Below are 115,343 nucleotides of genomic sequence, written 5' to 3'. Positions count from 1 at the left end.
GGCGCTCAGGGGCGGCGGCTGGAGCGCGTCCATGAGTCCGCTCACCCGCACGGTGGCCACCGGCAGGCCCAGCAGCGGCACGGCGAGCATGGCGAGCCCGACGGCCGCGAGCGGTCCTGGCACCGTACGCACCCGGGCGGGCAGGTGCTTCCAGCCCACCAGCACCGCGACCGTGCCCGCGCACAGCCCGAGCGAGGCCAGCGCCGTCCCGTCGCCGAGCGCGGAGACGAGCCCCGACGGCAGCCCGGCCATCTTGGCGATGCCGGAGTCGGGCGCCTTGGCCGCCATGGCCGGATACAGCTGTCCGGCCACCAGCACCAGACCGATTCCGGCCAGCATCCCCTCGACGACCGAGAGCGAGATCGCCCGGAAGTACCGGCCGAGCCGCAGCGTGCCCATGAGCACCTGGAGCAGACCGGTGACCAGCACGAGCACGCCCAGCAGGGGCAGCCCATGCTCCTGGACCGCCTCGAAGACGAGCACGGTCAGCCCGGCGGCGGGCCCGGACACCTGGAGGCTGCTGCCGCGCATCATTCCGGTGACCAGACCGCCCACGATGCCGGTGACCAGCCCCAGCTCGGCAGGCACCCCGGAGGCGACGGCCACGCCCACGCACAGCGGGAGCGCGACCAGGAAGACGACGAGGGACGCGGTGAGGTCCTGCCGCAGATGGGGGTGGCGCGCTATGAGTCCGGACCGGCCGTGCCGGTCCGCGGGCGCGCTCACAGGGCCTCGAAGGCGTCGGTGTGCGGACGGTGCGAGCGGACGGCGCCGGTGTGCACCTCGTAGTACCAGCCGTGCAGGCCGAGCAGGCCCTGCGCGACGCGCCGCTCCACGCACGGGTACGAGCGCAGCCGCAGCAGCTGGGTGAGCACATGGCTCTGGACGCCCTCGGCGACCTCGGGGTCCTCGGCCGCACCGGCCGGGCGCGGGGTCGCGTGCGCCAGCCAGTCGCGCACGGCGGGCACGGCGTCCAGGTCGTCGCCGCGCACCAGCGCGCCGACGGCGCCGCAGTGCGAGTGCCCGCAGACGACGATGTCGCGGACGCCCAGCACCTCCACGGCGTACTCGATGGTGGCGGCCTCGCCGGTGGGCCGCTCGGAGGCGTACGGCGGGACGATGTTGCCCGCGGTGCGCAGCTCGAACAGCTCGCCGGGGCGGGCGCCCGTGATCAGGGCCGGGACGACCCGGGAATCCGAGCAGGTGATGAACAGGACTTCGGGGGACTGGCCTTCGGCGAGCCTGGCGAACTCCTCAGGGCGCTGACCGAAGGTGCGGGCGTTGTCGATGAGGGGCTGCATGTGTGTGGACTCCTCCTGGCGCGCCTCAGGGCGCGTCGGTCTTGCACGACGTACGTGGGGGGAGCGAGCCCGCTCCTCAGCAGCGGAAGACCTGAAGCACTGCCGGTGAACGGACTCCGGAGGATCTTGGGACACGGGGGTGCGGGGCACCGGCCGCGGGCGGGGCCGGATCGGCCGCTCGCCGGATGATGAGGGGGCGCTCGGGGCCGTCCCCGGACGCCGCGCCGCGCCGTTTGTCGCGGGTGTGCGGGGTGGTGTGGGGCAGCCGGGAGCGGCCTGGCTCACGGATCGTCTCCCCGTCGGCCGCCGCCGTCGGTTGCAGGGCGAGCGCGATGCCGGGGGCGTCTTTGGCCTGGGTCTCACCGAGCGTATGCGCGGATGCGAAGGTTCCCGCGGGTGCGAAGAGCTGGAGGGCGAGCAGTGCGGCGGCGAGCAGAGCGAGGACGGAACGGGCCGTCGTACACCGGGACATGCGCACCCCCCTGCGGAAACCCGCGTCTCTTGCACGCGCCAAGCATTGGTCAATGGATGGTCAAGAAATACGTTAACCCGGCGAGGGGCTTTGCAAGGTTAACGCCGGGTTACATGCGCAAAAGAGCGTGAAAAGAGCGGGTCCGGTGGCCGGAACCGGCCCCTGACCCGCCCTTTTGGTGATCGTATGTCAGTCGGACGATCTGTCAGTCCGTCGTGTCGGCGACCAGACTCTTCGCATCCCGGGCCAGCGCGGTGAGGCGGGAGATCGCGCGGAAGTACTTCTTGCGGTAGCCGCCCTTCAGCATCTCCTCGCTGAACAGCCGGTCGAAGGGCAGACCCGAGGCCAGCACCGGGACCTCGCGGTCGTAGAGCCGGTCGGCAAGGACCACGAGGCGCAGCGCGGTCGACTGGTCGGGGATCGGCTGGACGTCGGTCAGGCACACCGCGCGCAGGCCGTCGGTCAGCGCGCCGTAGCGGCTCGGGTGCACCTTGGCGAGGTGGTCGAGGAGCCGCGGGAAGGCGTCGAGCGAAGCGCCCTCGGTGCGCTGGGCCGTCCGGGTGACCTGTTCGTCGGTGAAGGGTGCGGGGGCCTCGGGCAGACCCCGGTGGCGGTAGTCCTCGCCGTCGATGCGCAGGGCGCGGAAGTGGGCGGACAGGCCCTGGATCTCGCGCAGGAAGTCGGCCGCCGCGAAGCGGCCCTCGCCGAGCTTGCCGGGCAGCGTGTTGGAGGTGGCGGCGAGCGCCACGCCCGACTCGACCAGCTTGCCGAGCAGGCTGGAGACCAGCACGGTGTCGCCCGGGTCGTCCAGCTCGAACTCGTCGATGCACAGCAGGGCGTGGCCGGACAGCGTCCGCACCGTCTGCTGGAAGCCGAGGGCGCCGACCAGGTTGGTCAGCTCCACGAAGGTGCCGAACGCCTTGCGGGAGGGTTCGGCGGGGGTGGCGTGCCAGAGGGAGGCGAGGAGGTGGGTCTTGCCGACGCCGTAGCCGCCGTCGAGGTAGACCCCGCGCGGCCCGGAGGGGGTCTTCGGGGTCTTGCTGCGGCCGAAGCCGAGGAAGCCGCGCTTGGCGGTGGAGGCGTGCACGCCGCCGAGCCCGCTCGCGAAGGTCTCCAGCACATGGACGGCGTCCGTCTGGGTGGGCTGGTTCGGGTCCGGGATGTACGTGGCGAAGCGCACCGAGTCGAAGCGGGGTGGCGGCACCATCTCCGCGACCAGGCGGTCGGCGGGGACATGCGGCTCACGCGCGCACAGGGACAGCGGGGCCGCGCCGGTCAGCTTGCCGGAACCGGAGGCGGTGGTGGAGGACGACACGATTACCCATGCTAAACGTCATGTCAGACTGCACGAATGCGACGCCTGTTCCCTGTGACCCACGAAACAGCAGCCCAGGCCCCTGACGAGGGCGGCGCGACGCCTGGCGGCCCTGGTGGGGCGGTCCCTGCCGGCCCCGGTGGCGCGGCCCTCGTCGGTTCCGGTGGGGCGGCCCCTGCCGGACCTGGTGGCGCGGGGCCTGTCGGACCCGGTGACGCGGTCCATGCCGGTTCTGGTGGCTCAGCCCTCGTCGGCTCTGATAGTGCGGCGCCGTCCGGCTCCGGTGGCGCGGTCCCGTCCGGCTCCGGTGGTGAGTGGCCGCTCGCGGAGCTGGCCGCCGCGTACGCCTATCCGGCGCCGGACCCCGCCTCGCCCCGCCCCTACCTGCGGGCCAACATGGTCTCCACGCTCGACGGGGCCGCCCAGCACGACGGGCACTCCCACCCCATCTCCTGCCCGGCCGACATGCGGATCTTCGGCACGCTGCGGGCGCTCGCGGACGTGGTGCTCGTGGGCGCGGAGACGGTACGGCAGGAGGGGTACCGGCCCGCCCGGGCGCGGGCCGAGTTCGCCGCCGCGCGGGAGGCGGCGGGGCAGGGCCCGGCACCGGCGATCGCGATCGTGACCGCCGCGCTCGACCTCGACTTCTCGCTGCCGCTGTTCACCTCGCCGCTGGTGCCGACGGTGCTGCTCACCGGCACCGACGCGCCCGCCGAGCGGGTGCGGGCCGCCGAGCGGGCGGGGGCGCGGGTGATCGTCGCGGGCGAGGGGCGGCGTGTCGAGCCCGCCCGCGCCGTGCACGCGCTCGCCGGGCTCGGCTACACCCGCCAGCTCACCGAGGGCGGGCCGCGGCTGCTCGGCCAGCTGGTGGCGGCGGACGTGCTGGACGAGATGTGCCTGACGCTCGCGCCGATGCTCGCGGCGGGGGACGCGCAGCGCATCGCGGGGGGTCCTTCGGTCGCGGTCCCGCACCGGTTCGAGCTGCTGTCACTCCTGGAGGAGGACGGATTTCTGTTCGGGCGTTACCGCCGACCCGGAAAACCGCTGCGCTGAAACAGCGGAATCTACCGTTCCGGTTAGCTTCCGGCGGGCACACTTAGTGCGGCACTACCCGTGCGATCACGGGGCAGGATGGTTTCCGCAGGCCTTTTCGGGCCCACGGTGGACAGAGGGTCGGCAGACCCTCGAAGGAGAAGAGGCGCCTGGTGTTCACAAGCGTTCTGATGATCGAGAAGGCTCTGACGTCGGCCGACGTCGAGTTCGTCACCACTTTGCACGGGGACGAGCCGGTCTTCTTCCATGTGCTGCTCCAGCCGCGCGGCGATCAGGCGGACCGCTTGCTGCGGGCCATCGACGACATCGCGCTCGGCGAGATCGACGAGGCCGTCCACGAGCGCGAGACGCCCGAGGGCGTGGACGCGCGCAACGTGGGGGAGCAGGCGCTCGACGTCTCGGTACGCGCTCTGCGTGCCGCCGGTAGCCAGGCCGAGGGCCGCCTGGTCGAGAACCACCCCCTCGACGCCCTCAAGTCCCTGGTCGAAGAGGTCCACGCCGACGAGGTCATCGTCCTCACCGACCCCCACTACGTCGAGGAGTTCTTCCACCGCGACTGGGCCTCCCGGGCGCGGCACAAGGTGGGGGTGCCGGTGCTGAAGCTGTTCTCCCACAGCAAGGCGTGAGCGCTCCGCTGGGTTTGGCGGGGGTTGTTGGTGGGGGTGCCTTGTGGCGGGGGACGGGGGTACGGCGCGTGGTTCGCCTGCGGTGGTAGTGGGGGACGAGGTGCGAGCGGCCTGCGGCACGGGCGGACCGGCGGGGGTTGTGGCGTAGCTGGTCGGTGTCTCGGGGCTGCGCCGCGCGGCGGAGCTGCGATGGTTCCCGTCGGGCGGGCCCGTACCCGTCGTCCGTCCGTACCCCGTGCGGCTCAGCGTGGTGCGCCAGCCCCGCCCCCGAGCCGTCACGGTGCCCCGTCCCACTCTCGGTGGGCCGAGCACGGCATGACAGCCGCCCGCGAGCCGTTGCTCCTCGCGGAGCGGCCCCGCCCCCGGGCCGTCACCGTGTCCCGTCCCACCCCGGCGGGCCGAGCACGGTACGTCAGCCCGCCCGCGAGCCGTTGCTCCTCGCGGAGCGCCCCCGTGCCGGGCCTTCGTCGCGTACCGTCCCGCCGCGCGGCTGGGCGTGACGCCTACCCGCTCCCGAGGCGTCGGGCCCTTCGCGGAGCAGCCCCGTGCCGCAGGCGACCCGCCCCCGTGCCTCCCTGCGCCGCAGGCGGCCGTACTCCCGCTGACGCCGCCCCGACTCGTTGCCCCTCGCGGAGCGGCCCGCGCCGCAGCCGTAGGCGAACGCCGCCCCGCCCCCGCCCCCGACCCCGCCCATTGCGGACCGGCCCCACGCGGAGCGCATAGGCTAGGGGCGCTCTGGCTCGTCTCGTCCTCTGGGAGAACATCGCATGGCACCCGGCCTTCCTATCGCCATGGACCGACCGCACTTCATCGGCATCGGCGGCGCCGGGATGTCGGGGATCGCGAAGATTCTGGCGCAGCGCGGGGCGAAGGTGGCGGGCAGTGACGCCAAGGAGTCCGCGACGGCGGACGCGCTGCGGACGCTCGGCGCGACCGTGCACATCGGGCACGACGCCGCGCACCTCGCCGACGATGCCAGCTGTGTCGTCGTCTCGTCCGCGATCCGGCAGGACAACCCCGAGCTGGTGCGCGCCGCCGAGCTGGGCATCCCCGTCGTGCACCGCTCCGACGCGCTCGCCGCGCTGATGGGCGGCCTGCGGCCGATCGCCGTCGCCGGTACGCACGGCAAGACCACCACCACCTCCATGCTCGCGGTCTCCCTGACCGAGCTGGGCGCGCGGCCCTCGTACGCCATCGGCGGCGACCTGGACGCCCCCGGCTCCAACGCCCTGCACGGCGAGGGCGAGATCTTCGTGGCCGAGGCGGACGAATCGGACCGCAGCTTCCACAAGTACGCCCCCGAGGTCGCCATCGTCCTCAACGTGGAGCTGGACCACCACGCCAACTACGCCTCGATGGACGAGATCTACGAGTCCTTCGAGACCTTCGCCGGAAAGATCGTCCCCGGCGGCACCCTGGTGATCTCCGCCGACCACGAGGGCGCCCGCGAGCTGACCCGGCGCGTGGCCGGATCGGTGCGGACGGTGACGTACGGCGAGGCCGAGGACGCCGACGTACGGGTCCTGAAGATCGTGCCCGAGGGGCTGAAGAGCCAGGTCACCGCGGTCCTGGACGGCCGCGAGCTGACCTTCGCCGTCTCCGTCCCCGGCCGCCACTACGCGCTCAACGCCGTCGCCGCGCTCGCCGCGGGTGTCGCCCTCGGGCTGCCCGCCGACGAGCTGGCCCCCGCCCTCGCCGCGTACACCGGCGTCAAGAGGCGCCTCCAGCTCAAGGGCGAGGAGGCGGGCGTCCAGGTGATCGACTCCTACGCCCACCACCCCACCGAGATGACCGCCGACCTGGAGGCCATGCGCGCCGCCGCCGGGGACGCGCGCCGCATCCTCGTCGTCTTCCAGCCGCACCTGTTCTCCCGCACCCAGGAGCTGGGCAAGGAGATGGGTCAGGCGCTCGCCCTTGCCGACGCCTCCGTGGTGCTCGACATCTACCCGGCCCGCGAGGACCCGATCCCCGGCGTCACCAGCGAGCTGATCATCGAGGCCGCGCGCGTGGCGGGCGCCGAGGTGACCGCCGTGCACGACAAGACGGAGATCCCCGAGGTCGTCGCGGGAATGGCGGAGCGGGGGGATCTTGTTCTCACCATGGGCGCGGGTGACGTCACCGACCTGGGCCCGCTGATCCTGGACCGCCTGTCGCAGAAGTAAGGGGCTGAGTCTCATGTCGTACGACGTCGAGAAGCCGGACGAGCAGTGGCGGGCGGAGCTGAGCCCGGCGGAGTACGCCGTACTGCGCCAGGCCGGCACCGAACCGGCCTTCACCGGTGAGTACACGGACACCAAGACCCAGGGCGTCTACTCCTGCCGTGCCTGCGGCGCGGAGCTGTTCACCTCCGGCACCAAGTTCGCCTCGCACTGCGGCTGGCCGTCCTTCTACGACCCGAAGGACACCGACGCGGTCGAGCTGATCGAGGACCGCTCCCACGGAATGCTCCGCACCGAGGTCCGCTGCGCCCGCTGCGGCTCCCACCTCGGCCACGTCTTCGAGGGCGAGGGCTACCCGACCCCCACGGACCAGCGCTACTGCATCAACAGCATCTCGCTGCGCCTGGAGCCGACGGAGTCCTGAGCGGCCCTGTTCAGCCGTTCCGATCCGGGGCTGCTCCGCTCGAGCCGTTGAAGGTCGGGTTCGAGATGGAGTAGCCCTGGATCACGTGGCCGTGGATGGTGCCCCCGCTGATGGTGTTGTGCACGGTGTTGCCCGCTGGCCCGTTGGGCAGAAGCGGGGTCAACTCCTGGACCAGGCGCCGGAGTTCATCGGCGGCCTCCGGGTCCTGGCGGAGCAGGCCGCGCAGCCGGAGCCGGACCGTCGCCGCGATGTCGTCGGCGAGTGCCGCCTCGTCGGGGGAGCCGTTCGCCGCGACCAGGTCGTCCCGCAGCTCGTCCAGTTCACCACCGACGGTGGCCGTCCGGTCGCCGCGCGAGAAGAGGCGTACGAGCCCCTGCCTCGCCTGCTGCCAGGCGTCGGTGACCATGAGGCCGACCACCGTCGTCGCCCCGGATGTGACGAGTGCCGTCAACTCCGCGTCCATGATTCCCCCTTGCTCCTTCGTTGCCGACCGCCAACGGCGGAGTGGGTCATGGTAGTAGCTTTGGGTTCCGGTGGCAGGGCCTGACGGAGGGGCGAACGGGTGGGCGAGCACAGCGGTGGAGCATCGTCGGTCACGCACAACTCCGTTGCCGGGAACGCGGTGATCACCGGACCGCTGGTCATGGCGGGACGGGTGGACTCGCTGACGCTGGCCGCCGCACCACCGGAAGTGACGCCCCGTCAAGTACCGCGCCCCAGCACGCTGTTCGTCAACCGCACGGATGAACTCGGCCGGTTGCGGGCCGTCGAGAGCGACCGCCGGGCGGGTCCGGCCACCTCGCGGATCGTCGTCGTCTCCGGCCTCGGGGGCGTGGGCAAGACCCAGCTGGTGGCGCACTGGGTCGCCGGGATGCTGGAGCAGCCCTTCCCCGGCGGCCAGCTCTACGCGGATCTCGAAGAGGTGAGACGGGACGGCGCGGTCGACGTGGGCGGTGTCGTGGCCGGCTTCCTGCGCTCGCTGGGCGTGCACCCGGAGTTCATCCCGGCGGGCCTCGGCGAGCGCACCGCGCTGTTCCGCAGCGTCACCGCGGGCCGCGACACCCTGGTCGTCGTCGACAACGCCCGGCAGGCCGCCGAGGTCCGGCCGCTGGTCCCGGGCACCGGGCTGCTCGTGGTCATCAGCCGCACCCGGCTGCCCGCCCTGTCGATGGACGGCGCGGAGCAGATCTCCGTCGATCCGCTCGACCGGGTGGCCGGGGTCGAGTTCGTGCACAGCTGGCGCGTCACGGACGCGGACGACGCGGCCGCCGCACTCGTCCGGCTCTGCGGCGGCCTGCCCCTCGCGCTGCGCGCCGTCGGCGAGTGGCTGGCGCGGCGCCCGCACCTGGGACTGAACGACGCCGTCCGCGCGCTCGGCGCCGACGGCTTACCGCATCTGGAGGACGGGACCACATCGGTGAACGCGGTGCTCGACATGGCCTACCTGAGCCTGCCCGGACCGACCCGGGAGCTGTACCGGCTGTTCGGCAGGCTGCCGGGTACGACCGTGACGGCCGCCCTCGTCGCGGCGGCCGGGGTGCCGGACGTGGACGCGGCGATGGGTGACCTGCTCACCGCGAACCTGGCGCTCCTGGCCGAGTCCGCCGACCGGCCGCGCCGTCTCCGGCTGCACGACGTGGCCCGGGCGCACGCGCGGGAGATCGTGCGCGAGCTGCCGGAGGCCGAGCGCGAGACCGTGCTCCGGGCCGTGACCGACTTCTACGTGGACGCCGTGGCCCACGCGGACGGCCTCGTCGGCGCCGGGCGTTTCCGGCTCCAGCCGCCACCTGCCCGCTCCCTGGCCGAACTCTGCCCGAACGAGCAGCTGTTCACCGACCGCATGGAAGCGCTGGAGTGGCTCGACGCCGAGCGGGGCAACCTGCTGGCCCTGCTGCGGGTCGCCACCGAGGAGCGGTGGTACGACGCGGTGTGGCAGCTGTGCGAATCGCTCTGGCCGCTGTACCACAACCGCAAACACCACGTGGACTCCATCGAGGCCCACCGGATGGGCATCGAGGCCGCGCGATGGACCGGGCGTACGGACGTCGAGATCCGGATGCGCAACCAACTGGCCCGCGCCCACTACGGACTGGGCTCCTACGACGAGGCCACGCGGGAGCTGGACGCGGCCGCGGAACTGCTCGGCCCCGCCACCGACACACGGCTCAGCGGCATGATCTGGGAGACCCAGGGGCTCGTCGCCCTGGCCGCCGGGCGGCCCGAGGACGCGCACACGCTGTTCCGCCGTGCGCTCGAGGCCAACGCGGCGCGGGAGGACGGGCACGGCGTCATCGTGCAGACGTACAACGTCGCGCAGGCCCTGCTCGCGGGCGGGCGGCTGCGGGAGGCGCTCGACGCGGCCGAGGAGGCCACGGCGCTGGCCGAGGAGAGCGGCGACGACGTGATGCTCCCGGGCCTCGGGATCGTCCGGGCGCGGGCCCTGCACGGGCTGGGCCGGGTCGCGGACGCGGCCGAGGCGGCGGTGCGCGCGGCGGAGCAGGCGACCGCCCAGGGGCTGTACGCCAGGCTCGACCGGGCCCTCGGGGTGCTGGGGGAGGTCGCCGCGAGCGCCGAGGACGCGCGGCTGCGGGCGGCGTGCGAGGCGAAGTCGCGTGAGCTGCGGCGGGACGCCGGGGTGCTGTCCGGCGACGCGTGAGCGGCCGCGCGCGTTTTCCTACCCTGTTCTGCTCAACACCCCACGCTCTGACGTCCCGGAGAGACCGTTGCCGTTGCCCCTTTTGCGTCGCCGTCGACTGCCGTGCCCCCGGTCACGCTGGAACACGTGGGCACCCCCCAAGGCGACGGTGCTCGGGGTCGCGCGGACGCTCACCTCGGCGACCCGGGTGCTGGACGTGCTGGGGCTGTTGCGGCCCGAGGACGGTATCGACAAGTTCTGCACGGTCAATCCGGGGTCGGCGTTCGCCGAGGGGCTGCCGGAGTATCTGGCGTCGGTCGGGGTGAACGTGCTGACGTGGAAGGAGGCCACGCGACGCTCCTTCGACCTGGCCGTCGCCTGTGCCGTGCATCCCTCGATGCGCAGGCTCCGCGCGCCGCTGATGGTGCTGCCGCACGGGGCCGGGTACAACCGGCTCGTGACCGAGTCGACCGGCGACGCCACGTCACCGGCCGGACTGTCGCGCCGGGAACTGGTCCATCGCGGCAGGGTGGTGCCCGCGGCCATCGGACTGTCGCACCACGATCAGCTCGCCCGGCTCCTCCGCAGCTGTCCCGAGGCGGTGCCCCGGGCGGCGGTGATCGGCGACTGGTGCTTCCAGCGCATCCTGGCCAGCCGTCAGATGCGCGACTGGTACCGGGCCCGGCTCGGGGTCGCGGACGGGCGCCGCCTCGTCGTGATCCACTCCACCTGGAGCGAGCACTCGCTGCTCGGTCGGCACCCGCGACTGCCGCTCGACCTCGTCACCTCGCTGCCGTCCGACGAGTTCGCCGTGGCCGCCGTCTTCCACCCCAACGTGTGGGCCCGGCACTCCTCGCTCGCGGTCCTGGAGCGGCTGGGAAAGGCCATGGACGCCGGGCTGATGGTCATACCCCCGCAGGAGGGCTGGCGCGCCGTCGTCGTTGCGGGTGACTGCGTGATCGGCGACCACGGCAGCACCACCTTCTACTCCGCCGCGGCGGACCGGGTGACCCTCCTCGCCGCGACCGGCCTCGACGAGCTGGACCCGTCCTCGCCCGCCGCCGCCTTCGGGCGGAACGCTCCCCGGATCGACCCCGAAGGCGACCTGTACGCACAGCTGCTGTGCGCGGAGCAGGAGCACGACCCCAGCGTGCTGCGGCCCATCGTCGACAGCCAGCTGGCGGATGTCGACAAGTCGGGGGAACTCACCCAACGCCGTCTGTACGCCTTCCTGGAGCCCCGAGGGGTACGCCTCCCGGAGGAGCCGCCCGACCCCAGCCCCGTGCCGGACCCGGAGCCCATCCGCACGCTGCCGCCCACCGCGTACGAGGTGACCGGCACCGTGCACGAGGACGGCACGGTCGACCTGCAGCGCTGGCCCCTGGTGGCGGGGCACCGGGACCGGGAGCGGGGCTTCTACGCGGTCGCCACCGAGACGTCCCACACGGTGTGGAAGCAGAGCGCCGACGTCGTGGCACGTGTTCTCGCCGGTGCCACGCCGTCGCCGCCCGAGTGGTGTCTGCGTGAGGCGGAGCGGAATCCCGGTGCCGCGGTACTGGTCGCCCGCATCGACGAGGCGTCGGCCGTCGTGCGCCTGCCGGGCAGCGTCCTGCTCGAAGCCCGTACGGCCCGCCCCTGGGGCGGAGCCCGGCCCGCGCTCGATCCCCTGGTGCTGGGCGCGGCCGTCAACCTGTGGCTGATGGACGGGAGAACGGGCGAGGACCTCGCGGAGGGGCTGGTGGTGCGCACGGGACAGCACCAGGTCCAGGTGACGTTCTCGACCCGGACCGACGACACGGAAGGCTGAGATGCCCTGACCGCGTGCGCAACAAGGTGGGAAGCGTCACAAAGAAGGGGGAGTGGGACGGCGGTCACGGGGTAGCAGAAAGCCGATTCATTGGGATCGTCCGGCCGTGGCAGACCACGGGTGCGCGCGCCCGCACCCCGGGCCGGTCGTCTTTTCGCGCCGCCCGGGTGCCGGGACGCCGCCGTCTACACTCGGCCGGCACGGTCTGAAGGCTCCTGCCAAACCGAAGGGCGCGCGGCGTTTTGATACGGATAGATTCAGTCAGCAAGCGGTATCCGGACGGCACGGTCGCTGTCGACCGGCTCTCGCTCGACATTCCGGACCGTGCGATCACCGTGCTCGTCGGACCCTCCGGGTGTGGCAAGACCACGACGTTGCGGATGATCAACCGGATGGTGGAGCCCAGTGAGGGGCGCATCCTGCTCGACGGGGAGGACGTCAGAGAGCGGCCCGTCAACTCGCTGCGGCGGTCGATGGGGTACGTCATCCAGAACGCGGGCCTCTTCCAGCACCGCACCATCATCGACAACATCGCGACGGTTCCCCGGCTGTTGGGGACGAGCAAACGCGTGGCGCGGGAGCAGGCCGCCGAGTTGATGGAGCGGGTCGGGCTCGACACCGCGCTCGCCCGGCGGTACCCGTATCAGCTCTCCGGCGGTCAGCAGCAGCGGGTCGGGGTGGCGCGGGCGCTCGCCGCCGATCCGCCGGTGCTGCTGATGGACGAGCCGTTCTCCGCCGTCGACCCGGTGGTGCGCAAGGGGCTCCAGGACGAACTGCTCCGCATCCAGGACGAGTTGGGCAAGACGATCGTCTTCGTCACGCATGACATCGACGAGGCCGTGAAGCTCGGCACGATGGTCGCCGTGCTGCGCACCGGTGGTCATCTGGCCCAATTCGCGCCGCCCGCCGAGCTGTTGAGCGATCCCGCCGACCCGTTCGTCGAGGACTTCCTCGGCGCCGACCGGGGCATCCGCAGGCTCTCCTTCTTCGCCTCCGGGGAACTGGCGCTGGAGACCGCGCCCGTCGTCCCGATCGACGCGGACGCCGAGCGGATCTCCGGGGCCGCCACCGCGCCGTACCTCCTCGTGACCGACACCGACGGCGCCCCCCTCGGCTGGGCCGAGCCGGAGCGGATCGTCGCCGGGAGCATCGACAAGGACCAACTGCTGTCGTTCGGGCGGCCGTTCCGGCCCGGCACCGACTCGCTGCGCACCGCGCTCGACGGCGCCGTGCTCTCCCCGACCGGCTGGGCCGTGGCCGTGGACGGTGACGGGCGTGCCCTGGGCGTGGTCTCCCAGCAGGCCGTCGGCGAGGCGATCCGCGCCGCGCACGACGAGCACCGCACGGACGCGAAGGCCGCGGGATGAACGGCTTCTTCGACCTCCCCAGCGACCTCCAGCACAGCTACGCCGGACTCATCGGGCTGCATCTGCGCGAGGCCCTGCTGCCGGTGCTCGCCGGACTGCTCGCCTCGCTGCCCGTGGCCCAACTCTGCGTCCGCTTCCGCTGGTTGTATCCACCGGTGCTCGGCTTCACCACGATCCTGTACGCGATACCCTCGCTCGCCTTCTTCGTCGTGCTCATCGACTACACGGGCCAGAGCGAGATCACGGTGATGATCCCGCTGGCCGTCTACAGCCTCGTGGTGCTCGTCCCGGCCATCGTGGACGGCGTCCGCTCGGTGCCCCGGGAGACCCTGGCCGCCGCCGAGGCGATGGGGCTCGGACCCGTACGGCGGTATCTCCAGGTGCAGTTGCCCATCGCCGTGCCCGCGATCATGGCCGGTCTCCGGGTCGCCTGCGTCTCCAGCATCTCGCTGGTCAGCGTCGGCATGCTCATCGGCAACCAGGGCGCGCTCGGCAACATGCTCAACGACGCGAACATCTACCACCGGCCCGCTCTCGCCGTGAACTCCGTGCTCACCACAGCGGTGCTGGCGACCCTCGTCGACGCGGCCCTCGTCGCGCTGCGCACCCTGCTGACCCCCTGGATGCCGAAGAAGGGCGCCGCCCGGTGAACGTACTCGATTTCGCCCGCGCCTTCTTCGCGGACAACGCCCACTGGCACGGCTACGACGGCATCCCCACCCGGCTCCTCGAACACATCGGCTACTCGCTCGAAGCGCTCGTCCTCGCCGCCGTGATCGCGCTGCCCGTCGGCCTGATCACCGGCCACCTGGGACGCGGCGGCAACGCCATCGCCCTGGCCGCCACCGCCGCGCGGGCACTGCCCAGCTTCGGCCTGCTGGTACTCATGTTCTTCTGGCTCGGCTTCGGTGTGCTGCCCGTGATGATCCCGCTGGTCATCCTCGCCGTACCGCCGATCCTGGTCACCGCCTACGAGGCGATCCGCTCCGTCGACCCCTCCCCGGTGGACGCGGCGCGCGGCATGGGACTGACCGAGACGCGCATCCTGTTCCAGGTGGAACTGCCCGTCGCGCTCCCGGTGATCCTCGGCGGACTGCGCACGGCGGCCGTCCAGATCGTCTCCACCGCCACCATCGCGGCCTACGTCAGCTTCGGCGGCCTGGGCCGGTACATCATCGACGGGCTCTACCAGAAGGACTACGAGAAGGTCGTCGGCGGCGCCACCCTGGTCGCCGGGATGGCGCTGGCCACCCTCGTCCTCTTCTGGGCCCTCTCCCGCCTGGTGGTCTCGCCCGGCGTACGAAGGAGCAGCTGAACCATGCCGGGAATCCAGCACCGATCCATACAACTCCCCACTAATCGAAGCCAATTGGTGACCATGACGCACTTGACTGGCCAGGAGCGCGCTGGCTTGGATCGACGGGTGACTTTCAACAACCGCATCAGCAGGCCCACCCGGAGGAACCGAGTCGTGGCGGCGGCTGCGCTCGTGGCGGCGACGGCGCTGCTGGCGGGCTGTGGTTCCTCGGACAAGGACTCCTCCGACAACCCGCTGACCGGCGGCGACAAGCCCTCCGGGGGCACCGTCGTGGTCGGCTCCAACAACTTCGCCGAGAGCATCCTGCTCGCCGACATCTACGGCGAGGCCCTCAAGGCCAAGGGCATCAAGGTCTCGTACAAGCCGAACATCGGCAGCCGCGAGACCACCTACCGCGTCCTCAAGAGCGGCGACATCTCCGTCCTGCCCGAGTACAACGGCGCGCTGCTCGCCTACCTCGACCCCAAGGCCACCCCGAAGACGGCCGAGGAGACGACGAAGGCGATCGAGGCCAAGCTCGACCCCAAGCTGACCCTGCTCGAGCCGTCGGCTGCCGAGGACAAGGACTCGGTCACGGTCAACGCGGCCACCGCGAAGAAGCTCAAGCTGACCGACAAGTCCTCCATCGCCGACCTCAAGGGCGCGGCGAAGGACCTCGTGATCGGCGCCTCCCCGGAGTTCCAGACCCGCCACCAGGGGCTCGTCGGGCTCAAGGACGTGTACGGCCTGGAGTTCAAGTCCTTCAAGGCGCTGGACGCGGGCGGCCCGCTCACCCAGACGGCGCTCAAGAAGAACGACGTACAGGTCGCGGACATCTTCAGCACCGACCCGATCATCGCCAAGGAGAAGTTCGTGGTCCTCCAGGACCCCGAGAACCTCTTCGGCTTCGAGAACGTCCAGCCGCTCGTCCGCAAGGGCGCGCTGACCAAGGAGGGGGCCGCCGCGCTCGACGCCGTCTCCGCCAAGCTGGACACGGACACGCTGCTCGACCTGGACACCCAGGTGCAGAACCAGCACAAGGACCCGCTGGACGTGGCGCGGGCGTGGCTGAAGTCCGCGGGGCTGAGCTGACGGCAGCCTGAACCGGCCAGGAACGCCCGGCGCGCACACCGCCGCCGGGCGTTCCGCCTGTCCCGGCCGTCCCGGCCCTCCCGCCCGGCACGGACGGGCCGCTCCGGCGACCTACACTGGCTCCCCGGAAACCGACGGACACGGCGAGACACGGCAAGACACGGCGAGACGCGCCGAGGAGGACGAGCACAGTGGCGACACCGCCCGGCACCGGCCGGCAGGACCCCTCCCCCGAGGTGTTCGCGGAGGCGGCTGCTGCCTTCGGACTGCTCGCCTCCCCGGCCAGGCTGCACATCGTGTGGGCGCTCACCCAGGGCGAGAGCGACGTCACCGGGCTCGCCGAGCGCGTCGGCGGCGCGCTGCCCGCCGTCAGCCAGCATCTGACCAAGCTCAAACTCGCCGGACTCGTCCGCTCCCGCCGCGAGGGCCGCCGCCAGGTGTACTTCGTGGACACCGACGAACAGGCCGCCCTCGTCGACGTCGTCCACCGCCTCGTCGGCCTGACCGCCCGGCAGCAGACCGGACCCACCGCGCCCGTACGCCGACTGCACGGCCTGTGAACCCGTGCCGGACACAGCACTCGCACTGCTGCGGCGCCTGGAGACCGGCCCGCGCGGGCTGACCGACACCGAGGCCGCCGCACGGCTGGCCGCCCTCGGCGAGAACACCCCCGCCCGTATCGCCGGACCCTCCTGGCCGCACCGCTGCGCCCGCGCCCTGCGCGACCCGTTCACCGCCCTGCTGCTGACCCTCGGTCTGGTCTCGGCCTGTGTCGCCTCCTGGCGCACCGCCTCCGTCATCCTCGCCCTCGTCGCCGTCAGCTGCGTCCTGCGGGTGACCGGCGAACGCCGCGCCGACCGCGCCCTGGCCGCGCTGCGCGGGCTCGTCACGGGCACGGCCACCGTGCTGCGCCGCACCGACGAGAGGGCCGAGCCGCGCCCCCGCGAGGTGCCGGTCGCCGACCTGGTGCCCGGCGACGTCGTACGGCTCGGCCCCGGCGACCTGGTGCCCGCCGACGTACGGCTGCTGCGCGCACGGGGACTGACCGTGCGGGAGGACGCGCTGACCGGTGAGTCCGCGCCGGTGCCCAAACACGCCGCCGACCTGTCCGAGCCGGGTGCCGAGGCCCAGCTGTGCTTCCAGGGCTGCGCGGTGGTCGCGGGCAGCGCCACCGCCGTCGTGGTGGAGACCGGCCCGCGCACCCGGTTCGCCGCCGCCCGGCAGACCCCGGTACGGCGGGAGCCGAGCGCCTTCGACCGGTCCGTGCACGGCATCTCCTGGGTGCTGGTCCGCTTCGTGCTGCTCACCCCGCCCCTCGTCCTCATGGCCGCCGCCGCGCTGCACGGCCGGGGCGTGGCCACGCTGCCGTTCGCCGTCGCGGTCGCCGTCGGGCTCACCCCCGAGATGCTTCCGGTGATCGTCACCACCTGTCTGGCCCGGGCCGCCGCCCTGCTCGCCCGCACTCACCAGGTGGTTGTACGACGCCTGCCCGCGCTGCACGACCTCGGCGCCGTCGACGTGCTGTGCGTCGACAAGACCGGCACGCTCACCCAGGACCGGCCCGTCGTCGCCGCCGCGCTCGGCCCGGACGGCCGGAGCGACCCCGAGGTGCTGCGCTGGGCGGCCGTCGGCGCCTGGTGGACCCTCCAGCTGGCCGAACTGCCCGCGCCCGACGCCCTCGACGAGGCGCTGCTGAGCGCCGCAGGACCCGTCGGCGAGGAGTACGACGGCGTCGCCGCACTCCCCTTCGACCCCGCCCACCGTGTGGCCACGGCGGTCGTCGCGGGCGGTGGACTCGGACGCCATGTGCTGGTCACCAAGGGCGCGGTGGAGGACGTGCTCGACCGCTGCGCGCTGCCGGAGGAGGAGCACCGGCGGCTGCTCGGGCTGGCCGCGCGGCAGGCGGAGGCCGGGCTGCGGGTGCTCGCCGTCGCGACCGCCGAGCGCCCGGCCGCCGTACGGCCCTACCGCGCGGCCGACGCGCGCGGGCTCACCTTCCGGGGCCTGGTCGGCTTCCGTGACGACCTCGCCCCCGGCGCCGCCGAGGCCCTGCGCGAACTGACCGCGCTCGGCGTCACCGTGCACGTCCTCACCGGCGACCACCCGGCCACCGCCGCCCGCGTCTGCCGCGATCTGGGGCTTGAGGCGGGGGAGGTGGGGACGGCGTCCGTGGTGCTGTCCTGCGGGGCCGGGGGCGTACGGGTCGTCGCGCGCTGCACCCCCGAGGACAAGGCGCGCCTCGTCGCCGGGCTGCGGACGGCCGGGCACACCGTCGGCTTCCTCGGCGACGGCGTCAACGACGTGCCCGCGCTGCACGCCGCCGACGTGGGCATCGCCCCGCGCGACGCGGTGGGCGTGGCCCGGGAGAGCGCGGACGTGGTGCTCGGCCGCAAGGACCTCACCGCGATCGGGCACGCGGTCGTCGCGGGGCGGCACAGCAGCGCCAACATCGCCTCCTACCTGCGCGTCACGCTCTCCTCCAACCTCGGCAACGTCCTCGCCATGCTCGCGGCGGGACTGCTGCTGCCCTTCCTGCCGATGCTGCCGTCCCAGGTGCTCGCGCAGAACCTGTGCTTCGACGCGGCCCAGCTGGCCTTCGCCCACGACCGCCCCGACCGCGCGGTGCTGCAGCGGCCGACCCGGTTGCGCCCGCCCGCCTTCCTGCGCTTCATCACCGGCTTCGGGCTGCTCAACGCGGTCGCGGACCTCGCCACCTTCGCCGTACTGGCGCTCGTCCCGCACGGGGGCGCCGCGATGGACGACCCGGTGCTGTTCCACTCGGCCTGGTTCACCGAGAACCTGCTCACCCAGGCCCTGGTGATGGTCCTGCTGCGCACCGGGAGGCGAGTGGCCGAGCGCCGGGTGGCCGGGCGCCGCCGCCCCGGCCCCGTCGGCTGGTCGGCCGCGGTCCTGGCCACCGCCGGGCTGCTGATCCCGCTCTCCCCACTGGGCTCGGCCCTGCGCCTGACCGGTCTGCCTGGCATCCACTACGCGCTGCTCGCCGCCGTCCTCGGGGTGTACGCCCTCGCGCTGGCCGTGACCCGGGCCCGCCACGACCGGCGCCGGTCGGGGGACGGGCCGTCTCAGCCGTAGGTCAGGTTGTCGCACGGGTTCTCGTCCGCCGAGCGCGCGCCGTCCGCCACGGTGCTCGGCACCTTCGCCGGGGCCGCGGCGGCCGAGGCGGCGGTGGCGTACGACTGGCCGAGGACCACGTTGATCCGGGCCGCGCCGATCTGTTCGAGCGTGGCGCCCGGGAACGCCTTGGCGACCGTCCGCGCCTGGCTCTCCAGGCCGGGGCCGTACTGCACGACCGTCGTCGCGTGGTCCTGGGAGGTCGCGGTGGCCGTGCCGGTGACGGTGAAGCCGTCGGCGGTGAGCAGCTGGGCACCCTTGGCACCGAGCCCGGTCACCGTGGTGCCGTTGTAGACCGCCACGCTGATGCCCGCGCCCGAGACCGGCTCCGCCGAGGCGGTGGGGGAGGCGGATTCCTTCGCGCCCTCGCTCTTTTGGCCCTTCTTGCCGCTGGCGTCCTTGCCGTCGATCGTGCGGTCGTCCTTCAGCGCGGCCCACAGCTCGCTCGCGTCCGGCTCCACCACGGCCACCCGCGAACCGGAGTACCGCCAGGGGATGGTGACGAACTTGGTGTTGTGCAGGTCGATGCCCTTCATCGACATCGCGAAGGAGAGCAGCTTGTCGGCGGAGCCGAGGCCGGGGTCCACGGTCAGCGACTTGGTGGCCGCCGTCGCCAGCGGCAGCAGCCGGGTCGGAGTGAAGCCCTTGCTCTTGACCTCCTTCAGCAGGCTCGCGATGAACGCCTGCTGCCGCTTGATACGGCCGATGTCCGAACCGTCGCCGATGCCGTGCCGCAGCCGTACGTAGTCCAGGGCCTGCTTGCCCGCCACCTGCTGCTCGCCCTTGGGGAAGAGCAGCGCGCCCCGCGTCGTGCGGTTGGGGTTCAGATCCTTCTCGTACACGTCGTTCGGCAGACAGACCTTGACGCCGCCGACGACCTGGGTGAGCGAGGCGAAGCCCTTGAAGTCCACGACCACCGTGTGGTCCACGCGCAGTCCGGTCAGCTGCTCCACCGTGTTCTGGGTGCAGGCCGGGTTGCCCTTGTCGGTCTCGCCGACGGAGAAGGCCGCGTTGAACATGGTGTTCTGCTGGGTCTGGGTCCAGGTGCCGTTCGGCAGCTTGCAGGGCGGGATGGTGACCAAGGTGTCGCGCGGTATCGACACCGCGAGCGCGTGCTGGTGGTCGGCGTATATGTGCAGCAGCAGGGTGGTGTCGGAGCGCCCTATGGCGGTCTTGTCGCCGCCGCCCAGGGCCGCGTTGCCGTCGGTGCGCGCGTCCGAGCCGATGACCAGGACGTTCTCCCCCTTGGAGGAGCCCGCGGCGGGCCGGTTGTCGGAGAGGCCGCCGGAGTCGAAGGTGCGGATGTCGCCGTCGAACTTGAGATACAGCCAGCCCGCCCCGGCGGTGACCAGGACGGCCAGGGACAGGAACACGACGAGGACGGTGCGCAGCTTGCGGCCACGCTTGCGGCGCCGGTCACGGGCCGTGGCGCGGGGGGACTCCGCCCCGTCGCCCGCCCCGGCGCGGTCGGCGCGGTCGCCCCGGTCGCTGCGGTCGGGGCGGTCGCCACCGCGCCGTCGCGACGGTGCCGTGCCCCGGCTGCTGGTGATACTCATCGGCGCCCTCTTGTGTCTCACCCTGGGTTGTACAGTTGCGCAATGTAGCAATCATTGCTGAGCGGGTCGGCGGCGTGGGAGCCCCGGCCGTCAGGAAGCACGTGAGAAAAGCACGTGAACACCCGTGAGAGAGGGAGGGGCGGTCATGCTCCGCAACGGACTCGAACCCTGGCATCTGCTGGTCGTCGCGATCGTATTCATCGTGCTGTTCGGCTCCCGGAAGCTGCCGGACACCGCCCGCGCGCTGGGCAAGTCCATGCGCATCCTCAAGAGCGAGGCGAAGGCGATGAAGACGGAGAACGCGACGCCCGGTGTCGACGCCGCTCCTGCTGGTCCGGTCGGTACGGCCGCCGAGGCGAGCGCGACGGAGTCGCCGACCCTCCGGTGAACGCGCGGCGCCCCGGCCGGGGTTCCCCTGTCACCTGATCGAAGGACGGGGCTCGGGCGGGGTGCGACCGGTTCGTACGACATCCGGCGCCGGAGCCGTGACGGCTTCCGGCGCCGGTGCGGGGCTTCGAGTCCTTGAGGTCTTGGGGGCTCGGGTCTTGGGGTCTCGGATCTTGGGGGCTTGGCTCCCCGGTCCCAGGGTCCTCTCGGTCCTCGCGGGCCGCGTGGGTTCAGGCCGCCTTCTCCACGCCCTCGCTCAGCTCGCCCGCCAGGGCGCGGGCCCGCTTGCGGCGCTGCCGCCGGGAGACGCGCGGCTCCTGGTCGGGGAGCCAGCCGAAGGCCAGACAGGCGCCGGTCGCGCCGAGCAGCAGGCCGATGAAGAAGCCGCCCAGGTTGGACGTGAGCCAGGTGCCCAGCGAGAACAGGATGCCGGTCAGCGAGTAGAAGAGCCGCTGCGCGGGGTTGAACAGGATGAGCAGACCGAGCAGCACCATCAGGGCGGGCAGCAGATAGCCGGCCACGCCCTGCATCCCGATGTGCATGACGACCTTCAGCGACGCCTTCTCGGTGAGCAGGATCTCGGCCCCGCCCAGGGCGAGCAGCAGCCCGCCCCAGAACGGCCGACGGCCCCGCCAGTCGCGGAAGGCCGCCCGCGCGGACCGCTGTGGACGCCCGGGCATCAGCAGCCCGAGTCGCTGAAGCGCAGGTTGAGCCCGGGCAGCTTGAACACGCCCGCCGTGGTGGCGTAGTTGGTCTGCCGCAGGTTGGCGATGTGCACGGTGTCGGCCTGCTGGCTGAAGACGCCGATCGGGCCCTTGGCGTTCGCCTTGGTGAGCGTGCTCGCGTCGTTGCCGATCTCGATGTTGTTGAACGACGCGTCGCCGGACAGCGTGGTCGAGTCCGTGGTGAGGTCCTTCGCGGACACCCGGGTCTTGCCGCCGCCCGCCGTGATGAGCAGGTTGGTGCCGCCGAGGTCGACGCTCTGGCACAACTTGGTGAGCTGGGCGCTCTTGATCGCGGACGTGACGACGAGCACCTGGCCGCCGGTGTCGCCCGCGTTGGGGCTGCCGTCCGCCATGTTGTCCAGGCCGCCGAACTGCTCGAAGCCGGTGCCGTCCAGCTCGGTGGCCGTGACGGTGAACGGCATTCCGGAGATCGCGAACTGCACACCCAGCGCTCCCTGGGCGGTGAAGACGGCGAGACCGGCGGCGACCAGCGTCGCGGGCACCGCCAGCACGGCGGCCCGGCGCAGCCGGACCCGTCCGCGTCTCCCGCTCCCGGCGGCGGCCGGGTCCGGGGAGGGCGCGGGCGAACCGCCGTCGGGGTTCTCGGGGGTGTGGTCGGCGGACGCGAAGTCCGGGGACGAGGCCATGTCTGCTCCCATGGGCACGGATCAATGCGGGGTGGGCTTCAGGTGGCGCGGTGTCCTGGCGCGGACAGCGGCTGCCGCGCACGCCGTCCCCGCACTCCCGGCGGATGCGAGGGCCGTTGTGTTACGCGGCGGTAGCCTGCCAGGAAGTTACCGCCGGTTACTTTGAAGGGTCAAGGGAGTTGTGAAAACCGGGTGTGGAAACTGCGCGCACCGCCCCGGACTTGGGGGACGCGCGGTTACGGGCGGTCCGCCGCCTGCTCGCTGATTCCCTCAATTGCCTTTCGTCATATTGACGTTGACGAACCATCAGGTCTACAACTCTCCCTGTTTCCCCCTGGGTCCGTGGCGCCGGACCCGCCGCGCGGCGTCGTCCGCGTTCCCGGCACCCGTCCGCTCCGGCAGTCGCCCCGTGACCTGTGGTCACCGTTCCCCGGCCGGTCCCGCCGCTCGGCATCGCACACGGCACCGTCAGCGCCCCACCCCGCACTCCCCCCACGTCGAAGAGAGGCACCCGTATGCGCACCCGCACGCTCCTCGTCCTCGCCACAGCCGCCACCGCGCTCGCCCTCACCGCGGCGGCCCCCGCCTCGGCCGACGGCACCGCCGTCCTGACCACGGGCGGCACCGGCGGCACCGCCGTCGCGGTCGGCGACACGCTCAGCGCGCCGCTGGCCTCCGGCACCTCGGCCACGCTCTACTCCAGCGCCACCGGCACCAGCGGCGTCGTCTGCACGTCCTCCCAGTTCACCGCGACCGTCACCGGCAACCCGGACGCGCCGGGTACGGCCACCGAGTCGGTCACCGGGCACAGCTTCGACAGCTCCAGCTGTTCCAGCAACGTCACCGGTGTGCTCGGCGTCAGCGGCATCACCGTCGACAACCTGCCGTACACCGCGTCGGTCGCCTCGGACGGCACCCTCACGGTGCTGCCCGCCGCCGGGTCCACCATCCAGACCACGGTCAAGCTGCGCACCCTGCTGGGCAGCATCACCTGCGTCTACCAGGCGCCGAGCCTGAACGGCACGGCCGACAACGCCGACAACAGCATCGCCTTCACCAACCAGCAGTTCACCAAGGTGTCCGGCTCGTCGCTGTGCTTCGCGAGCGGCTACTTCACGGCCAAGTACGCGCCGGTCAGCGACAACGGGGCCCCGGTCTCCGTCAACTGAGCTGATTCCATACGGCCGTTCAGCGCCGTCGCAGCCGGGGCAGGAACGCCACCGCAGCGGTGATCAGCAGCACCCCCGCCGCACCGGCCGCCAGCAACGGAGCCGAGGGGCCCGCGTCCGCGCGGGTCGCCTCGGCCACCGGCGTGCTGTCGTCCGAGGTGACCGGCGCGGACGAGGCGTCCTTGCGCGGCTCGTCGGCCGCGCTCGCCGACGGGCTGGGGGAGGCCGAGGACGTGTGGTGCGCGGCGTGGGTGGGGGAGGGGGACGGCTTCCTGGCGGGTTCCTTCTTCTCCGCCTTCGCGCCCGTTCCCGAATTGCCGCCCGAGCCCGAGCCCGTACCCGATCCCGGCCCTGAGCCCGATCCGGAGAAGACGACGTCGGAGCAGGAGTAATAGGTGTCGGGCGTGCTGCTGGTCTGCCAGATCGTGTACAGCATCTGACGGCCCGTCCGGCCGCTCGGCAGGGTCGCCTGGATGTGGTACGCCCCGTTCGTCAGCGGCGGGTCCTTGACCTCGGCGAAGGGGGTGGCGGGCAGATCGGACCACTTCAGCGGCTTCGACGGGTCGTAACCGGGCTTGGACAGATACAGCTTGAACGTACCGGCGTGCGCGATGGGGGAGGCGTAGGTCATCGTCATCCGGGCGCCCGCCGTCAGCCGGGTGGCCGGGAAGTCGGCGCGGGCCAGGTCAAGACCCCGGTAGGCGGACAGGTTCCCGCTGCACAGCTTGCCGTCCGGGATCACCTGCCGGTCACGGCCGTCGACACCGGGCACCCGCAGGTTGTCCCACGCGGCGAAGGACGCGCCGCCGTTCGCGGCGATCGCCGCCCGGCAGGCGGCCGTACCCGCGCTGCCGCCGTCGGGGGAGCAGGCGTAGACCCGGCTGACCGGCGAGGTGGGGGCGCCGTGCGCCAGGGCGGGGGTCGCCGTCCAGGGCAGGAGCAGGAGCGGGGCCGTCGCGGCTGCCGCCGTGACGCTCAGGCGGGCGGTGGTCCGGGTCGACCGGGTCATCCGGGACGCCTCCTCGGCGGGCGCGGGAACAGGGCTGTCCCCACCAGTACGCGCGTGGGGAGCGTGCCGTTCAGACCGACCGCGCGGGCTGTTTCCACGCGCGTAGCGTCACCGCGCTCATCTGTCGTACGGGTACGCACACTTGGCTCGATCCCGACCGAACAGCACAAGCGGAGTGCCTCAACTCCCTTGCTGGAGTGTGGAAACACCGTGCACCGCCCCGCTGGGCGGAAGCGGGGCGACGCGCTCCGGAAGTGGCCGAAATCCATTGCGTCCTCCTGGACTCCCGTTCCCCTGCGGTGAGTTATCGTATGCGCGGGGTTAAAACAAACCGCGTGTCCCGTTCGTTCATGAGAGGGGTCGGTCGATGGCGAGGCAGTTGCGCGCTGAACAGACCCGGGCGACGATCATCGCGGCTGCCGCCGATCTCTTCGACCGGCAGGGCTACGAATCCACCAGTCTGAGTGACATCGTGGGGCACGCCGGTGTCACCAAGGGCGCGTTGTACTTCCACTTCGCTGCCAAGGAGGATCTGGCCCACGCGATCCTGGAACTCCAGGCCGCGGCCGTGCGGCAGGTGGTGGCCGACGCCGAGAGCCGGGGCCGCTCCTCCCTGGAGTGCCTGATGCGCACCACCTTCGGCATCGCCCGCCTCGCCGTGGACGACCCGGTGCCGCGCGCCGGGCTGCGGCTCGTCACCGCCGATGTGTCCGTACGCCCGCCGCTGCGCCATCCGTTCACCGAGTGGCTGGAGTTCGCGACCCGGAAGTTCGCCGGTGCCGTCAAGGACTCGGATCTGCACCCCGACGTGGACGCCGGGACCGTCGCCCACTCCCTCGTCTGCTTCTTCGTCGGCACCCGGGTCGCCGGGCGCTCCATCGAGCCGGTCGCGCGGCTGCCGCGCAGGGTCGCCGAGATGTGGTTCCTGATGCTCCGGGGCCTGGTCCCGGTGCACCGCCGCCCCCGCTATCTCGCCCTCGCCACGCAGCTGGAGCGGGAGATCAGGGCCGCCTGACCGGCGGGGTACGGTGACGGCATGTCCGACGCCCCCACCGCCCCCGTGATCACCGGCGACGAGCCCGGCTCCTTCCCGCACCGCACGCTGGCCGAGCGGCACCCCGCGATCATCCGGCAGGTGCGGGACGCCTCTCCCTACGGCCCCGCGCAGCACCGCGCGCTGGACGGCCTGCTCCGCTCCTGCACCGAGGGCGTCATCGAGGACCTGCCCGCGGAAACGGACCCCGACGACCGGGCCCGCTGGCTGGAGTGGGGACTCGCGGGCCATGTCGGCCGGTCCTGGTTCGAGGTGCCCTGGCTGTGGGCCGAGAGCTACTTCTACCGCGTACTCCTCGACGCCGTCGGCTACTTCGCCCCCGGCCCCTGGCAGGGCGTCGACCCCTTCCGCCCCTTCAAGTACGCCGAACTCGGCTCCCCGGAGACGCGGGAGGAACTGGCCGCGCTCGACGCGCTCCAGGGCAAGTCGCCCGAGGAACGCGGACGCGCCCTGCTGCACGGCTCGCTCTGGGGCAACCGCGCCGACCTCAGCTTCCAGCTGTCCGCCGAGGGCGCCGCGTCGGGCGAGGCCACGCCGGGTCTCGTCGCCGACGACAGCGACACCCTCTGGTCGCTGCTCCCGCCGGACGGCACCGGCACCCTCTGCCTGGTCGCCGACAACGCGGGCCGCGAACTCGTCCCCGACCTGCTGCTGACCGCCCACCTCCTCGCCGAGCACCGGATCGCCCGCGCCGTCCTCTACGTCAAGCCCTGGCCCTACTACGTCTCCGACGCCACGACCGCCGACGTGGTCGACGCGCTGACCCGCCTGCGGTCCGCCTCCGGCGCCGCCGCCGACTACGGCGACCTCCTCTGGTCGGCCATGGCCGACGGCCGCCTCACCGTACGCACCCATCCCTTCCTCGCCTCCCCGCTGCCGTACACCGAGCTGCCGGACGGCCTGTGTGCCGAGTTCGCCCGGGCCCGGCTGACCCTCTTCAAGGGCGACCTCAACTACCGCCGCCTGGTGGGCGACCGGTACTGGCCGCCCACCACGCCCTTCCACGACGTGACTGCCTACTTCCCCGGGCCCGTCGCCACCCTGCGCACCCTCAAGTCCGACGTGATCACCGGCCTGACGGCCGCCACCGAGGCCGACCTGAACGCGGCGGAGGGCCGGTCCTGGCGTACCAGCGGCACCCACGCCCTGATCCAGGTCAACCCCCGGGATTGACGTGGGAGCGCCCGTCGGCTGTCTCCCCCAACGGCGGGTCGCGTTCCGGAAGTTCCCGATTGCGGGGATGGTTCACGCGATGGTGTGATCGTCCGCTGTGCGGCGGATGGCCCGTTCCGCCGCCGGGCAGGACCCGGTCATGACGCAGCCGTTCGAACTCCCGCCCTTCTACATGCCGTATCCCGCGCGGCTCAATCCCCATGTCGACGAGGCGCGCGCCCACTCGACCGCGTGGGCGCGCGAGATGGGGATGCTGGAAGGCTCCGGGATCTGGGACCAGGCCGACCTGGAAGCGCACGACTACGGCCTGCTGTGCGCCTACACCCACCCCGACTGCGACGGGCCCGCGCTCTCGCTGATCACCGACTGGTACGTGTGGGTGTTCTTCTTCGACGACCACTTCCTGGACATGTACAAACGCACCCAGGACCGGGCCGCGGGCAAGGCGCACCTGGACCGGCTGCCGCTGTTCATGCCGCTCGACCTCGAAACGCCCGTCCCGGAGCCGGAGAACCCGGTCGAGGCGGGGCTCGCCGATCTGTGGGCGCGCACGGTGCCGGCCATGTCGGTGGACTGGCGCCGCCGGTTCGCCGTCGCGACCGAGCATCTGCTCAACGAGTCGCTGTGGGAGCTGTCCAACATCAACGAGGGCCGGATCGCCAACCCGGTCGAGTACATCGAGATGCGCCGCAAGGTGGGCGGCGCCCCCTGGTCCGCCGGTCTCGTGGAGTACGCGACGGCCGAGGTGCCCGCGTCGGTGGCCGAGAGCCGCCCGCTGCGCGTGCTCATGGAGACCTTCTCCGACGCCGTCCACCTGCGCAACGACCTCTTCTCCTACCAGCGCGAGGTCGAGGACGAGGGCGAGAACAGCAACGGCGTCCTGGTCCTGGAGACCTTCTTCGACTGCACCACCCAGCAGGCCGCCGACACCGTCAACGACATCCTGACCTCACGCCTGCACCAGTTCGAGCACACCGCGCTCACCGAAGTCCCCGCCGTCGCCCTGGAGAACGGGCTCCGACCGGACGAGGTCGCCGCCGTCGCCGCGTACACCAAGGGACTCCAGGACTGGCAGAGCGGTGGCCACGAGTGGCATCTGCGCTCCAGCCGCTACATGAACAAGGGGGCACGTACGACCTCCCCCTGGGCGCTGCCGAGCGGTCCGGGCGCCTCCGCCGCCGACATCGCCGCCCTGCTGGCATCGGCGGCGACCGAGCGGCTGCAGCGGCACACCCATGTGCCGTTCCAGAAGGTCGGACCGTCCCTGCTGCCCGAGTTCCACATGCCGTTCCCGCTGGAGCTGAGCCCGCACGTTGACGCCTCGCGCCGCAACCTGGTCGCCTGGTGCACCCGGATGGGCATCCTCGGCGAGGGCGTCTGGGACGAGGACAAACTCGCCGCCTACGACCTCGCGCTCTGCTCCGCCGGACTGGACCCCGACGCCACCCCCGAGGCACTCGACCTCAGCGCCCAGTGGCTCGCCTGGGGGACCTACGGCGACGACTACTACCCCCTCGTCTACGGACACCGCCGCGACCTCGCCGCCGCCCGCCTCACCACAGCCCGGCTCTCCCGGTGCATGTCCCTGGAGGGGGCGCCGGAGATCGCCCCGGCCAACGCCATGGAGCGCGCGCTGATCGACCTGTGGCAGCGGACCACGGCGCCGATGACCGCCGAGCAGCGGGTCACCCTCAAGGCGGCGGTGGACGTGATGACGGAGAGCTGGGTGTGGGAGCTGTCCAACCAGCTCCAGAACCGCGTCCCGGACCCGGTCGACTATCTGGAGATGCGCCGCGCCACCTTCGGCTCCGACCTCACCCTGAGCATGTGCCGGGCGGGCCGGGGCCCCGCCATCCCGCCCGAGGTCTACGCCAGCGGTCCGGTGCGCTCGCTGGAGAACGCCGCCATGGACTACGCCTGTCTGCTCAACGACGTGTTCTCGTACCAGAAGGAGATCGAGTACGAGGGCGAGATCCACAACGCGATCCTCGTCGTGCAGAACTTCTTCGGCGTCGACTACCCGGCCGCGCTCGCCGTCGTCCACGACCTGATGACCCAGCGCATGGAACAGTTCGAGCACGTGATCGCCCATGAACTCCCCGTGCTCTACGAGGACTTCGGCTTGTCCGAGGAAGCCCGCGCGGAGATGGCGCTCTATGTGCTCGACCTCCAGAACTGGCTGGCGGGCATCCTCAACTGGCACCGCTCGGCGGACCGTTACAAGGCGGAGTGGCTGAGCGGCCGAGCCCACCGCTTCGTACCGGGACAGCCTCCGGCACGACTCCAGCTGATCGGCTGACGGCGATTCCCGTCCGCGCGGGCGGGGCGGCTCCGGTGGGCCAGGATCCGAGCGGGCCGGGTCAGGCGGGCTGGGCGGCCTTCGTGGCGTGCTCGATCGCGGCCCGGCCCAGCGCCCGGATCATCGGGTGCGGGCGGGAGCCGTCGCCGTACAGCTCCGGCTGGAAGAGGGAGGCCAGGAAGAAGGGGTGGTCCGGGATTTCGGCGACCCGGACCTGGCCGTCCGTGTCGTGCCCGGAGAACCGCAGGCCGTGGGCGCGCAGCGTGTCGAGATGACGGGAGGGGCCGTAGGAGCAGAAGTACCGCTCGACCGTGCGCGGTGAGCCGATCACCGACTCGGCCAGGGAGCCCGGCTCCAGGACGACCGTCGCCTCGTGTCCCACCAGGGAGCAGGCCAGCGGCTCGATCAGAAGGTCCTCCGCACCGGGGTCGTTCTCGGCGTGCGCGACACCGGTCAGCCCGCAGGCGTTGCGGGCGAACTCCAGCAGGGTGTGCTGGAAGCCGCCGCACGTGCCGAGGAACGGGACGCCCTCCTCCCGTGCGGTGCGGACGGCCGCGAGTACACCGGCCTCGCTGCGGTACGGGCTGCCCGGCAGCACCCACACCGCGTCGAAGCCGCGTACCGCCCCCTCGGTCTCGGCGTCCTCCGAGGGGATCCAGTAGGCGTCCAGGACCAGCCCGTCCCGCTCGGCGAGGGCGTCGAGAAGGCGCGGTATGCGGGTGTGGGAGACGACGTTGGGGGAGCGGTCCCCGACGAGGGCGACGGTGGCGGTGCGTACTGCGGTATCGGTCATGACAGCCATCCTGGGCGGCCGTTGCCGTTCACGTCCAACGATGATTCATGCATCGTCGATAAGCAGTACTGATGGGCGTGGGATGCTGTGCGCCATGGACCCGCATCTGCTGCGCACCTATGTCACGGTGGCGCGACTGGCCTCGTTCTCCGCCGCCGCACGGGAGTTGGGGTACACGCAGTCGGCGGTCTCCCAGCACATCGCCGCCCTCGAACAGGACCTCGGTGCCCCGCTGCTCGGCCGCCGGCCCGTCGTCCCCACCCCCGCCGGGGAACGCCTGCTGGAGCACGCGGCCCCGCTGCTGCTCCGCCTGGACGCCGCCCGCGCCGACGTGATCCGCATGGCCGCGGCCCCGCCGAGCGGCGTGAGCCTCGCGACCACACCGACGGCGCTCGGCCCGCGCGTCCTCGCCGCGCTCCCGCTGTCGGGCGTGAGCGTCCAGGTGCTCGGCCCGGACGAGATCCCCGCAGCCGTCGCCACCGGGCGCGCCGACCTCGGCCTGGTCGACGGTCCGGCGGCACCCAGCGACCCCTTGCGGCTGCCCGACGTGGCGCCGCTGACCTCCCGCGCCGTCACCGAGGAACCCCTCGCCGTCCTGCTGCCCACCGCCCACCCCCTCGCCGGGCGCCCCGGACTGCGCCTGGCCGACCTCGCCGACGCCCGCTGGATCGACGCCCCCGACACCGCCGTACCCCTCGCCCGGCTGCGGGCCGTGAACGGCGGCGGTGCGTTCCGGCCCGCGCTCGGCTACGCGGGCACCGATGTGCGGACGCTCACCACGCTGGTCGCGGCCGGGCAGGGGCTGGCGCTGCTGCCCCGGTTCGTGGCTGCCGCGGTGGCGGGCACGGTCGCCGTACCGCTCGCCGCGCCCCGGCTGGTGCACCGCACCGAGCTGCTGCACGGGGCCGGGCTCGCGGGTGCCGTCGGGGAATTGGTCGGGCGACTGGCGGCCGACCGCTGACGTTCCCACCGATGCCCCGGCGCCGTGTCACCCGTTCGTGGCTCGTCAGCGGCGGGTGACCTGGGTAGGCCACGGGGGGAGGCGAAGGAATCATGGAACAGAGTGTGTTGCGGGCCCGGCCGATGCCCGGACGAGGGCGGAGCGAGAGTGGGCGGACCGGGCCGGTCGAGCAGGCGCCCGCCGGTCATCCGCACGGCGCGCGGTCGCGGGGGCGGCGGATCAGGAGCGTGGTCTTCTCCCTCTCCGTCGGCAGTGTGCTGGTGCTGTCCGGGGTCGGGCTGGGGGCTGTCGGCGCCAGCGCTCTCGGCCTCGGTATCCCGGGCGCGAGGCCACACCACGCGGCCCCACCCGCCGCCCCTGCCGCTGCCCCCGCCTCCGCTCCCGCCGCGGCCGGGGCCGCCGAGACCCGCTCCGGTGCCACGCTCGGTCTGGAAGCCGTGGACGACGGGCAGAGGGCGGGTGCGCTGATCACCGCCGTCCACGTGCCCGGCCCGGGCTATACGGCGGGCCTGGTGCGCGGCGACGCCCTGGTCCGCTTCGGCGCCACGCCCATCGCCACGGCCGCCGATCTGGCCCGTGCGGTGGCCGGTGCGCGGCCGGGGGCGGAGGTGATCGTGACCGTGCGCCATCAGAACGGGGTGGAGCAGAGTCTGACGGCGGTGCCGGGCGTGGTGACCTGACCGGGTCCACCTGACCGGGCCCCACCTGACCGGGGCCACCGGAAACCCGCTGGTCGCCCGGGCCGCCGCCCGCGATGATGGCCCCGTGCCGCCCACGCGCCCCGTCCGCCTCGCGCGCCACCGCCCCGCGCGTCCTTGCCGCGCCGTACCCCGACCGGGTCGCGCGCGCCGGTCGGGGCGGGCAGGATGCTGCCCGGCACCGCTTCGCTCCCGCACCCCGACCGCCCGGAGGCCCGGATGACCGGTAGTACGCCTGCGCCCTTCACCGCCGACGACTACCGGGCCCGCATGGCCCGCGCCACCCGGGAGGCGGCCGAGGCCGGACTCGCCGGGCTGCTGGTGGCGCCCGGACCCGACATGGTCTGGCTGACCGGTTACACCCCGCCCGCCGCCACAGAGCGGCTCACCCTGCTGGTGCTCGTGCCCGGCAGCGAGCCGGTGCTCGTCGTGCCCACGCTGGAGGCACCCGACGCGGAGGCCGCCGCCGGTTCGACCGCTCTCGGGCTGCGCGACTGGACCGACGGCGTCGACCCGTACGCCATGACCGCCTCCCTGCTCGACGGCCGGGGCCGCTTCGGCGTCAGCGACAACGCCTGGGCCATGCATCTGCTCGGCTTCCAGCGCGCCCTGCCGCACAGCTCGTACGCCGCCCTCACCGACGCGCTGCCCATGCTGCGCGCGGTCAAGGACGCCGCCGAGGTCGAACTGCTCGCGGCGGCCGGTGCGGCGGCGGACGCGGCGTTCGAGGAGATCCGCAAGGTGCCCTTCGCGGACCGCCGCGAGTCGGACGTGGCCCAGGACCTCGCGGACCTGCTGCGCCGCTTCGGCCACTCCCAGGTGGACTTCACCATCGTCGGCTCGGGCCCCAACGGCGCCAACCCCCACCACGAGGTCGGCGACCGCTTCATCCGCCACGGCGACATGGTCGTCCTCGACTTCGGCGGCCTCAAGGACGGCTACGGCTCCGACACCACGCGCACGGTGCACGTCGGCGAGCCCACCGACGAGGAGCGGCGCGTCCACGACCTGGTGCGCGCCGCCCAGCAGGCGGGCTTCGAGGCCGTACGGCCGGGGGTGGCCTGCCAGGAGGTGGACCGCGCCGCCCGCGCGGTGATCACCGACGGCGGGTACGGCGAGTACTTCATCCACCGCACCGGGCACGGCATCGGCGTCACCACGCACGAGCCGCCGTACATGATCGAGGGCGAGGAGCAGCCCCTGGTGCCCGGCATGTGCTTCTCCGTGGAGCCCGGTGTCTATCTGCCCGGCCGCTTCGGTGTGCGCATCGAGGACATCGTGACCGTGACCGAGGACGGCGGGCGCCGCCTCAACAACACCACGCGTGAGATGGTCATAGTGGACTGATCGACCGAGGAGACACCCCAGCGACCGCACACGGAACGGCCGGCCCAGACCATGACCCAGGCACCCGCACCCACCGTCGACACCGTGCGCGCGCTCGTCCGCTCCCTCCTCAAGGAACGCGCGCTCATCAGGGACGACGGGACGGCCGACGACAGCTCCGCCGGGATCGAGGTCCGGCCGGTCGCGGGCGGTGACGGCTACACCTGGTGGGTCGGCGCCCGGCATGTGCTGCGGCTCGCCCCCGACCGCGAAGCCGCCGCCCGGCTGCGCCGCGAACCGCGCCTGCGCGACCTGGTGCGCTCCCGGGTGCCGGTCGCCGTCCCGGCCGGGGTCGCGCACGGCGACTGGGTGCCCGGCCTCGCCTGTGTGCTCGACGCCCGGCTGTCCGGCGGCAGCGGCGACGAGCACGAGGTGTCCGCGCTCGGCGAGGCCGACCTCGCCGGACTGCTCTCCGGGCTGCGCGAGGTGCCCCCGCGCCAGGCCGAGACGATGAGCGTGCCGCGTACGCCGCCACGCTCCTTGGAGGCCCTGCGCCGCATCGCCGCGCACACGGCCGAACGGCTCGCCGCCGCCGACGAGTTCGACCGCACCCGGCTCCAGCCCTTCCCGTCGACGGCCGCCACCCGGCTCGCCGCGCAGCCCGGCACCGCCGTGCTCACCCATCACGGGCTGACCGGCGCGCGGGTGCTCGTCGGCACCGAGGGGCGGGTGCGCGCCGTCCTCGGCTGGGGCGGCGCGGCCGTGGGCGACCCGGCCGAGGACATCGCCGGGCTCGCCGCCGCCGTCGGCGCCCCGGCCGCCGTCCGCGCCGCGACCCTCGCCGGGTACGGCCCCCGCCCCTGTCTGCGCGGCCTGTGGCTGGCCCGCTGCGACACCCTCGTCCGCCTCGCCGACCGGCTCGACGGCCGCACCGCCGACGATCCGACGCTGCTGCGCACCCGGCTGCGGCGGGCGTGGGAGCCGATCCTGCTGGAGCGGGTCACCGAGTTCGAGTGAGCATGGCGGCCGTCAAGTCCGCCGGGAATCAGGCCCGTTCAGACCCGCGTCAGCACCACGCACGACTCGCCCGGCACCAGCAGCCGTCCGTCCGCGCCCGGCGCCTTCACCTCGTCCCATGCGGCCAGGACCTCCATACGGCCGCTGCCCAGCGGGATGGACGCCGGTTCCTTGCCCAGGTTCACCGCGACCCGGACGTCCCCGCGCCGGAACGCCAGCCAGCCCGCGTCCTCGTCGTAGGCCACGTTGGTACCGGCGAGGCCGGGGCTGGTGAGGTCCGGGTACGCGTGGCGCAGCGCGATCAGGCGCCGGTACCAGTCGAGGACGCGGGCGTGCGGGGCGCGCCCCGGCTCCGACCAGTCCAGACAGGACCGCTCCCGCGTCGCCGGGTCCTGCGGGTCGGGCACCTCGTCCTCGGACCAGCCGTGCGCCGCGAACTCCCGCCGTCTGCCCCGCCGTACGGCCTCGGCCAGCTCGGGATCGGTGTGGTCGGTGAAGTACTGCCAGGGCGTGCCCGCCGCCCACTCCTCGCCCATGAACAGCATCGGGGTGAACGGCGCGGTGAGCGTCAGCGTGGCCGCGCAGGCCAGCAGACCGGGGGAGAGCCGGGCCGAAAGGCGGTCGCCCTGGGCGCGGTTGCCGATCTGGTCGTGGGTCTGGCTGTAGCCGAGCAGCCGGTGTCCGCCGAGGCGGGCGCGGTCCAGCGGGCGTCCGTGCCGTCGGCCCCGGAAGCTGGAGTACGTGCCGTCGTGGAAGTAGCCACCGGTGAGCGTCTTGGCGAGCGCGGCGAGCGGCGCGACCGCGAAGTCCTCGTAGTAGCCCTGGGATTCACCGGTCAGCGCGGTGTGCAGGGCGTGATGGAAGTCGTCGTTCCACTGGGCGTGCAGCCCGAGACCGTTCGCGGCGCGCGGGGTGATGAGCCGGGGGTCGTTGAGGTCGGACTCGGCGATCAGGAACAGCGGCCTGCCCGTCTCGGCGGCGAGCGCGTCCACCGACTCCGACAGCTCCTCCAGGAAGTGGCGGGCGCGGGTGTCGTGCAGCGCGTGCACCGCGTCCAGGCGCAGCCCGTCCAGGCGGTAGTCCCGCAGCCAGGCCAGCGCACTGTCCCGGAAGTACGCGCGCACCTCGTCCGAACCGGGCGCGTCCAGGTTCACCGCCGCGCCCCACGGTGTCTGGTGCGTGTCGGTGAAGTACGGCCCGAACGCCGGGAGATGGTTGCCCGACGGACCCAAGTGGTTGTGCACGACGTCCAGAACGACCCCGAGACCCAGCGCGTGCGCCCGGTCCACGAACCGCTTCAGCGCCTCGGGCCCGCCGTACGGCTCGTGCACCGCCCAGGGGGCCACACCGTCGTAACCCCAGCCGTGCTCACCCGGGAACGAGCACAGCGGCATCAACTCCACGTGCGTGATGCCGAGTTCCGCGAGGTGAGGGAGACGGTCCGCCGCCGCGTCGAGAGTGCCCTCGGGGGTGTAGGTGCCGACGTGCAGCTCGTAGAGCACCGCGCCGGGGAGCCCGCGTCCCGTCCACGCGGTCCGCCACGCGTGACGGTCGTGGTCCACGACCGCGCTCAGCCCGTCCGGGCCGTCCGGCAGGCGGCGCGCGCGGGGATCGGGCAGCTCAGGGCCGTCGTCCAGCGCGAAGCCGTACCGGGTGCCGTCCGCCGCGTCCGCCTCCCCCGTCCACCATCCCGCGCGCCCCGGATCGCGCGCGAGCGCGTGGCGCTCCTGACCGCACCGGAGCGTGACCCGTTCTGCCTGTGGTGCCCACACCTCGAACTGCACGGACGGTTCCCCTTCGTCTGCTCATCGTGAGGTAGTCCGTCCATCGTGCCGCGAAAGCGATCAATCCGCCGTCGGATCAGGGCTTTCCGGGCGGGTGTCGCGAAAGTGCGCGCGGGCTCGCAAGTGCGCGCCGGGGGAGCGGACTTCCCGATCTGGACACCACGGGCCGCCTGACCGACAATCAGCAGCGTGACGTCGTCCTTCGAGTTCCCTGTCCGCGCCGCGCGGATCTCCGACGCGGAGCGCGACAAGGCGCTGCGAGTGCTGCGCGACGGCGCCGCCATGGGCCGGATGTCACACGACACGTTCCTGCAGCGCATGGAACTGGTCCTCGCCGCCCGCAGCCACGCCGAACTCGCCGCCGTCACGGCCGATCTGCCCGGCGGAAACGGCTTCGCCCGCGCCCTGTTCGGCACCGTGGAGGCCGTCTCCGGCTTCACCGTACGGCTCCGCAGGGCCTGGCAGGCCGAGCGGCTGCCCAAGCTCCTCCTGCCCCACCCGGGCCACGGCCACCCCCTGCGCATCGGCCGCGACCCGGCCAACGGGCTCCGCCTCAACCACGACACGGTCTCCCGCGTCCACGCCGAACTCCGCCACCAGGGCGGCCTCTGGGTCCTGCGCGACCTCGGCTCCACCAACGGCACCACGGTCAACGGCCAGCGGGTGCTCGGCGCGACGGTGGTACGGGACGGCGACCAGGTCGGCTTCGGGAAGGTCATGTACCGGCTGTCGGCGAGCTGAGGACGCTCGAACTGACGTTCCCTGACGGGAGCCTGACCGCTTCGAACGGGTGCTCCCCTTCGGGCGCATGAGCCTCCCGTTCGGGTGATCCTCGGTGCGGAACCCGTCCGGCCGTGCCGATGCACCGGGCATGACCTCTCTCACCCGTGCGACAGCGGCGGCCGGTGCCCTGGTGGCCGCCCTCGGCCTCTTCACGGCCACCCCGGCCACCGCCACCGCCACCCCCCGCTCCGCCCTCCCCGGCGACTGGCTCCACCTCACCGTCAGCCAGGGCGAGACCATCGCGCCCGGCTCCCCCCGCGCCCTCCTCCTGTGCGACCCGCCCCGGGGCACCGCCCACGCGGCCGAAGCCTGCGCCCAACTCGCCGCCGCCGACGGGGACATCGACCGCATCCCGCCGAAGGAGGTCTTCTGCACGATGCTCTACGCCCCGGTCACCGCCCACGCCTCCGGCGTCTGGCACGGCCACCGCGTCGAGTACACCCGGACCTTCTCCAACGGGTGCGTCCTGTCCGCGCGGACGGGATCGGTGTTCGCGCTGGACGCGTGACCCACTGCCCTCAGGACTCCGTGCCGTCCTCCTCGCCGGCCCGCTCCAGCAGCGCCACCGGCAGCGGTCCGAAGAGGTCCGTCAGCGGTACCCGGCCCTTGTACTCCCGGTCCGGGGAGAGGACGTCCCGCCAGCGGCCCGGCGGCAGAGGGAGGGTCGTACCCTGCCAGCCGCCGGACTCGGCCAGGCGGAGGGACAGCCGGGTCACCGCCGTGATCACCTGGTCCGAGCGGGAGAAGGCCAGGCAGTGGTCGGCGCCCGGCCCCTCGGCGGGCAGCGGGGCGTACGTGCCCGCCGAGCCGAAGGCGTCCGGGCGACGGCCGCGCAGCCGCAGGGCCGCTGTCGTCAGCGCGCCCTTCTCGCCGGGGAGCTTCGCGGGGAAGACGGCCGGGCGGCGGTTGTCCGGGTCCACCAGGGCGCGGTACTCCGCCTCGGTGCCCTGGTAGACGTCCGGGACGCCCGGCATCGTCAGATGGACCAGCGCGGTGCCGAGGACGTTGGCGCGGATGTGGGGGTCCAGGGCCTTGCGCAGGGCGGCGACGCGTTCGCCGGGCGGTCCGCAGGGGCCCGCCGCGACGAACGCGCTGACCGCCTCCTCGTAGGGCGCCTCGCGTTCCGTCCAGCTCGTGTAAAGGCCCGCCTCGCGCACGTGCTTCAGCAGGGACTCGCGGACGCGTTCCTCCTTCGCCGGGCCGAGGCCGAACACCGTCTGCCAGGCGGACCAGGCGAGTTGGCCGTCCGGAGCCGGGTCGCCGGTGCGGGCGAGATCCGCGAGCAGGGCGGCCCAGCGGCCGGGGCACTCGCTGAGCACCGCGAGGGCGGCCCGGACATCGGCGCTGCGCTTGGTGTCGTGCGTGGTGACGACCGTGCCGGTGTCCGGCCAGTCACGGGCCACGCGGGCGCAGTACGTGTGGAACTCGGCCGGGGAGACGCCCGGTCGGCCCGGATCGCCGCCGACCTCGTTCGCCGACAGCAGCGGCACATAGCGGTAGAAGGCCGTGTCCTCCACGGACTTGGCGCGCAGGGCCGACGCGCTCTGGGCGAACCGGGTGCGGAACTCGGTGAGTTCGGGCACCGAGCCGTCGTCCTCACCGGTCAGCAGCGCCCGTACCACGTCCACCGCCTCGGCCTCCTCGGCCACCGCGAAGGCGCGCCGGGCCTCCGTCGCCGCCTGCGCCGTGAGCACGGTGGCCGCGTCCTCACAGGCGTAGGGGCGGTAGACGCGCAACCGGACGAGCAGTTCCTCCAGGGCCGTGCGCAGCGCCCAGGGGGCGCGGTCGCGCAGGGCGAGGTCGGGGGAGGCCGCGCAGAGGCGGACGGCGGCGCGGGTGAGGCGGTCGGTCTCGGCGGCCAGTTCGTGGGTGAGCACCTTGTAGGCGGCCCGCCGCACGGTGGCGTCCCAGTCGCCGCCCCGGTCGCTCTGCGGGATGGCGAACGCCCGGTAGTGGTCCAGGAGTTCACCGGAGCCGCCGGGGTCCGTGAAGAGGCCGTCGACGTGGCGCAGGGCGTCGTAGCCGGTGGTGCCCGCGACGGGCCAGGAGGCGGGCAGCCGTTCGCCGTCGGCGAGGATCTTCTCCACGACCGTCCAGCGTCCGCCGGTCGCCTCGTGCAGCCGCGCCAGATAGGCGTCCGGGTCCGCGAGGCCGTCCGGGTGGTCCACGCGCAGCCCGTCGATCACGCCCTCGTGGAGCAGCCGCAGGATCGTGCCGTGGGTCGCGTCGAACACCTCGGGGTCCTCCACGCGGACCCCGATCAGCTCCGAAATGCTGAAGAAGCGGCGGTAGTTCAGTTCGGTGCGGGCAAGGCGCCACCACACCGGGCGGTACCACTGCGCGTCCAGCAGCTCCGGCAGCGGCAGATGCCCGGTGCCCGCGCGGAGCGGGAAGGCGTGGTCGTGGTAGCGCAGCACGTCGCCGTCGACCACCAGCTCGTCCCGTACGGCCGCGACCGGGCCGCCCAGCACGGGCAGCAGCAGCCGTCCGCCGCGCACCTCCCAGTCGATGTCGAACCAGCGGGCGTACGGCGACTCGGGGCCCTCGCGCAGTACCTCCCACAGGGCGCGGTTGTGCCGGGGGGCCATCGCCATGTGGTTGGGCACGATGTCCACCACCAGACCGAGCCCGTGCTCGTGCGCGGTGTGCGCGAGCGAGCGGAGCCCGGCCTCGCCGCCCAGTTCCTCGCGCACGCGCCCGGGGTCCACCACGTCGTACCCGTGGGTGGAGCCCGGCACGGCTTCGAGGACCGGGGACAGATGCAGATGGGAGACGCCGAGGTCCGCCACATGGGGGACGGCCGCCTCGGCGGCGGCGAACGGAAACGAGGGCTGGAGCTGGAGTCGGTAGGTGGCCGTGGGCACGCCCGGCCGGGGTCGCGCGGCAGCAGTCATGCTGTGCTACGTACCCCGTGCGCCCGGTTTCGTGTCATCGGTCCCCGTACGGACCAGCGGCGACCCCGTACGGACCGGCCACGGCCACCCCCGGCTCCCTCACGCGGGCCGTTGCAGCACCGTCAGGCTCCGGTCCGGCAGCGTGATCCGCTCGCCCCCCGCCACCTTCGGCCCGGTGTCCGGCGGCACCCCCTCGGGGCGGGCGGTGTCGACCACCACCTGCCACTGCCTGCCGTGGTCGGCCGGGACCAGGAAGTCCAGCGGTTCGGGGGAGGCGTTGAACATCAGCAGGAACGAGTCGTCCGTGATCCGCTCGCCGCGCGGCCCCGGCTCGGAGATCGCGTTGCCGTTGAGGAACACGGTCAGCGCGGAGGCGGGCGCCGAGTCCCAGTCCCGCTGGGTCATCTCCTCGCCCTCGGGGGTGAACCAGGCGACGTCCGACAGCTCGTCGTGGGTGCCCTCCACCGGGCGGCCGTGGAAGAAGCGGCGCCGCCGGAACACCGGGTGGTCGCGGCGCAGCCACACCATCGCCCGCGCGAATTCCAGGAGTTCACCGCCGTCCTCGGGCCAGTCGACCCAGGACAGCTCGTTGTCCTGGCAGTAGGCGTTGTTGTTGCCGCGCTGGGTGCGGGCGAACTCGTCGCCGTGGCTGATCATCGGCACGCCCTGGGAGAGCATCAGCGTGGCGAGGAAGTTCCGCATCTGCCGGGTGCGCAGCTCACGCACCTCCGGGTCGTCGGTGTCGCCCTCCACCCCGCAGTTCCAGGACCGGTTGTGGCTCTCGCCGTCCCGGTTGTCCTCGCCGTTGGCCGCGTTGTGCTTCTCGTTGTACGACACCAGGTCGCGCAGGGTGAAACCGTCGTGGCAGGTCACGAAGTTGACGGAGGCCAGCGGGCGGCGCCCGTCGTCCTGGTAGAGGTCGGAGGAGCCGGTGAGCCGGGAGCCGAACTCCGCGAGCGCGCGCGGCTCACCCCGCCACAAGTCCCGTACCGTGTCACGGTACTTGCCGTTCCACTCGGTCCACAGCGGCGGGAAGTTGCCCACCTGGTAGCCGCCCTCGCCCACGTCCCACGGTTCCGCGATCAGCTTCACCTGGGAGACCACCGGGTCCTGCTGCACCAGGTCGAAGAACGAGGACAGCCGGTCCACCTCGTGGAACTGCCGGGCCAGGGTTGCCGCGAGGTCGAAGCGGAAGCCGTCGACGTGCATCTCGGTCACCCAGTACCGCAGCGAGTCCATGATGAGCTGGAGCACGTGCGGGGAGCGCATCAGCAGGGAGTTGCCGGTGCCCGTGGTGTCCATGTAGTAGCGCGGGTCCTCGGCCAGCCGGTAGTACGACGGGTTGTCGATGCCCTTGAACGACAGGGTGGGGCCCAGGTGGTTGCCCTCGGCGGTGTGGTTGTAGACCACGTCGAGGATCACCTCGATGCCCGCCTCGTGCAGCGCCCGCACCGCCGACTTGAACTCCAGGACCTGCTGGCCCCGGTCGCCCCAGGAGGCGTAGGCGTTGTGCGGGGCGAAGAAGCCGATGGTGTTGTAGCCCCAGTAGTTGGTCAGGCCCATGTCGGCCAGGCGGTGGTCGTTGACGAACTGGTGGACCGGCATCAGCTCCAGGGCCGTCACCCCGAGCTTGGTCAGATGCTCGATGATCGCCGGGTGGGCGAGGGCCGCGTAGGTGCCGCGCAGCTCCTCCGGCAGGCCCGGGTGACGCATCGTCAGGCCCTTGACGTGGGCCTCGTAGATCACCGTGTGGTGGTAGTCGGTGCGCGGCGGACGGTCGTCGCCCCAGTCGAAGTACGGGTTGATCACCACCGAGGCCATGGTGTGCGGCGCCGAGTCCAGGTCGTTGCGCCGGTCCGGGGCGTCGAAGTGGTAGCCGTACACCTCCTCGCCCCACCGGACCGCCCCGCTGACCGCCTTGGCGTACGGGTCGAGCAGCAGCTTGGCCGAGTTGCAGCGCAGCCCGCGCTCGGGCTCGTAGGGGCCGTGCACACGGAAGCCGTAGCGCTGGCCCGGCATGATGCCGGGGACGTACGCGTGCCGCACGAACGCGTCGCTCTCGCGCAGTTCCACCGCCGTCTCGGAGCCGTCGTCGTGCAGCAGACACAGCTCTACTCGGTCGGCGGCCTCCGTGAAGACCGCGAAGTTGGTTCCGGCGCCGTCATAGGTGGCACCGAGTGGATACGCCTCTCCAGGCCAGACCTGCATGGACACGACTCTTTCAGGTGGGCGGCCCCGCTGGGGGCGCGTCGGCGGCGAGTCTCCCCGAAAGTGAGGAACCCTCAGAGGACTACCCCGTCTGACGGGCCCATGGCGCCTCGGCCGCGGGCCGGACGGATATCGGCCGGGACACGGCGCCGGGGCGAGCGCGGGTCAACACGGGGTTCCGCCGGGTCGCCCCCGGCGCGCTGACGGTCCGGCAGTGCCCGTACCTGCGCGGACGTGGCCGCCCCGGCGCCCTCACCGCTATGAATCCGCTCACTCCCGTCGCCCGCGTGGCGCGGAACGGCCACTGCCTGCCCAGAAGTTGGGAAACCGACCTGTCCATCCGGCTGCACCGCCCACCGCTCCCGGAGTACCCTTCCTTGATCGTTGAGACGGGAAAGGTCCGGGGGACGGAAGGCGGTGCAGGGTGGGGTCGGGAGGGCTGGAGCTGCCCCCTGGTGGCGAGGGTCACGAGGGGAGCTCCACGGACGTCCCGCCCGGCGCGGTGTCCCTGGCGCGGCCGATGGACGCGGGGTCGATCGGACCGGAACTGGACTGGGACGCGAGCGCCTGGCTGGAGGTGCGCACCCGCGCCCAGCGGGCCGGCCGGGCCTACATCTGGCTGAACCTCGTCGAACAGCGGCTGCGCGCCGTCGTGGCCGCCGTACTGCGCCCGGTCTACGAGCCCGTCCACGGCGACGACTGGGTGGTGGCCGCCGCCGGACCCGCCGGACAGGAATGGGTGCAGCGGGCCGTCGCGGTACGTGAAGTCAGCCGCCGCAAGGGCTACTTGCTCGACCCGGCCGACGACAACGTGCTCAGCTTCCTGACGTTGCCCCAGCTGCGCGAGCTGATGGTGCAGCACTGGCCGTGCTTCGAGCCCTACTTCGACGAGCGCCGCGACCTCGAACTCGCCCTGGACGAGCTGGAGGTGACGCGCAACGTCGTCTCCCGCAACCGCGCCCTGTCCGAGGCCGTCCTCGGCCAGGCCGAGCGCGCCTCGGCCCGCCTCCTCGAACTGCTCGGCGCGGGCGGGGACGTGCCCTCGGCGGGGCGGCTGCGCGTGGACGCGGTGGAGGACCTGGTCGGCGACCGGTACGCGGACGTGGTGGCCGTCCACCCCGACCGGGTGCGGCTGATGCGGCAGTTCCCGGCCGAGGACCTGTTCGGCGGGGCCCGGCGGCTGGACGCCATCGGCATCGGGCTCAACCTCCTGGTGCAGAACTTCTCGGGACGCCGCCTGGTCCGGCTCGCGGAGACGGGCTGCCGGGTGAGGCTGCTCTTCCTCAACCCGGCCTCCAGCGCGGTCAAGCGCCGTGAGCGCGAACTCGGCATGAAACGGGGCGAGTTGAGCCGTTCGGTCGAGATGAACATCCTGCACATGCGCCGGGTCCGCTCCCGGCTGCGCGACCCCGGCGCCTTCGAGATCCAGGTCTACGACGAGACACCGCGCTTCACCGCCTACCTGGTGGACGGCGACGGCGCGGACGGGGTCGGCGTGGTGCAGTCCTATCTGCGCGGGGCGCGGGGCATGGAGTCGCCGGTCCTGGTGCTGCGGGGCGGCAGCCGGGTGGTCCGCCCCGACCAGGTGGGCGAGGCCGGGCTGTTCCCGACCTACCGCGAGGAATTCGAGACGGCTTGGGCGGATTCGCGCCCGGTGTCCTGAATCGTCCCCCCGGTGCGGCGGGGGTCCGCCCGGGATTGTCAGTGCCGCGTGCCATGGTGGAGGCCACTGGGGGAACGCACCACCACGAAAAGGGGGACCACCCATGGCCTGGCACCGGCACACGCTGACCGCTTTCGACCTGGAGACGACCGGAACCGACCCGCAGGAGGCGCGCATCGTCACGGCCGCCGTCCTGGAGGTCGGCGCGGGCGAACTCCTGGGCCGCAGGGAATGGCTCGCGGACCCGGGTGTGGAGATCCCGGCCGACGCCGTCGCCGTGCACGGCGTCAGCAACGAGCGCGCGAGCGCCGAGGGCCGCCCGGCCGACCAGGTCGCCGACGCCGTCGCGACCGCCCTCGTCTCCTCCTGGCAGGCGGGTGTCCCGGTCGTCGCCTACAACGCCGCCTTCGACCTCACCCTGCTCTCGGCCGAACTGCGCCGCCACGGGCTGCCGTCGCTCTCCGAGCGCCTCGGCGGCGAACCGCTGGGCCCGGTGGTCGACCCGTACACGATCGACCGCTGGGTGGACCGCTACCGCCGGGGCAAGCGCAACCTGGAGGCGGTCTGCGCCGAGTACGGCATCGTCCTCGCCGCCGCCCACGACGCCTCGGCCGACGCCCTCGCCGCCGCCCGCCTCGCCGTCGCGATAGCCGAGCGGCACCCGAAGATCGCCGCGCTCGGCCCGGCCGAGCTGCACCAAAGCCAGATCGAGTGGTACGCGGCCTGGGCGGCCGACTTCCAGAGCTTCCTGCGCCGCAAGGGCGACACGGAGGCCGTGGTCGACGGGACCTGGCCGGTGCGGGAGCTGGTGGAGGAGCGGGTCTGATCCCGCTCGTTCTCCGAGCGCCCCGGGCTCAGAAGGGGTACCAGCGCACCGACTCGTCCCCGTCCCGCAGCGAAGCCACCCGGCGCTCGAACTCCGCCAGCGCCTTGGAGTTGGCGGGCGCGTGCTGGGCCACCCAGGCACAGCTGGCCGTCTCGCGGGCGCCGCGCAGCACCGAGCAGCCCTCCCACGCGCGCACGTCCCAGCCGTACGCCTGGGTGAAGGCGTCGTACTTCCCGGCGGGCAGCCCGTAGCGGTCGCGGGAGAGGGCCATCACCACGAGGTCGTGCTCGCGCAGGTCGGCGGAGAAGGTCTCCAGGTCGACCAGGACCGGCCCGTCGGGGCCGATGTGCACATTGCGCGGCAGCGCGTCACCGTGGATCGGACCGGGCGTCAGGTGCGGGGTCAGCGCGGCAGCCGCCGAGGCGAAGCCGTCACGCCGGGAGCGCAGATACGCCGCGTCCGCCGGGTCGATCGCGTCGCCCGCGAGGCGCAGCCAGCGCTCCACCCCGCCCAGCAGCTCGCGGGGCGGCAGCGCGACCGGCGGCGCGGGCAGCGCGTGCACGATCCGCAGCAGCCGTGCCAGGTCCTCGGGCTCGGCCGGGCGTACGGCGTCGGGCAGCCGGTGCCACACGGTGACCGGGTGCCCTTCCACGAGCAGCGGCTCGGGCTCGGCCGCGCGCACCGCCGGTACGCCCTGTTCGGCCAGCCAGGCCGCGACGGCCAGCTCGCGCCGGGCGCGCTCCAGCAGGCTCTCGTCGCGGCCGACCTTGACCACGAGGCCGCCGGAGGCGAAGACGGCGTTCTCACCGAGGGCGAGGAGCCGCGCGTCCCGCGCCGGGCCGGGCAGCACCTTCGCCCCGGCCAGTACGTCCCGCGCCCGCGCCTCGTCCATCGTCCGCCTCCGTGTCCCGTCGCCCATGTCCGTGCCGGGTGCCGTACGCCCCGGTCTCCGGCAAGTCTCGCATTCGCACAGGTCGGGCCGTGTGCGCGGTCCCTTGACGCGATCGCGGCCGTTCGCAACCATGAACACGCCAATCCTGGGGGCGAAGGGGCTCTCCCGGAGGCGAAGGGGCTGACGGGGGCTGATGTCATGACGACGGTGGCCCGGACGGCCGCACGGCCGGGCACGCGCCCCGCGCCCGCCCGCGACCACGGCGCCTGGTTCCTGGTGCTGCCCGCCCTGATCCCGATCCTCGTCCTCAGCGTGGGCCCGCTGCTCTACGGCATCCTGCTCGCCTTCACCGACGCCCAGTCGGGGCGCACCGCGCCCACCCGCTGGACCGGCGTCCTCAACTTCCAGGACCTGCTGCACGACACCCTGTTCTGGGAGTCCTTCCGCATCGGCCTGCTGTGGGCCGTCGGCGTCACCGTGCCGCAGTTCCTGCTGGCGCTCGGCCTCGCCCTCCTGCTCGACCAGGACCTGCGGCTGCGCCGCCTCGCCCGCGCCCTCGCGATCGTCCCGTGGGCCATGCCCGAGGTCGTCGTCGGCGTCATGTGGCGGCTGGTCTACAACCCGGACGCGGGCGTCCTCAACGAGACCCTGCGCGACCTCGGCCTCGGCGGCGGCCGGGACTGGCTCGGCACCCTCGCCACCGCGCTGCCCGCCGTCATCGTCGTCGGCGTCTGGGCCGGGATGCCCCGCACCACCGTCGCCCTGCTCGCCGGACTCCAGAACGTGCCCCGCGAACTGCGCGAGGCCGCCGCCGTGGACGGCGCGGGCGCCTGGCGCCGCTTCCGCGCGGTCACCTGGCCCGCGCTCCGGCCCGTCGCCCTCGCCGTCACCTCGCTCAACCTGATCTGGAACTTCAACGCCTTCGCCCTGGTGTACGTGCTCACCGGCGGCGGACCCGGCGGCCGTACCCGGCTGCCCATGCTGTTCGCCTACGAAGAGGCCTTCCGCTACGGCCAGTTCGGCTATGCGGCGGCGATGGGATGCGTGATGGTCGCGGTGATCTCGGTCCTGCTCGCGGTGTTCCTCGCAGGGCGGCTGCGCGGGGGCGAGGACCGGTGAGGACCCGCCCCGCCGCGCGCGCCGCCCAGTACGCGGCCCTGCTCGCCTACCTCGTCTTCCTGGCCTTCCCGCTGCTCTGGCTGCTCTCCACCGCCTTCAAACCGCCGCGCGAACTGGCCTCCCTGCACCCCACCTGGATCCCGCGCCACCCCACCCTCGCCAACTTCCGCCGCGCCCTGGACGAACAGCCCCTGGCGCACGCGGCGTTGATCTCGCTGCTGGTGGCACTCGCCACGGCCGTCGTCGCCGTCGTGCTCGCCACCCCGATGGCGTACGTGATCGCCCGGCGCCCGGGGCTGCTCTCCCGCGCGGCGACGGGCTGGGTGGTGGTCAGCCAGGCGTTCCCCTTCGTGCTGCTGATCATCCCGCTGTTCCTGCTGCTCAGGGAGCTGCGGCTGATCGACTCGGCGCCAGGGCTCGTGCTGGTCTACGTGGTGTGGTCGCTGCCGTTCGCGCTGTGGCTGCTGGTCGGGCAGATGCGGTCCGTGCCGGTCGAGTTGGAGGAGGCGGCGGCCGTGGACGGCGCCGGACGGGTGCGGACGCTGGTGTCGGTGACGGCGCCGCTGCTCGCGCCGGGGATCGTGGCGACGGCGCTCTTCGCGTTCGTCACCGCCTGGAACGAGTTCTTCTTCGCACTCGTGCTGCTCAAGAGCCCCGGCAAACAGACCCTGCCGGTCGTGCTCACCCACTTCATCGGCGCGGAGGGCGTCGCGGACCTCGGCCCGCTCGCCGCCGCGGCCTTCCTCGCCACGCTGCCCTCCCTGGTCTTCTTCGCGCTCGTCCAGAAGCGGCTGTCGGGCGGCCTGCTCGCCGGGGCGGTGAAGAGCTGATGCGCACCAGGATCGCCGTGGCCGCCGTCGTCCTTCTGCTGCTGCTCGCGGGCTGCTCCTCCGGCCGGCCGGGCGGCGGCGACGGCAAGGTCGTCCTGCGCTTCCAGTCCCTCGCCTGGCAGCCCGAGTCCGTGGCCGCCACGAAGAAGCTGGTCCGGGAGTGGAACGCGAGCCATGCCCGCGTGAAGGTCGAGTATGTGCAGGGCAGTTGGGACTCCGTCCACGACCAGCTGCTCACCTCCTTCGAGGGCGGCGAGGCCCCCGACGTCCTCCACGACGCCTCCGACGACCTGGCCGACTTCGCCCACGGCGGCTACCTCGCGGACCTCACAGGACTGCTCTCCGACCGCCTCAAGTCCGACATCCCGCAGAGCAGTTGGGACACGACCCGGTTCGGGGACGGCGTCTACGGCGTGCCCTTCCTCCAGGAACCGAGGGTGCTGATCGCCAACACGAAGTGGCTGCGCGGGGCAAAGGTGCGCGTGCCGACTCCCGAACACCCGTGGACCTGGACGGAGTTCAGAGCGGTCACCAAGAAGCTCAGCGGGCCCGGCAAGTACGGCGTGGCCTGGCCGCTCAAGGAGCCCGTCTCCGCGACCCTGAACCTCTCCCTGTCCGCCGGAGGGCGGCTCTTCCACCAGGACGCGGACGGCAAGGTGCGCGTGCGGTTCGGGTCCGGTGACGCCGTCGTACCGCGCACCGTCCACGACCAGGTCGCCGTCGACCACAGCGCCCCCGCCTCGACCCTCGGCAGCGGCGGCTCCGACACGCTGCCCGGCTTCTTCGGCGGCAAGTACGCCATGGTCCCGCTCGGCTTCTCCTACCGTCAGCAGGTCGCGCTCCAGGCGCCCAAGGGCTTCGACTGGGAGGTGCTGCCCGCGCCCGCCGGGGCCGACGGGCTCACCCAGGGCGTCAGCCCGCAGACCCTGTCCATCGCCGCCGACAGCCCCCACAAGAAGGAGGCGGCGGCCTTCCTGGACTTCCTGCTGCGCCCGCGCAACATGGTCCGCCTCGCCCTCGGCGACTGGATGCTGCCCACGGGCACCGAGGCCCTGAAGGACCCCGCCCTGCACACCCGCAAGGACGGCTGGGCCACCGGCACCGCCCTCGCCGCGCACCTCCGTCCCGCCCCGGCGCAGTCCGTGCGCGGCTACCCGGAGTGGAAGGACAAGGTGGCCACTCCGGCCTACCAGGAGTACTACTCCGGCTCGATCGGGCTTTCCGAACTGCGTCGCCGACTGGAACGGGACGGCAACCTCGTTCTCGCCCGCTACCAGCGCTGATGCGGTGTCCGATCCGCCCTTCGTAGATCCACTTTGCGATGACAAAAACTTGTTGAACAAGTCACAGCTGCGTGTAGGAGTTGATCCGGGCCCGCTCGATCCGCGAGAGTTCCGACGTACCGGTCCGCCGGTCCACGGCCGTCGTGCCCACCCCCACGGGGCACGACGGCCCTTTACGGTGGGCGGATGACGACGACCTACGCGGCGCTGCTGCGCGGCATCAACGTCGGGGGCGCCAGGAAGCTCCCCATGGCCGACCTGCGCACCCTGCTGACCGGCCTCGGCTACGACGGCGTACGGACCCATCTCCAGAGCGGCCAGGCGGTGTTCAGCACCGACACCCGCGAAGAGGCCGCGCTGGAAGCCGAGTTGGGGCAGGCCATCCAGGAACGCTTCGGTTTCTCCGTCGACGTGATGGTGCGCGACCACGCCTATCTGAGCGCCGTGGCCGACGCCTGCCCCTTCCCCGCCACCCAACTCGCCCCCAAGCAGCTGCACATCACCTACTTCTCCGGGCCGGTCACCGCCGACCGCTTCGCGGAGATCGACCCCGCCGCGTATCTCCCCGAGGACTTCCGCCTCGGCGACCGCTGTCTGTACCTGTACGTCCCCGACGGCCTCGGCCGCAGCAAGCTCGCCGAGGTGCTGGCCCGGCCCCGCCTCACCAAGGGGCTGATCGCCACCTCCCGGAACTGGAACACCGTGCGCAAGCTGGTGGAGCTGACGGCGGAGTGAGACGGCCGCGTCGGCGCGGGCATGTCAGGGCCGAGATGTCAACCCCGGGCTTACGGAATGAAGTTGGCCGATAGTCGACGCCCCGGCGTCACGGTACGAGAGTGAAGGGTGAGGACGGCCACCGAAAGCCGCTGGACACATGGCACAGGGTGACGGCCGACAGCGGTTTTCGGCCGGCCCCCTCGGCGTTTTCGGCCCCCCATCCCGTGGCCGGAACCCGCAGGGGCACCCGTCGTCTCGGTAACGTCGGCCTCCGGTCCCGGATCAGGAGTGAGGACAGGCCTTGAGCACGTACGACCAGCACGGCAACACGCCCGGCGGGTACGCATACGAGGCGGCGGCCCGGGGATGGCTCGAACTGGAGACCCTGATCGAGCTGGCCGCGGGCCTCACCGCCGCGCTGCACGCGGAGTATCCGGCGCTCGTCGGCTGGGGCGAGTCGATCCAGGCCGAGCTGGCGCTCTCGGCCGACGACGGGCTGCCGCCCAACCGGGGCCGTATCCGCTCCGCCCTGGAGGCGGTCAGCATCGGCGCCGGAGCGGGCACCGGCAGCCTCACCTACACCCAGCAGCTCATCAACGGGCTCAAGCTCTGACCCGGGGGCAGCCCGCTCAGACCCCCACCGGCACCGGGAGCGAGGCCGCCGCCCCGGCGTAGCGCTCCAGCAGCACACGCGCCACCTCCGGCGCCGGGCCCAGCACATCGGCCAGCACATCCGCCCCGGCCGCACCCCGCGCGATGCGGTCGGGGAGGAAGCCGGGGGCCAGTACGTACGGCGCGACGGCCACCCGCTCGCAGCCGAGCGCGCGCAGCTCGCGCACCGCGTCCTCGGTGCGCGGCAGGGCGGCGGAGGCGTACGCGGGCCGCACGGCCCGCCAGCCGGTGCGCCGCCACTGCCGCGCCATGCGCTCGATCACCGCGATCGCCTCCGGGTCCGAGGACCCTGCCGAGGCCAGCACGACCCCGGTGCGGGCCCGGTCGGCGTGCCGTACCCCCGCCTCGTACAGCCGGCGTTCCAGCGCCCCGACCAGCAGCGGCGACGGGCCCAGTACCTCGGCCTGGCGGACCCGCAGGCCATGAGGCGCCTCCCGCAGGACGGCCGGGATGTCGGCCTTCGCGTGGAAGGCGCGGGTCAGCAGCAGCGGCTGGGCCACCACGTCCCGCACCCCGCGCGCGGCCAGCGACTCCAGCACCTCGCTCACCGAGGGGGTGTTGAAGTCCAGGAAGCCCGTCTCCACGCGCAGCCCTGGCCGCAGCGACCGCACCCGCGCGACCAGCGCGTGCACGGTCGCCGCGTGCCGCGGATCGCGGCTGCCGTGGGCGACGACGAGGAGAACGGGCTTGTGGAACATGGGACTTCAGCTCTTCACCAGCAGGCCGCGGCTGCGCAGCACCCACCGCTCCAGCGGACTGAAGAGCAGCAGGTCGATCGCGATGCCGACGAACAGGATGAGCAGGATGGCCTCGAACACCATGGCCATGTCGAGGGCGTTGCGCCCGTTCTCCAGCAACTGGCCGAGGCCGACGCCGAGATCGGGGAACGACGCGATGATCTCCGCCGCCATGAGCGAGCGCCACGCGAACGCCCAGCCCTGCTTCATCCCGGCGACATAGCCGGGCAGGGCGGCGGGCAGCAGGACGTGCCAGACGCCGCGCAGGCCCGAGGCGCCCATGGTGCGGCCCGCCCGCAGGAACAGCGGGGGCACCTGGTCCACCCCGGACACCAGTCCGTTGGCGATGGAGGGGACCGCGCCGAGCAGGATCACGGCGTACATCATCGAGTTGTTCAGGCCCAGCCACATCACGGCGGGCGGCACCCAGGCCACCGAGGGCAGCGACTGGAGCCCGGACAGGATCGGCCCGATGGCCGCCCGCACGAACCCCACCCGCGCCACCAGCAGCCCCAGCGGGGTGCCGATGGCCAGGGCGAGGAGGAAGCCCAGCAGACCGCGCGAGACGCTGGTCCAGATGTAGCCGAGGAGCTTGCCCTCCAGCCAGTCGTGCTGGACGACGTGCCACACCGCCGACGGCGGGGGCAGCTTGGTCGGGTCGTCTACGACCTTGAAGGTCACCAGCGCCTGCCACACCACCAGGACCAGCAGCACCGCGGTGACGGGCGGCAGCACCTTGGTGGTCAGCGTCCGGCGCAGCGGCGGCCGGGCGGTGCCCGCCGTCTCCAGCGCGTCCAGGCCCGCCTCGACACCGCCGTCGGCGGTCTTCGTGGGCTCGGGCCCGGTCGTGGTCTCAGTGCCTGCCATGACGGCTGATCTCCCCCCGCAGTACGTCGGTGATCTCCAGGGACAGTTCCGCCACGGGGGCGTCCTCGATACGGCGCGGCTGCGGGATGTCCACCGTCCACTCGCGGGCGACCCGGCCCGGGCGGGAGGACAGCAGCACCACGCGCTGGGCGAGCCGTACCGCCTCGCGCACGTTGTGCGTCACGAACAGCACCGACAGGCCGGTCTCCGCCCAGATGCGGGTCAGCTCGTCGTGCAGCACGTCCCGGGTGATGGCGTCGAGCGCGGCGAACGGCTCGTCCATCAGCAGCAGGCCGCTCTCCTGCGCCAGCGCGCGGGCCAGGGCCACCCGCTGGCGCATACCGCCGGACAGCTCGTGCACCCGCTTGCCGTACGCGCCGTTCAGCCGGACCAGACCGAGCAGTTCCTCGGTCCGGGCGCGGCGGTCGGACTTCGGAACTCCCCGCAGTTTCAGGGCGAGTTCGATGTTCTTGCCCGCCGTCAGCCAGGGGAAGAGCGCGTGTTCCTGGAACATCAGGGCGGGGCGGCCGTCCGTCGCGATGGACCCGGTGGTGGGCCGGTCCAGGCCCGCCACCAGGTTCAGCAGCGTGGACTTGCCGCAGCCCGAGGCCCCCAGGAGGGTGACGAACTCACCCGGCGCGACATCGAGGCTGATGTCGTCGAGGACGGGCTGGGCTCCGCCCGGTCCCGCGAAGGACTTCGATACGTGATCGAGGCGGGCGGCGTACTCGGTCGCCGGTCCGGCCTTGGCGAGGGTGGTGGCCATGGTCGTCACCTCCTGGGAATCGTCGGGGTACCGGATCAGCTGGTGCCGAGACCGGCGGCGTCGACCTTGGGCTCGCCCTCGGCGCCCAGGACCTTGTTGAGGATCGTCAGGTCGTAGATCCCCTTGAGGGCGGGCTTCTCCAGCAGGCCCGCCTTGACCGCGTGGTCGGCCTCGGTGTTCAGGGTGGCCGCCAGCGGGTCGTCGGTGATCCGGATCGACTTCCAGGCCGGATCGAGGATGTCGGCGGGCAGCGCCTTGCCGGAGTCGGCCTCCAGCTGCTTGTTCGCCGCCGCCTTCGCCTCGTCCGGGTGGGCGTTGATCCACTTGTTGGTGCGCACCGAGGCCCGCAGGACCGCCTCGACGGCCTTCGGGTGGGCCTCGAGGAACTTCTGCGACACGATGATGTTGGTGATCACGAACTTCTTGTCCGGCCACAGGTCGGCCTCGTCGAGCAGCACCTTGCCGCCCTCCGCGACCAGCTTGGACGCGGTCGGCTCCGGCACCCAGGCGCCGTCGATCGAGCCGTTCTTGAAGGCGTCCGGGGTCACCTTGTTGTCGCTGCGGACCACGGTGACATCGCCCTTGCCGCTCTGCGCGTCGACCTTCCAGCCCTGCTCCGCCGCCCAGTTGAGGAACGCCACGTCCTGCGTGTTGCCCAGCTGGGGGGTGGCGATCTTCTTGCCCTTGACGTCCTTGAGGGACTTCACCTTCTTGGGGTTCACGACCAGCTTGACCCCGCCGGAAGCCGAACCGCCGATGATCTTCAGGGACTTGCCGCCGGACTTGGTCCAGCCGTTGATCGCCGGGGACGGGCCGATCCAGCCGATGTCGATGGAGCCGGAGTTGAGCGCCTCGATCTCCGAGGGGCCCGCGTTGAAGGTGGCGTACTGGGCCTTGGTGGCGCCCAGTTCCTTCTGGAAGACGCCCCGGTCCCGGCCCACCAGGGCGGTGGCGTGGGTCAGGTTGCCGAAGTAGCCGATCTTCACGGTGTCGAGTCCGTCGATCTTCTTCGCCCCGGCGGCGACCTTCTGGGCGGAGTCGTCCTTGGCGGCCTCGGAGCCGTAACCGCAGGCGGCGAGGGCCAGCAGGGGGAGTATGGCGAGCGCGGGGAGGCCCCGGCGGGGGAGCGGTACGCGAGTGGCAGGCACGGGAGGTCGTTCCTCTCGTCGGCCCGGCGGTCACGGAACTTTCAGACCGTGGCCGGGAGTTCGGCAAATGGTTTTCGTCTGTGCCGGGACGGATCCGGGTGGGGGGTCAGGGCGCGCGAGCGGTGCGCGTACGTCATCGCACACATCGCGCGACCCCGCCCTGCCCGCTGCCGAGGTTGCCTCCCCCACGCTTCGCGCGGGGGTACCCCCAGCCGACACGGCCGCCCTCCTTCGCGAACGTCGAATAGAAGTCGGGGGAGTTCATGGTCAGAAGTCCCAACCCTCGTCCTCGGCCGGGTCCTTGACGGGCTCCGGGGACGCGAACGACTCGCCGACCATCCCCGCGGTCAGCGTGGTGCCGTCGCTCGGGTCGATCAGGATGAAGGAGCCGGTGCGGCGCGAGTCGGCGTAGGAGTCCACCGGCAGCGGCTCGGCCGTGCGGACCGTGACCCGGCCGATGTCGTTGGCCACCAGCTGCCCCGGGTGCGGGTGCAGCGAGAGGTCGGCCAGGGTGAGCCGGGACGGGATGTCCTTCACGATCGCCTTGACCGTACGGGTGCCGTGCTTGAGCAGCACCCGGTGCCCGACCGTCAGCGGCTGGTCCGCGACATGGCACACCGTCGCCTCCACGTCCCGTGTGACCTCGGGCGCGTCCTTGGCCGGGACGATCAGATCGCCGCGTGAGACGTCGATGTCGTCCTCCAGGAGCACGGTCACCGACTGCGTCGTCCACGCCACGTCCACCGGCGCCCCGAGCAGATCGATCCCGGCGATGCGGGTCGTGCGCCCGGACGGCAGCACCGCGACCTCGTCGCCCACCCGGAAGGTGCCCGCCGCGATCTGGCCCGCGTAGCCCCGGTAGTCGGGGTGCTCGGCGGTCTGCGGGCGGATCACGTACTGCACCGGGAGCCGGGCGTGGCAGTGCGCCAGATCGTGGCTGACCGGCACCGTCTCCAGGTGCTCCAGGACGGTCGGGCCGCCGTACCAGTCCATGCGGGCCGACGGGTCCACCACGTTGTCCCCGGCCAGCGCCGAGATCGGGATCGCGGTCACCTCGGGCACGCCCAGCTCGGTCGCGTACGCCGTGAACTCCTCGGCGATCTTCGCGAAGACCGGCTCCGCGTAGTCCACCAGGTCCATCTTGTTCACGGCCAGCACCACATGGGGCACCCGCAGCAGCGCGGCGATGGCGGCGTGGCGGCGGGTCTGCTCGACCACGCCGTTGCGCGCGTCGACCAGGACCACGGTCAGCTCGGCCGTGGAGGCGCCGGTCACCATGTTGCGGGTGTACTCCACATGGCCCGGCGTGTCGGCCAGGATGAACCGGCGGCGCGGGGTGGCGAAGTAGCGGTAGGCCACGTCGATGGTGATGCCCTGCTCCCGCTCGGCGCGCAGTCCGTCGGTGAGCAGCGCCAGGTCGGGCGCCTCCTGGCCCCGGCTCACCGACACCCGCTGCACGGCCTCCAGCTGGTCGGCGAGCACCGACTTGGAGTCGTGCAGCAGCCGTCCGACGAGCGTGGACTTGCCGTCGTCCACGGAGCCCGCGGTGGCGAAGCGCAGCAGGGTGGTGGCCGAGAGCGCCTCGGTCGTGATCGTGCTCATGGCTAGAAGTACCCCTCCCGCTTGCGGTCTTCCATCGCGGCCTCGGAGAGCCGGTCGTCGGCGCGGGTCGCGCCGCGCTCGGTCAGCCGGGAGGCGGCGATCTCCGCGATCACCGCGTCCAGCGTGGCCGCATCCGAGTCCACCGCGCCCGTGCAGGACATGTCCCCGACCGTCCGGTAGCGGATCAGGCGCCGCTCCACGGACTCGTCGTCCCCCGGACCGCCCCAGTCGCCCGCCGTCAGCCACATGCCGTCGCGCCGGAACACCTCGCGCTCGTGCGCGAAGTAGATCTCCGGCAGCACGATCTCCTCGCGGGCGATGTACTGCCACACGTCCAGCTCGGTCCAGTTGGACAGCGGGAAGACCCGGACGTGCTCGCCCGGCGCGTGCCGGCCGTTGTACAGGTTCCACAGCTCGGGGCGCTGGCGGCGCGGGTTCCACTGCGAGAACTCGTCCCGCAGCGAGAACACCCGCTCCTTGGCGCGGGCCTTCTCCTCGTCCCGGCGCCCGCCGCCGAAGACCGCGTCGAACTTCTCGCTGCGGATCTTCTCCGTCAGCGGCAGCGTCTGGAGCGGATTACGGGTGCCGTCGGGACGTTCCTTGAGCACACCCCGGTCGATGTAGTCCTGTACGGAGGCCACATGGAGCCGCAGCCCATGTGCGGCCACCACACGGTCCCGGTACTCCAGCACCTCGGGGAAGTTGTGTCCCGTGTCCACATGGAGCAGCGTGAAGGGCACCGCGGCCGGGGCGAACGCCTTCAGCGCGAGATGCAGCATGACGATCGAGTCCTTGCCCCCGGAGAACAGGATCACCGGGTTCTCGAACTCGCCCGCCACCTCGCGGAAGATGTGCACCGCCTCGGACTCCAGCGCGTCCAGGTGCGAGAGGGCGTACGGGCTGTCCGTGCCCTCGTCGCCGCCCGTGACCTTGGCGACGGTCGTCATGCCAGTCCCCTCTCGCCGAGCAGCGCGCGCACCGTGGCCGCGGACTCCGCCACGCTCCGGCCCTCGGTCTCGATCCGCAGGTCCGGTGTCTCCGGTGCCTCGTACGGGTCGTCCACCCCGGTCAGCCCGGTCAGCTCCCCGGCGGCCTGCCGGGCGTACAGCCCCTTCACGTCCCGCTCGCCGCACACCTCGACCGGGGTCGCCACATGCACCTCCAGATAGGGCGTGCCGCTCGCCGCGTGCCGCTTGCGCACCGCCTCCCGGCTGTCCGTGTAGGGCGCGATCACCGGCACCAGCACCAGGACGCCGTTGCGGGCGAGCAGTTCGGCGACGAAGCCGATGCGCTGGACGTTGGTGTGCCGGTCCTCGCGGCTGAAGCCCAGCCCGGCGGAGATGAACTCGCGGATCTCGTCGCCGTCGAGCACCTCCACGCGGTGTCCCTGGGCGCGCAGTTCTCCGGCCAGTTCGGTGGCGATGGTGGTCTTGCCCGCGCTCGGCAGACCGGTGAGCCAGACGGTGGCTCCGCTCGTCACGTGTCGCTCCTGAGTCGGTTCGGTCGTCATCCGTGCGGCCGTCATCCGTGCAGTCCGCACTCGGTCTTGGCCCGCCCGGCCCAGCGTCCGGCGCGCGCGTCCTCGCCCTCGAGCACCCGGCGGGTGCAGGGGGCGCAGCCGACGGAGGCGTAGCCGTCCATCAGCAACGGGTTGGTCAGGACGCCGTGTTGGGTGACATAGGTGTCCACGTCGTCCTGGGTCCAGCGGGCGATGGGGGAGACCTTGACCTTGCCGCGCCGCGCGTCCCAGCCGACGACCGGGGTGTTCGCCCGGGTCGGGGACTCGTCCCTGCGCAGTCCGGTCGCCCATGCCTGATAACCCGTCAACCCGGCCTCCAGCGGCTTGGCTTTACGCAGTGCGCAGCACAGGTCGGGGTCGCGGTCGTGCAGCTTCGGGCCGTGCTCGGCGTCCTGTTCGGCCACCGTCCGGGCGGGCGTCAGCGTGATGACGTTGACGTCCATCACGGCGGCCACGGCGTCCCGGGTGCCGATGGTCTCCGGGAAGTGGTAGCCGGTGTCCAGGAACACCACGTCCACGCCCGGCCGTACCCGCGAGGCGAGGTGGGCGACCACCGCGTCCTCCATGGAGGAGGTGACACAGAACCGCTCGCCGAAGGTGTCCACCGCCCAGCGCAGGATCTCCGGCGCGGACGCCTCCTCCAGCTCCCGGCCGGCCTGTTCGGCCAGCCGTTTCAACTCCTCGTCGGTGCGCTCCGCCTGAGTGGCCGTCATATCGGTCCGTCCCCTCCGTCGTCGGCTCGCCGCAGTCCCCGGGCGAGCAGCCCGAGGAACTTCAGCTGGAAGGCCCGGTTGCAGGCCCCGCATTCCCAGGCCCCGTGTCCTTCCTCGCTGGGGCGCAGGTCCTCGTCTCCGCAGTAGGGGCAGTAGAAGGGCGCGGCACGCTCGCTCACGACAGTGCCTCCTCGGAGGCCCGCGACGCCCAGACGGCGAACCGCTCGCCGTCCTCGCGCTCGGCCTGGTAGCGCTTGAGCACCCGCTCCACGTAGTCCGGCAGCTCCTGCGAAGTGACCTTCAGACCACGGACCTTGCGGCCGAAGCCCGCCTCCAGGCCGAGCGCGCCGCCCAGGTGCACCTGGAAGCCCTCCACCTGGTTGCCGTCGTCGTCGAGCACCAACTGGCCCTTGAGACCGATGTCCGCGACCTGGATACGGGCGCAGGCGTTCGGGCAGCCGTTGATGTTGATGGTGATCGGCTCGTCGAACTCCGGGAGACGGCGCTCCAGTTCGTCGATCAGCGAGATGCCGCGCGCCTTGGTCTCCACGATGGCGAGCTTGCAGAACTCGATACCGGTGCAGGCCATCGTGCCCCGCCGGAACGGCGAGGGACCGACCTTCAGATCCAGCGCCTCGAGTCCCGCCACCAGCGACTCGACCCGGTCGGCCTCGACGTCGAGCACGATCATCTTCTGCTCGACGGTGGTACGCACCCGGCCCGAGCCGTGCTCCTCCGCGAGACCGGCGATCTTGGCGAGCGTCGCGCCGTCCACCCGGCCGACCCGGGGCGCGAACCCGACGTAGAACAGGCCGTCCTGCTGCCGGTGCACGCCCACATGGTCCCGCCAGCGCTCCACCGGCTGGTCGGGCGCGGGGCCGTCGAGCAGGGGACGCTTCAGGTACTCGTCCTCCAGCACCCGCCGGAACTTCTCCGCGCCCCAGTCCGCCACCAGGAACTTCAGCCGGGCACGGTTGCGCAGCCTGCGGTAGCCGTAGTCGCGGAAGATCGAGATGACGCCCTCGTACACGTCGGGCACCTCGGCCAGCGGCACCCAGGCACCCAGCCGGACGCCGATCTTGGGGTTGGTCGAAAGACCGCCGCCCACCCACAGGTCGAAGCCGGGGCCGTGCTCGGGGTGGACGACGCCCACGAACGCGATGTCGTTGATCTCGTGCGCCACGTCCAGCAGCGGCGAGCCCGAGACCGCGGACTTGAACTTGCGCGGGAGGTTGGAGAAGTCCTTGTTGCCGATGATCCGGCGGTGGATCTCGTCGATCGCCGGGGTGCCGTCGATGATCTCGTCCTCGGCGATGCCCGCGACCGGCGAGCCGAGGATCACACGCGGCACGTCACCGCACGCCTCGGTCGTGGACAGCCCGACCGCTTCGAGGCGGTTCCAGATCTCGGGCACGTCCTCGATGCGGATCCAGTGCAGCTGGATGTTCTGCCGGTCGGTGATGTCGGCCGTGCCGCGCGCGAACTCCTCGGAGACCTCGCCGATCACGCGCAGCTGCTCGGTGGTGAGACGGCCGCCGTCGATCCGCACCCGCAGCATGAAGTACTTGTCGTCCAGCTCCTCCGGCTCCAGCACCGCCGTCTTGCCGCCGTCGATGCCCGGCTTGCGCTGGGTGTACAGGCCCCACCAGCGCATCCGGCCGCGCAGATCGTTCGGGTCGATGGAGTCGAAGCCGCGCCGGGAGTAGATCGTCTCAATGCGTGTCCGCACATTGAGACCGTCGTCGTCCTTCTTCAGCTGTTCGTTGCCGTTGAGCGGGGTGTGGTGTCCCATCGCCCACTGGCCCTCGCCGCGGTGGCGGCTTGCCTTGCGGCGGGGCGCGGAGGCAGCGGGGGGCTGGGGGGTGGCGGCCATGGTTCTTGAGTCCTTACGGGACAGCATCGGACAGGGGCCGGCGCGCAGCGCCGTCGTTGAGGGGTGGCGGTCGGGCGACGGGCGGGAGGCTCAGCCTGCGCACGTGCGCGCGCACGTGGGCAATTCACGTGCGCGGCGATGCGCGAAAAGCGAAAAGAGAATCGGCAGGGCTGGTGTGTCAGCTCGCCGGACAGATGGCGCTGGACATGCGGCCGAGATCGACGTGCCGTCGACTCACCAGGGCGATTCCAGTTCCAGACATGACGGCAGCGTTGCACGCGGATCTCCGGGCAGTCCACCATTGTCCGGATTCTGGACGCATCCATTCTGCATGGCGAGACGGACGGGGAGCCTCCGCCCGGTCCGTCCCGCCACGGGGTTCACTCCGCGAACGCGCCGGGCCACGGACCGGGCGCCGCCACCGCGGGCCGGGGCTCGACCTCGGTCTTGAACAGCGTGAACCCGCGCCGCTCGTAGTTGGCCCGGGCGAACTCGCCGTCCCAGCTGCACGTGTGCAGCCACACGCGCTTGGTCGGCGGCAGCTCCGCCCACCGCGTCGCCAGATCCCAGGCGCGCGCCGTGCCGTACGACAGCAGATGGCCGCCGATGCCGCGTCCCCGGAAAGCGGGCAGCAGCCCGAAGTAGGCGATCTCCACCACGCCGTCACCCATGGCGTCCAGCTCCACATATCCGGCCGGAGTGCCGTGTTCGTACGCCACCCATGTCTCCACCCCGGGCCGCTCCAGATACTCCCGCCAGCGGGCATGGCTCCAGCCGAGCCGGTCGGTCCAGCGGATGTCGCCGCCCACCGACGCGTACAGGAAGCGGCTGAACTCCGGGGAGGGCGCCTCGGCGCGCACGATCCGCACCGCGTCGCCTTCCGGCGCGGCGGCCGGCAGGAGGTCGGTGGGGGAGTTCTGCTCCAGGGACCAGGTGGTGACAGGGACGCTGCTCATGAGGGCCAGGGAATCATCGGGCGCGTCGGAATGTCGATCCCTTTCGTCACGTCCGTCCCCGTCCTCGTCCCCGGAGTCAGTCCAGCGACTCCTCGAGGCGCGCCAGCGGCACCGCGAACAGCATCCGCTCCGAGAGCGACCACACCTCGCCGGTCTCCTGCCAGTACGACAGCGAGCCCGCCGAGTCCGTCCAGCAGTGGTGGGAGGAGTCCGAGCCACAGCGGGCCGCCGCCGCGCCACGGATGTCCTGACGCCAGAGACCGCCCCGGCTGTCCGCCGCCTTCGACTGTGTCCCTATGTACCAGGACGACACATCCGTGCCCGGACGGTGGTAGGAGAGCACACCCCGGATGTCGCGCGCCCGGGTCCGGTACACCTCGACCGCGTCGGCGCGGCCGGTGGAGTCGGTGGCGAGCAGACCGCCGCGCGCGGGCGCGTTGCTGAACGCGTACCGCCACAGCCGGGTCCGGCGCTCGCCGCCCGCCGAGGTCCGCTCCCCGGCCACCAGGCTGTCGGGCGAGGTCCCCCGGTCCAGCGAGAGCGGGCCGGGACAGGGCGGCCCCGAGGCACCGCAGCGCCCGTCGTGGAAGCGGTACGAGCCGATGGCGGGCATCACATAGCGGTAGCCGCCCGCCGACCAGCCGTGCGGCACCCGGCCGATCGCGGGCGCGTCCACGGTGGTGCGCTGGATACGGTCGAGGTCGTAGACGTAGAGCGCCTCGGCGCCCGTGCGGCCCGCGCTGACCAGCAGTTTGTCGTCGTACCAGACCATCCCCGAGATCCGGGAGTCCAGCCCCCGGTAGTCACGGCCGCCGTCCTCGGGCACCACGAGCAGCACCCAGCGGTAGACCGGCCGGGCCGGGTCGTCGAAGTCGACGAAGGCGACCCGGGCGAGACCGCGCTCGGCGCCGGGCCCCCGGGTGGTGCTGTGGCTCCAGCCGGTGAGGACCACCCGGTGGGTGCCCCAGACGCCGTCCTCGTCCGCGTCCCCGGAGGTGGTCACCGAGGCGGGACGCCAGGCGGTGTCGGCGGCGTCGGCACGGTCCCAGCAGTACGAGCGGGTGGCGGTGGGAGTGAGCGGCAGGGTGCCGCGCTCCTCGGAGTCGCAGGCGGACCCCACACGCATCGTGCGGTCGGCGCCGCGCAGCACCGTGTCCACCCCGACCGGGCGCCCCATGGACCCGGCGAGCCGGTCGAGCGTACGCGCGGGCACCAGGTTCTCCTGGAGCCGCAGCGGGGCGGTGTCCGCCTGCGCGGTGAGCGGTTTGAGCGAGCCCGGGTTGCCGGTGACCGTGGCCTGCGAGGCGCTGATCAGCGTGGCCGCGGCGGTGAGGGCGAGGCCGGTCCCGGTCAGGACCGCGCGCAGGGCCATGCCCCGTCTGCGCCTGCGGTGTCTGCCGCGATGCTTCATGTCTCCTCCCGAGGCGGTCCAACTGCGCCCGGCGATCGTTGCGTTGATCGCGAGGCCGTTGGGCGGACCCGTCAGGGATGCTACGGCAGCGAGCGGCGCTCCGGGGGGAGGACCCCGCAAATACTGGGGAAGACGCCCGCGTTCGGGGGGCGTTCACCCTACTCTGTTCGGACCGGGTGTTCGCACTCGGTGCCGGGGGACGCCCCGGCCGAGGCCCGCGCCGGAGTGCGCAGCCGCGCCAGCGCCGGTGCGGTCGAGTGGGGCAGCAGCTCCGACGGCTCCTCGGGCAGCAGCACCTCCACGTCCGCGTCCTCCCGGAACCGGTAGGGCCGGTCCAGCAACAGCGCGCCCAGATAACGCCGTACGCGCGACATCTCCGCCCGCACCGTCACCGTCCGGGACGCGTCGCCGAACAGGTCCTCCGCGAGACCGGCCGCGCTGCGCCCCGCGCGGTGTTCGGCGAGAAGCAGCAGCAACTCGGCGTGCCGGGCGCTCAGTTCCCGCGACCAGGGACCGGCAGCCCCGGACACCGTCAGCGTGCGGCGGTCGGCCCGTGACAGGTCCAGCGTCATCCGCACCGCGGCCCCCGTCTCGTCCGCCGCCCGCACCAACCAGCCCCCGGCCAGCGGCTCCACCGCGCACGAACCCAGCGCGGCCAGCCAGCGGCGGCCCGGCGACAGGGAGTTGGGCAGCGGGAGACGGCGGACGTACGGCATGCCGGTCACCGCCGCCGTCCAGCCGTCCCGGTCCACCAACAGGGCCCGCCCCTCCAGCCGGGCCAGCACCGGCGCCCCGACCGTGCGCAGCCGCTCCAGCGAGGTCAGATGCAGCTCGCGCAGCCGGGCCTCGGCGAGTTTGGCCACCGAGTCCACCCAGGCGAGGGTCGCCGGGTGCATCGTCTCCAGCGGGCCGCTCACGTCCACCACACCGAGCAGCCGGCCGTCCCGGGGGTCGGTGATCGGGGCGCCCGAACAGGTCCAGGAGGCGTGCGAGCGGACGAAGTGCTCGGCGGCGAAGACCTGCACCGGGCGCCGTACGACCGCCGGGGTGCCCACGCCGTTGGTGCCGACCGCGCCCTCGCGCCAGTCGGCCCCCACCTCGAAGCCGAGCACGTCGGCCTTGCGCAGCACCGCCGGGGCACCCTCGCGCCACAGCACGCGGCCCTCGGCGTCGGCGACGACCATGATGTGCCGGGCCACGTCCGCGACCGACGACAGCAGACCCTCGCGCAGCACCGGCAGCACGTGCCGCAGTGGCGACTCCCGCCGTCTGCGCCCCACCTCCTCGGCGGACAGCAACCGCGCGCCACGGGCCTGTTCGGGGTCCACGCCGCTGCGCAGCACCCGCGCCCAGGACTGCTCGATCACCGGCCGGGGCGCGATCCGCGCCCGCTTCCCGGCGAGTCGGGCCTCGCGCACCTCGTTCAGCACCCGCGCCGCCTGTGCCGCGTCCACGGCGGCCAGTCGCGCCATGTTCATAGGCGGGTCCACCACTTGCGCCTCCCGGAAGATAGGCGTCCAACACATGTGTCGAGCCAACCCGGCGGCGGCTTCCGGGACAGCGGTTCCCCATACTGCCGTCGAGTGGGGTCCGGGCACACCGCTCCGCGCACTCTCGGCAACAAGTTGCAACCCCCTGCAACCCTGGTGAACGGCACGAAGCGCACCGACACTTGAGCCCTGCGCCGCCCTCGGGCGGTGCGCGCGCCCTCCAAGGGGCCCGAGGGGCGGGGGTGGTGCCGTGTCGGCGCAGCACCACCCCCGCGACCCGGAGAACGGCCCTGGAGACGCGACCAGGCGCCCCCGAGACGCGGCGACTCCGAGACCCCGCGCCCCCGCGGACGGCCGCCCGGCGCGCGGACACCGGCGCCGCCCGGCGCCACCCGGCGCGTGCGGACCCGTCGTGCGCGCCCTGGCCCATGCGCGCTCATCGGCCTCGCGGCACAGGCGTTCCGCCCCGCGAGGTGAGGGCCGCGCGCCGCGCCGGATACCGTTAGGACGTGCAGTCAGCAAGTGAAACCCCCGAACGGCTCCGGGGCCGCCTCCACCGGGCCAGAGCTCTTTACCGGAACGTCTCCAAGCGGAGGACCGCCTGGCTGCTGCTGACGGACACCGTCAATTCCTGCATGGAGTACCGCATCCTGGGCCTCGCGGCCGAGGCGGCCTTCTTCACGCTGCTGTCCGTGCCGCCCCTGCTGCTCAGCCTCATCGGCCTCCTCGGCTACGTCGACGACTGGACCGGCGCCGACACCATCCACAGCCTGGAGACCAACCTCCTGGAGGCCTCGCGCACCGTCCTGTCGAACAAGGGCGTCAAGGAGATCGCCGAGCCGATCCTCGACGACGTGATGAAGGGCGGCAGACCCGACGTCATCTCCATCGGCTTCCTGTTCGCCCTGTGGTCCGGCTCCCGCGCGGTGAACGTCTTCATCGACACCATCACCGTGATGTACGGGCTCGACGGCGTCCGGGGCATCGTCAAGACCCGCATCATGGCCTTCCTGCTGTTCATCGTGGCCCTGCTGATCGGCTCGGTGGCGCTGCCGCTGATGGTGGCCGGTCCTGACGCGGTGGTCGGGGTGCTGCCCTGGTCGGCGACGGTCGTCAAGGTGCTCTACTGGCCCGTGGTCATCGTCCTGTCCATCGTCTTCCTGACCACGCTCTACCACGTCTCCGTCCCGGTCCGCTCCCCATGGATCGAGGACGTGCCCGGCGCCCTGGTCGCGCTCGCCATGTGGGTCCTGGGCAGCCTTCTGCTGCGGGTGTATCTCACCCACACCATCGAGGGCGCCACCATCTACGGCTCCCTGGCCGCCGCCGTCGCCGTGCTGCTGTGGATCGGTGTGTCCGCGTTCGCCGTGCTCGTGGGCGCGGCGGTGAACGCCGCCATCGACCGGGTCTGGCCCGCCGCCGCCACGGCCGCCGCCCGCGAGGCCAACGAACGCCAGCGCGAGGTCCAGATCGCCGAGTACGTGGCCCGGGCCGCCGCGGCCCGCGAGAGCGACCCGGACGACCCCGACATGCCCTCCGAGTTCCCCGAACGCTGGTCCCGCTTCCTGCCGCCCGAGGACATCACCGGACGGCTGCGCACCCACGCCAGGAACACCCACCATGCGCCCAAGGGCGGCACGGACCGGGGGCACCCGGAGCGGTGAGCGGGGGCGCGGGCCCCGTGTGACCTGCGCGGGCCGTCCCGGCGTACGGAGGGGTGTTGCACGGGTCCGTGCAAGGGAATACACCAGCCCTGTGCGGCGCTCTGACATGTGGTGCTCTGCTATGTGGTGCCATGAGCGATCGCCACACGCTCTGTGTGTGATCGACACATGTGCGCGGCGAAGGGCTGGTGGGCGATGACCGCAGACCGGACGGACCCGGTGGTCCGCACGCTTCAGGGGGCCGTACACGGACGGTACGAGCAGGACGTCGCCGTGTTCCGGGGCATCCCGTACGCCGCGCCGCCCTTCGGCACCCGGCGGTTCCTGCCGCCCGAGCCGCACGAGCCCTGGGACGGGGTGCGCGACGCCGGGGACTACGGCCCGACCGCGCCGCAGGTGCCGTACTCCGAGGCGTTCTCCGGCTACCTCTCCGACCCGGTGATCCCCGGCGACGCATGCCTCAACCTCAACGTCTGGACCCCCGAGCCCGGCCCCGGCGCCCGGCTCCCTGTCCTGGTCTGGCTGCACGGCGGCGCGCTGACCAGGGGATCCTCGGCCGTGCCGGTGTACGGCGGCGGAGCCTTCGCCCGTGACGGGGTCGTCCTCGTCTCGGTCAACTACCGGCTCGGCATCGAGGGCTACGGCCTGTTCCCGGACGCGCCCGCCAACCCCGGCCTGCGCGACCAGCTCGCCGCCCTGCGCTGGGTCCACGAGAACATCGCGGCCTTCGGCGGCGACCCCGCGAACGTGACCCTGGCCGGTCAGTCGGCCGGTGCCATCAGCGTCGGCGTCCTGCTCACCGTCCCCGAGACGCGGGGGCTGGTGCGGCGGGCCGTCCTGCAGAGCGGCGCGCCGGAGGTCTCCGAGCGCGACAAGGTACGGCGGATGGTGCGCCGTATGGCCGCCCGGCTGAAGGTCCCGGCCACGGCCGCCGCCTTCGCCGCCGTCGACCGCGACCTGCTGCTGCGCGCCCAGGCCGAGGTGGGGCGGCTGAGCAGCCCCGTGCTCGGCGGGCCCGCTTTCGGCATCGTCCCGGACGGCGACCTCGTCCCCGCCGACCCGCTCCAGGCGCTGGTCGACGGCACGGCGGCACCCGGTGTGGAACTGCTGATGGGCTGGACCCGGGACGAGTACCGGCTGTGGCTGGTCCCCGGCGGGCTCGTCGAACGCGTCGACCGGCTCGGCGCCGTCGCACTGGCCGGGGCCATGGCCCGGTGCCGGGTCGGCTACGAGGTACCGCGCGGCTACCGCGCCCTGCACCCGGAGGCGGGGGCCGCCGAGATCGTCGGCCAGATGGTCACCGACCACATGGTGCGCGTGCCGCTGCACCGCATCGCCGACGCCCGCCCCGGCGCCGCGCACCTCTACGAGTTCGCCTGGCAGTCCCACCGCCCCGGCCTCGGCGCCTGCCACGCCCTGGAGCTGGGCTTCGTCTTCGACACCGGCGAGGTGCCGGAGTCGGTCAAGCTCGCCGGGCACGGCGCCCCGCAGCACCTGGCCGACACCATGCACGCCGCCTGGGTCCGCTTCGCCGCCACCGGCGACCCCGGCTGGCCCGCGTGGGACGCCACCCACCCCGTAAGGGTCTTCGACGACGGCGACGGCCCCGGCCTCACCCACGGCCCCCACGACCCCGAGATCGCCCTCTGGGCCACGGCCCCACCCCTACGGGAACCCACCCCCACGACGTCCATCGTCCGCATTCCCAGGGCCGACCTGTCCTCGGCGGTACGCCGGTTGCGGCGGGTGTCGGTGGGCCGACGGCACTGAGGGGTCGGAGGCGCGGCCGTCCGGTGCGGCAGTCGCCGTCCATCGCCGCGCGGCATCGACACCCGGCGTGGGAGTCGCCGCGCGGCACCCGGGGCGCCGGTCGGGGCGGACGCGCGGACGCGGCAGCCGTCCGGCTCGCGGCCCCGTGGCCGCCGTTCGGCCCGACCGCCCTCCGCCCGGCACAGGCCGAACCGACCGACGAGGCCCGGCCCACCGGCCCTGGACCCGCCGACCGTATCGTCAGATGCCGCCCCTGCGCAGCGGGATTCCGCCACCCGGCGCCCCGGGCCCGGTCCCGCCGACTCCACTGCCGGTCGCCGTCTCCTGCCGGGCCACGGCCCCGATCCGCCACCCGCCGCCCCTCCGCTCAGCGGGATTCCGCCGCCCGCCGGGCCACCGCCCCGATCCTCCACACACCGCCCCCTCAGCGGGCCTCCGCCACCCGCCCCGCCACCGCCCCGATCGTCTCCGGACCCACCCGGCAGCACCCCCCGATCAGCCGCGCCCCCGCAGCCCGCCAGGCGTCCACCAGACCGGTGTCGAAGGTCGCGCGCCCGTCCCACGTGCGGGCCTCCGCGTCCCAGGACTCGCCGCTGTTGGGGTAGACCACGACCGGCTTGCCCGTCACCCGGTGGGCCGTCCCGACGGCGTGCAGCGCGTCCTCGGGGGCGCAGCAGTTGACGCCCACCGCGATCACCTCGTCCACGTCGGCCGCGAGCCCGAACGCCTCCTCCAGCGGCTGCCCGGCCCGCGTGTGCCGCCCGGCGACGGTGTACGACAGCCACACCGGCACCCCGAGCCCACGCACCGCGCGCAGCAGCGCCACCGCCTCGTCGGTGTCGGGCACGGTCTCCAGGGCCAGCACGTCGGGGCCCGCCTCCGCCAGCACCTCGAGGCGCGGCCGGTGGAAGCGTTCCAGCTCCGCCACGCTCAGCCCGTACCGCCCCCGGTACTCGGACCCGTCCGCGAGCATCGCCCCGTACGGCCCCGCCGACGCCGCCACCCACAACGGACGCGCCACCCCCGCCGCACGGGCCGCCTCCCGCGCCAGCTCCACGCTCGACGCCATCAGCCGCGCGGCCGTGGCCCGCCCGATCCCGCGGCTGCCGAAGCCCTCGAAGGTGGCCTGGTAGCTCGCGGTGATCGCGACGTCGGCGCCCGCCGCGAAATAGGCGAGATGGGCCTCGGCCACCGCCTCCGGCCGCTCGGCCAGCAGCCGCGCCGACCACAGCTCGTCCGACAGATCGTGCCCGGCCGCCGCGAGCTGGTTGGAGAGACCACCGTCCAGCACGAGCGGCCCGGCGGCCAGTGCCTCGGCCAGCGAGGGGGTGCCGCGTGCACCGGAATCGCGGCTCGTACCGGGATCGCTGCTCATACCCCCGAAGCTAGTCCCCCGAGCAGCACCTCGGTCAGCCGGTCCGCGAACTCCACCGGATGCTCCAGCGTGCCCAGATGCCCGCCCGGGAACTCCAGCAACCGGCTGCCGAACCGGGAGGCCAGGAACTCGGCGGCCCGGCCCGACAGTTCACCCCGCGAGTCCGCCCCCACGGCGAGCGTCAGCCGTCCCGGCTCGGCCGGTGCGGCGGGCACGTACGCCGTGAACGGGCGCAACACATGTGCGAGAAAGACACCCATCGGACCCTCAGGACGTGGCCGTTCACCACCATCCACCGCCGCGACCAGCTCACGCCGCCGCTCCGCGCCGTCCAGCAGCACCGACAGGCACGGCGGCTCGTGCGCGACCACGTGCGCCAGCCGGCCGGGGTGCCGGGCGAGCAGGTCGAGAGCCGCGATCCCACCCGAGCTGGTCCCGAACACGCAGGGACCACAGCGATATGGCTTGCGCAGGATGCGCATCAGCGGGACCACCCCTGCATGCGCAGGGACCACGTGGCCACAGAAGTCGGCTACTCCACGGCGTCGGGACCACCCGCATGCGCAGGGACCACGTCCTTCCGGGGCCTGGACCCGGACGGCACCGTGGACCACCCCCGCATGCGCAGGGACCACTGGGGGCCGGTGTCGCGAGTCCTGCCCGCCCTGGGACCACCCCCGCATGGGCAGGGACCACCAGCGGACCTGCGGGTTGAGCGTGGCGCCGCCGGGACCACCCCCGCATGCGCAGGGACCACCTGACGGCCCTGTCCGTGGGCCTGCGAAAGAAGGGACCAACCCCGCATGCGCAGGGACCACGTTGAACTCGGTCTCGGCAAGGCCCTGGACGAGAGACCAACCCTGCATGCGCAGGGACCACCGCCGCTTGAACTGCTCCAGCTGCACGCCCGCGGGACCAACCCCGCATGCGCAGGGACCACCTTGACGGACTGGCTGTGGCCGCCGGAGACGTCGGACCAACCCCGCATGCGCAGGGACCACGCCGGGCTTGGGCGGGATGCCGAACAGGTCGTGGGACCACCCCCGCATGCGCGGGGACCACCTCACCCCGCCCGCGTTCCCGGGACGGGACAAGGGACCACCCCCGCATGCGCGGGGACCACGGAAGGCTCATGCGGACACTTCCGCCGTGAGCGGGACCACCCCCGCATGCGCGGGGACCACCAGACCTTCGTATTGGAGGTCCTTGGCGGCGAGGGACCACCCCCGCATGCGCGGGGACCACATGGGCGGCACCGTGCAGGCGGGGGGTGGCACGGGACCACCCCCGCATGTGCGGGGACCACATGGGCGGCACCGTGCAGGCGGGGGGTGGCACGGGACCACCCCCGCATGTGCGGGGACCACGTCACCCAGTCCATGGCGAGGTCTCCGACGGAGGGACCACCCCCGCATGTGCGGGGACCACTGCCAGCACTGAACCTGTCCGCGCTGCCGTGCCGGACCACCCCCGCATGTGCGGGGACCACCATCCGCGAGGTGGCGACGTAGAAGGCCGGCGGGGACCACCCCCGCATGTGCGGGGACCACCTACCGGGGGCGCTGTCGGCGGCGGCGAGGATGGGACCACCCCCGCATGTGCGGGGACCACTCCGGCGAGAACCGGCTCGCGGAGCAGCTGGCGGGACCACCCCCGCATGTGCGGGGACCACGAACCCCCCGCTTCGGCCCCGGCCGACGTGCCGGGACCACCCCCGCATGTGCGGGGACCACCATCCCTTCTTCCGCCACTGCCCCAGCGGCCCGGGACCACCCCCGCATGTGCGGGGACCACTGGCGCTGAGCTGCATGTTCAGACGTACGGACGGTGGATTTTACCCACTTTACCAAGGTGCGACATATCGCTGATTCGTGAAATAGAGGAACTTATCGGCCAAACCTCCGTCTCTTGGCCGCCTTGCTCCACCCCTGCTCGGGGGTTTGGTTCGGTGGTGGAGGGGTGCCTCCGGTGTGGCGCTGGGCGGGGGGTGCGGGGCGGTGGAGGAGGGTGAGGCCCTCGTGGTCGGTCGGGTGCCAGGCATGGTCGTGGGTACGGAAGGTGAAGCCCTGTTCGTTGTCGGTCGTGTGGGCGAGCAGGGCGCGGCCTTGGCCGGAGTAGGTGCGGACCTCATTCCATAGGATGTCGCGTACGCGCGCTGATGGGGAGCCGAGGAAGACTCCGGGCGAGATTTCCAGAAGCCAGCGTGTGAGGAAGCCGCGCAGCCCGGCAGGGCAGTTGGTGAGGATGATCACGGTCACCAGATGGGCTCGTCCCCGTAATTGCGGCCACCTGCGAGCAAGTGACCGCTGTCGGTCTGCAGGCCCACTTTGTCCGCGTCCTCGTCACTGAAGGCTGCCTGTTTGGCCGTGAGTTGGGGGTAGCGGAGGAGCTTCTTGATGTCGTCCGCGCAACGTTCGAGAAGGCCGGTCTCGTTGATGCGGTCGCGCAGTGCGCGACGAGTGCGGGTAGGGACGTCGTCCTCGCCTGCGGCAGCAGCATCGAAGGCCGCCGGGATCGCGATCTCGGTCTTGTAGAGGTCGGCGATGTCCAGGACGAAGGAGCGTTCGTGCCCTGAGTGCACGAAGCCGAGCCCCGGCGAGCAGCCGAGTGCTGCCACCACCGCGTGGGCGACACCGTACATGCACTGAGCCGCCGCCGTGATGCCCTGGTTGGGAGCGTCACCGGCGGAGAAATCGTTGCGGTGGTAGTCACGTCGGACCCACGGGACACCGGTCCGGGCGGATTCCCGGCGGTAGCACTCCTTGACCCGCCGCCCCTCCATGCGCAGCAGTTCGTCACGTGTACGACCGGCGGGATCCTCGTCCGGGAAGCGCATGCGGTACATGGCACGGGCCACTTCCACCCGCGTGCGACGGTTCGCCCACGCCGTCGCTTGTGCCTCCAGCAGCCCCGAGGAGCGGGTGAGGGCGCGTCCGCCGGAGTAGAAGCGCACGCCATGTTCGCCGACCCAGATCACCGCGGCTCCGCTCTCTCCGAGGAGGGCCATGGCCTGGTGGGTGACACGTGTGCCGGGGCCGAGCAGCAGCGTGCCGAGTGTGGCGGAGGGGATGTGGGTGACGCCGTCGGCGTCCGTCGCGGTGATGGCGTTGTCATCACGGTGGACAGTGCAACGTTCCAGGTAGAGAAAGGAAATGCGGTCACCGACCCGTGTCAGTTCGCGCGGCGAGGAGAGACTTCGTTTGCCGACGGTGCTCATGTCGCTCACCGCACCGGTGCGAGGGTCATGAGGCCACAGCCGTACGCTTTCGCCTTGCCCAGCCCGTGGGTGAGCGTACGACGGAAGGCCGCGAGGTCGGTGATCTGGAGGCGTCCGTCGAACGTGGCCCGCGCGAAGCGGACGTCTCGACCGGACACGGCAGAAGAGCGTGACGTGCGGCCCGGCGCTTTGCCGAAACGGACCGGAGTGCGGTCGTGGACGACGACCTGGTATTCCCACTCCTCAGGTTCCCCGGCCAGGACCGGTGCTGTCGTCGTGCGCTCGTCGTCGACCGGGCTCGGCAGGGGAGTGTCCGCTTCCGGCGCGGCCTCCATGGTGTCGACGGTCGCGGGTGTCGCGGGGACCGACCGGCGCAACACCGTGAACCCGGCTCGTTCCTGCTGCTTGAGAAGCCAGTCGAGCTGATGGCGCACGGTGACATGGGCTGCCCGCTTGGTCGGAGCACCGACGGGGTCCTGTTCGCGCCGGATGTGGTGGACCGGATTGGCGGTGAGACGGAAGGCCCATACATCGCCCTCGGCGAGAGAGTCCAGGAACTCCCCGTAGGCGAACGTGGTCCAGCCCTCCTGGCCGAGGGTCGGCCAGCCCGCCTGCTCGGCGAGGTGAGTGAGGTCCGGCCGACCAGGACTGGAGATGAGCAAGTCAGCCCGGCCTCCCGGGGCCTGGTCCAGCCGCCACAGGACGCGGGGGCCCGCTCCGTCCCTCGCCAGAGGTTCCGGGAACGCCATGTTCACCGCGCCGTGCAGACGGTGCGGTGAACCAAGGAGTCGTCGAGCATCGGTCCGGGCGGTGTTGATGCGGAAGCGGGTCAGGTACATCGTCGGTCCTAGGAGGCATCCGTGGTCGGCTGGTCGAAGTCGGCGGCAGCGGAGAAAGAGCCCGCGTTCGAGGATGACGGGGCTTCCGGTGGAACCGGGCGGAGATGGGCGGTCGGGTCGTGCGGGAGCGGCGCGTCCATATGACCGGTCCGTATGCCGCGCATGGCGTACTGCCGGTGGCGGGGGTCGAAGGTGAGCGGTGTGTCACGGAGCGAGAAGTCGGGCGTCTCGTCGGAGGGACAGTCCAGCAGCAGGTCCAACTCCTGCGGGCCGGACAGCCGTCCTTCCGCACGAAACCCTCCCCTGGGCACCCGCTCCGTCTGCCGTACGTACCAGCGGGCCGCCTGCCACGGTGCCTCCCGCAAAGCATCGTCGAGGGGCAGGTCACTGAGCGACTCCTCGAAGAGGAGCGGACGCGAGGGAGGGCAGGATCGGCGCCCCAGATAGGGAAGGAAGCGAGGTGCGGCGACGGCCTCGTGGAGGTGTCGGACGAACTGCTCGTCGCCTTCCACGCCCACGACGAAGACGGCGTCAGCAAGGTAGTACCGGTCCGACAGAGGCATGACACGGCCCGTGTCGGTGTTCTCCGCCTTGTGGAAGTCCTTGAGGCGGGAGCCGGGTTGGTCGATACGGACACCGAAGCGCAGTGCGGCCAGGTCCGACAGGTCGGCGCCCCGCGGACGGCCCTGGGCAGCGGCGAGCAGACCCAGGACGCCGCTTTTGGTGGGAGCGTTCTCCGTGGTGCGCTGCGTGAACCGGGCAGCCGATCCCCACGCTTGGAGCGGGCCGGCGAGCCGTAGCAACAGCGTTGTCATACGCCGGTCTCCAACCGCTCCCCGACCGTCCGCCGAATCCGGTCGAGCAGCTCCTTCAGTGTCACCCCGTCCCCAAGGGCCGCCAGCTCACGGGTCTCCTCTCCCACACGGAACACCCAGGTCGGGCCGCCCTCGATCCCGTACTGCCGTTCGACGTCCCGCACATACGCCGCGAGTCGATGGCAGCTCTCCCGGAGGAAGCCACCTTGGTCGGTCTTCGGAACCGGCTCCTCAAAGGCACCGACAAAGCTCAGCGGCCACCGGTCCCGGATCTTGACGATCACGGCGGACGGCACGGTGTGATTGCCGAATGTGTTGATCTTCCCAGTCGGCAGAGAGGTGATGAACGCTTCCAGGAAAGCGGCGATCGCCTTGGCGGCCGGGGTGGTCGGAGACTCACCGTCCTTGAGGCCGACGCCGAGGTTGCGCTGGAGCTCGTCCACGTCGACAGCCGCGTACCGGTACAGGGTCGCGGAGTTGAAGTCGACGGTGCCGATCATGCCCGCACCGGTCTCCGACTCCTCGTTGAGGTCGTCGACGGCCGTGTAGTAGTCGGACTCGATGTCGGATCGGTGCACGCTGAGGGCGTGCGCGACCTGCGTGGCCGCCTCGACGTTCAAGTCCGCCGAGTCGGCGACCATCCGGCCGAAGAGCGCGATGTCGACCGAATGCCGGGTGTCGACCGCGCTGCGGGCCCGCGCTTTCTGCTCCTTTTCCTTGAGGGACTTCTTCAGCGTATCGACGTCTCCGCCACCACTCGCCGTCACCGCCAGCTCGGCCAGCGCATCGAGCTGGCGGCGGCTGAGGAACATGAGGTACTTCGACTCGGCGACCGCTGTCCTCTCGCTGTCGTCCTTCACCTTGCGCTTCGGTACCTCGAGCGACGAGCCGGTGGCGGACTTCAGTACCTCCTCCGCCAGTTTCGCCGCGCTGTCGGTGAGAGCCGGATCGTGCGCCGTGATGCGCTGTGCCAGCGCCTCCACCACCTTCTTCGTCCGCACGCCCAGCTCCTCCGGCGGCAGGAGTTCCTCGAAGCGCTTCCGGGTGGCGCGCTTCCATGCCTGGCTGGACACACGGGCCCGGCGTACGCCACCGAAGTACGCGGATTTCGGTGTTCCGGTGTCGTCGCGGTTCATGTTGCTGGGCGGCACGTTCTGCAGGATGTGGATGTCCAGGATGGTGCGGGTCACAGGAGTTCCCTTTCTGTTGTGACCGGGTTCCGGGAAGCTTGATCAGGAATCGCCGTCGAATTCCTCCGGATCCAGAGCCATGCTGTCCGGGGACTCCGAGGAGTCCGGCAAACCGGCAGCTCCTTCTTCGGCATCGTCAACAGCCGGTCGGTACCTGCGGTGGAAGTCGCGTCCCCACGTCCGGCGTACGGTGTCCCGGAGGTTCTCGTCCTGCCACCACAAGAGCTGATCGGCGAGGAGGGCGTAGTCCAGAGGGATACGTGCTGTGCGCAGGAGCAGCACCAGTTCCCGGAGCCGAGTGGCCAGGACCTCCGTGTCCGGCGCAGTGCCGACCCGCACGAAGCGTCGGCGGACGGTCTCGCTGACCTCCTCGACGGCTCCCGAGCCCTCAGCTCCTCCGCCGGAAGCTTGTGCACGGCCGGTTTTCGTGTCCCCCGGATCAGCCGTGGTCCGGGGGGCGGAGCCTTTGTGGGCGAGCCGTCGCACGGCCCGGCCGAGAGTCCATCCCGGCTGGTGCATGGCGTCGTCCCGCAGCGACTGCTGATGCAGTGCCCACACCGTCACCGCCAGGTGGACAGCGGTGTCCTCCCGGTGCTCGTTGTCCTCGCGGGCGAGATAGGGGCGGGAAGTGAGGTAGACCGGATCCACGGTCCGGGCAGCGCGTGCTTCTTGCACGGCCTCATGACGTTCCTCACGAAGGTCGGCCAGCCGTTCCAAGTGCTCGAGCCCCCAGGCCGTCGGCGAGACATGCGCTTCCCTGCCGGCCTCGCGACGCAACCGTGCTACTGAGGCGACGGCCCACGGAGCGTCTTGTCGGTATCCGGCTTGGAGTTTGCCGATGACCTGCCTGACCGCCAGTCCGGGTAGCGGGGGGAGACGTCCGTCCGGACCGGGCATGTGCGGTGAAGCTGTGGTGCGTGATGCCATGGATTCTTCTCCTGGAACGAGAACGCCAAGCGGTGCCACGCCCCGGCCCGACCAGTGCGCCGGGGCACCCCCGACAACGGTGGTTCAAGCCGGAGCCGACCGCTCAGGACGGTTTGTGGGAACCCTGCGTCGGGCCGCCGGTTGCCGTTGAGCCCAACACCTTCTCCAGCCGGGAAAGGAACCAGAGCTCTGCTCGCCCCGCGTCCAGCAGTGTCCTGCCGCGGCCTGGCAGGTCGACCATCCGTCCCTCGACGGCAGCAGGCCCTGCGGACCGGATCTCCTGCCGGGCCAGGCGCAGGATGTGCCGACGCACGGTCTCCCGCCACTGCTGCCGGGCCGTCATGAGGTCGGGCAGCCGCGCCAACTCACGCAGCCACGTCCGGTACGGGCCGTCCAGCGCGCCGTAACCGAGGTCACGGGCGGTCTCGCCGGCAGAATCCGTGCGGTCGCCGCCGGCGGCGAGAGTGAGGTTCACGGCGAGCTGCCCGAACGCCCTCACCGCTTCGTCGGCGTCGTCCACAGCGTCTACGGCCGCTTCCCCGTAGACCGGATTGTGCGCGTGGAGAGCGACCACGGGAAGCGCCACGGAATCGTCCACGATCTCGTCGATGACCGACTGCTGCGTCCCGTACTCCATTCCGACCGTCCGCAGCCGCACCAACTTTCCTGGAGCCACTTCGGCTTCGGTGATCGCTTCGGTGAGCCACCGCACGATCCCGGGCGGCAGTTTCCCGGGAGCTTCGTCGGATGCTCCCCTCCTTGCCGCACCGGCTCTTGCGCCCAGCAATGCCTCCAGCCCCAGCCAGGCCGATCGGCGTGGATCATGACGCAGAGGTGTGTAGTAGACAGGCCGCTGCCGCTTTTTCTCCTGCGCCGGGCTGCGGCGCCAGGCGCTCATCGGCTCCAGCAGCCACGGCGACTCCTGGACGAGCGGATCGCCGTAGCCGAGTACGACACCTGTCACGCTGTCGCCGTCCGCCACCAGTCTCACCCGGCGGGTCTGCCAGGTATAGAGGTCCCGCAGCCCCGTCGGCTCGGGGCCGCCTCCCTGAACGTCGCGGGGGCCGGCCCCGTACGGTTTCTCACGACGCCAGACCGGCAGATCGTCCTCGATCCCGTCGGCGAAGCCACTGCCTCCATAGGCGTTCTCGAACGGAACGAGGTTGAGCAGCAGCGTTTCCCGCAGCGTGTCGCCCTCCGCGTACACGCCTCCGAGCATCCCGAGGGAGCCGACGCCGAGCGGGTACACCTTGCCCGCCTTCGCCCGCGTGTCCTCACGCATGGCGGACTTGATGCCCGACACGTCGAACGCGTGAACGTGCACCAGCCATCGGGCCGCCTCCGCGAAGGAAAGCCGTTCCACTCCCGGCCGCCGCATCGAGAAGAGTGGCGCGCCAGACGGCACGTCGGCGACGATCCGGCTCAGCGGAGCCACTTCGTCCTTCTCCGTCCGGAGGCCGGCCACCTGGAAGAACGGCCTTTCCTCGTCCAGGAGCCGAAAACATTCGGCATGCCGGTCCAGATACTCCACGGCCTGGGAGAAAGGGTCGGTGGCTTCCCACAGGTCCACCCAGTCGTCGAGATCGCCAGGGCCCTCATGGGCGTCGTACAGCACGGCCAGGAGCAACCGAAGCAGGGAGATCTCCTGGGTGGGAACGTCTCCGACGATCCGCCTCAGCTCACCGGCGTGTGTGAAGACATCTCGCAGTGACAGCTCCACCACCGTGCCGTCGGTCCGCTGCACCGGCAGCCACGCGTCCTGTGACAGGTTGAACGCCGAGGAACCAGTGACCGCGGTGCTCACTGTTCCCATTTCACCCCCCACTTCGTCGGTCCTCGCCCCGGGCTCCACGTGCCGAGCAGCGGATGCATCCCTCGGTGGGTCCGAGGGCCCTCCCTCTGCTTCAACCGCATCACGGATCTCCCCCCTGCCTTCCGCCCCGCTCCCTCCGGCAGAAGGCATGCCGGGCTCGGCGAACCGCAGCCCTTCGGCTCGGCTGTAGCTCAACTCGTAGTCTGTCAGGGGGGTCTGACAACGACTGTCGAGAACCAGCAGCAGCTCACCGGCCAGCCACGGGCACTCCTTCACCTGCCAGGCCGGAACCCTGAATCGCTCCAGCTCGGCAATGGTGCGGTCGATCACGCCGGGATGACTGAAGCGCCCCGGCAGCGTCAGAGCACTGGCGGCCACCGCCTGCGCCAACCGCCGGTTCGGCGGGAAGTCCGTCGGCAGTTCCAGCCCGCCCCTGCCGCCGTCCAGCCACGGCACGGTGGTCAAACGCCCGTCCTCCGTCCGCTGGATGACAAGAACCTCCAGCGTCTCCTCGGAGTCACGGACCTGGGCGCGTCCCGTCGTGCTGTCGTCCGCGTCCCCCGCGTGCGCCTCCAGCCATCCGTAGACCGGCCTCCCCGCCGGCCGTACCGGTCCCAGCAGGAAGCCGTCCGCCCGGCGCCGCTTCGCCGCCAGCAGCGCGCGGTGCTTCTCCTCGGCCGCCGTCAACTCCTCGGTCCACTCCGTGGGTCCGACCGGACCGTCCCCATAGGCCCGCTGCACCAACGGACTGATGTCCTCCGGCAACCTCACGGGAATGCCGTCCAGATGAGGCTCGAGCACCGCGAGCGCGCGCAGGAGGGTCCAGTCCCCTTGGTACACCGCTCGCGCCCCCTTCACCGGTGTCGGCGGCGACGCGTCCCAGTCGGACACACCGGTGATCAGACACCTGGGGGTGGCCAGGCGCGGCGGTCTGCGCGCGGGATGCCGGTGCAGCCGCCCCATGCGCTGAAGCACGAGGTCGATGGGCGCGAGATCGGTCACCATCAGGTCGAAACTCACGTCCAGCGACTGCTCCACCACCTGGCTCGCCACGACCACATGCCGCTCGGGCCGGGTGCCCCCGGGTCCGTAACGACCCAGCAGCCGGGCGTCGTTGGCCGCCCGGTCGGCCGCCAGGAACCGCGAATGCACGACGGTGACGTGGTCGTCCCCCAGCCGCTCCCTCAGTACGTCGGCGGCCTCGAGCACCCGTGCCACCGTGTTCCGCACGACGAGCGCGCAACCGCCGTCCCCCAGTTCCTCCTCCAACCGGTCGGCCAGCAACACCGGGTCGTCGTCCAGCCGTTCCACCACGACCTGCGCGCCCCGCCCCGAGGCCGCCGCCGGGCGTGCGCTCCGCGCTTCACTTCCCGGGGAGACGGCGGTGAGAAGCGGATACGCGTCGCTCGCCGTCTCCACACCTGCGGCCCCTTCAGCGCCCGCGTAAGCGGCGGCGAGGGCACGCCTGCGCTCCGCGGGCAATGTGGCGGACAGCAGCACCACCGGCACGCGGTAGGCGGCCAGCCACTCCAGCGTCCGGTCGAGATACCGGTTCATGTACGCGTCGTATGCGTGCACCTCATCGATCACCACGACCTTCCCCGCCACCGCGAGGTGCCGCAGAGCCAGGTGCCGGCTCTTCAGCGCCGCGAACAGCACCTGATCCACGGTTCCGACGGCGAAGGAGGCGAGCAGTTGCTTCTTCCGTCCGCGCAGCCACTGGTGGGCGTGCAGGCCGGAAGGATGCATACCGCCTCGTAGACCGACACTCCCGTCACCGTCCGGATCCACCGCCGTGATCGCACGGTTCCCGGCACGGAGCAACCCGGCCCACTCGCTCTGGAGCGCCGCTTTCGCATGTGCCAGCACAACCGACCACGCCCGCGCGCCGTCCGACGGCAGCGCCTCCAGCCAGGACAGCAGCCGCCCGAACATCGCGTCGCCGGTGGCCCTTGTCGGGAGCGCGAGCAACAGCCCCCCGGCTCCGGACCGCGCAGCCAACACCTCGGCCGCCGCCAGCGCGGCCTCCGTCTTCCCCTCTCCCATCGGTGCCTCGATGATCAATAGGCCACCGGAGTTCATCTCCTTGGCCAGCCGGACCGCTTCGGCTTGTACGGGGCGCAGACCGGCGTTTCCCAGATGCGGAAAGCGCTCCGCGAACAACTCTTGCGCCGATCCGCTCGGGACCGCGGGCCGCCACGGCTCAGTGAGATCCAGCCCTTCCCAGGCCGCCCGGAGCCTTCGTGCCTCACCTTCCGGTCCCACGGGCTGCCACGACTCCGGCGCGTACGGGAACAACTCCGGGGCGCTCGCGATCCAGTCCGCGAGGATCACCACCGCCGTCAGCAGCACCTGTACGGGTTGCGGCAGGCGGATGTCCTTCCACGAGGACAGCAGCGGGGCCACACCCGTGAGGTCGGCACACCAGTCCAGCAGCTCGAACTGTGTGCTGCGCCAGACCTCCTCGCTCGGACCGGGGTGCCGCGTCAGGTGAGGACGGAGCTGCAGAGCGTGTATCTGCCCGCTCTCCGGCGGCACTCCATGGTGGCCACCGGCGACCACCGCCAACTGCCCTGCCGCGCGGGCTCCCAGGCCGAAGCGCTCCCGCATCCACTCCTGAAGCAGGATCTGCCCTGCCAGCCCGTGCGGAGCCAACCGGCGGTCCTGGCCGTATTCCTTGGCCGTGCGCATTTCCAGGCCGCGGTCCCGCATCCGACCGGCCAGTTGTTCGACCTGGCAAGCGAATGCGGGTGTGCACTTACCTATGTCGTGCGACGCGGCGAGGAATCGGACCAGCCGCTCGGCGTCTTCCTGCCCTCCTGGCAGCGGCTCCGCCACAAGCGTTTTCACGGATGCGGGAAGCCACTCCTCCCACAGTTTTCCGGCGACCGCGCCGCTGTCCGCCATGTGCCGCCAGAGGGGCAGCGAGCCGTCGCTGTCGCGATCGTGCTTGGCCCATGCGGATCTGGCCGGTTCCGACAGGGGCGCCGGGATACCCCCAGGGAGAGTTGAACCGGGAATCTTCGGGTTCGCCGCCATGTCGTTTCCTCCGGAGGCTGCGAGTGGCAGATGAAGAAGCAGGACGAACCGGGGGTGGGGCCACGAGCCCCACCCCCGGAGGCGTCAGCGCTTGCGCCAGAGCAGCGCCCAAACCCAGGGGCGGTCGGGGGAGGCGCCGATCATCGCGATGATGAGGCCCCAGGGAGGGCCATCGGCCGGACCCGGACTCGTTAAGGCATGCATGGGTACAATCCCCTTATCTCTAAGGCTCGCTAGGTTTTGGAGATGGGAGGCCGGACCTCTCGAACCGTCGCACCACCGATGGTCGAGGGGTCAAGTCCGGCCTTTTCTATGCATGTTGGGGCTGCTAAGGCTTGTCGCCCCGTCACGCGACGACGGTAGCCTCGGTTGACAAAGAAGTGCAGGCACCGCAGCTGAAGCCGTCCGCGTCCGCCGCCTGGGGGGACTACACCCCGCATGCGCGGGGGCCAGAGTTGGCCTCGCCAATCATGTTCTCGGGGGCCACCCCCACATGACGCAGGGACCACGAAGCCGTGGGGTTCGGCCTCGTCTCAAGCCGATCCTACTTGCGACCCGAATTGCTGGGATGCCCCGTGCCACCAGCAGTACGGGCGAGTCGCTCCTCACGCATCGCCCGCCCCCCTCGGCCAGTGCGTCAGCGCCCGATCCAGCGCCTCCACCCCCTTGTCCCACGACGCCGTGACGTCCCGGTCCGCGCCGAAGGCGCCCGCCGACTCCAGGACGCAGTAGCCGTGGAAGGTGCTGCGCAGGAGGCGGACCGCGTCGGTGAGGTCGGGTTCCGTCAGGTCGTAGGCGCGGAGCATCCCGTAGGTGATCTCGGCGGTGCGGCGCAGCGCGGGGGAGTCGGCGATCAGGGACGGGGCGATCCGGATCTGGGTGGCGGCGTAGCGGCCGGGGTGGTCGAGCGCGTAGGAGCGGTAGGCGCCCGCGAAGGCGGTGAGCGCGTCGCGGCCCGCGCGTCCGGCCACCGCCGCCGCGATGCGGTCGATCAGCTCGCCGCCCGCGAACAGGGCGAGCCGGGTGCGCAGGTCGTGCAGGTTGCGGACGTGTGAGTAGAGGCTCGCGTCCTTCACGCCGAAGCGCCGCGCGAGCGCGGACAGCGTGACGTTCTCGAAGCCGGACTCGTCCGCGAGTTCGGCGGCGGCCGTGACCAGCCGGTCCACGGTGATCCCCGCACGGGCCATCGGCCCACCTCCCTAGGATTCCTCGGTGGAATCCTAGGGTATCTAGGAAATTGCTACGGCAGCTCCAGCGCCTCCCGCACGAACGCGTTCGTGAACTTGCCCGCCGGGTCCAACTCCCGCGCCAGCGCCCGGAAATCGGCCAGGCGCGGATACCGCTCGCGGAGCACGGAAGGGGGAGTCCGGAACACCTTCCCCCAGTGCGGGCGCGGCGCGAACGGGTCCAGGGCCGTCTCCACCGCGCGGACGGCAGGCAGTACGGCCGGCAGGTCGTCGGCCCAGGTGAAGTGCACGGCCGCCGAGTCGCGGCCGTAGGCTGGGCTCAGCCACTGCGTGTCGGCGGCGATCGTGCGGACCTCGCAGGTCAGCAACGGCCCGGAGATCTCCGCGCGGACGGCCTCCAGCGCGCGCAGCGCGTCCGGCGCGGCGGCCCTCGGCAGCAGATACTCCGACTGGTACTCCGCGCCGCTGCTCGGCGTGAACTCGGCCCGGAAATGCGGCAGTCGCTCGTGCCACGGACCCGGCACCCCGAACTGCTCCGTGCAGTTGACGGCGGGCATCCCCGGCACCGGATGGTGCGCCTCGGTCGCGGGCGCCGCCCACGGGAAGTCCACCGGCGCCTGGTCGGTGCGCCGCTTCACCCACACCGTACGGAAGCCCGGCGCACGCCAGTCGGTGAACAGGCTGACGCTGTACGTCGATCCGGCCACCGCCTCGAAGTCCAGCCCGTCGAGCGGCAGTTCGGTGAAGACGTACTGCTCGACCTCGTACGCCGGTTCCAGGTCCAGGGTGAGCGCGGTGACCACACCGAGCGCGCCGAGCGAGGTGACCGCGCCGTCGAACCCGGCGTCCCCACGCGCGAGTTCCACCGTCGAACCGTCCGCCGTCAGCAGCTCCACCGCCTGGACCGCCGACGCGAGCGGGGCGTTGCCGATCCCCGAGCCGTGGGTGCCGGTCGCCACCGAGCCCGCCACCGAAATGTGCGGCAGCGAGGCCATGTTGGCGAGCGCGAGCCCCTGGGCGTGGACCGCGCGGGCCAGTTCGGCGTACCGGACGCCGCCCGAGACCCGGACCGTACGGGCCCCGGTGTCCACGTCGACGGCCGGGGGAAGCGCGGCCAGCGAGACGAGGACGCCCTCGCCGCCGGGGTCCGCGACCGTGTTGAACGAGTGGCCGCTGCCCAGCACCCGTATCCGCGCGGCGGCGGCCACCAGGGACCGCAGCGCCGCCACCGACTCCGGGCGGTGGAACTCCTGCGCCGTGTAGGTGATGTTGCGGGCCCAGTTGGTGACCGCCTGCCGCCCGGCCGTGCGCGCCGTCTCCGTCATCGTCGTCCCTCCCCGAGAGTGCCGTCCGCGCCGACCTTCTCACCCCGAAGCCCCCTGGGGAAGATCACTCAAGGGACGGCACACCGCACGTCAGGGGCGCCGTGCCGGCGAAAACGCCACGCGCCGAGCCGCCCCCGGGACGTCCCCACCGGGGACGGGGGCATACGGTGAGGGGTGAACGCGTGAGCCGGGAGGAGACAGGGATGGGCAGCCGCACCGCGCTGGTCGAGGATCTGATGGAGCGGTTCCCGCATGTGCCGCGGGAAGCCGTCTTCAAGGAGGACCTGCTCCGGGGCGGAGTCGCCTTCGATGCCTCGGCCCTCAGCGACAACGAGGACGGCGAGGTCAAGCCGAAGTCGTACTTCATCTTCTCCTTCGACCACGGCACCCTGCCCGAGCTGGGCGAGGCCGCCCTGCGCAGGCCCCCGGAGGAGATCATCCTCACCGGCGGGCCGTACGACCTGCGCCGTACGGTGGTCTCCGTACGGGTGAACCCCGCCTCCCCCTACCGGGTCGCCGCCGACGAGCACGGCCAGCTCGGCCTCTACCTGGACGGCAAGCGGATCTCCGACGTCGGTGTGCCGCCGATGCCGGAGTACTACCGGCACAAGCTCTCCAACGGGAAGTCGGTCATGGAGGTGGCCCCGACCATCCAGTGGGGCTACCTGATCTATCTGACCGCGTTCCGGGTCTGCCAGTACTTCGGCGCCAAGGAGGAATGCCAGTACTGCGACATCAACCACAACTGGCGCCAGCACAAGGCGGCGGGACGGCCGTACACGGGCGTGAAGGACGTCGACGAGGTCCTCGAGGCGCTGGAGATCATCGACAAGTACGACACCGCCAAGATCTCTACCGCGTACACGCTCACGGGCGGCGCGATCACGACGAAGGTCCAGGGGCTGGACGAGGCCGACTTCTACGGGCGGTACGCCAAGGCCATCGAGGAGCACTTCCCGGGCCGCTGGATCGGCAAGGTCGTCGCCCAGGCGCTGCCCAAGCCGGACGTCCAGCGCTTCAAGGACTACGGCGTGCAGATCTACCACCCCAACTTCGAGGTGTGGGACGAGTATCTGTTCAAGATGTACTGCCCCGGCAAGGAGCGGTACGTCGGCCGGGACGAGTGGCACAAGCGCATCCTGGACTCCGCCGACGTGTTCGGCGCGCGCAACGTGATCCCCAACTTCGTGGCGGGCGTGGAGATGGCCGAGCCCTTCGGCTTCACCAGCGTCGACGAGGCCATCGCCTCCACCACCGAGGGCCTGCGCTTCTTCATGTCGCACGGCATCACGCCCCGCTTCACCACCTGGTGCCCCGAGCCCACCACCCCGCTCGGCAAGGCCAACCCGCAGGGCGCCCCGCTGGAGTACCACATCCGCCTCCTCGAGGCGTACCGCAACACCATGGACGACTTCGGCCTCTCCTCCCCGCCCGGCTACGGCCCGCCCGGCCCGGGCAACGCGGTGTTCTCCGTCAGCTCCTTCATGGACAGCCTGCCCGCGCAGGAGTCGGTGGAGATCTGACGGCCGGCCGACTCGACGAGAGTCCGGTCGAACAGGCGGAGCCCGGTCGAAGGAAACGAGGGGCGCTCGCGTTGAACACGCGGGCGCCCCTGCCCGTATCCTCCGAAGGAGTGGCGCACGCGGTCACACCGAGCGACCGGAGGCTCACCGGATCCGCACGGTCCGCTTGTCAGCCGCCGCAGCGGCGTGAAAAGCTCCTGCCGCCGCGGGGTATCGCCAACTCCATCGCCTCTGTGGTGAGTTGACCTCGTTCGTGGACGCGGGAGTTCGATTGTCCGACCTGCCGACCCCTCAGGACGCCGACGAGACCGCGCTGTTCTCCGCATGCTGGGACGCGGTCCTGTCGTACGCGGACCTGTGCACCTCCGGCTCCATGACGGCACGTCAACTGGCCGACGAGGCCTTCACGCTGGGTGTGCGCCGCCTGCGCGCCGAGGGAACGGCCGTACGCGGCCCGGGCCGTCGCCCCGCACGGCTGCCGGTCGTGCCCGAACTCCTCACCGCCGTACGCGAGACGGCCGCCGAGTGGGAGAACGCGGGGAAGGGGCAGGGGCTGGACCCCGGCCTCAGGCTGTGGCTCAACTCCGACGCGGCGGCCCGCTATTCGGGTCCGCCCCTCACCCGGCCCATCGCACTGCGCGGCCTCAGGGACATGCCCGAGGCGGACGCCACCCTGCTCTGGCTCGCCGAGGTGGAGGCGCTGCCGCTGAGCGTCGTCGCCCGTCGCCTGGGGCTCGACCCGCAGACCGTGGGCCCCGAACTCGACCAGGTACGCGTGCTGTTCCGCGACCGCTGCCACCGCGCCCACCGGGACACCCCGCTGGACGCCGAGTGCCGCAGCTATGCCCGGCTGCTCGACGCGGTCACCCGTTCGCCCGGCGCCGAGGAGCCCGACGACCTCTCCCGCCACCTCGCCACCTGCGTGCCCTGCGCCGAGGCCGCCGCCTGTCTGCGCCTGACGGGCGGCGCCCTGCCCGCGGCCCTGGCGGCGGGCGTCGTCGGCTGGGGCGGACTCGCCTATCTGGAGCGCCGCCGCCGGGCCGCCGAGGTCCGCCTCGGCGCGGGCGTACCGGGGCGTACCGGGCCCGGCGACCCCGACCGGGACACCTCCCGCAGCCGGGTGGTGCGCGGCGGACTGCTCGCCGCCGCCGGGCTGATCTCCGTCGTCGCGCTCGGCGCCTCGCTGATGCCGTTCGGCACCTCGGACGGCGACGAGGCCGCCGCCCACGACGACCAGCACCCGGTCGCCGCCCCCAGCGCCGAAGCCTCCAGCCACGCCCCCTCCCGCTCGGCCGCCCCGGCCACCACCCGCACGGTCCCGGTCAGCCCGACCCCGAGCGACCCGAAGACCCGCACCAGGCGTGCCAGCCCCACTCCGAAGCACCGGGACAGCGCCTCCGCCACCGTCTCCGCTCCCGCCCCGGGCCCGACCGACGCCGCCTCCCACACCCCCACCTGCCACGTCGCCTACCACCTGGACGACGAGTGGAGCAACGGCTTCCAGGCCACCCTCACCGTCACCACCGACGACGCCCTCACCGACTGGCAGCTCGCCTGGACCTTCGACGACGGCCAGCGCATCGGCCAGACCTGGGACGCCACCCCGCACCAGTCCGGCTCCCAGGTCACCGCCTCCGCCAAGAGCTACAACAAGTCCGTCGCGGCACACGGGTCGTTCGCGTTCGGATTCGTCGGCACGCACGAGGGGGCGAACGACGACCCGCGCGGCTTCACCCTCAACGGAGATCGTTGCGACGTGAAGTGATGAAGCGTCAGGTCACTGCCGCCTCGCGGTGGGCGCGATAAATCAGTGGCGCCCCGGCACCCGTGCTTCTAGGCTGACGACGCTTCCCGCGGTGGCCCTTCGCCGTCGCGGTCGACCGCGATCGAGGAATGAGAGGTGAGCCCGATGACCGTCTTCGTGACGAGCGCTGCCCGCGCTCAGCAGACCGTTCGTGCCACCTCCGTGGTCTCCGGCTGAACTCTCCCTGCGACAGGGTCACTCACCCGCGCTGACGCGCGACCGGCCGGGGCCGCCCCTTGAAGGGTTTCCTTTGAACTTCCTCGATGGTTCCTCCACCTCCGCTTCCACTTCCTCCGCGCACCCGCTCGCCCCGTACGGCTGGGACGCCGAGTGGCAGGCTGAGTTCGCGCCGTACGCCGAGCGCGGGCTGCTGCCGGGCCGGGTGGTCCGGGTCGACCGGGGGCAGTGCGATGTGCTGCTGCCCGGCGGGGTCGTCCGGGCCGACACCGCGTTCGTCACGCCCCACGACCCCCTGCGGATCGTGTGCACCGGCGACTGGGCCGCCGTGGACCCCGGCGGTGCGCCCCGCTACGTCAGGGCGCTGCTGCCCCGCCGTACCGCCTTCGTCCGCTCCACCTCCTCCAAGCGGTCCGACGGGCAGATCCTCGCCGCCAACGTGGACCACGCCGTCATCGCCCTGTCCCTCGCCGTCGAACTCGACCTCGGCCGCGTCGAACGCTTCCTCGCCCTCGCCTGGGAGTCCGGGGCGCAGCCCGTGGCCGTCCTCACCAAGGCCGACCTCGTCCCCGACCCGGTGACGCTCGCGCACCTCGTCCAGGACGTGGAGACGACCGCGCCCGGGGTGCCCGTGCTCACCGTCAGCGCGCTGTACGACGACGGGCTCGACGTGCTCCGCGCCCTCGTCGGCTCCGGCACCGCCGTCCTGCTCGGCCAGTCCGGCGCGGGCAAGTCCACGCTGGCCAACGCCCTCGTCGGCGAGGACGTCATGGACGTACGGGCCGCCCGGGACGTGGACGGCAAGGGGCGCCACACCACGACCACCCGGAACCTGCTGCCGCTGCCCGGCGGCGGTGTCCTCATCGACACGCCGGGGCTGCGCGGTGTCGGCCTCTTCGACGCGAGCAGCGGGGTCGGCCAGGTCTTCTCCGACGTCGAGGAACTGGCCCGCCGCTGCCGCTTCCCCGACTGTGCCCATGACACCGAACCCGGTTGCGCGGTGCGCTCCGCCGTGGACAGCGGCGAGCTGCCCCACCGCCGGCTCGACAGCTACCGCAAGCTGATCCGCGAGAACCAGCGGATCGTCGCCAAGACGGACGCCCGGCTCCGCGCCGAGATCAAGCGGGACTGGAAGCGGAAGGGCGCGGAGGGACGGGCCGCCGCACAGGCCAAGCGGGGGCGGTGGTCGTAGGGCGGGGGAGCCCCCCTAGGGCCCTAGGGGGAGGGCCCTTCGGGGTCGCCCCCTAAGGGCCCCATCCCCATGTCCGATTTCCGCTGGCCCCGCCCCCTCCCCCCGCCCCACACTGGAAGCGTGATGGACCAGGACAGCAGGTACGAGGCGGTGCGGGGCCGGGACGGCCGGTTCGACGGGGTGTTCTTCTTCGCCGTGCGGACCACCGGGATCTACTGCCGCCCGAGCTGCCCCGCCGTGACCCCGAAACGGGAGAACGTGCGGTTCTTCGCCACGGCCGCCGCCGCGCAGGGCTCGGGCTTCCGGGCCTGCCGCCGCTGCCGTCCCGACGCCGTGCCCGGGTCGGCCGAGTGGGACGCGCGGGCGGACGTGGCAGGGCGGGCCATGCGGCTGATCGCCGACGGAGTCGTGGACCGCGAGGGCGTCACCGGCCTCGCGGCCCGGCTCGGCTACAGCACCCGCCAGGTGCAGCGCCAGCTCACCGCCGAACTCGGCGCCGGACCCGTGGCCCTCGCCCGCGCCCAGCGCGCGCACACCGCGCGGGTCCTGCTCCAGACCACCTCCCTGCCGGTCACCGAGATCGCCTTCGCCGCCGGTTTCAGCAGCGTGCGCCAGTTCAACGACACGGTCCGCGAGGTCTACGCCCGCACCCCGACCCAGGTACGGGACGCCGCTCCCGCCCGCCGCGCCGCCCCCGGCACCGGTATCCCGCTGCGCCTGGCCCACCGGGGCCCCTACGGGTACGGCCCGGTCTTCGACCAGCTCGCGCGCGAGGCCGTGCCCGGCGTCGAGGAGGTCGAGGGCACCCCGGGCGACCGGGTCTACCGGCGCACCCTGCGGCTGCCGTACGGCACCGGTGTGGCCGCCGTGCGCGAGCGTGGCCGCAGACAGCCGGCGGGCGGCGGCACGCACCCCGGTGGCTGGCTCGACGCGCGCGTGCACCTCACCGACCCCCGCGACCTGACCACCGCCGTGCACCGGCTGCGCCGCCTCCTCGATCTCGACGCCGACCCGTACGCCGTCGACGAACGCCTCGCCGCCGACCCCCGCCTCGCCCCGCTGGTCGCCGCCCGCCCCGGCCTGCGCGTCCCCGGCACCGTGGACCCGCTGGAAGCCGCCGCCCGCGCCCTCGCCGGACCGCCGGAGGCCGTGGCCGACCTGGTGCGCCGCCACGGCAAGACCCTGGACGCCCCCAGCGGCACCCTGACCCACCTCTTCCCCGACCCCGCCTCCCTCGCGGGCGCCCCCGGCCCGCTCGGCGCCCTCGCCACCGCCCTGGCCGACGGCACCCTCCGCCTCGACCCCGGCGCCGACCGCGCCCACGCCGAGCGCACCCTGCTCACCATCCCCGGCCTGACCCCGGCCGCCGTCACCACCCTGCGCGCCCGCGCCCTGGGCGACCCCGACGTGGCCCCGCCCGGCAGCGCGGCTCCGGCGGCCTGGCGCCCGTGGCGGACGTACGCGCTCCAGCATCTGCGGGTGGCGGGGGAGGGCTGAGCGCGGCCGTACCCATCTCCGCCCGGCCGAACGGGGGTTGAGCCGAGCGGGTGGGCCGCTGGTGCCGCTGCCGACCAGGCGTGCCGCGCGTGTGGGACGGTCGGCCGTGACGGTACGGCGGCGAAGGGCGGGCACGCGTGAGCAAGGTCGTGCGGGGGCTCGCGGCGGTACTCGTCGCCCTGGTGCCGGGCACGGCCACGGCCGCCGCCCCCGACCGCACGGGGCATGCCTGGACCGGGAGTTGGGAGGCAGCACCCTCCGGGACGACCGCGGGACTGCCCGGGGCGGCCGTACGCAACGTCGTCCACCTCAGCGTCGGCGGCAGCGCGGTGCGGGTCAGGATCGGCAACCGGTTCGGGGCCCTGCCCCTACGGGTCGGGGCGGTCACCGTCGCGCTGCGGCGGGGGAGCGGGGCCGGGGCCGTGGCGGGGAGCATGCGGACCGTGACGTTCCGGGGCGGCCGTACCGCCGTCGTGCCGACCGGCCGGGACCTGCTCAGCGACCCGGTGCGGCTGACCGTACGAGCCGCCGCCGACCTGCTGGTCACCGTGTTCGTCCCCGAGGACTGCGGCCGGGCCACCGAGCACCGCACCGCCCTGCAGACCAGCTATGTCGCCCGGGACGGCGCGGGCCACGCGGCCGACGAGGACGACGCCGCGTACACGGCGACCGCCGTCAGCCGGTGGTACTACCTCACCGGCGTCGACGTACGTGCCCCCGCCACCGGCAGTGTCGTCGCCCTGGGGGACTCCCTGACGGACGGCACCGGGTCCACCCCCGACACCAACCACCGCTGGCCCGACCTGCTCGCCGACCGGCTGCGCCGCCACCGCCTCGGCGTCCTCAACGCGGGCATCGGCGGCAACCGGCTGCTGCGCGACGGCACCGGACCCAGCGCCCTCGCCCGCCTGGACACGGACGCGCTCGACCGCGCCGGGGTCCGGATCCTCGTCCTCTTCGAGGGCGTCAACGACCTCAACGGCACCCCGACGGCCACCGACCCCGACGCCTACGCGGAGGCATACCGCACGATCGTCGCCCGCGCCCATGCCCGGGGCATCCGGGTCGTCGGGGTGACCCTGACGCCGTATCGGGGTCATCCCGCGTACTCGGCGGTGCGCGAGGGGGTACGGCAGCGGGTGAACGCGTTCATCCGGGACGGGGGTGTCTTCGACGCGGTGGCGGACGCGGACGCCGCGCTGCGCGACCCGGCCGATCCGGAGCGGCTGCTGCCGACGTACGACCCCGGGGACCATCTGCACTTCGACGACGACGGGATGGCCGCGGTGGCGACGGTGGTCGGGAAGGCGCTGGGGCGGTGAGCGGCTGAGGCGTGGCCGTCGGCGGGGCGCCGTCAGCTCCACAGCACCGCGCCCAGCCACGCGCCCGCGATCAGCAGGCAGGCGAAGAACTCCGCCAGGACGCTGGAGCCGCCGGAGCGCATCGCCGTGCGCAGCGCGGCCATCGCCTCGCCGTGACGGCCGAGCCGGAGCCGTTCGCCCAGGTAGATCCCGCCCATGAAGCCGGGTACGGCGCCCACCACGGGGAGCAGGACGAAGCCGAGTACGCCGCCGAGGCCCGCGTACACCGCCATACGAGGGGTGGCGCCGCTCTCGCGCAGTCGGCGCGGGGGCAGGACCCAGCGCACCACCTGCGCGAGCAGCAGGACGACGGTGGCGCCGACCAGTACGGCCCACGCGAGCGCCCCCGGGCTGGTCAGCGCCCACCACAGGACCCCGGCCCACACCAGCCACGACCCCGGCACGCCGGGCACCAGCACACCGCACAGGCCCAGTGCGATGACCAGACCGACCAGCAGGAGTTCCCACGCTCCCATCTGCCCAGGGTGCCGGAGTCGGGAGAGGAATGCAGGTCACGGCGGCGGAGCAGGCTCTCCACCACCGAGGGCAGATTTTCGTACTGCCGTCCACTCGTTCACTCGATAGGCCGTTCGAGATGGGTGGGAGCGCCGGATTTCTCCGATGCCCCGTTTTCGTACCGCCGCTGCGGTGAGAATCAAGGGCATGAGCCAGCAGGGGGGAAGGCCCGCCCGTCGTGACGACGACTGGTGGGGGCAGCTGTACGACGAATCGGCCGACGACACCGGCCCCACGGCCGCGCCCGATTCCCTGGACGACCGTTTCGCCTCGGCGAAGGACACGGTGTCGGCTCCGCCGGGGGACGGGGCGGCGATTGGTGGCGAGGACCGGCCGCAGGTGTCGTTACCTGGGCAACGGGCCGACTCGGAGGGAGCCCAGGGCTCCGGTGCGGACCGGGGGCCCGGCCCCGAGGCTGATCGGCGCGCTGTCCCCGACGCGGGTCAGGGTTTCGACCCTGGCATCGCTCCGGACACCGAGGCCCGCTTCGACCCCATCCCCGGTCAGCGCACCGACCCCGACACCGATCCCGCCCCGCCCACCGACGCGGCACCGCCCTGGACACCCCCGGAGCCCGAGACCGGCCCGCGCCCCACCTTCCCGCCGATGCCCGGCTGGCCCGCCACCGCGTCCGGGGAACCCGGGGCGGTCCCTCCGGGACGCCCCGGACCTTCCCCGGCGAACGCCCAGTCGCCCGCGCCCGGTACGACGCCCCGTACGGGACGTCCCGGTCACTCCCCGGAGCCCGACCCGGCACCGGGCTCGGAGCCTCCGGATACCGACTCCGGGACGGTCCGCCCGGGATTCCCCGCGCACCCCCCGAAGCCCGACTGGACACCTTCGCCGCAGCCTCCGGACGCCGACCCCGGCACGGTCCACCTGGGAGTCCAGGGACACCGCCCGGAGCCGGGCCCCTCACCCGCGCCCGAAACCCCGTCCGCGGACCGAGGCCGTCCCGAAGACTCCCCGGACTCGGCCCCGTCACCCGCGCCCGAAACCCGGATCCCATCCCCGACCCCGGACACACCCCACCCCGAGACCCCCCAGGCACCCCCGTCCGAACCCTCGCCCACCGGCTCGGGGACGGTCCACCTGGGCATCCCCGCCCCCGACCCCGACCCCCCAGAGGCCCCCCTGCGACAACCCGCCCCCACCCCCGCCATCACCTACGTGGGAACCCGGCCCCCCACCTACGACCCCGAACCCGTCGCCCTCCCCACCGCCGACCCCGACGCCCTGGCGGACCTCGTCTCCGACACCGTGCTGGACGGCGCCCAGTACGGGACGTGCACGCTGCGGGCGGCCTCCCTGCGCGGGGACTCGGCCCGGTACCGGGGGGAACCCCGCAGGGACGCGTTGCTCACCGCCCGGTTCGGCAGCGGGGAGCACGCGCTCGTGCTCGTGGCCATGGCGACCGGCGCCCGCGCCGCACCCCAGGCGCACCGGGCGGCGGCCGAGGCGTGCCGGTGGATCGCGGGGGCGGTCGGGCGGAGCCATGAGCGCCTTGCCGAGGACGTGCGGGCGGGGCGGAAGGGCGACCTCAAGTCCGGGCTGCACCGGCTGACCGACCGCAGCCTGGGGATGCTGCGCACGAGCGCGGCGGAACAGGAGCTGGACCCCGAGCTGTACACCGCGAGCCTGCGCTGTCTGCTGCTGTCCGCCGACCCCGACTGCCGCAACCGCGTGTTCTTCGGCGCGGGCGACGGCGGACTGTTCCGGCTGCGGCGCGGCGAGTGGCAGGACATCGAGCCGAGCCCGCCGACCGCGGACACCGAGGCCGACCCGCACACCGGCGCCCCCTTCGGCGCGCTGCCCGCCGCGACCCCCGAGGGCGACCGGCTCACCCTGGACCTCGGTCTGCCGGCCCCGCCGAGCGCTTTCGCCCCGGCACCCGCCGCCGGTCCCCAGCCCGCCTTCCGGTTCCGGGCCTCGGTAGCCCGCCCGGGTGACGTGCTGCTGATGTGCACCGGCGGTCTCGCGGAGCCCCTGCGCGGGGAGCCCGCACTGGGCGCGTTCCTCGCCCGCCGCTGGTCCCGCACCGTGGCGCCGGGTCTCGCCGCGTTCCTGGCGGACACCCAGACCCGGGTGAAGGGGTACGCCGACGACCGTACGGCGGCGGCCGTGTGGGAGGCGTGACGGCGGACCCTGTGACTTCATGGAACCGGAAGAGGCGTGATCCGGGACCGCGAAGGAGCAGCCGACCGCCATGGCCAGACAGAACGTCGCCGAGCAGTTCGTGGACATCCTCGCCGCCGCCGGGGTACGCCGTATGTACGGCGTCGTCGGTGACAGCCTCAACCCGGTCGTGGACGCCATCCGCCGCCACCCCGGCATCGACTGGGTCCATGTGCGCCACGAGGAGACCGCCGCGTTCGCGGCCGGGGCCGAGGCGCAGATCACCGGCAAGCTGACCGCGTGCGCGGGCTCCTGCGGCCCTGGCAATCTGCACCTCATCAACGGCCTCTACGACGCCCACCGCTCCATGGCGCCGGTGCTCGCCCTCGCCTCCCACATCCCCTCCAGCGAGATCGGCCTGAGCTACTTCCAGGAGACCCATCCTGAGCGGCTGTTCCAGGAGTGCAGCCACTACAGCGAGATGATCTCCAACCCGCGGCAGATGCCCCGGCTGCTCCAGACCGCCATCCAGCACGCGATCGGGCAGAGCGGGGTCAGCGTCGTCACGCTCCCCGGCGACGTGGCCGACGAACCGGCCCCGGACAAGTCCTTCGAGAGCGCCCTGGTCACCTCCCGGCCCGCGATCCGCCCCGGCGACGCCGAGATCGAGCAGCTGGTGCGGCTGATCGACGACGCCGAGAAGGTCACCCTCTTCTGCGGCAGCGGCACGGCGGGCGCCCACGCCGAGGTCATGGACTTCGCCGGGCGCATCAAGTCCCCGGTGGGACACGCGCTGCGCGGCAAGGAGTGGATCCAGTACGACAACCCGTACGACGTCGGCATGAGCGGTCTGCTCGGCTACGGCTCCGCGTACGAGGCCACCCACGAGTGCGACCTGCTGATCCTGCTCGGCACCGACTTCCCGTACAACGCCTTCCTGCCCGACGACGTGAAGATCGTGCAGATCGACGTGCGCCCCGAGGTCATCGGCCGCCGCTCCCGGCTGGACCTGGCCGTGTGGGGCGACGTCCGCGAGACGCTGCACGCGCTGACACCCCGGGTCAAGGAGAAGACCAACCGCCGTTTCCTCGACCGGATGCTGAAGAAGCACGCCGACGCGCTGGAGGGCGTGGTCAAGGCGTACACCCGCAAGGTGGAGAAGCACGTCCCGATCCATCCCGAGTACGTGGCCGCCGTGCTCGACGAACTCGCGGACGACGACGCGGTGTTCACCGTCGACACCGGCATGAACAACGTGTGGGCCGCCCGGTACATCTCGCCCAACGGCCGTCGCAGGATCATCGGTTCGTTCTCGCACGGCTCGATGGCCAACGCGCTGCCCATGGCCATCGGCGCCCAGTGCGCCGACCGCGACCGCCAGGTCATCTCCATGTCCGGCGACGGCGGATTCACCATGCTGATGGGCGACTTCCTGAGCCTGGTCCAGCTGGATCTGCCGGTGAAGGTCGTGCTGTTCAACAACTCCTCGCTCGGCATGGTCGAGTTGGAGATGCTGGTCGCGGGCCTGCCCTCGTACGGCACCACGGACGTGAACCCCGACTTCGCCGAAGTCGCCCGCGCCTGCGGGGTGTACGGGGTGCGGGTGGAGAAGCCGAAGCATCTGGCCGGGGCGCTGAGGGACGCCTTCCGGCACAAGGGTCCTGCCCTGGTCGACGTCGTCACCGACCCCAACGCGCTCTCCATCCCGCCGAAGATCAGCGCCGAGATGGTCACCGGCTTCGCCCTGTCCGCCTCGAAGATCGTGCTGGACGGCGGCGTCGGCCGGATGCTCCAGATGGCCCGTTCCAATCTGCGGAACGTGCCCCGGCCCTGATCCACCGTCACCGAGCGTATGTTTCCGGCCACTTTCACACCATGTTCACGGAGTGTGGACCTCCGGTGCCGCACGGTCGCGCACGCGGCCACGGGGACGCCCGGGGCGCCGTACGGCCTCCTGGGCGCGTCCGGCCCCCACGAGCCGCCGTGGACGGCACCGGCCGGACCCCGCCCGCACATGGCCGAACAGGCGGCGGTCGGCGCGCGCCCATGACTGCCCCCGGGGCCGCTGGGCAAGCATCCCGGGGTATGCGTTCGAGGCTCGACCAGGAGGGGGAGGTCAGGCACGTGCGGGCGGGGGGCACCACCAGACGGGCACGAGGCGGCGGACCCGGCGACACCGGGGCGCCGGCTGCGGACACGGGGGAAGGGACGGACCACCATACGGACGAGGGGCGACGGCTCAGCCGCAGGCTGGCCCGCGCCGATCTCGCGGCGGTGCCCGAGGCGCGCCGCGATCTGCGACGGCTGCTGCGCGGCTGGGGACGGCCCGGCGGCGCGGAGACGGCCGAATTGCTCACCAGTGAACTGGTCACCAACGCACTGGTCCACACCGACGACGATGCGGTGCTGACCGCCGTGGTCTCCCCGCGCGGACTGCGCGTGGAGGTACGGGACTTCATGACCCGCAGACCCCTGCTCCGCGCGGCCGACCCGACCGACGACACCCATGGCCGGGGGCTCGTCCTGGTGCGCTCCCTCGCGGACGCCTGGGGCGTACGACCGCACCGGGTGGGCAAGTCGGTGTGGTTCGAACTCGGCGCCGAGGCGGGCTAGTCGGCCGGACGGCACACGGGAACGGGACGGGGCGCCCTCCACGTGGGTGGCGCCCCGTCCCGTACCGCAGTGCGGCCCGCTCAGCCGAACTGCTGCTCCAGATCCTTCAGTTTGCGCTCCAGCGAGTCCAGGCGGGGGATGGCCATGGTGTCGTCCTCGGCGGTGAGGTCGACGGTGACCGGTTCAGTCCCCTTCCTTACGGGCTGGAGGGACGGCCGCGAGCGTCCGGGCAGGGTGTCCGGTGTCGATATGGCAGGCTCCGCGGACGCCGTCGCCGCGTCACGGTCCATCTGCACCTCGACCTGCCGGGCCGGGGTGCGCCCGACGACCCCGCTCGCGCCCCGGCTCAGCGCCTTCAACTGGGCGCGCTCCACGCGCTTCTGGTCGCGGCGGCGCTGCCGGGTCTCCTCCTTCTGCCGCTTGTCGTCACGGGCCTCCTCGACCGCCTCGTCCAGGCTGCGGACGCCCTCCAGGAGCATCAGCGACCAGGCGCGGAAGGTCTCACGCGGGGCCCGTACCCAGCGGACGATGCGGATCTGCGGCAACGGACGGGGCACCAGGCCCTGTTCGCGCAGTGCCGCGCGCCGGGTCTGCTTCAGCGCCCGGTCGAACAGCACGGCCGCCGAGAGCGACATGCCCGAGAAGAACTGCGGTGCGCCGTCGTGGCCCACGCCACGGGGCGCGTGCACCCAGTTGAACCAGGCCGCCGCCGCGGCGAACATCCACACCAGGATGCGCGACCCCAGCGCGGCGTCGCCGTGACTGGCCTCGCGCACCGCGAGCACGGAGCAGAACATGGCCGCGCCGTCGAGGCCGAACGGCACCAAGTACTGCCAGCCGTCGGTCAGTCCGAGGTTCTGCTCGCCGAAGCCGACCAGTCCGTGGAAGGACAGGGCCGCCGCCACCGCCGCACAGCAGAAGAGCAGGACGTAGGACGCCGTGCCGTACACGGCCTCCTTGCGTCTGCGGCGCTCCTCGCTGCGCTCCCATGAATCGTCCGCGTTCGCACTCTCGTTGGAGGCACGTTTGCCGCGCGCGAGTACCGCCACCGCCACCAGCATCCCGAGGAGCAGTACGGCGCCCGGCAGCAGCCAGTTCAGCGATATGTCGGTCAGTCGCATCAGCGGTCCCTCGCATTGGGATGGGGTGTAACGCCCGCCATAGTGGCCCATACCCGGCGTGACTCCGGGGATTTCGGGGCAAGAGACCGCCAAGGAAGTGCCCTGGGGTGACCGGAGTGGCGAATCGTTCGAACTACCGCTTGAGGGACGTGAGTTGAGTTCGAATAAAGATTCCTCGTACGGACGGTTCCGTGACGGGGATCAGGTGGTAGGCGACGGCGCTCAGGCAGCTGCGGTGGTGGCGGCCAGCCGGGAGATCCGCTCGCTGTCACAGGTGCGCGGGCAGGTGTCGCAGGCTTCCGCCGGGCGCAGGGTGTAGAACATGCAGCAGCTGACGCGGTCCCGCGTGGACACCGGCGCCCCGTCCGGGCCGGGCAGCTCGCGGAAGGCGGCCGAACCGGCGTACGGCTTCGTGGCGCCCGGCAGCAGCCGCTCCAGCTCGCGCATCGCGCGCGACTCCTCGCCCTCGCCGAGCAGCCCGGCGACGTACCAGAGCCCCTCCACGATCTCGTCGGTCGCCATGCCCCACAGCGCGCGCCCGCGTCGGCGCATCCGGGGTCCGAAGGCGCCGAGCACCGGCTCCAGGTGCTCCGCGACGGCCGCGCGCACCTCGGCCCGCAGGGCCTCCTCGTCGGCCACGACGACCGCGCCGGGCTCGTCGGCCGCCGGGTCGTCCGGCAAGCAGGCGAAGGCGCCCGGGCGCAGGGTCATGTGCGAGGTGGTGCGGTGATAGGCGACGTGCGCGGCGGGCAGCCGGGGCACGCGGCGGTGCAGGAACCACGGCAGGGTGATCATCAGACAGAGCGGCCAGGCGTAGCGGTGCAGGCCGAAGCTCGCGATGACGTCCGGGCGCCCCCGCTGTCCGTAGTCCCGCAGGACCTGCTCGTCGTCCCAGGCCAGGAAGGAGTCGAGCTGTTCGCCGTTCGCCGCGAGGCCGTCGCCGGTCACCCAGCCCTCTCCGTCGGGCAGCGGCTCCGCCGGACCGTCCAGCAGCGTCACGGTGAGGTACGGATAGACCTCGGCGAGACGGGCGTACGCGGCGGTGAGCGGCGAGGCCGCAGCGGGCATGGCGGGACCACCGATCGTGAGTCACGGGCGCTGACGTGCAGGTAAGGCTAACCTTACCCGTCCTTCGGGGAATTTGAACTGCCGCCCCTGGCGCCTAAGGTTCTTGACGGACATATGACAGACCGCCGTCGATGTCCCCCTCGGTCCCAGGGCCCACCAGGACCTCAGGACCCGACCGCCGACAGCCGGAGGAGGACCCCGTGAAGCAGGGACTGCACGACCTCGCCGGAGCGGGACTGCCATGGGGCGCGGCGCGCCCCGCCACCCCCCGGGTGCCGCCGCAGCCCCGGCCGTCCGAGCCCGGCGCCGCGCCCCGCGAACGGGCCGCCGGTACGGCGGGCGTGCGCGGCGAGCACACGCACGGCGAGTCGCCGATCCCGGTGCCGCGCGCCGCCGTCCAGCGCTCCTCGGTGCGCGGACAGATCCTCGACGCGCTGCGCACCGCGCTGGTCACCGGTGAACTGGAGCCGGGCGAGGTCTACTCGGCCCCCGTCCTCGGCGAACGCTTCGGCGTCTCCGCGACCCCCGTCCGGGAGGCGATGCAGCAGCTCGTACTGGAGGGCGCGGTCGAGGTCGTCCCCAACCGGGGCTTCCGCGTCGTGCGGCGCGGTGCGCGGGAGCTGGCCGAACTGGCCGAGGTACGGGCCCTGTTGGAGGTGCCGGTCCTGCTACGGCTCGCCCGCACCCTCCCGCCCGCCCGCTGGGCCGACCTCCGCCCGCTCGCCGAGGACACGGTCCGCGCCGCGGGCTCCGGCTGCCCCGCCGTCTACGCCGAGTCCGACCGCGCCTTCCACCGCGCGGTCCTCTCCCTCGCGGGCAACGAGCAACTGGTCGGCATCGCGGAAGACCTCCACCGCCGCTCCCAGTGGCCCCTGGTGGGGCCCCAGTCCCGACGCGGCCGTACGGCGCTGCTGGCGGACGCGACGGAACACCTCGCGCTGCTGGACGCGTTGGTGTGCGGCGAGGGGGACGAGGCGGCGCGGCTGGTGGGGGAGCACTTCGGCGGGGGGCGCTGACGGGGGTGCCTGGGCGCTGGCGCGGGGGCGTTGACGCGCGGCCCGTCGGCCCGCGCGGGGCGCCTTGTCGGTGGCTCTCTCCGGGGCGCAGAGTGGCCCTCGGTCGCCTGGTGTGACGCGCCCCACGCGCTGAAATGCCGCTCCGAGGCGGCCGTCCGGGTACGGGCATGGCTCTGCCGCTGCGGCAGCCGGAACCGCAGGTGCGAGGTCGCGTGCCTTCATGCGAGGACGCTCCGGCGTGCGGGACGTTCTCGCCGCGCGGCCGTCCGGTGTCGCGGTGGCCAGCTCGCCGGGACCTCCGGTGGGAGACCGCGGGCGCGCCCCCGCCCCGTCCGCGATCACGCCGTGGCCGCCCCCGGTGCCGGTGGGTTCAACTGCTCGGCCAGCCAGGTGGGTACGCCGCCCAGCAGGCGGAAGAGGCGGCGGGCCTCCTCGCGCAGGCGGGAGGCTTCCGGTTCGGTCTCGGTGTCGGCCAGGGAGGCCAGGGCGGGAGCCGTGCCGACCAGGTAGCCCAACTCCTCGCGGATGCGCAGGGATTCGGCGAAGCCGTGCCGGGCCTCGGCCAACTCACCCTCGCGCAGCGCGAGTCCGGCGAGGTGGCGCCAGGTGAAGGACAGCAGCAGCGGGGCGGAGTGGGCGGTGGCACCCGCGTGGGCCCGGCGATAGGCGGCGCGGGCCGCCTGCGGGGAGCTGCTCAGGTTCTCGGCGAGCAGTCCGCGCCGGAAGTCCAGGAGGGCCCGTGCGGCGGAGCCCGGCGGGATCAGGGCCGCCGCCCGGCCGAGCGCGGCCCGCGCCTCGTCGGCCCGGTCCCGTACGCCGTGCAGGGTGGACGCGTAGGCGAGCTGGCCGCGCTCGCAGGCTGCCGCGCCGCGTTCGTCGTCGGTGTGCGCCCGCGCCTCCGCCGTACGCAGCGCGTCCTCCGCCGCCTCCCAGCCCCGTTCGGTGTACAGGCAGCGCTCCACGAGCAGGGCGGCCCGCTGCAGGGCCGTGCCGGGGGTGTCCGCCGGCAGCAGCGCCGCCGCGTCCGCCCAGCACGCCCGGGAGCGCAGCCGCCACACCGCGGTCTGGAGGGGATCGTCACCGGGGGTCGTTCCGTAACCAGACATGGCGGTGTACGCCACGTTGCCTCCTCCAGCACGCCGTCGAGCCGATGAGTGGTGGCGGCATTCCAGCACCGATCTCCGCGCGAGGCCAAGAGGATGGGTGAATGTTTTCACAAAGTTCCCGGCGCACGGGTGCGCCGGGGGCGCTCGACCAGATGTCCGACACCCGCTGGGCCGAGCGGCCCCCCTCTCTGAACGCCCGCGCCCAGCGCTGGGAGTTTGCCGCGCGGCACTCCGTCGCTTCAGGGCGGCGCGGTGGCCGGGACACGCCCCCTCGTCCTCGGTACCGACGCCGTCGGCCTTCCGGGCCACCGATTCGGGCCCGGGCGGGGCGCCCTGGGCTCCTGGGCGGCGGCGTGGCCGCGCGGCGTCCGCCGCCCCGGTATCGGTCGGCGGCCTTCTGGACCGCAGCCTCGGGACGGGGCATGGGCGCGGAGCCGGGCGGCGCCCCCAGGCGCTTCAGGGCGGCGGAGGTGTCCCGTCGCGCCCGGTACCGATCGGCAGCGTTCCGGCCCCGCCTCGGGACGGTCTGAGGGGCCTGGGGCGGGGCTCGGGGCGGCGACCAGTACACCGGCGGGCAGGGCGCGGCCCCGTGCCGCCGCAGCCCCTCCCCGGCCCGGTGGGCACCCGGTCGAACCCCCGGAGGGCTCAGCTCATGCGCAGTGCCAGGAAGAAGTCCAGCTTGTCCTCCAGGCGGGACAGGTCGCGGCCCGTGAGCTGTTCGATGCGGCCCACGCGGTAGCGGAGGGTGTTGACGTGGAGGTGGAGGCGGGCGGCGCAGCGGGTCCAGGAGCCGTCGGACTCCAGGAAGGCTTCCAGGGTGGGGATCAGCTCGGCGCGGTGGCGGCGGTCGTACTCCTTGAGGGGGTCCAGGAGGCGGGCCGTGAAGGCGCGTCGTACGTCGTCCGGGACGAAGGGGAGCAGGAGGACGTGGGAGGCCAGCTCCTGGTGCCCGGCGGCGCAGACGCGGCCGGGGCGGGCCGCCGCGACGCCACGGGCGTGCCGGGCCTCCTCCAGGGCCCCGCGCAGCCCCTCCGCGGAGTGCACCGCGGCGCTGACGCCGAGGGTGAGGCGGCCGTCGCCGTCCAGGCCCGCCGTGAGGGCGTCCCGTACCGAGCGCAGCAGCGCGTCCGCGAGCAGCCCGGTCTCGGAGCCGTCGTGCTCGGCGGAGACGGCGGGCAGCGGCACCAGCGCCACGGCCTCGTCACCGGTGTGCGCGACCGCCACCCGGTCGGCGGCGTCCGGACCGGTGGCCAGCGGATCGGCCAGGATCTCTTCGAGCAGGGACTGGGCGACCGGGCCGCCCGCGACCGCGCCGTCCTCCCACTCGACGCGGGCCACGACCACCTGCCAGTGCGGGGCCGCCCCGAGGCCGGGCAGCAGCACCGGCGCCGCGACCCGGAGCCGGGCCGCGATCTCGGCGGGCGCGGCACCGGACTGCACCAGCTCAAGGACCTCCTGCGCGAGGCGGCGGCGCACGGTCCGGGACGCCTCGCGCCGGTCGCGCTCCACGGCTATCAGCTGGGTGACGCCCCGCAGCAGGTCAAGACGCTCCTCGGGCCAGTCCGCCGCGTCCGCCGCCACCGCCAGCAGCCAGTCGGTGAGCACCGTCTCGCGCACGTCCGGCGCGGCCTGCGGGGAACGCCCGGAGGAGCGGACCGGGAAGAGGGAGTACGTCGTGCCGTCGACCACGACCCGGTGCGGTCCGGGCCGCCCGGCGCGGGTGGCCGCCAGATGCTCGGCGGCGAGCTGTACGAACGTCTCCGCGTCCGGCGCCGGGCCCGCCGACTTGGGGGCCGCTATCGGGCGGCCGGTCGGCGAGAGCACCCAGGCGCGCAGGTCCAGGTCGCTGCCGAGCAGGTCGAGCACCACGTCGGGGCCGCCGCCCGCCGGGCCCGAGGTCATCATCCGCCGGTGCCGGTCCACCACGGCGGCCAGATCACCGGCCCGCTCGCCGGACACCTGCCGTACGACGTGCTCGGTGATCGTCGCGAACGCCACCGACTCGTCCACCGCGAACAGCGGCAGCCGGTGCCGGGCGCAGGCCAGCACCAGGTCCTCGGGGATGTCGCGCAGCTCGGCCTCGCCCGCCGCAAGGGCCGCCACCTGGGCCTGCACCAGCAGCCGGACGAACGCGTCCGAGTCCTCGGCGTCCTTGCGCCAGGCCAGCCCCGTCAGGACCAGCTCGCCGCCGGAGAGGTAGCGGCTCGGGTCGCGCAGGTCGGTCGTCATGACCCCGCGCACCGTGCGGTCCAGCTCGTCCTCGCCGCCGAGCAGCCGCAGGCCCAGCGCGTCGGTGTCCAGCAGTGCGCGCAGCCGCATCTCGTCGCCGCCATTCTTTGTCTCGAAAACATGGTCCGTGCCGCCGGACCGTCCCCGTGTCCCCCGGGGGAAATGTTTCCGGGAGAGGGGGAAACGTTTCCGGGGGGAAACGGAGAGATTGCCGATGACCTCCGTTCATACGAATCTACAAGATGCCCGCCCTGGCCAGCCAACTCCTTCATGGTTTCCGTGACTGACCCGGGCGGCGCGCGCGACGGTGTACTGAGAGCACTCCCCGCCAAAAACACTCGAATGAATCGGCTTTGCCGACCCAGAGACGAGGAAGAGAACCGGTCATGGACTTCCTTCGCCCCGCCAGCTGGGAGGAGGCGCTCGCCGCCAAGGCCGCGCATCCCGGCGCCGTGCCGATCGCGGGCGGCACCGACGTGATGGTGGAGATCAACTTCGACCACCGCCGACCGGAGCACCTCCTCGACCTCAACCGGGTCGGAGATCTCTACGAATGGGAGACCGGCCAGGACACGGTACGGCTGGGCGCGAGCGTCCCCTACGCGGCGATCATGCGCGACCTGCGCACCGAACTGCCCGGGCTCGCGCTCGCCGCGCACACCGTCGCCTCCCCGCAGATCCGCAACCGGGGCGGCGTCGGCGGCAACCTCGGCACCGCCTCCCCGGCCGGGGACGCCCACCCCGCCCTGCTCGCCGCGGGAGCCGAGGTGGAGGCCGAGTCGGCGGCCCGGGGCACCCGCATGATCCCCATCGACGCCTTCTACACCGGGGTCAAGCGCAACGCCCTCGAGCCCGACGAGCTGATCCGCGCGGTGCACATCAAGAAGGCCGAAGGCCCCCAGCAGTACGCCAAGGTCGGCACCCGCAACGCCATGGTCATCGCCGTCTGTGCCTTCGGCATCGCCCTGCACCCCGAGACCCGCACCGTGCGCACCGGTATCGGCTCCGCCGCCCCGACGCCCGTACGGGCCCTGGTCGCGGAGGAGTTCGTGAACGCGGCCCTGGCGGAGGGCCGCCACTGGGACACCGGCAAGCCGCTCGCCGCCTCCCTCGTCCAGCAGTTCGCGGACCTGTGCGCGGGCGCCTGCAACCCGATCGACGACGTCCGGGGCACCGCCGGATACCGCCGCCACGCGGTCGGCGTCCTCGCCCGCCGCACGCTCACCTGGACCTGGGAGTCCTACCGCGACACCCGCCGCGCCACCGAAGAGGGAGCCGCCTGATGCGCGTCAGCTTCACCGTCAACGGACGCCCCCAGCAGGCCGACGACGTCTGGGAGGGCGAGTCCCTGCTCTACGTGCTGCGGGAACGGCTCGGCCTGCCCGGCTCCAAGAACGCCTGCGAACAGGGCGAGTGCGGCTCCTGCACGGTCCGCCTCGACGGCGTCCCGGTCTGCTCCTGCCTGGTCGCGGCGGGCCAGGTCGAGGGCCGCGAGGTGGTCACCGTCGAAGGACTCGCGGAACACGCCCGGCAGCGCGCGGACGACACCTCAACGGCGGGTACGTCCCTGGAGGAGGCGCGCCGGTGGCAGCCCGGCACCGGCGGCGAACTCGCCCCGATCCAGCAGGCGTTCATCGACGCGGGCGCCGTGCAGTGCGGCTTCTGCACCCCCGGACTCCTCGTCGCCGCCGACGAGTTGCTGGAGCAGAACCCCGAACCGTCCGACGCCGACATCCGCGAGGCCCTGTCCGGCAACCTGTGCCGCTGCACCGGCTACGAGAAGATCATGGACGCGGTCCGCCTAGCCGCCGCCCGCCAGACCGAGGGGGCGTGAGATGACACCGCGCGAACTCCCCACCCCCACCCGCCCGTCGGGCGCCCCCACGAAGATCACCCAGGGCTCGGGTGCCCGGGGCGGCATCGGCGAGTCCACGCTCCGCCCGGACGGCATCCTCAAGGTCACCGGCGAGTTCGCCTACTCCTCCGACCTCTGGCACGAGGACATGCTGTGGGGCCAGATCCTGCGCTCCACCGTCGCCCACGCCGAGATCGTCTCCATCGACACCGCCGAGGCGCTGGCCCTGCCCGGCGTCCACGCCGTCCTCACCTACGACGACCTGCCCGCCGAGGCGCGCCACTACGGCCTGGAGATCCAGGACACCCCCGTCCTGGCCCACGGCAAGGTCCGCCACCACGGCGAGCCCGTCGCCGTCGTCGCCGCCGACCACCCCGAGACCGCCCGCCGCGCCGCCGCCAAGATCCGCGTGGAATACCGGGAGTTGCCCGTCGTCACCGACCACGCCTCGGCAACGGCCCCCGACGCGCCCCTCGTTCACGAAGACCGCGACGACCACCACTTCCCCTACGTCCCGCACCCCAACATCGTCCACCGCCAGCCGATCGTGCGCGGGAACGCCCAACTGGCCGCCGAGCGCGCCGATGTGATCGTGAAGGGCGAGTACACCTTCGGGATGCAGGACCAGGCGTTCCTCGGCCCCGAGTCCGGGCTCGCCGTCCCCGAGGAGGACGGCGGCGTCCACCTCTACATCGCCACCCAGTGGCTCCACTCCGACCTCCACCAGATCGCCCCCGTCCTCGGACTGCCCGAGGACAAGGTGCGGATGACCCTCGCGGGCGTCGGCGGCGCGTTCGGCGGCCGTGAGGACCTGTCGATGCAGATCCACGCCTGTCTGCTCGCCCTGCGCACCGGACGCCCCGTGAAGATCGTCTACAACCGGTTCGAGTCCTTCTTCGGGCACGTCCACCGCCACCCGGCCAAGCTGACCTACGAGCACGGCGCGACCCGCGACGGCAAACTCACCCACGTCAAGGCCCGCATCGTCCTCGACGGCGGCGCCTACGCCTCCTCCTCCCCGGCCGTCGTCGGCAACGCCGCCTCCCTCGGCGTCGGGCCGTACGAGGTCGCCGATGTCGACGTGGAGGCCGTCGCCCTCTACACCAACAACCCGCCCTGCGGCGCGATGCGCGGCTTCGGCGCGGTCCAGGCGTGCTTCGCCTACGAGGCACAGATGGACAAGCTGGCCAAGGCGCTCGGCATGGACCCGGTCGAGCTGCGCCGGCGCAACGCGATGGAGCAGGGCAGCGTGATGCCCACCGGGCAGATCGTCGACTCGCCCGCTCCCGTCGCCGAACTCCTGCGCCGTGTCAAGGCGTTGCCCCTGCCGCCCGAGCGCCAGTGGGAGTCCAGCGAGGGCGCCGACGTACGCCAGTTGCCCGGCGGTCTCTCCAACACCACCCACGGCGAAGGCGTCGTACGCGGGGTCGGCTACGCGGTCGGCATCAAGAACGTCGGTTTCTCCGAGGGGTTCGACGACTACTCCACCGCCAAGGTCCGCATGGAGGTCGCCGGAGGCGTGCCCGTCGCCACCGTGCACACCGCGATGGCGGAGGTCGGCCAGGGCGGTGTCACCGTGCACGCGCAGATCGCCCGCACCGAGCTGGGCGTCAGCCAGGTGACCATCAAACCGGCCGACACCCGGGTGGGCAGCGCCGGTTCGACCTCGGCCTCCCGGCAGACGTACGTCACCGGAGGCGCCGTACGCCACGCCTGCGGGCTGGTGCGCGACAAGGTCCTCGCCATCGGCCGCCGCAAGTACGGCAGTCACCACCCCGCCTGGGCCACGGCCGAACTCCTCCTGGAGGACGGCAAGGTGGTCACCGACGGGGGAGAGGTCCTGGCCGCGCTGGCCGACGTGCTGGAGGGCGAGAGTGTCGAGATCGAGGCGGAGTGGCGGCACCGGCCCACCCAGCCCTTCGACCGGCACACCGGACAGGGCGACGGACATGTGCAGTACTCCTTCGCCGCGCACCGCGCCGTCGTCGAGGTCGACACCGAACTCGGCCTGGTCAAGGTGATCGAGCTGGCCTGCGCCCAGGACGTCGGCAAGGCCCTCAACCCGCTCTCGGTCACCGGCCAGATCCAGGGCGGCACCGTCCAGGGCCTCGGCATCGCCGTGATGGAGGAGATCCAGGTCGACCCGGTCACCGCGAAGGTCCGCAACCCCTCCTTCACCGACTACCTCATCCCGACCATCCTCGACACCCCCACCATCCCCGTCGACGTCCTCGAACTCGCCGACAGCAACGCCCCGTACGGGCTGCGCGGCGTGGGCGAGGCGCCGACCCTGTCCTCGACTCCCGCCGTACTGGCCGCGATCCGCGACGCGACCGGGCTCGACCTCACCCGTGTCCCGGTACGGCCCGAGCACCTGACGGGGACGGCATGAGACCGGCGCACGGTCAGGAGGCCGACTGATGCTCGACATCGCCGAGGAGCTGGACCGGTGGGTGACCCAGGGCCGCGACTTCGCCGTGGCCACGGTGGTGGGCGTCGGCGGCAGCGCCCCCCGCCCGCCGGGCGCGGCCCTCGCGGTGGACGCCGACGGCGCGGCCATCGGCTCCGTCTCCGGCGGCTGCGTCGAGAGCGAGGTGTACGAACTGTGCCGCCAGGCCCTCGCGGACGGCGAGAGCGTGCTCGCACCCTTCGGGTACGACGACGCGGACGCCTTCGCCGCCGGGCTGACCTGCGGCGGCACCCTCGACATCCTGGTGACCCCGGTGCGCGCCGACAGCCCCGACCGGCCGGTGCTCACCGCCGCGCTGGCCGCCGCGGCCCGGGGACGTACGGCGGCGCTCGCCCGGATCGTCGCCGGACCGGCCGAACTGCTGGGCCGCGCCCTGCTCGTGGGCCCCGACGGCACCCTGCTCGGCGGTTTCGGCGCCCGCCCCGAACTGGACCGCACCGTCGCGGCCGAGGCCGCCGCCCTCCTGGACGCGGGCCGCACCGGCACCGTGGAGACCGGCGAACGGGGCGAGCGCTGCGGGGCCCCGGTGACCGTCCTGGTCGAGTCCTCGGTGCCGCCGCCCCGCATGATCGTCTTCGGCGCGGTCGACTTCGCGTCGGCGCTGGTCCGCGTCGGCGCCTTCCTCGGCTACCACGTCACCGTGTGCGACGCGCGCCCCGTCTTCACCACCCGGGCCCGCTTCCCGGAGGCCGACGAGATCGTGGTCGACTGGCCGCACCGCTATCTGGAACGCACCGCGACCGACGCCCGCACCGTGCTCTGCGTCCTGACCCACGACCCCAAGTTCGACGTGCCGCTGCTGCGCCGCGCCCTGCGCCTGCCGGTCGCCTACGTCGGCGCGATGGGCTCCCGGCGCACCCACCTGGACCGCCTGGAACTCCTGCGCCAGGCCGGGCTCACCGAGCTGGAACTCGCCCGCCTGCACTCCCCGATCGGACTCGACCTCGGCGCCCGCACCCCCGAGGAGACCGCGCTGTCCATCGCCGCCGAGATCGTCGCAGGGCGGCGCGGCGGCACCGGGGTACCGCTCACCGGAGCCCACACCCCGATCCACCACGAGGCGCCCGACCGGGCTGCCCGGCGGGTCGGGTCGGTGGCCTGAACGCCTGAGGGCGTGGCCGGGGCGCGGGGGAGTGGCGGCGCGTGTCCCGGCGCACCAGGCATGCTCCCCGCGCGCCCCCGGTCCGGCCCCGGAAAAGCGTTTGCCGCCCCTCCCCGGCCCCGTGCTTGCATGGGCACATGGTTTCCGCCGACCGGCTGCTGGCGTTCGCGGCCCTCTCGTTCGTTCTCATCGTGGTGCCGGGCCCGAGCGTGCTGTTCGTGGTCGGGCGGGCCCTCGCGCACGGGCGCCGGGCCGCGCTGACCACCGTCGCGGGCAACACCCTCGGGGCCTATGTGCTCGTCGCGGCCGTCGCCCTCGGCATCGGCTCGGTGGTGGAGCGCTCGGTCCTCGCCTTCACGGTGCTCAAACTCGCGGGCGCCGCCTACCTCGTGTACCTCGGGGTCATGGCCTGGCGGCGGCGCGGCTCGCTGCGCGACGCGGTCGCCGCCGCCGAGCCGGGGCCGGAGCACGGCGCGCTGCGCACGCTGGGGGAGGGGTTCGCGGTGGGGGTGGCCAACCCCAAGACGATCGTGTTCTTCGCCGCCGTACTGCCCCAGTTCGCCGATCCAGGGCAGGGCCATGTCCCGGCCCAGCTGCTGCTGCTCGGGCTGGTGTTCAACGCCATCGCGCTGGCCTCCGACAGCCTGTGGGGGCTGGTCGCCTCCGCCGCCCGGGACTGGTTCGCGCGCTCACCCGGGCGGCTCACGGCCGTCGGCGGCGCGGGCGGCCTCGCGATGATCGGCCTGGGCGTGACGGTCGCGGTCACCGGCCGCAAGGACTGAACGGGCCAAGGACTGAACGGGTCAAGGACTGAACGGGCCCCGGCCGGGCGGTCTCACTCCCGCCGCAGCAGCCCGTTGACCGCGCGTCCGAACATCGACTGGGCCGCGCTCGTGGTCGCCCCGTCGAAGGACCGGGGCAGGAAACTCACCCGCAGCTCCTCGCGCCACACCACCCGGGTCCGGCCGCCCGGCCCCGGCCGTACCTCGATCTCGGCCCAGCCCAGCACCACCCGGCCGCGCTTCTCCAGACGGCACAGCCCCGGTTCGTCGTCCACCGGGGGCCGCCAGATCGTGACCTCCATCGGATCGTCGAAGGTCAGCGGCCCGACACCCGTCCGGGCGACGAAGCGGGTGCCCACCCCGGTCGGCGGGGGCGTGGCCACCGTGACCCGGGTCAGCGGCACCACGTCGGCGTGGCGGGGCCAGTCGGTGAGCCGGCGCCACGCCTCCGCGAGCGGAAGGGGGACCGTGCGTTCGAGCGTGAAGAGAGGCACGCCCCGATCGTAGGGAATCACCGGCGCCCACCAGCCGGTTCGCTCCCGCGCTCACCTGCCCGGCGCAGCGTCCGGGCACACGACGGCGCCCCGGCGCGTCCGCCGGGTGGTCCCGCGCCACCGGTCACCACCTTGAGTGGGCCGTACACGCGTCTGGGTCCGGCGGGCGCCCGGGGCGCCCCCTCCTGGTCATTCCCTGCTGGATACCCGTAGTGGACAGGGGGACGCTGCGGGCCGCTCGTGGTCGCTCGCAGCGTCCCCCTGGTCTCGCACCCGGGGAAACCCCCGGGAAGTCCCCTGGGTTACGAGGTGACCTGAGCGGTCACCAGGTTCGAGAAGGTGGTCAGCCGGGTGTAGACACCCGGGTAACCGGCCTCCGCGCACCCCTCTCCCCAGGAAGTGATCCCTGCCAGGACGCCCCCGATGATCAGGGGACCGCCGCTGTCGCCCTGGCAGGTGTCCACGCCACCGGAGCTGAGTCCGGCGCACACCATGTCGGACTGCACGTAGTCCGAGCCGTAGGAGGTACGGCAGCTGGAGTCGGACACGACCGGAACGGTCGCGGTCCGCAGCTGGTTGGAGGAGCTGCCGTTCTCCCGGGTCGTGCCCCAGCCGAGAATCCGCGCCGTGGTACCGGCCGCGTAGACGCTGGTCTGGGAAGAGGAGACGTACGACACCGGGCTGTACGGCATCGACGTCGACAGGGTCAGCACGGCCACGTCGTCGCCGTTGGTGGCGTCGGTGTAGTCCGGGTTGATCCAGATCTTGCTGACCCGGCTCACCGTGCCGTCGGTACCGTTCAGATAGGTCCGGCCGCCGACCACGCGCACGCTGCTCGTCGATTCGCCGACCATACAGTGCGCCGCCGTCACGACCTTCTTGGCGGCCACCAGGGTGCCGCCGCAGAACTGACTGCCCGACGCGTCCGTGATCTGCATGACGTACGGGTACGCCGACGCGGTGGTGGTCGTGCCGCCCACGATGGGCTGGGGAGCCGCGCTCGCCGCGGGGGAGGCGATCAGCGCGGTGGCCGCCGCGGCGGCGGTGGCCACCAGAATCGCGGCGGTCTTTCTGGCACGAGTGAGCCCGAACATGAGTCTCCTCAGTGGGGGTTGCCGGTGGGGGTCGCGCGGGTGTGGGGGTGAGGCACGGGGCTGGGGCACCTCCTGCTCCAGCGGAGCCGAGAGCGGGAGGGACCGACCCCGTGTGCCCGGGCGAGCGGCACGCCCTTACGCTAGGACCGGGAACTCCCGCCTCCCAATGAGGGAACCCCCTAGGGGGACAGGGGAGGGAAAACCCTCGGTCCGGCTCAGTTAACCGGGCGTGCCCTCACTTCGCGCGGCGACCTGCGGCCAATCGGACGATGTCCACCCGGGACCTGATGCCCAGCTTTCGGTAGACCCGGGTCAGGGTCGCCTCCACCGTCTTCACACTCACGAACAGCCGCGCGGCGATCTCCCGGTTGGTCGCCCCCTCCATGACCAGCGCGGCCACCTGACGCTCCATCGACGCCAGCCCCGCCAGCGCGTCCAGCGCCTCCGGCACGGCGGGCGCGGCCTCCGGCTCCGGCGCGTTGCGCGCCTCCTCCACCTGGCGCAGCCACGGCAGCGCCCGGCAGCGCCTGAACAGCCGGGTCGCCTCGTCGTACGCCGCCTGCGACCGCTTGCGCCCGGCCTCGGGGCGCCGGGCGCGCAGCCGGGCCAGCGCGAACGCGGCCCGCGCCTCCTCCAGGCCGTAGCCCAGCTTGGCCAGCCGGTCCTGAGCCGACGTCAGCCGGGCCACCGCGCCCTCGTGATCCCCGCGCGCCGCCCTGACCTGGGCCTCCGCCCGGTCCAGGACCGCGAGGACGCTCTCCCGGCCGAGCCTGAGGGCGTGTTCGCGGCTCGCGTCGATGACGTCCTGCGCCTCGTCGGGCTCACCGGTGCGCACCAGCGCCTCCGCGAGGTCACCCTGCCAGCGGCCACGCGCCGGATCGGTGATGCCGAGATCCCGCTCCAGCGCGCGCACCCGGCGCAGCGAACGCACCGTGCCCGCCGGATCGCCCGCCACCAACTGGGCGTAGCCGAGCGCGCCGAGCGCCCGGGACAGATACATCTGGTCGCCGTCCCGCTCGGCCTGCTCCGCCGCCTCCCGGGCCAGCGCCACCGCCCGGTCCACGTCGCCGCCGGACGCCTCGGCCAGCGAGGTGAGCATCGCCGAGGCGGTCTCGCCGATCCCGGAGTCACGGGCAAGGCGCAGCGCGTCCCGGGCCACTTCGAGGGCGCGTCCGCAGTGCCCGGCGCGCAGCTCGGTCTCGGCCAGACCGCGCAGGAAGTGCACCTCGCTCTCCACCGAACCGCGTCTGCGGACCTCGCGCAGCAGCGCCGTCACCGTCGTACGGGCCTCGGCGAGGCGGTCGCCCATGACCAGCCAGCGGAACCGGGCGCTGCCCGCGCCGTTGTGATGGCAGGCCACCTCCGGGAGCTGCGGCTCGGTCAGGGCCCGCTTGATGGTGCGGGGGGCCTCCGGGTGGCCCATCAGGGTCTCGGTCTGCGCCTGGAAGGCCAGCGCCAGCAGCTCGGTGCGCCGGTCGCCGCCGCGCGCGGCCAGCTCGGCGGCGTGCGCGGCGGCGGTGCGGGCGTCGGTGAAGTCGCCCTCCACGATGAGCGCCCGCCAGGCCAGCTGGTAGTGGACCTGGGCCAGCAGCCGGGCGTCGTCGCCCGCGTCGGCCAGCGCCTGCGGGAAGACCGCCTCCACCTCCGCCATGGTGTGCCCGGCGGTGTCGATCACCACGATCCAGGCCCGCACCCGGTGGGCGGGCACGGTCGCCCGGGTCAGCACCTCGCGGGCGATGTCCCGCGCCAGGTCGACCTCGCCCGCCGTGATCGCGTCCTCGGCCGCCTGCAGCCGCCGCTCGTCCGGGCCCGGGGTGCCGTCGGCCGGGGTGCGCCGGGCGGCGAGCAGTCCGAGCTGGGCGGCGACGGACGGCGCGCCCCGGTCGCGGGCGAGCGCCGCCGCCTCCGCGAGCCGGGCGGCCACCTCGGGATCGGCGCCCGTGGTCGCGAGGGCCAGATGACGGGCCCGCTCGATCGGGTCCGAGGCCGCCGTGGACAGTGCGGCGTGCGCGGCCCGCCGCTCGGGCGCCGGGGCCTCCGCGTACAGCGCGGCGGAGATCAGCGGGTGCGCGAACCGTACGGCCGGGGCCTCCGGCTCGGTGGCGAGCAGCCCGAGTTCGGCCGCCTGGGCGCACTCGGCCTCGGCGTTCTCCCGTCCGGCCGCGTGCAGCAGGGCCGTGGTGGGCCGGGCGCCCGCGCTCGCCACGAGCAGGGTGCGGCGCGCCTCGACCGAGAGCATGTCCAGGCGGCTGAGCACCAGCGCGCGCAGCGAGGTCGGCACCGGCAGCGGCTCGCCGGGGCGCGGCGGGGTCGGGCTGTCGGCGAGGGCGCGGCCGAGTTCCAGGGCGAAGAGCGGATTGCCGCCGCTGGTGCGGTGGATCTCGCGCACGGTGGAGCGGGGGAGCGCGCCGTGGCCCCGGTGGTCGAGCAGCCGGGCGACCTGGGCGCGGCCGAGCGGGCCGAGCCGGAGCGCGGCGGTGCCCGGCGGACAGGCGCGCAGATGGCGGTCGTACTCCTGGCAGTCCGGGCCCTCCGTGCGCACCGCGCACAGCAGCTGTACCGGGGTGCCCTCCAGGCGGCGGGCGGCGAAGCCGAGCAGTTCCGCGCTGGCCGGGTCGAGCCACTGGAGATCGTCGGCGACGATCAGCACCGGGCCGTGCGCGGCGAGCGCGCGCAGCGCGGAGAGCACCGCGAGCCGCAGGGCCAGGCCGTCGCGCTGGAGGCTGGACTCGCCGCGCCCGGTGAGCGCCGACTCCAGGGCGGTCAGCTGGGCCGCGGGCAGTCGGGGCGCGATCTCGTCGAGCACCAGTCCGAAGAGGTCGGCGAGCGCGAGGAAGGGCAGATGCGATTCGGACTCCGTGGCCGAGCAGCGCAACACGGTGCGCGCGTGCGCCCCGTATTCCTCGGCCAATGCCCGCAGCACGGTCGATTTTCCTATTCCGGCGGGGCCGTGCAGCAGCACACTGCCCCCGGAGCCGAGATGGTCCTTCGCGGCCGCGAACAGGTCCTCGTGGCCGATGACCAGGTCGGGGCGGCATCGGGCAGGCTCCTGGAAGTCCCGTCGCACGGTCGCCGCTCCCCTCGTGTCGTGTCCTGGCCAAATTCTAGGCAACAGAGGCCCGAATTCGGCCGGAAGTGGAGGTGAGGGAAATTACAACCGGTCCACCGACCCGGAAATTCAATCGGCTCCGGTAACTCCCTCGGGGTACTCACCCAGGGATGTTCCCCCAGGGGAGACCCCTTACGGCAGCACTCCCGCCCGCCGGGCCGCCGTCACCGCCTCGCCTCGCGTGTGCGCGCCGAGTTTCCGCATGGCCGAGCGCAGATAGCCCTTCACCGTCTCGGGGCTCAGCCCCAGCCGCTCGGCCACGGCCGCGTTCGTCGCACCCGTGGCGACCCAGGCCAGCACGTCCAGCTCGCGGGGCGCGAGCAGCGGACCGGCGGCCGGATCAGGGCCGGGACCGGGAGCGGACAGCAGGTCACAGGCCGCGAGGAGTTCCGCACGCAGCCCCGCATCGGCCATACGCGGCGCCAGCGCGCGCAAGGCCGCGTGCGCCTCGCGCACCTGCTCCCACCCCGGCCCCGCCTCCGGGCGCGCGCCCATGGGCAGCCCCCGCGCCTCCTGACCCGGCGCGGACACCGCCTCCCGCACCGCCAGCGCCCGCTCGACCTCCCGCGCCGCCGCCACCGCCCCGCCCAGCACCCGGTCGCCCAGCGGGTGGGCGGTGCGCAGCGCGCCGTAGAGCACCCCGCGCACCCGGCGCCGCACCACCACCGGCACCGCGAGCACCGAGCGCAGGCCCTCGGCGGCCACCGGCGCGTCGTACTCGTGGCTGATGCGGTGCGAGACGGAGTAGTCGGTCACGGCGCACACCCGGCCGAGCGCGACCGCCTTGCCGCCCAGCCCGGTCCCGGAGGTCACCGCGAGCGAGCGCAGCGCGGCGGTCTCCGTCCCGCTCAGCTCGCTGATCCGGATGCGCGTGCCACCCGGTTCGACCAGCCCGCCGAACGCGACGGGCAGCCCCGTGGTGTGCCGCAGCCGGTTCAGCGCAGCCCGGATCTCCGCCGTCGCCACCGCCTCTGCCGCCACTTCCCTGCCCCTTCGGCCCGGCCTTCCGTGTCCACGCACCCCCGTTCGGGGGTGGTGAGATGCGCATCACGGATTAGACGATGGCAACGAGCCGCCCGGCAATGGCCCGGGACGCGGGAGTTCCGCCCGGTCCGGCGGGCGACCGCAGCCGCGAGGAGGACACGGTTGACTTCCTCCCCCGCTAAAGGCGGGGGATTCCAGCGGTCGCCCGCTGGGTTTCCTGCTTCATCGACGACCGCCCCGTCCGGGAGGACTCCCGTTGAGGTCTTACACCGCCTCCACAGGCAGAAGCCGCCAGCCCGGCGGCCAGGGTGTTGCGCGCCGCATTCACGTCGCGGTCATGCACCGCGCCGCAGTCGCACGTCCACTCACGGACGTTCAACGGCATCTTCGCCGCGACCGTGCCGCACATCCCGCACAGCTTGGAGCTGGGGAAGAAGCGGTCGATCACGACGAGCTCGCGCCCGTACCACGCGCACTTGTACTCCAGCATGGAGCGCAGTTCCGTCCACGACGCGTCCGAGATGGCGCGCGCCAGCTTGCCGTTCTTCAGCAGGTTGCGGACGGTGAGGTCCTCGATCACGACCGTTTGGTTCTCACGGACGAGCCGGGTGGTCAGCTTGTGCAGGAAGTCCCGGCGACGGTCGGCGATCCGCGCGTGGACCTTCGCGACGCGGCGCCGGGCCTTCTCCCGGTTCATCGATCCCTTCGTCTTCCGCGACAGCTCCCGCTGTGCCTTGGCGAGCCGGGCGCGGTCGCGGCGCTCGTGGCGCGGGTTGGTGACCTTCTCTCCGGTCGACAAGGTCACGAGGCTTGTTATGCCCGCGTCGATACCGACTGCGTTCGTCGTGACAGGGGCCGGAGCGATGCGGTCGTCGCACAGCATGGAGACGAACCAGCGTCCGGCACTGTCGCGGGACACGGTCACCGTCGTCGGCTCCACCCCCTCGGGCAGGGGGCGCGACCAGCGGATGTCCAGCGGGGCAGCCATCTTCGCCAGAGTGAGGTACCCGTCGCGCCACTTGAAGGCGGAACGGGTGTACTCAGCGGACGCGCGGGACTTCTTTTGGCTCTTGTACCGGGGGTACTTGGCGCGCCTGGCGAAGAAGTTCCCGAACGCCGTCTGAAGATGCCGCAGCGCCTGCTGAAGGGGAACGGAGGACACTTCCGTCAGGAAGGCGAGTTCCTCGGTCTTCTTCCACTCCGTCAGCGCGGCCGAGGATTGTCCATACGAGAGGCGCTGCTGCTCGCCGTACCAGGCGCGCGTGCGTTCCTCCAACGCCTTGTTGTAGACGAGGCGGACGCAGCCGAACGTGCGCGACAGCTCAGCTGCCTGCGCGTCCGTGGGGTGGAAGCGGTACTTGAAAGCCCGCTTGACCTGCTGCGTCACGCCTCACATGATGTCAGCTCCCGTGTAAGCGGAGGGTATTTGGTGGTGGCCGGTGGATACCGGTCCGCCCTGGAGGCGGACGACCTTTCCCTGCCCTGCTCCGCAGGAGCTTCGTTTCTTCCCCTGCCTGAAGGCCGGGGTATCCCCGAAGGAGAAGCCCGATGACGACGCCGACGGAGCTGTTTCGCAGCGCCCGCGATTTCCTGCTGGAGAACCGGGAGGACTACCAGGCCGCGTACGAGGGCTTCCGCTGGCCCCGGCCCGAGCACTTCAACTGGGCGCTGGACTGGTTCGACGTGATCGCGGAGGGCAATGACCGCACCGCCCTGCACATCGTCGAGGAGGACGGCGGCGAGACGCGGCTCTCCTTCGCGGACCTGGCCGCCCGCTCGTCCCGGGTCGCGAACCATCTGCGTGAGCGGGGCGTGGCCGCGGGCGACCGGGTCCTGGTCATGCTCGGCAACCAGGCCGAGCTGTGGGAGACCATGCTCGCCGCGATGAAGCTGCGCGCCGTGGTCATCCCGGCCACCCCGCTGCTCGGCCCCGCCGACCTGCGCGACCGGGTCGGGCGCGGCGAGGTCGGGCACGTGGTCGTACGGGCCGCGGACACCGCCAAGTTCGCCGAGGTGCCCGGGACTTACACCCGCATCTCGGTCGGCGGGCTGCCCGAGGAGGGCTGGGAGCCGTACGAGGACGCGTACGCCGTCTCGCCGGAGTTCGTGCCGGACGGTCCGACCCTCGCCGACGACCCGCTGATGCTGTACTTCACCTCGGGCACCACCGCCCAGCCCAAGCTGGTCGAGCACACCCACACCTCGTACCCGGTCGGCCATCTCGCCACCATGTACTGGATCGGCCTCAAGCCCGGCGACGTGCACCTCAACATCTCCTCGCCCGGCTGGGCCAAGCACGCCTGGTCCAACCTGTTCGCGCCGTGGAACGCGGAGGCGACCGTCTTCGTCGTCAACTACAGCCGCTTCGACGCCGGTCGGCTGATGACCGAGATGGACCGGGCCGGGGTCACCACCTTCTGCGCGCCGCCCACCGTGTGGCGGATGCTCATCCAGGCCGACCTCACCCAGCTCGCCACGAAGCCCCGCGAGGCGGTCGCCGCCGGGGAACCGCTCAACCCCGAGGTCATCGACCAGGTGCGGCGGGCCTGGGGCGTCACCGTCCGGGACGGCTTCGGACAGACCGAGACCGCCGTCCAGATCGCCAACAGCCCCGGCCAGGAGCTGCGTTCGGGCTCCATGGGCCGCCCAGGACCCGGCTACCGCATCGAACTCCTCGACCCGGTGACCGGCGCGCCCGGCGCCGCCG

The 115,343-nt window shown here is 72.7% G+C and carries 96 protein-coding genes and 1 CRISPR repeat array (2 of these 97 cut by a window edge); of the genes, 47 read left to right on the top strand and 49 right to left on the bottom strand.

All coding sequences use genetic code 11. The features are described from left to right. From B079_RS0117725 to zapE, 4 genes are all read right to left on the bottom strand, one after another. A protein-coding gene (locus B079_RS0117725) for a SulP family inorganic anion transporter (protein ID WP_018547183.1) crosses the window boundary here: on the bottom strand, positions 1 to 726 show its beginning. 804 nt of this gene lie to the left of the window's left edge; the window shows 726 of its 1,530 coding nt (coding positions 1-726); it begins with the start codon at positions 724 to 726; the stop codon falls past the left edge of the window. Then, positions 723 to 1,301: a carbonic anhydrase gene (locus B079_RS0117720; RefSeq protein WP_018547182.1), complete on the bottom strand. Its 579-nt coding sequence runs from the start codon at positions 1,299 to 1,301 to the stop codon at positions 723 to 725. Before B079_RS0117720 ends, B079_RS0117725 begins: the two co-directional genes overlap by 4 nt. 76 nt (positions 1,302 to 1,377) lie before the next feature. Next, the gene (locus B079_RS0117715; protein ID WP_018547181.1) at positions 1,378 to 1,773 is read right to left on the bottom strand and encodes a hypothetical protein; all 396 of its coding nucleotides are present in this window, start codon (positions 1,771 to 1,773) and stop codon (positions 1,378 to 1,380) included. 205 nt (positions 1,774 to 1,978) lie between these two features. Beyond that, positions 1,979 to 3,088 (bottom strand): cell division protein ZapE, encoded by a 1,110-nt coding sequence (gene zapE, locus B079_RS0117710; protein WP_018547180.1) that lies wholly within the window; start codon positions 3,086 to 3,088, stop codon positions 1,979 to 1,981. 36 nt (positions 3,089 to 3,124) lie between these two features. Between zapE and B079_RS0117705 the strand changes: the two genes are divergently transcribed. From B079_RS0117705 to msrB, 4 genes are all read left to right on the top strand, one after another. Continuing rightward, the gene (locus B079_RS0117705) at positions 3,125 to 4,141 is read left to right on the top strand and encodes a pyrimidine reductase family protein (RefSeq protein ID WP_234016809.1); all 1,017 of its coding nucleotides are present in this window, start codon (positions 3,125 to 3,127) and stop codon (positions 4,139 to 4,141) included. Between the two features lie 152 nt (positions 4,142 to 4,293). After that, positions 4,294 to 4,767, top strand: a complete 474-nt coding sequence (locus B079_RS32230) for an indole-3-glycerol phosphate synthase (RefSeq protein WP_078495982.1) — start codon at positions 4,294 to 4,296, stop codon at positions 4,765 to 4,767. A gap of 767 nt (positions 4,768 to 5,534) precedes the next feature. After that, the gene (gene murC / locus B079_RS0117690) at positions 5,535 to 6,929 is read left to right on the top strand and encodes a UDP-N-acetylmuramate--L-alanine ligase (RefSeq protein ID WP_026248809.1); all 1,395 of its coding nucleotides are present in this window, start codon (positions 5,535 to 5,537) and stop codon (positions 6,927 to 6,929) included. A 13-nt stretch (positions 6,930 to 6,942) separates the two neighbouring features. Continuing rightward, entirely contained in the window at positions 6,943 to 7,350 is a 408-nt protein-coding gene (gene msrB / locus B079_RS0117685; RefSeq protein WP_018547176.1) for a peptide-methionine (R)-S-oxide reductase MsrB, read from the top strand. A gap of 10 nt (positions 7,351 to 7,360) precedes the next feature. Here msrB and B079_RS0117680 read toward each other — a convergent pair whose 3' ends face one another. Continuing rightward, the gene (locus B079_RS0117680; RefSeq protein WP_018547175.1) at positions 7,361 to 7,813 is read right to left on the bottom strand and encodes a hypothetical protein; all 453 of its coding nucleotides are present in this window, start codon (positions 7,811 to 7,813) and stop codon (positions 7,361 to 7,363) included. A gap of 99 nt (positions 7,814 to 7,912) precedes the next feature. On the opposite strand from B079_RS0117680, the gene B079_RS0117675 reads away from it, so the two are divergent. The 8 genes from B079_RS0117675 (at position 7,913) to B079_RS0117640 (ending at position 18,641) form a co-directional block, all read left to right on the top strand. Continuing rightward, complete coding sequence (locus B079_RS0117675) at positions 7,913 to 10,006, top strand: tetratricopeptide repeat protein (RefSeq protein ID WP_106432333.1); 2,094 nt, start codon at positions 7,913 to 7,915, stop codon at positions 10,004 to 10,006. Positions 10,007 to 10,154: 148 nt separating this feature from the next. Further along, a complete protein-coding gene (locus tag B079_RS0117670; protein WP_018547173.1) occupies positions 10,155 to 11,792 on the top strand; it encodes a hypothetical protein in 1,638 nt (545 codons plus the stop codon). A 242-nt stretch (positions 11,793 to 12,034) separates the two neighbouring features. Further along, positions 12,035 to 13,159: an ABC transporter ATP-binding protein gene (locus tag B079_RS0117665; protein WP_026248806.1), complete on the top strand. Its 1,125-nt coding sequence runs from the start codon at positions 12,035 to 12,037 to the stop codon at positions 13,157 to 13,159. Next, a complete protein-coding gene (locus tag B079_RS0117660; protein ID WP_018547171.1) occupies positions 13,156 to 13,809 on the top strand; it encodes an ABC transporter permease in 654 nt (217 codons plus the stop codon). The genes B079_RS0117665 and B079_RS0117660 overlap by 4 nt, the downstream gene beginning before the upstream one ends. Next, positions 13,806 to 14,474 (top strand): ABC transporter permease, encoded by a 669-nt coding sequence (locus B079_RS0117655; protein ID WP_018547170.1) that lies wholly within the window; start codon positions 13,806 to 13,808, stop codon positions 14,472 to 14,474. Before B079_RS0117660 ends, B079_RS0117655 begins: the two co-directional genes overlap by 4 nt. Before the next feature lie 156 nt (positions 14,475 to 14,630). Continuing rightward, a complete protein-coding gene (locus B079_RS0117650) occupies positions 14,631 to 15,548 on the top strand; it encodes an ABC transporter substrate-binding protein (RefSeq protein ID WP_018547169.1) in 918 nt (305 codons plus the stop codon). 191 nt (positions 15,549 to 15,739) lie between these two features. After that, a complete protein-coding gene (locus B079_RS0117645; protein ID WP_018547168.1) occupies positions 15,740 to 16,108 on the top strand; it encodes an ArsR/SmtB family transcription factor in 369 nt (122 codons plus the stop codon). Between the two features lie 4 nt (positions 16,109 to 16,112). Beyond that, a complete protein-coding gene (locus B079_RS0117640) occupies positions 16,113 to 18,641 on the top strand; it encodes a cation-translocating P-type ATPase (protein ID WP_018547167.1) in 2,529 nt (842 codons plus the stop codon). Here the strand turns inward: B079_RS0117640 and B079_RS0117635 are convergent. After that, the gene (locus B079_RS0117635; RefSeq protein ID WP_018547166.1) at positions 18,632 to 20,236 is read right to left on the bottom strand and encodes an LCP family protein; all 1,605 of its coding nucleotides are present in this window, start codon (positions 20,234 to 20,236) and stop codon (positions 18,632 to 18,634) included. The two genes, B079_RS0117640 and B079_RS0117635, sit on opposite strands and share 10 nt — an antisense overlap. A gap of 145 nt (positions 20,237 to 20,381) precedes the next feature. Between B079_RS0117635 and tatA the strand changes: the two genes are divergently transcribed. After that, the gene (tatA, locus tag B079_RS0117630) at positions 20,382 to 20,624 is read left to right on the top strand and encodes a Sec-independent protein translocase subunit TatA (protein WP_018547165.1); all 243 of its coding nucleotides are present in this window, start codon (positions 20,382 to 20,384) and stop codon (positions 20,622 to 20,624) included. 229 nt (positions 20,625 to 20,853) lie between these two features. On the opposite strand, the gene B079_RS0117625 is transcribed toward tatA, so the two are convergent. Together B079_RS0117625 and B079_RS0117620 are read right to left on the bottom strand one after the other, a co-directional pair. Next, positions 20,854 to 21,303: a DUF6114 domain-containing protein gene (locus B079_RS0117625; RefSeq protein WP_018547164.1), complete on the bottom strand. Its 450-nt coding sequence runs from the start codon at positions 21,301 to 21,303 to the stop codon at positions 20,854 to 20,856. Then, complete coding sequence (locus B079_RS0117620; RefSeq protein WP_018547163.1) at positions 21,303 to 21,995, bottom strand: DUF6230 family protein; 693 nt, start codon at positions 21,993 to 21,995, stop codon at positions 21,303 to 21,305. Before B079_RS0117620 ends, B079_RS0117625 begins: the two co-directional genes overlap by 1 nt. Positions 21,996 to 22,510: 515 nt before the next feature. Between B079_RS0117620 and B079_RS0117615 the strand changes: the two genes are divergently transcribed. Next, a complete protein-coding gene (locus B079_RS0117615; protein WP_018547162.1) occupies positions 22,511 to 23,164 on the top strand; it encodes a hypothetical protein in 654 nt (217 codons plus the stop codon). 19 nt (positions 23,165 to 23,183) lie between these two features. Here the strand turns inward: B079_RS0117615 and B079_RS0117610 are convergent, their stop codons facing one another. Beyond that, a complete protein-coding gene (locus tag B079_RS0117610) occupies positions 23,184 to 24,173 on the bottom strand; it encodes a lytic polysaccharide monooxygenase (protein WP_018547161.1) in 990 nt (329 codons plus the stop codon). A 367-nt stretch (positions 24,174 to 24,540) separates the two neighbouring features. Between B079_RS0117610 and B079_RS0117605 the strand changes: the two genes are divergently transcribed. The 3 genes from B079_RS0117605 to cyc2 all read left to right on the top strand — a co-directional run bounded on the left by B079_RS0117605 (position 24,541) and on the right by cyc2 (position 28,699). Continuing rightward, entirely contained in the window at positions 24,541 to 25,188 is a 648-nt protein-coding gene (locus B079_RS0117605; RefSeq protein ID WP_018547160.1) for a ScbR family autoregulator-binding transcription factor, read from the top strand. A 21-nt stretch (positions 25,189 to 25,209) separates the two neighbouring features. Further along, positions 25,210 to 26,400 carry a damage-control phosphatase ARMT1 family protein gene (locus B079_RS0117600; RefSeq protein WP_018547159.1) on the top strand — a complete coding sequence of 397 codons (1,191 nt, stop codon included), beginning with the start codon at positions 25,210 to 25,212 and terminating at the stop codon, positions 26,398 to 26,400. Positions 26,401 to 26,539: 139 nt separating this feature from the next. After that, positions 26,540 to 28,699, top strand: a complete 2,160-nt coding sequence (cyc2, locus tag B079_RS0117595) for a germacradienol/geosmin synthase Cyc2 (RefSeq protein WP_026248803.1) — start codon at positions 26,540 to 26,542, stop codon at positions 28,697 to 28,699. 61 nt (positions 28,700 to 28,760) lie between these two features. Here cyc2 and B079_RS0117590 read toward each other — a convergent pair whose 3' ends face one another. Continuing rightward, complete coding sequence (locus B079_RS0117590) at positions 28,761 to 29,492, bottom strand: glutamine amidotransferase-related protein (protein ID WP_018547157.1); 732 nt, start codon at positions 29,490 to 29,492, stop codon at positions 28,761 to 28,763. Positions 29,493 to 29,586: 94 nt separating this feature from the next. On the opposite strand from B079_RS0117590, the gene B079_RS0117585 reads away from it, so the two are divergent. From B079_RS0117585 to B079_RS0117570, 4 genes are all read left to right on the top strand, one after another. Further along, positions 29,587 to 30,453, top strand: a complete 867-nt coding sequence (locus B079_RS0117585; RefSeq protein ID WP_037801676.1) for a LysR family transcriptional regulator — start codon at positions 29,587 to 29,589, stop codon at positions 30,451 to 30,453. A 92-nt stretch (positions 30,454 to 30,545) separates the two neighbouring features. After that, entirely contained in the window at positions 30,546 to 31,133 is a 588-nt protein-coding gene (locus B079_RS0117580) for a PDZ domain-containing protein (RefSeq protein WP_026248801.1), read from the top strand. A gap of 237 nt (positions 31,134 to 31,370) precedes the next feature. Next, positions 31,371 to 32,498 carry an aminopeptidase P family protein gene (locus tag B079_RS0117575; protein WP_026248800.1) on the top strand — a complete coding sequence of 376 codons (1,128 nt, stop codon included), beginning with the start codon at positions 31,371 to 31,373 and terminating at the stop codon, positions 32,496 to 32,498. A gap of 51 nt (positions 32,499 to 32,549) precedes the next feature. Next, a complete protein-coding gene (locus tag B079_RS0117570) occupies positions 32,550 to 33,494 on the top strand; it encodes a phosphotransferase family protein (RefSeq protein WP_018547153.1) in 945 nt (314 codons plus the stop codon). Positions 33,495 to 33,532: 38 nt separating this feature from the next. Here the strand turns inward: B079_RS0117570 and treZ are convergent, their stop codons facing one another. Then, the gene (treZ, locus tag B079_RS0117565) at positions 33,533 to 35,278 is read right to left on the bottom strand and encodes a malto-oligosyltrehalose trehalohydrolase (protein WP_018547152.1); all 1,746 of its coding nucleotides are present in this window, start codon (positions 35,276 to 35,278) and stop codon (positions 33,533 to 33,535) included. 189 nt (positions 35,279 to 35,467) lie between these two features. On the opposite strand from treZ, the gene B079_RS0117560 reads away from it, so the two are divergent. Both B079_RS0117560 and B079_RS0117555 read left to right on the top strand, forming a co-directional pair. Then, a complete protein-coding gene (locus B079_RS0117560; protein WP_018547151.1) occupies positions 35,468 to 36,019 on the top strand; it encodes a DUF1707 and FHA domain-containing protein in 552 nt (183 codons plus the stop codon). Positions 36,020 to 36,149: 130 nt separating this feature from the next. Continuing rightward, positions 36,150 to 36,569, top strand: coding sequence for an SSI family serine proteinase inhibitor (locus tag B079_RS0117555; protein ID WP_018547150.1), 420 nt, complete (start codon positions 36,150 to 36,152; stop codon positions 36,567 to 36,569). 10 nt (positions 36,570 to 36,579) lie between these two features. On the opposite strand, the gene treY is transcribed toward B079_RS0117555, so the two are convergent. Both treY and glgX read right to left on the bottom strand, forming a co-directional pair. Then, positions 36,580 to 38,955 carry a malto-oligosyltrehalose synthase gene (treY, locus tag B079_RS0117550; RefSeq protein WP_234016808.1) on the bottom strand — a complete coding sequence of 792 codons (2,376 nt, stop codon included), beginning with the start codon at positions 38,953 to 38,955 and terminating at the stop codon, positions 36,580 to 36,582. A gap of 99 nt (positions 38,956 to 39,054) precedes the next feature. Then, entirely contained in the window at positions 39,055 to 41,163 is a 2,109-nt protein-coding gene (gene glgX / locus B079_RS0117545) for a glycogen debranching protein GlgX (protein WP_018547148.1), read from the bottom strand. A 424-nt stretch (positions 41,164 to 41,587) separates the two neighbouring features. On the opposite strand from glgX, the gene B079_RS0117540 reads away from it, so the two are divergent. Together B079_RS0117540 and B079_RS0117535 are read left to right on the top strand one after the other, a co-directional pair. After that, complete coding sequence (locus tag B079_RS0117540) at positions 41,588 to 42,826, top strand: SAV2148 family HEPN domain-containing protein (protein ID WP_026248799.1); 1,239 nt, start codon at positions 41,588 to 41,590, stop codon at positions 42,824 to 42,826. A 103-nt stretch (positions 42,827 to 42,929) separates the two neighbouring features. Continuing rightward, positions 42,930 to 43,652 carry a 3'-5' exonuclease gene (locus B079_RS0117535; RefSeq protein WP_018547146.1) on the top strand — a complete coding sequence of 241 codons (723 nt, stop codon included), beginning with the start codon at positions 42,930 to 42,932 and terminating at the stop codon, positions 43,650 to 43,652. A gap of 28 nt (positions 43,653 to 43,680) precedes the next feature. Here the strand turns inward: B079_RS0117535 and B079_RS0117530 are convergent, their stop codons facing one another. After that, positions 43,681 to 44,544 (bottom strand): phosphotransferase enzyme family protein, encoded by an 864-nt coding sequence (locus B079_RS0117530; protein WP_018547145.1) that lies wholly within the window; start codon positions 44,542 to 44,544, stop codon positions 43,681 to 43,683. 198 nt (positions 44,545 to 44,742) lie between these two features. Between B079_RS0117530 and B079_RS0117525 the strand changes: the two genes are divergently transcribed. The 5 genes from B079_RS0117525 (at position 44,743) to B079_RS32225 (ending at position 49,106) form a co-directional block, all read left to right on the top strand. Beyond that, on the top strand, positions 44,743 to 45,663 hold the full coding sequence (locus B079_RS0117525; RefSeq protein WP_018547144.1) for a carbohydrate ABC transporter permease: 921 nt from the start codon (positions 44,743 to 44,745) through the stop codon (positions 45,661 to 45,663). Continuing rightward, positions 45,660 to 46,493 carry a carbohydrate ABC transporter permease gene (locus B079_RS0117520; RefSeq protein ID WP_018547143.1) on the top strand — a complete coding sequence of 278 codons (834 nt, stop codon included), beginning with the start codon at positions 45,660 to 45,662 and terminating at the stop codon, positions 46,491 to 46,493. Before B079_RS0117525 ends, B079_RS0117520 begins: the two co-directional genes overlap by 4 nt. Beyond that, a complete protein-coding gene (locus B079_RS0117515; RefSeq protein WP_018547142.1) occupies positions 46,493 to 47,776 on the top strand; it encodes an ABC transporter substrate-binding protein in 1,284 nt (427 codons plus the stop codon). Before B079_RS0117520 ends, B079_RS0117515 begins: the two co-directional genes overlap by 1 nt. A gap of 186 nt (positions 47,777 to 47,962) precedes the next feature. Further along, positions 47,963 to 48,511, top strand: a complete 549-nt coding sequence (locus B079_RS0117505) for a DUF1697 domain-containing protein (protein ID WP_018547140.1) — start codon at positions 47,963 to 47,965, stop codon at positions 48,509 to 48,511. Between the two features lie 283 nt (positions 48,512 to 48,794). Beyond that, on the top strand, positions 48,795 to 49,106 hold the full coding sequence (locus tag B079_RS32225; RefSeq protein ID WP_018547139.1) for a hypothetical protein: 312 nt from the start codon (positions 48,795 to 48,797) through the stop codon (positions 49,104 to 49,106). Between the two features lie 16 nt (positions 49,107 to 49,122). Here the strand turns inward: B079_RS32225 and B079_RS0117495 are convergent, their stop codons facing one another. The 14 genes from B079_RS0117495 to B079_RS32220 all read right to left on the bottom strand — a co-directional run bounded on the left by B079_RS0117495 (position 49,123) and on the right by B079_RS32220 (position 62,235). Beyond that, positions 49,123 to 49,863, bottom strand: a complete 741-nt coding sequence (locus tag B079_RS0117495) for a sirohydrochlorin chelatase (protein ID WP_018547138.1) — start codon at positions 49,861 to 49,863, stop codon at positions 49,123 to 49,125. Positions 49,864 to 49,869: 6 nt separating this feature from the next. Further along, the gene (locus B079_RS0117490) at positions 49,870 to 50,769 is read right to left on the bottom strand and encodes an ABC transporter permease (RefSeq protein WP_018547137.1); all 900 of its coding nucleotides are present in this window, start codon (positions 50,767 to 50,769) and stop codon (positions 49,870 to 49,872) included. Then, positions 50,756 to 51,535, bottom strand: a complete 780-nt coding sequence (locus B079_RS0117485) for an ABC transporter ATP-binding protein (RefSeq protein WP_018547136.1) — start codon at positions 51,533 to 51,535, stop codon at positions 50,756 to 50,758. The genes B079_RS0117490 and B079_RS0117485 overlap by 14 nt, the downstream gene beginning before the upstream one ends. 35 nt (positions 51,536 to 51,570) lie before the next feature. Further along, a complete protein-coding gene (locus tag B079_RS0117480; RefSeq protein WP_018547135.1) occupies positions 51,571 to 52,683 on the bottom strand; it encodes an aliphatic sulfonate ABC transporter substrate-binding protein in 1,113 nt (370 codons plus the stop codon). Positions 52,684 to 52,950: 267 nt separating this feature from the next. After that, on the bottom strand, positions 52,951 to 54,285 hold the full coding sequence (locus B079_RS0117475) for a sulfate adenylyltransferase subunit 1 (protein WP_018547134.1): 1,335 nt from the start codon (positions 54,283 to 54,285) through the stop codon (positions 52,951 to 52,953). A 2-nt stretch (positions 54,286 to 54,287) separates the two neighbouring features. Further along, the gene (gene cysD / locus B079_RS0117470) at positions 54,288 to 55,232 is read right to left on the bottom strand and encodes a sulfate adenylyltransferase subunit CysD (RefSeq protein WP_018547133.1); all 945 of its coding nucleotides are present in this window, start codon (positions 55,230 to 55,232) and stop codon (positions 54,288 to 54,290) included. Continuing rightward, complete coding sequence (cysC, locus tag B079_RS0117465) at positions 55,229 to 55,795, bottom strand: adenylyl-sulfate kinase (RefSeq protein ID WP_078495981.1); 567 nt, start codon at positions 55,793 to 55,795, stop codon at positions 55,229 to 55,231. Before cysC ends, cysD begins: the two co-directional genes overlap by 4 nt. An 11-nt stretch (positions 55,796 to 55,806) precedes the next feature. Further along, positions 55,807 to 56,517 (bottom strand): phosphoadenylyl-sulfate reductase, encoded by a 711-nt coding sequence (locus B079_RS0117460; protein ID WP_018547131.1) that lies wholly within the window; start codon positions 56,515 to 56,517, stop codon positions 55,807 to 55,809. Further along, a complete protein-coding gene (locus B079_RS0117455) occupies positions 56,514 to 56,696 on the bottom strand; it encodes a hypothetical protein (protein WP_018547130.1) in 183 nt (60 codons plus the stop codon). Before B079_RS0117455 ends, B079_RS0117460 begins: the two co-directional genes overlap by 4 nt. Next, a complete protein-coding gene (locus B079_RS0117450; RefSeq protein WP_018547129.1) occupies positions 56,693 to 58,390 on the bottom strand; it encodes a nitrite/sulfite reductase in 1,698 nt (565 codons plus the stop codon). Before B079_RS0117450 ends, B079_RS0117455 begins: the two co-directional genes overlap by 4 nt. Positions 58,391 to 58,568: 178 nt before the next feature. Beyond that, positions 58,569 to 58,652 carry a putative leader peptide gene (locus B079_RS36580; protein WP_309486338.1) on the bottom strand — a complete coding sequence of 28 codons (84 nt, stop codon included), beginning with the start codon at positions 58,650 to 58,652 and terminating at the stop codon, positions 58,569 to 58,571. A 118-nt stretch (positions 58,653 to 58,770) separates the two neighbouring features. Then, positions 58,771 to 59,346, bottom strand: a complete 576-nt coding sequence (locus B079_RS0117445; RefSeq protein ID WP_018547128.1) for a GNAT family N-acetyltransferase — start codon at positions 59,344 to 59,346, stop codon at positions 58,771 to 58,773. Positions 59,347 to 59,422: 76 nt separating this feature from the next. Then, positions 59,423 to 60,757: a hypothetical protein gene (locus B079_RS0117440; RefSeq protein ID WP_026248797.1), complete on the bottom strand. Its 1,335-nt coding sequence runs from the start codon at positions 60,755 to 60,757 to the stop codon at positions 59,423 to 59,425. Between the two features lie 158 nt (positions 60,758 to 60,915). Continuing rightward, complete coding sequence (locus B079_RS32220; RefSeq protein WP_018547126.1) at positions 60,916 to 62,235, bottom strand: GAF domain-containing protein; 1,320 nt, start codon at positions 62,233 to 62,235, stop codon at positions 60,916 to 60,918. Between the two features lie 521 nt (positions 62,236 to 62,756). Between B079_RS32220 and B079_RS0117430 the strand changes: the two genes are divergently transcribed. Together B079_RS0117430 and B079_RS0117425 are read left to right on the top strand one after the other, a co-directional pair. Beyond that, the gene (locus B079_RS0117430) at positions 62,757 to 63,911 is read left to right on the top strand and encodes a YihY/virulence factor BrkB family protein (RefSeq protein WP_199779928.1); all 1,155 of its coding nucleotides are present in this window, start codon (positions 62,757 to 62,759) and stop codon (positions 63,909 to 63,911) included. Positions 63,912 to 64,106: 195 nt separating this feature from the next. After that, on the top strand, positions 64,107 to 65,681 hold the full coding sequence (locus B079_RS0117425) for a carboxylesterase/lipase family protein (RefSeq protein WP_199779927.1): 1,575 nt from the start codon (positions 64,107 to 64,109) through the stop codon (positions 65,679 to 65,681). A 424-nt stretch (positions 65,682 to 66,105) separates the two neighbouring features. Here the strand turns inward: B079_RS0117425 and mmuM are convergent, their stop codons facing one another. The 11 genes from mmuM to B079_RS0117370 form a co-directional block, all read right to left on the bottom strand. Beyond that, complete coding sequence (gene mmuM, locus B079_RS0117420; RefSeq protein ID WP_018547123.1) at positions 66,106 to 67,056, bottom strand: homocysteine S-methyltransferase; 951 nt, start codon at positions 67,054 to 67,056, stop codon at positions 66,106 to 66,108. After that, positions 67,053 to 67,499: an alpha/beta fold hydrolase gene (locus tag B079_RS33990; protein ID WP_078495979.1), complete on the bottom strand. Its 447-nt coding sequence runs from the start codon at positions 67,497 to 67,499 to the stop codon at positions 67,053 to 67,055. Before B079_RS33990 ends, mmuM begins: the two co-directional genes overlap by 4 nt. 163 nt (positions 67,500 to 67,662) lie before the next feature. After that, positions 67,663 to 68,850: a CRISPR direct-repeat array (repeat unit 29 nt; unit sequence GGGACCACCCCCGCATGTGCGGGGACCAC). 92 nt (positions 68,851 to 68,942) lie between these two features. Next, entirely contained in the window at positions 68,943 to 69,314 is a 372-nt protein-coding gene (gene cas2e / locus B079_RS0117410) for a type I-E CRISPR-associated endoribonuclease Cas2e (RefSeq protein ID WP_026248795.1), read from the bottom strand. Then, on the bottom strand, positions 69,311 to 70,273 hold the full coding sequence (gene cas1e, locus B079_RS0117405; RefSeq protein WP_026248794.1) for a type I-E CRISPR-associated endonuclease Cas1e: 963 nt from the start codon (positions 70,271 to 70,273) through the stop codon (positions 69,311 to 69,313). Before cas1e ends, cas2e begins: the two co-directional genes overlap by 4 nt. 5 nt (positions 70,274 to 70,278) lie before the next feature. Beyond that, positions 70,279 to 71,112 (bottom strand): type I-E CRISPR-associated protein Cas6/Cse3/CasE, encoded by an 834-nt coding sequence (gene cas6e / locus B079_RS0117400; RefSeq protein ID WP_026248793.1) that lies wholly within the window; start codon positions 71,110 to 71,112, stop codon positions 70,279 to 70,281. Between the two features lie 8 nt (positions 71,113 to 71,120). Then, the gene (cas5e, locus tag B079_RS0117395; protein WP_018547119.1) at positions 71,121 to 71,927 is read right to left on the bottom strand and encodes a type I-E CRISPR-associated protein Cas5/CasD; all 807 of its coding nucleotides are present in this window, start codon (positions 71,925 to 71,927) and stop codon (positions 71,121 to 71,123) included. Continuing rightward, positions 71,924 to 73,117: a type I-E CRISPR-associated protein Cas7/Cse4/CasC gene (gene cas7e, locus B079_RS0117390; RefSeq protein ID WP_018547118.1), complete on the bottom strand. Its 1,194-nt coding sequence runs from the start codon at positions 73,115 to 73,117 to the stop codon at positions 71,924 to 71,926. The genes cas5e and cas7e overlap by 4 nt, the downstream gene beginning before the upstream one ends. A 42-nt stretch (positions 73,118 to 73,159) precedes the next feature. Further along, positions 73,160 to 73,894: a type I-E CRISPR-associated protein Cse2/CasB gene (casB, locus tag B079_RS32210; protein WP_234016807.1), complete on the bottom strand. Its 735-nt coding sequence runs from the start codon at positions 73,892 to 73,894 to the stop codon at positions 73,160 to 73,162. Positions 73,895 to 74,147: 253 nt separating this feature from the next. Then, positions 74,148 to 78,896: a type I-E CRISPR-associated protein Cse1/CasA gene (casA, locus tag B079_RS32205; RefSeq protein ID WP_078495977.1), complete on the bottom strand. Its 4,749-nt coding sequence runs from the start codon at positions 78,894 to 78,896 to the stop codon at positions 74,148 to 74,150. Between the two features lie 605 nt (positions 78,897 to 79,501). Beyond that, positions 79,502 to 80,083, bottom strand: coding sequence for a TetR/AcrR family transcriptional regulator (locus tag B079_RS0117375; RefSeq protein WP_018547115.1), 582 nt, complete (start codon positions 80,081 to 80,083; stop codon positions 79,502 to 79,504). A 53-nt stretch (positions 80,084 to 80,136) separates the two neighbouring features. Next, on the bottom strand, positions 80,137 to 81,408 hold the full coding sequence (locus B079_RS0117370; protein ID WP_018547114.1) for a D-arabinono-1,4-lactone oxidase: 1,272 nt from the start codon (positions 81,406 to 81,408) through the stop codon (positions 80,137 to 80,139). 203 nt (positions 81,409 to 81,611) lie between these two features. Here B079_RS0117370 and B079_RS0117365 point away from each other — a divergent pair, with 203 nt between their 5' ends. The 5 genes from B079_RS0117365 (at position 81,612) to B079_RS0117345 (ending at position 88,923) form a co-directional block, all read left to right on the top strand. Next, positions 81,612 to 82,931 (top strand): radical SAM protein, encoded by a 1,320-nt coding sequence (locus B079_RS0117365; RefSeq protein ID WP_018547113.1) that lies wholly within the window; start codon positions 81,612 to 81,614, stop codon positions 82,929 to 82,931. A 271-nt stretch (positions 82,932 to 83,202) separates the two neighbouring features. Continuing rightward, a complete protein-coding gene (locus tag B079_RS0117360) occupies positions 83,203 to 84,696 on the top strand; it encodes a cellulose-binding domain-containing protein (protein ID WP_018547112.1) in 1,494 nt (497 codons plus the stop codon). A gap of 289 nt (positions 84,697 to 84,985) precedes the next feature. Further along, positions 84,986 to 86,104, top strand: coding sequence for a ribosome small subunit-dependent GTPase A (gene rsgA / locus B079_RS0117355; RefSeq protein WP_018547111.1), 1,119 nt, complete (start codon positions 84,986 to 84,988; stop codon positions 86,102 to 86,104). Between the two features lie 123 nt (positions 86,105 to 86,227). Further along, positions 86,228 to 87,601, top strand: coding sequence for a bifunctional transcriptional activator/DNA repair enzyme AdaA (locus B079_RS0117350; RefSeq protein ID WP_018547110.1), 1,374 nt, complete (start codon positions 86,228 to 86,230; stop codon positions 87,599 to 87,601). 137 nt (positions 87,602 to 87,738) lie between these two features. Next, the gene (locus B079_RS0117345; protein WP_018547109.1) at positions 87,739 to 88,923 is read left to right on the top strand and encodes a GDSL-type esterase/lipase family protein; all 1,185 of its coding nucleotides are present in this window, start codon (positions 87,739 to 87,741) and stop codon (positions 88,921 to 88,923) included. A 32-nt stretch (positions 88,924 to 88,955) separates the two neighbouring features. Here the strand turns inward: B079_RS0117345 and B079_RS0117340 are convergent, their stop codons facing one another. Beyond that, positions 88,956 to 89,438: a DUF456 domain-containing protein gene (locus B079_RS0117340; RefSeq protein WP_018547108.1), complete on the bottom strand. Its 483-nt coding sequence runs from the start codon at positions 89,436 to 89,438 to the stop codon at positions 88,956 to 88,958. 1,210 nt (positions 89,439 to 90,648) lie between these two features. On the opposite strand from B079_RS0117340, the gene B079_RS36575 reads away from it, so the two are divergent. From B079_RS36575 to B079_RS0117325, 3 genes are all read left to right on the top strand, one after another. Continuing rightward, the gene (locus tag B079_RS36575; protein ID WP_018547107.1) at positions 90,649 to 91,614 is read left to right on the top strand and encodes a protein phosphatase 2C domain-containing protein; all 966 of its coding nucleotides are present in this window, start codon (positions 90,649 to 90,651) and stop codon (positions 91,612 to 91,614) included. Positions 91,615 to 91,684: 70 nt separating this feature from the next. Further along, positions 91,685 to 93,427 carry a pyruvate dehydrogenase gene (locus B079_RS0117330; RefSeq protein WP_018547106.1) on the top strand — a complete coding sequence of 581 codons (1,743 nt, stop codon included), beginning with the start codon at positions 91,685 to 91,687 and terminating at the stop codon, positions 93,425 to 93,427. A gap of 251 nt (positions 93,428 to 93,678) precedes the next feature. After that, the gene (locus B079_RS0117325) at positions 93,679 to 94,206 is read left to right on the top strand and encodes an ATP-binding protein (protein WP_018547105.1); all 528 of its coding nucleotides are present in this window, start codon (positions 93,679 to 93,681) and stop codon (positions 94,204 to 94,206) included. An 80-nt stretch (positions 94,207 to 94,286) separates the two neighbouring features. Here the strand turns inward: B079_RS0117325 and B079_RS0117320 are convergent, their stop codons facing one another. Both B079_RS0117320 and B079_RS0117315 read right to left on the bottom strand, forming a co-directional pair. Then, a complete protein-coding gene (locus B079_RS0117320; RefSeq protein WP_018547104.1) occupies positions 94,287 to 95,327 on the bottom strand; it encodes a DUF2637 domain-containing protein in 1,041 nt (346 codons plus the stop codon). A gap of 222 nt (positions 95,328 to 95,549) precedes the next feature. Next, positions 95,550 to 96,395 (bottom strand): (2Fe-2S)-binding protein, encoded by an 846-nt coding sequence (locus B079_RS0117315; protein WP_018547103.1) that lies wholly within the window; start codon positions 96,393 to 96,395, stop codon positions 95,550 to 95,552. A 200-nt stretch (positions 96,396 to 96,595) separates the two neighbouring features. Between B079_RS0117315 and B079_RS0117310 the strand changes: the two genes are divergently transcribed. Next, the gene (locus B079_RS0117310) at positions 96,596 to 97,411 is read left to right on the top strand and encodes a GntR family transcriptional regulator (RefSeq protein ID WP_018547102.1); all 816 of its coding nucleotides are present in this window, start codon (positions 96,596 to 96,598) and stop codon (positions 97,409 to 97,411) included. Positions 97,412 to 97,749: 338 nt separating this feature from the next. Here the strand turns inward: B079_RS0117310 and B079_RS0117305 are convergent, their stop codons facing one another. Together B079_RS0117305 and B079_RS0117300 are read right to left on the bottom strand one after the other, a co-directional pair. Then, the gene (locus B079_RS0117305) at positions 97,750 to 98,517 is read right to left on the bottom strand and encodes a hypothetical protein (RefSeq protein WP_037801666.1); all 768 of its coding nucleotides are present in this window, start codon (positions 98,515 to 98,517) and stop codon (positions 97,750 to 97,752) included. 645 nt (positions 98,518 to 99,162) lie between these two features. Next, positions 99,163 to 100,836 (bottom strand): PucR family transcriptional regulator, encoded by a 1,674-nt coding sequence (locus B079_RS0117300; protein ID WP_018547100.1) that lies wholly within the window; start codon positions 100,834 to 100,836, stop codon positions 99,163 to 99,165. Between the two features lie 296 nt (positions 100,837 to 101,132). Between B079_RS0117300 and B079_RS0117295 the strand changes: the two genes are divergently transcribed. The 5 genes from B079_RS0117295 to B079_RS0117275 all read left to right on the top strand — a co-directional run bounded on the left by B079_RS0117295 (position 101,133) and on the right by B079_RS0117275 (position 106,955). Then, positions 101,133 to 102,029: an FAD binding domain-containing protein gene (locus B079_RS0117295; RefSeq protein ID WP_018547099.1), complete on the top strand. Its 897-nt coding sequence runs from the start codon at positions 101,133 to 101,135 to the stop codon at positions 102,027 to 102,029. Beyond that, positions 102,029 to 102,580 (top strand): (2Fe-2S)-binding protein, encoded by a 552-nt coding sequence (locus tag B079_RS0117290; protein ID WP_018547098.1) that lies wholly within the window; start codon positions 102,029 to 102,031, stop codon positions 102,578 to 102,580. The genes B079_RS0117295 and B079_RS0117290 overlap by 1 nt, the downstream gene beginning before the upstream one ends. A gap of 1 nt (position 102,581) precedes the next feature. Further along, entirely contained in the window at positions 102,582 to 104,993 is a 2,412-nt protein-coding gene (gene pucD / locus B079_RS0117285; RefSeq protein WP_018547097.1) for a xanthine dehydrogenase subunit D, read from the top strand. A gap of 28 nt (positions 104,994 to 105,021) precedes the next feature. Next, positions 105,022 to 106,173 (top strand): XdhC family protein, encoded by a 1,152-nt coding sequence (locus tag B079_RS0117280; RefSeq protein WP_018547096.1) that lies wholly within the window; start codon positions 105,022 to 105,024, stop codon positions 106,171 to 106,173. Positions 106,174 to 106,310: 137 nt separating this feature from the next. After that, on the top strand, positions 106,311 to 106,955 hold the full coding sequence (locus tag B079_RS0117275) for a LysE family translocator (RefSeq protein WP_018547095.1): 645 nt from the start codon (positions 106,311 to 106,313) through the stop codon (positions 106,953 to 106,955). Positions 106,956 to 107,008: 53 nt separating this feature from the next. Here B079_RS0117275 and B079_RS0117270 read toward each other — a convergent pair whose 3' ends face one another. From B079_RS0117270 to B079_RS0117250, 5 genes are all read right to left on the bottom strand, one after another. Beyond that, the gene (locus B079_RS0117270; RefSeq protein ID WP_026248792.1) at positions 107,009 to 107,449 is read right to left on the bottom strand and encodes an SRPBCC family protein; all 441 of its coding nucleotides are present in this window, start codon (positions 107,447 to 107,449) and stop codon (positions 107,009 to 107,011) included. Between the two features lie 302 nt (positions 107,450 to 107,751). Then, the gene (locus B079_RS0117265) at positions 107,752 to 108,543 is read right to left on the bottom strand and encodes a S1 family peptidase (RefSeq protein WP_018547093.1); all 792 of its coding nucleotides are present in this window, start codon (positions 108,541 to 108,543) and stop codon (positions 107,752 to 107,754) included. Between the two features lie 235 nt (positions 108,544 to 108,778). Then, the gene (locus B079_RS0117260; RefSeq protein ID WP_018547092.1) at positions 108,779 to 111,610 is read right to left on the bottom strand and encodes an ATP-binding protein; all 2,832 of its coding nucleotides are present in this window, start codon (positions 111,608 to 111,610) and stop codon (positions 108,779 to 108,781) included. 174 nt (positions 111,611 to 111,784) lie between these two features. Further along, positions 111,785 to 112,633: a response regulator transcription factor gene (locus tag B079_RS0117255; protein WP_026248791.1), complete on the bottom strand. Its 849-nt coding sequence runs from the start codon at positions 112,631 to 112,633 to the stop codon at positions 111,785 to 111,787. 181 nt (positions 112,634 to 112,814) lie between these two features. Next, positions 112,815 to 114,023: an RNA-guided endonuclease InsQ/TnpB family protein gene (locus tag B079_RS0117250; RefSeq protein WP_018547090.1), complete on the bottom strand. Its 1,209-nt coding sequence runs from the start codon at positions 114,021 to 114,023 to the stop codon at positions 112,815 to 112,817. 161 nt (positions 114,024 to 114,184) lie between these two features. Between B079_RS0117250 and B079_RS0117245 the strand changes: the two genes are divergently transcribed. Continuing rightward, positions 114,185 to 115,343, top strand: the 5' portion of a protein-coding gene (locus B079_RS0117245; RefSeq protein WP_018547089.1) for an AMP-binding protein. Its footprint extends 515 nt past the window's final position; only the first 1,159 of its 1,674 coding nucleotides appear in the window; its start codon is at positions 114,185 to 114,187; the stop codon falls past the right edge of the window.

Source organism: Streptomyces sp. LaPpAH-108, assembly GCF_000373625.1.
In the GTDB taxonomy this organism is placed as follows: Bacteria; Actinomycetota; Actinomycetes; order Streptomycetales; family Streptomycetaceae; genus Streptomyces.
Note: the sequence above shows the minus strand (reverse complement) of the source record. Positions and strands in the feature narration are given on the sequence as shown.

Excerpts from the sequence above, each read along its gene's own strand:
- msrB (WP_018547176.1), top strand. The coding sequence starts at position 6,943 with ATGTCGTACGACGTCGAGAAGCCGGACGAGCAGTGGCGGGCGGAGCTG.
- B079_RS0117615 (WP_018547162.1), top strand. The coding sequence starts at position 22,511 with ATGCGCACCCGCACGCTCCTCGTCCTCGCCACAGCCGCCACCGCGCTC.
- cysD (WP_018547133.1), bottom strand. The coding sequence starts at position 55,232 with ATGACGACCGTCGCCAAGGTCACGGGCGGCGACGAGGGCACGGACAGC.
- B079_RS0117315 (WP_018547103.1), bottom strand. The coding sequence starts at position 96,395 with ATGCCCGCTGCGGCCTCGCCGCTCACCGCCGCGTACGCCCGTCTCGCC.
- B079_RS32220 (WP_018547126.1), bottom strand. The coding sequence starts at position 62,235 with ATGAACATGGCGCGACTGGCCGCCGTGGACGCGGCACAGGCGGCGCGG.
- B079_RS36580 (WP_309486338.1), bottom strand. The coding sequence starts at position 58,652 with ATGTCTGGAACTGGAATCGCCCTGGTGAGTCGACGGCACGTCGATCTC.
- B079_RS0117290 (WP_018547098.1), top strand. The coding sequence starts at position 102,029 with ATGCGCGTCAGCTTCACCGTCAACGGACGCCCCCAGCAGGCCGACGAC.
- B079_RS0117275 (WP_018547095.1), top strand. The coding sequence starts at position 106,311 with ATGGTTTCCGCCGACCGGCTGCTGGCGTTCGCGGCCCTCTCGTTCGTT.
- B079_RS0117575 (WP_026248800.1), top strand. The coding sequence starts at position 31,371 with ATGACCGGTAGTACGCCTGCGCCCTTCACCGCCGACGACTACCGGGCC.
- B079_RS0117485 (WP_018547136.1), bottom strand. The coding sequence starts at position 51,535 with ATGGCCACCACCCTCGCCAAGGCCGGACCGGCGACCGAGTACGCCGCC.
- B079_RS0117705 (WP_234016809.1), top strand. The coding sequence starts at position 3,125 with ATGCGACGCCTGTTCCCTGTGACCCACGAAACAGCAGCCCAGGCCCCT.
- cysC (WP_078495981.1), bottom strand. The coding sequence starts at position 55,795 with ATGACGACCGAACCGACTCAGGAGCGACACGTGACGAGCGGAGCCACC.
- B079_RS0117515 (WP_018547142.1), top strand. The coding sequence starts at position 46,493 with ATGCGCACCAGGATCGCCGTGGCCGCCGTCGTCCTTCTGCTGCTGCTC.
- treY (WP_234016808.1), bottom strand. The coding sequence starts at position 38,955 with ATGACTGCTGCCGCGCGACCCCGGCCGGGCGTGCCCACGGCCACCTAC.
- B079_RS0117375 (WP_018547115.1), bottom strand. The coding sequence starts at position 80,083 with ATGGCCCGTGCGGGGATCACCGTGGACCGGCTGGTCACGGCCGCCGCC.
- B079_RS0117580 (WP_026248801.1), top strand. The coding sequence starts at position 30,546 with ATGGAACAGAGTGTGTTGCGGGCCCGGCCGATGCCCGGACGAGGGCGG.
- B079_RS0117605 (WP_018547160.1), top strand. The coding sequence starts at position 24,541 with ATGGCGAGGCAGTTGCGCGCTGAACAGACCCGGGCGACGATCATCGCG.
- B079_RS0117340 (WP_018547108.1), bottom strand. The coding sequence starts at position 89,438 with ATGGGAGCGTGGGAACTCCTGCTGGTCGGTCTGGTCATCGCACTGGGC.
- B079_RS0117300 (WP_018547100.1), bottom strand. The coding sequence starts at position 100,836 with ATGCGGCTGCGCGCACTGCTGGACACCGACGCGCTGGGCCTGCGGCTG.
- B079_RS0117505 (WP_018547140.1), top strand. The coding sequence starts at position 47,963 with ATGACGACGACCTACGCGGCGCTGCTGCGCGGCATCAACGTCGGGGGC.
- B079_RS0117635 (WP_018547166.1), bottom strand. The coding sequence starts at position 20,236 with ATGAGTATCACCAGCAGCCGGGGCACGGCACCGTCGCGACGGCGCGGT.
- B079_RS0117370 (WP_018547114.1), bottom strand. The coding sequence starts at position 81,408 with ATGACGGAGACGGCGCGCACGGCCGGGCGGCAGGCGGTCACCAACTGG.
- B079_RS0117440 (WP_026248797.1), bottom strand. The coding sequence starts at position 60,757 with ATGAAGCATCGCGGCAGACACCGCAGGCGCAGACGGGGCATGGCCCTG.
- B079_RS0117425 (WP_199779927.1), top strand. The coding sequence starts at position 64,107 with ATGACCGCAGACCGGACGGACCCGGTGGTCCGCACGCTTCAGGGGGCC.
- B079_RS0117325 (WP_018547105.1), top strand. The coding sequence starts at position 93,679 with ATGCGTTCGAGGCTCGACCAGGAGGGGGAGGTCAGGCACGTGCGGGCG.
- B079_RS0117305 (WP_037801666.1), bottom strand. The coding sequence starts at position 98,517 with ATGTCTGGTTACGGAACGACCCCCGGTGACGATCCCCTCCAGACCGCG.
- B079_RS0117620 (WP_018547163.1), bottom strand. The coding sequence starts at position 21,995 with ATGGCCTCGTCCCCGGACTTCGCGTCCGCCGACCACACCCCCGAGAAC.
- B079_RS0117600 (WP_018547159.1), top strand. The coding sequence starts at position 25,210 with ATGTCCGACGCCCCCACCGCCCCCGTGATCACCGGCGACGAGCCCGGC.
- B079_RS0117475 (WP_018547134.1), bottom strand. The coding sequence starts at position 54,285 with ATGAGCACGATCACGACCGAGGCGCTCTCGGCCACCACCCTGCTGCGC.
- B079_RS0117295 (WP_018547099.1), top strand. The coding sequence starts at position 101,133 with ATGGACTTCCTTCGCCCCGCCAGCTGGGAGGAGGCGCTCGCCGCCAAG.
- B079_RS0117330 (WP_018547106.1), top strand. The coding sequence starts at position 91,685 with ATGGCCAGACAGAACGTCGCCGAGCAGTTCGTGGACATCCTCGCCGCC.
- B079_RS0117660 (WP_018547171.1), top strand. The coding sequence starts at position 13,156 with ATGAACGGCTTCTTCGACCTCCCCAGCGACCTCCAGCACAGCTACGCC.
- B079_RS0117450 (WP_018547129.1), bottom strand. The coding sequence starts at position 58,390 with ATGGCCGCCACCCCCCAGCCCCCCGCTGCCTCCGCGCCCCGCCGCAAG.
- B079_RS0117280 (WP_018547096.1), top strand. The coding sequence starts at position 105,022 with ATGCTCGACATCGCCGAGGAGCTGGACCGGTGGGTGACCCAGGGCCGC.
- B079_RS0117585 (WP_037801676.1), top strand. The coding sequence starts at position 29,587 with ATGGACCCGCATCTGCTGCGCACCTATGTCACGGTGGCGCGACTGGCC.
- B079_RS0117495 (WP_018547138.1), bottom strand. The coding sequence starts at position 49,863 with ATGTTCCACAAGCCCGTTCTCCTCGTCGTCGCCCACGGCAGCCGCGAT.
- B079_RS0117570 (WP_018547153.1), top strand. The coding sequence starts at position 32,550 with ATGACCCAGGCACCCGCACCCACCGTCGACACCGTGCGCGCGCTCGTC.
- B079_RS0117365 (WP_018547113.1), top strand. The coding sequence starts at position 81,612 with ATGGGCAGCCGCACCGCGCTGGTCGAGGATCTGATGGAGCGGTTCCCG.
- B079_RS0117445 (WP_018547128.1), bottom strand. The coding sequence starts at position 59,346 with ATGAGCAGCGTCCCTGTCACCACCTGGTCCCTGGAGCAGAACTCCCCC.
- B079_RS0117535 (WP_018547146.1), top strand. The coding sequence starts at position 42,930 with ATGGCCTGGCACCGGCACACGCTGACCGCTTTCGACCTGGAGACGACC.
- cas5e (WP_018547119.1), bottom strand. The coding sequence starts at position 71,927 with ATGACAACGCTGTTGCTACGGCTCGCCGGCCCGCTCCAAGCGTGGGGA.
- tatA (WP_018547165.1), top strand. The coding sequence starts at position 20,382 with ATGCTCCGCAACGGACTCGAACCCTGGCATCTGCTGGTCGTCGCGATC.
- B079_RS0117720 (WP_018547182.1), bottom strand. The coding sequence starts at position 1,301 with ATGCAGCCCCTCATCGACAACGCCCGCACCTTCGGTCAGCGCCCTGAG.
- cas6e (WP_026248793.1), bottom strand. The coding sequence starts at position 71,112 with ATGTACCTGACCCGCTTCCGCATCAACACCGCCCGGACCGATGCTCGA.
- cyc2 (WP_026248803.1), top strand. The coding sequence starts at position 26,540 with ATGACGCAGCCGTTCGAACTCCCGCCCTTCTACATGCCGTATCCCGCG.
- murC (WP_026248809.1), top strand. The coding sequence starts at position 5,535 with ATGGCACCCGGCCTTCCTATCGCCATGGACCGACCGCACTTCATCGGC.
- B079_RS0117530 (WP_018547145.1), bottom strand. The coding sequence starts at position 44,544 with ATGGACGAGGCGCGGGCGCGGGACGTACTGGCCGGGGCGAAGGTGCTG.
- B079_RS0117625 (WP_018547164.1), bottom strand. The coding sequence starts at position 21,303 with ATGCCCGGGCGTCCACAGCGGTCCGCGCGGGCGGCCTTCCGCGACTGG.
- B079_RS0117525 (WP_018547144.1), top strand. The coding sequence starts at position 44,743 with ATGACGACGGTGGCCCGGACGGCCGCACGGCCGGGCACGCGCCCCGCG.
- B079_RS0117320 (WP_018547104.1), bottom strand. The coding sequence starts at position 95,327 with ATGCGACTGACCGACATATCGCTGAACTGGCTGCTGCCGGGCGCCGTA.
- B079_RS0117715 (WP_018547181.1), bottom strand. The coding sequence starts at position 1,773 with ATGTCCCGGTGTACGACGGCCCGTTCCGTCCTCGCTCTGCTCGCCGCC.
- B079_RS0117265 (WP_018547093.1), bottom strand. The coding sequence starts at position 108,543 with ATGTTCGGGCTCACTCGTGCCAGAAAGACCGCCGCGATTCTGGTGGCC.
- B079_RS0117610 (WP_018547161.1), bottom strand. The coding sequence starts at position 24,173 with ATGACCCGGTCGACCCGGACCACCGCCCGCCTGAGCGTCACGGCGGCA.
- B079_RS0117590 (WP_018547157.1), bottom strand. The coding sequence starts at position 29,492 with ATGACCGATACCGCAGTACGCACCGCCACCGTCGCCCTCGTCGGGGAC.
- B079_RS0117680 (WP_018547175.1), bottom strand. The coding sequence starts at position 7,813 with ATGGACGCGGAGTTGACGGCACTCGTCACATCCGGGGCGACGACGGTG.
- B079_RS0117350 (WP_018547110.1), top strand. The coding sequence starts at position 86,228 with ATGGACCAGGACAGCAGGTACGAGGCGGTGCGGGGCCGGGACGGCCGG.
- casA (WP_078495977.1), bottom strand. The coding sequence starts at position 78,896 with ATGGCGGCGAACCCGAAGATTCCCGGTTCAACTCTCCCTGGGGGTATC.
- B079_RS0117490 (WP_018547137.1), bottom strand. The coding sequence starts at position 50,769 with ATGGCAGGCACTGAGACCACGACCGGGCCCGAGCCCACGAAGACCGCC.
- B079_RS0117460 (WP_018547131.1), bottom strand. The coding sequence starts at position 56,517 with ATGACGGCCACTCAGGCGGAGCGCACCGACGAGGAGTTGAAACGGCTG.
- glgX (WP_018547148.1), bottom strand. The coding sequence starts at position 41,163 with ATGCAGGTCTGGCCTGGAGAGGCGTATCCACTCGGTGCCACCTATGAC.
- pucD (WP_018547097.1), top strand. The coding sequence starts at position 102,582 with ATGACACCGCGCGAACTCCCCACCCCCACCCGCCCGTCGGGCGCCCCC.
- B079_RS0117555 (WP_018547150.1), top strand. The coding sequence starts at position 36,150 with ATGACCTCTCTCACCCGTGCGACAGCGGCGGCCGGTGCCCTGGTGGCC.
- cas1e (WP_026248794.1), bottom strand. The coding sequence starts at position 70,273 with ATGAGCACCGTCGGCAAACGAAGTCTCTCCTCGCCGCGCGAACTGACA.
- mmuM (WP_018547123.1), bottom strand. The coding sequence starts at position 67,056 with ATGAGCAGCGATCCCGGTACGAGCCGCGATTCCGGTGCACGCGGCACC.